The organism is Paenibacillus sp. 2KB_20 (genome assembly GCF_052115765.1).
GTDB lineage: Bacteria > Bacillota > Bacilli > Paenibacillales > Paenibacillaceae > Paenibacillus_AQ.
Genome location: NZ_JBFRHH010000001.1, coordinates 57,278 through 172,620 on the forward strand (window position 1 = coordinate 57,278; position 115,343 = coordinate 172,620).

The window sequence follows — 115,343 nt, forward strand, 5'->3', positions numbered from 1 at the left end:
ACCGGACAGCATTTTACGGCATCCCGCAAACGATTTTGTACGTGACTTTATCGGTTCCAAACGTCTGCAAAATGAAAATGAAAGCGCCTATGAAATTCCGCTTGTAGATGAAGTGATGATTACGAATCCGGTCACGGCATTCCCGAGCCGGGGATTAGCTGAAGCCATCAAGATGATGGAAATGAAGCGGGTCGATTCACTGCTGATTGTGGACCGTAACCGTCAGCTTCAAGGAGCGGTTTCAATCTATCGGGTTCTCGACCAATACGGCGAGGAAGGCAAAACCGTGGCGGACGTTATGCATCCGGTCCGTTTTTCCGTGGCTTCGGGAAGCACGCTTCCGCAGGCCATCGAGATCATGGACAGCCATCAGCTCAGCAATCTCCCTGTAATAGACAGTAATAACCGGTTCCTCGGATTAATCACAAGAGGCAGTGTGGTTAAACATTTGGCCGAAGTCTATCCAACGATGGTTCCTCCGGTGCTGAACGGAGAGGATGAGTGATATGAACGCATTCTGGAGTTTTATCACGGATCGTTATCCGGATATTCTAAAGGCATTGCAGGAGCATCTGGTCCTCTCATTCTCTGCCGTGCTTTTGGGGACTGTTGTTGCCGTACCGATCGGAATCCTGTTGGTATACAACCGGATAGGCTGGATCAACAGCATCGTATTTTTCATTACGAACCTGTTTCAGACGGTTCCAAGCCTGGCGCTTCTGGCTATTCTGATTCCGCTGCTCGGCATCGGCATGAAGCCGGCCATATTGGCGCTGTTTCTGTACTCCCTCATGCCCATCCTGCGAAATACCTATGACGGTTTTCACTCCGTGGATAAAGGGGTGCTCAATTCGGCCAGGGGGATGGGATACAGCACCGCCCAAACGATTTTGAGGATTCAGCTTCCCTTATCGCTTCCTTACATCATGTCCGGTATCCGCATTACGACCGTGTACATCATCAGTTGGGCAACACTGGCTTCCCTGATTGGTGCTGGCGGTTTAGGCCAGCTTATTGTATCTGGACTTGGTGTCAACAAGCCCGAGATGATCTTCATCGGTGGCATTGGTGCCATTCTCTTGGCACTTGTAGCTGACGGTCTGCTTGGGCTGCTTGAGGGCTGGCTAAGCAAACACTACCATCAGACTCAGACCCGGGACGCTGCGATATGAGTCACATCAACCGTAGACATCGAGGCGGACGGAACAAGGAAGGCGTGATGAAACTGAAAAAGCTTAAATGGGCTCCGATGTTAATCTGCATGATGGCTCTTGCCGCTTTAACCTCCGCATGCGGAATTCAAAGCGAGATTACGATCGGGACTCAAACCTATACCGAAACCAAGATTATGGCTGAAATGTATAAAGCTCTGATTGAAGACCAAACCGATCTGAAGGTGGATATTATCCCGGATCTGGCATCAAGTTCATTGGTCATTAATGCGATGAAAAGAAACGACGTTCAAATAGCAACATTATATACCGGTGAAATTTTCAACAACCATTTCCCGATCAGCGGTACCAAAGACCGCGCCAAAGTCTTGAAGGAAGCTCAAGATGGATTTCAGGAACACTTCGGGTTCACCTGGATGAACCCTCTGGGTTTTGAGAACACCTACGCGTTCACGGTAAGAAAGGATCTGGCCGAAGCCAATGGATATACCAAAATTTCCGATGTCAAAAAAGACATGGACCGTATGAAGCTTGGGGTAGATACCACATGGCTGGAGAGAAGCACGGATGGATATCCGGCGTTCTCCAAAGCATATGACATTAAATTCGGTCAGGTGTTCCCCATGGAAATCAGCCTGGTATACAGTGCGGTAGCCAATGAGCAGGTGGATATCGTGTTGGCCTATTCTACGGATTCCCGGCTGAAAGCCTACCAATTGCAGACGCTTCAGGATGACCAGCAATTCTTCCCTCCATATGATGCAAGTCCGGTATTGCGTTCGGACCTTTTAAAGAAGCATCCTGAAATCCAGGATACGATAGCGCCTTTAATCGGTCATTTGGATGCAGATACGATGATATCGCTTAATTATCAGGTGGACATTGAGAAGAAAAGCGAACGAGAGGTCGCGATCGCGTACTTGAAAGAGCAGGGCCTCTTGAAAAGCTAAAGGAGGGTAAGCATGGAAAATGAACATTTAACATTTGCCGACTTTTTGTCGTATATATCACGAAATCAGGGGTTGCTCTGGGAGTATTTCATCCAGCATATTACAATGGTGGTTATCGGTCTGGGACTGGCATTCATCGTCGGAGTACCGCTTGGCATCCTCTGCTCTAAGAGCAAATGGGCTGCCAAGATCATTTTGTTTATCACCAACATCCTTCAGGTGGTACCAAGCTTGGCGATGCTCGTGGTTCTCATGTTATGGATGGGACTCGGAACGACAACGGTCATGGTGGGACTCTTCCTGTATTCACTGAATCCAATCGCACGTAATACGTACGTTGGGTTAAAACAGGTCGACCCCAGCTATCTTGAATCCGGAAAAGGAATTGGGATGAGCCCCTTCCAAATGCTCGTGAAAGTGCGTTTTCCGCTTGCGTTGACTTATATCATGTCGGGTCTGCGTATTGCCGCCGTCATCGCCATCGGCGTAGTAACGATTGCTCCCCTCGTCGGTGGAGGCGGGCTGGGACGGGAAATATACGCTGGATTGAACAGCAACAACTCCCTCCGAATCTTTGCAGGTGCCATTCCTGCCGCTGTGCTGGCGATCGTTGCGGATATCGTGCTTGGCATGCTGCAGCGTAAGATGGATCTGGCTAAAAGAAAGTCAGCCGGTGCGGCTCCATCGCCTGCGAAGATGCAAAATATCAACTGACGCTTGTAAAGCGTATATTTGACTCAAAAGGGACATCCCAAAAGATCTAAGATCTTGCGGATGCCTCTTTTCTATGAGTTGTTAGCACCAGCGACTTAAGGTGCGTACGCCTATGTGTGATAAGGCGTTAGACGAAGTCACTTTGTCTAACCTACAACTGATTACTTGCTTAGAAATTCCATATATATCCTTACGAGTTTACTTAGAATCTCAATACTTTCCTCAACATTTTCGGTCTCTAAAGAATGATTGGCATTAGGAATTTCAATGACCTCTCTAACTTTGTTTATGTTAATTTGATTTGCAAGTTCATTATTAAACACTTCATCCTTTGTTCCATAAACCACAAGTCCGTTAAACTTGTTGATATAGTGAATTGTATCTTTGATTGGTGTCAAAAATAAGTGTTTGATTGGAATTTCAAGTTTCCCATGAACTTCACCAGCAACTATTGTCCCTATGCTCTTACTAATAAAAACAACTTGCTTGTACTTGCCAATGATTCGTTGAACCGATTCGTGGCTATCTTCTATGACTCTTTGCAGTTCATTAACATCCAAATTCGTTCTCGCAGCTTGATATCCATATTCCAGTACCAATAAATCAAAACCACTTTGAAGTGCGGAGGTTCCAGCAAAATGTAGAATTGGTTTATCACAAGGATAGTTTTTTCCGGGAAACAAAACAACCAACTTGCTGTTTTCCTCATAAAGTTGATAATATTTTTGTTTCATTTCAGTTTTCCAATAAGAGGGCACCGTTAAAATCTCTAATTTCATTGTCTCCCATCCTTTCCTGGTTCATATGATTTCGTCTAACGTTTGGATACTCGCGAACCCGAGAACCTTAAAGTCCAAACAAATAATAATTCCATTATTGTTTAAATGCCCCCATTTCGCTAGTAAATAATTATTTTCTTCGTTGGCCAGCTTTAGCGTCCTTATTTCAAATGATTTGCACCCCGATGCAATAAATGGGTCAGAATTTAATAAACAAATGTCATCTATTTCCCCTCCTCACACATTCTTATCTATCCCCATTCGCTTCCCCACTTCAACAGATTCTCCTCTTCCGTCCAAACATCTAACACGAGATCGCGTGGAGCATCAAACACGGCTGTTCACAATCTAGCGTCCACTCTTTTTGTTTGTTGCAGTTCATGCACGTCTCCGACTTTAACTTGTTGAAACTATGCGAAGATTTTTTCGCAGCTTGCAGCTTGCGGCTCGCTGCTTAACCCCAATGATTTGCAATCTCTCCCCACTTATAAGGGCCAATCTTTAATATGGTCGATTCAGTTTTATATTCGCCAGTGCTTGATCTTAATAATGGCAACCCTTTCCTGATTTTATATGATTCCGGAAAAAACAACCATCCTTTATGCTGAATATGTCAAAAGCACATCAAATATGGAGGAGGAACTACGGTTTATGCAGATGAGCAGGAACATCATCAAAAAGCTTATACCTGTTATAACATCTCTGGGACTGGTTGCCACAGCGATGGCCGGCTGCAGTAGTGAGAAGATGCCAAAGGGGCGTACGGAATCCACAGAGTCAACCCAACCTTTGAGCAACTTATCGTATTGGAAACAGATGCATCCCGACGCAGCCGCTATTATGAAAAGCTATGGTGAGATTACCGCTATTCAAGAAATCGAAAATAAAACCGGTGTCAAAATCGATTACCAACACCCGGCCCAAGGCCAAGCTGGCGAACAATTCAACTTGATGATGGCCTCGAAATCGCTGCCCGATGTCGTTGAATATTCGTGGAATAATTATCCGGGAGGCGCTCAAAAAGCGATTAAGGATGGAAAGATCATTCCATTAAATGACTATTTGGACCAAGCGCCTAACTTCAAAAAGCTGCTGGACGAAAACCCGGAATGGAGAAGACAGGCGTCAACGGACGATGGCGATCTTATCGGTTTTCCGTTCATCCGCCCCGTGAGAAAACTGCAAACCCATTCCGGCCCGGTTATACGTAAAGATTGGTTGGACAAGTTGGATTTGCCTATTCCCAGAACCATCGACGAATGGTATACCGTTTTGAAAGCGTTTAAGGAACAAGATCCCAACGGCAACGGAAAGGTGGATGAAATTCCGATCATGATGGGAGCAGGCGAACTTGCCTTTACTGGCGCTTTTGGCATCCCGAACGGCTTCTATCACGAAGGAAATACGGTTAAATATGGCCCCGTTCAACCCGAATATAAGCAATACCTTACAACTATGAACCGTTGGTACAATGAAGGCTTGCTGGACAAAGACTTTGCAGCCAATGACAGCAAAATGTACGATGCCAAAATAACCGGCAATCAGGTCGGTGCGGCTGTTATGGCTGTAGGCGGAGGCATGGGCAGGTTTATGGATTTAATGGAGTCCAAGGAACCGCAATTCAAGCTTATTGCCACACCCTATCCGACGTCACAATCTGGCGGTAAACCGATATTCGGTCAAATGGACAATCAGATTGTCGGCATATTCACTGCTATAACTGAAAGCAACAAGCACATCGCTGAAACCGTAAAATTCTTCGATTATTTCTATAGTGAAGAAGGACGAATGATCATGAACTTCGGTAAAGAAGGCACATCCTATACGATGGTTGACGGTTATCCGAAATATATGGATTCCGTCATGAACAATCCGGAAGGATTGCCGCTTGCCCAATCCCTGAAACAGCATGTCTTGTCCGCTGATGCGGGTCCTTTCTTGCAGGATGTACGCTATATGGAGCAATATGCGGCCAGACCGGAGCAGCAAGAGGCTTTGACGGTCTGGGCAGAACCTTCGAATGAAAAAAGAATGCCTCCGATCACCATCGCCCGGGAAAATAATAGCCGATATGCCTCGATCATGAACGATATCGATACGTATAAAAATGAAATGATCGTTAAATTCATTATGGGCGCAGAATCGCTGGATAAGTTCGATGAGTATGTCGCTACCATGAAAAGCATGGGTATCGACGAGGCAATTCAAATGCAGCAATCCGGATTGGAACGCTATAACAACCGATAACATGCCTACTACACTGGAGACGGAAAGCTTGCGGCTTGCCGTTCTCCGGTATTCAAAGAAGGAGTAAACCATGCCTAATGTACAGAGAAACATTGTGAAGACGGCAACGGGGAACCGGGCAGAGAAGAAATGGAGCATGATAAAAAAGGACATAATACGGAACCGCTACATTTATCTTATCCTGCTGCCCGTCGTTGCCTACTACATCGTTTTTCATTACGGTCCCATGTATGGTCTGCAAATTGCTTTTAAAGATTACGGACTTGCCGACGGAATTTGGGGAAGTCCATGGATGGGTTTCGATCATTTTGAAAGTTTTTTTGGAAACTACTATTTTTGGAGACTGATTCGGAACACCTTGCTGATCAATATCTATGAATTGCTGTTTGCGTTCCCCGCTTCGATCATACTTGCCTTATTGCTTAATGAGATTCGCAGGAGTTTTTTTAAACGGATCGTCCAGACGATAAGCTATCTCCCGCACTTTATCTCCATCGTCGTTGTGGTCGGGATGATGATCGATTTCTTTGCCCGCGACGGTCTGGTGAATCAACTTCTTGGCATGATCGGACTTGAACCGATTGCCTTCATGCAGGAGCCGGGGTGGTTTCGGTTCATGTACGTCTCTTCCGGCGTCTGGCAGGGAATCGGATGGGGCTCTATTATCTATCTCGCCGCCATAGCCAACATTGATCCGACTCTCTATGATGCGGCCCGGATTGACGGAGCGGGACGATGGAAACAGACCTTGCATATTACCCTGCCCGGGATCATGCCGACCATTGTGATATTGCTCATTCTCAACATGGGATCCATGCTTTCCGTCGGGAGCGAGAAAATTATTTTGATGTACAATCCGATGACCTATGAGACGGCCGATGTCATCTCTACCTATGTATTCAGGAAAGGTATCCTGGGAGCCGATTTCGGTTATACCGCTGCCGTTGGGTTATTCAATTCGGTCATCAGCTTCATTCTGATCGTACTCGCCAATTCCATTAGCAAACGAGTGAGCGAACATAAATTGTGGTAAGGGAGGACCGGTATGTTTCACAAACGCAGCCTGGGTGAATCGATATTTTCCGTCGTCAATACATGTTTCATGCTCCTGCTTTGCTTCGTCACGCTTTATCCGTTCCTATACGTATTATTCGCATCTTTAAGCGATCCTGCAGAAATCGCCCGATTTCGCGGCATGCTGTTTTTCCCGACCGGGTTTAATCTGGATGCGTATAAAGCCGTTATAGATAATCCCATGATTCTGACCGGCTACCGGAACACCCTCTTCTATGTTGCTGGCGGCACAATCATTAACCTATTCATGACAACGCTCGGTGCCTATGCCCTTTCTCGCCGCAACGTCTATTTCAACAATTCCATCATGCTCATCATCGTGATTACGATGGTGTTCAATGGGGGGCTGATTCCAACCTTTCTGCTGGTGAACAGTCTCGGCATGCTGGATACGCCTTGGGCTCTTCTCTTGCCCGGGGCTATCAGTTCATTTAACTTGATCATTATGCGAACCGCCTTTCAAGCGGTACCCGTTAGTTTGGAGGAATCCGCGCGGATCGACGGGGCCAATGATTGGATTATTATGAGCAGAATCATTGTGCCTCTTTCGATGCCCGTTATTGCCGTCATGGTGCTGTGGTATGCAGTGGGACATTGGAATTCATACTTTAGTGCATTGATTTATTTGCGTGATCGGGAGTTATTTCCTCTACAGCTAGTGCTCCGTGAAATTCTGATCTCGAATAGTACGGACAGTATGACGACCGATGCAGCAGCCACAGATCGGTTGGACATCGGGATCACGATCAAATATGCGACGATTATCATATCTACACTTCCAATATTATGCCTGTACCCGTTTCTGCAAAAGTATTTTGTGCACGGTGTCCTGATTGGTGCGTTAAAAGAATGATCATCACACGAATCGGTCATCCAACGAAGGGAGCAAGCTTGCTCTTCCCGAATTATAGGGATTGAGCAAGCTTTTCTATACTAGGAGGATCGCCATGTTTTCAATCATTCGAAGAAAGAATGCCGGAAGCAAAAGAAGGAGCCTATTCATCAGGATGCTCGTATCCAATTGTCTTCTGCTCCTGGTTCCCATCCTGATTTGGTTTGTGTTCTATACCAATATTGAACATATCATGAAATCCAATGCGGAACGGTCCAATCTCGGCATGCTGGAGCAGATGCGTCTCAATATAGACAGCAATTTTAAAGAAATTGAACAATTATCCCATCAAATTATACTCAATCCGAAGCTGCGTTATTTATTGGATACGGAACACAAAGACTTGTCAGAACGGTATCATTTGGTCCAGTTTACAAGAGATTATTTAAACATGCATTCGAGAATTACCAAGGATTTTGTGTACGATTTCTATATTTTTTTGGACCGAAGCGATTCTGTAATCAAACCGAATCTCGTAACCGATTCTCACAACTTTTATGATAAATATTATCGCTTTGAACATCTGACCCATGAAGAATGGCGTAAGCAGATGACTAGCTATCATAGTCAAACATACCTGCCGTCCTCCACCTTACAACGAAACGGCTACCTGAAGGATGACCCCATGCAAGTGATTACCTTTATGCAATCGTTGCCGGTCGAAGACACATCCAATATTAAAGGGAATCTTACGGTTCTGATCGATGAAACCAAGATTCACGAAATGACACGACAAATCGAGTCCGCAAACGGGAGTTCCGTTTATATCGTGAACCAAAATCATGAACTCATCAGCAGTACCCCTGGTGCAAGTCCGTTATCACACTCGATATTGAATGAACTGAAGTCGAACTCCGGTTTACGCAATTACAATCTGAACGGTCAAGATGTAACGGTATCATTCACAACCTCGGGACAAGTCGGATGGTACTATATTGCTGTGATGCCTTTGAATATATATCTACAGAAAGTGAAACAAATGGAGCATCTTGCGCTGTGGCTTCTCTTGCTATGTATCCTTGCGGGGAGTGCAGCTGCATATGGAATCGCGTACAGAAACTATTTTCCAATCAAGAGAATGATAGAGGCGATTCAGGCCGGAAAGTCTCATCCACGTAAACCTGCTGTGAATGAATTTGACTACATCCTGGAAATGATGAAGATTTCCTGGGATGAAGAAAGGCATATTAAAAACAAACTGACTCAACAACTGCCCATTCTTCGTTCTAACTATTTGCATCGTGTGCTTCAAGGCTACTTTGAACCTCAAGAGCAAATGAAACAGTCGCTGGAATTTATGGGCATCCATTTTCCATTTCCTCATTTTGCCGTCATTCTCGTTCAAGTGGACGACATGTCCCGGTTCGCACCGAACCAAAGTGAAAAACAATGGGCATTGGTGCGATTTATCATCTCCAATCTGGCTGAAGATTCAATCTACGAAGGCCATACGATACATACGATCGACTTGGAGAAAGACCGGCTGGCCCTGCTCGTTAATCTAATGCCGGATCAGATGGATCATCCGGCTTGCCGGGTGAAGGACATCGTATCCGAATTGCATCGCATGCTGGAGACTAGGTTCAAGCTGGAGATCAGCATAGCCGTAAGCGGCGTTCATAAGGGCCAGCATCAGATTGGGGAAGCCTATTTGGAAGCGGCTGCCGCCTTAGAGTACAGGATGGTCAATGGGCAGCTGTCGACCTTTTACTATCATGATATTCGCCAGAAAAAGCTGCAATATTATTACCCCGTCGAAACCGAGCTGCAGTTAATTAACTGTATTCGAAGCGGCGATACAGAGCAAGTTATCCAACTGCTCACACAGCTGTTCGATCGAAATTTTCGCGACGAATCCATCACTCCGGAGCTTGGGAGGTGCTTATTATTCAGTCTTGCCGGTACCCTGTTGCGTATCATGGCATCGGATTCGGATACGCTGGCCTACCGGAAGCTTACAGAAGGTGACATCCACCCTGTGCGATTCCTGGTTTCCTGTAAAACAACCGACGAAATGTTTGAAAAAGCGAAGGACCTGTATGTATCGGCCGCCGAATCGTTCAAACTGGAACGAAGCGATCACAATGAACAGCTCCTTCTGCAAATTCAAACCTGCATTCAAGCGAATTACGCCGATCCAAACATGAGCTTGAATTTAGTGTCTGAGCATTTGCAGATCACGCCGCAATATATTTCACAATTTTTTAAAAGAGTGAGTGGACAGAACTTCAACGACTATCTGACTGTCGTACGCATGGATCACGCTAAGAAACTGATGTCGGATCCTGGGCTGACCAACGCACAGATTGCCAAGATGGTCGGTTATACAAGCGATACTGTTTTCATTCGGGTTTTTAAGAAGATCGAAGGCATTACTCCCGGTAAATATAGAGAAAGTATTACGAAATGTGCCGGATTAAATCAATAGGAATATATACCGCATTATTTTATATCGGCAGCACATCTCTCATTAAAAGACAGGATGTGCTGCATGATTACGGTCGCTTTTCTTGACGCGCTATCCGCCATTTTTCAATCCATGGGAGGGTTACTGCCAGGGATAGGCTACTTGATTAGTCCCCTCGCTACAGCCCCCATTGTGTTATGTACGATCCTTTCCGTCGGTTCCGGTCTGACCGCCTATTTGCTCACGATGTTGCTTCTCTTTTTTATCCAACCAAGCGAACTGATCGTTTTTCCTTTCACGACAGGCTTATTGGGGCTTGGGGTTGGCGGTTCGCTGATATATTTGAACATACGTTTGCCGGTCGTGATTACCGGGTCGTTGTCTTTGCGGGCAGGAATCCTTTTGTTGCTATACGTTTTTTGATTTCCTGTTCTGGGCCCGGCAGTTTCATCTACATTTAGCCTGAGTACGATCGCCATCATTTATGTGTTCTCGCTTTTCTACAGCTGGCTTTGGGTAGAAATAAGCAGGTATTACATTAAGAAAATAAGTAAAGGGATTACTTGATTAAGACTAGGCAATCCACGCTATCAGCGCCCACTAACCTCTTTCTTCTACCAGCTGTTAGTATCTTCTTCGAATTCCCCATAACTCCTGCCAAATAATTCTTCTAAAACTCCATTGTCAATTTTTTTGAACCGAGCCTTTTTCAATTAAAAAAATAAAACGGCCATACGATTGAGCTTGGCCGTTTTAATCTCTATGTCTTTTATTAATTGGCTTGATTCAAACTAACAGGTCCTAAACTACCATAAGACCCTTGGAATTGTCCTTTGAGGACATAAGTTCCAGGGCTAAGATAACCTACTGAATACTCGACAGGACTTGAAGAAGTTGGCCCAATATTCACGGTAGTCGTGAAGACTGTACTAAGTTGACCAGATGGTCCTTTCGAATAAAGCGTTAGATCAACGGTTTCATTCGTAGAACTCCATAGGCCAACACTTAATTTATATTGAGCTGGTTGGCTAACTGTCAAATCATGAGATGTTGCAGTATAGGCAGCAAATGCACTAGTAGAAAAAGAGAAGCACGCTAATAATAAGATTAGTACTACTTTTTTCATTTATTCACCTCCTTTCTTTCCTTCTTGATATAGAATGTCAGTAGAGAAAATATATGTAATGGTTAGATCATAAAGTAATATTTTAACTATTATACCAAAATAAATATTATATGCATATATATCGAAATTCTGAACAAAAAACGTTTGGTGTTGGTGGTACGGCTGCAAATAATAAGAAAATAAAGGGAAGTAAAACCATGGGATAAAGTCTCGTCTCTTGCCAGAATGAGTTGCCCGTCATAAATAAAACAGCATACTGGATTCCATTGATCATCATGATTCCAACCACATTTCCGAATCCAGCGACAATCATGTTTACTTTTTCAGACTTGATATTGCTGAAACTCAATTTGTTTATAAACAACGAGTTCGTTAGATAGAAAATGAAGAAAAATGGCAGATAGTTCATCCATACCAAGAACTTATCTGAATGGAATGTAAATACGCCCAATATCCACAATTTAAAATTAGCATTTAAGATGTATTCCGCCATAAATACAACAGAAAAAAAGATTCCGAAGATACATAGAGCAAGAATAAAGGTCTTCATCAAGTGGTTCAGACCGATTTTTAATCCTAGATGATGAATAGAAAGCTCAGCGCTATTTCTTTTCTCCAGTCTGTATTTCCATATAAATAGCGCCAATCCAACAAGACTGTTAAAGATCGCCCAAATCATAATATAGTTTGTAATCGGCCGCGGAAACCATTTTACAGACATGAAATTGGACGTGCTCTTAAAAATAAACCGGTCTAGTTTTAAGGCTACGATGACTCCAACTGCAGAAAACAGCCAACTAAGCAGCCAGCTTATCCAAAAAAGTCTGGTTTTCATTGTACTCTTTTCCGTTTTCATCGTACCCGTTAACGAACTTTTTTGTTCTTTTTTTAATTTTAACTGCCGGAAGTACGGAATTTTTAATAAGTAATAGGATGCCGGGTAAATCAATAGAAAGATGCCCAATAATCCGATAAAACTAAAAAGCTCTTTCCAGATCCATAGCTGATCGGTATTTTTTATTTTTGGCGAGAGCCCGAACGAATGGTTGAAAAAATCGACCGTTTCAGCAACTGTCTTTTGGGAAAAATGTGCCCACTCATGCGTTTGCTTTGGATTATGAACAACTCTCAGCGTCTGGCTTTCCGCATCCCCATAATATTGACCTACCTCAAAGCTTGACTACTGTTCCTCTTTTGGAAAAATCGAGTTAATTGCGACTAAACCTTCAAGAGTATTGTTGGATAGATCACCATTTCCTTGGGACAAATCATAATTCCCCTCATCCAATTGACCATAAATAATTCCTAAGTTAGCGTGAATTTGGCTAAAAGCTTCTTCACTTGATAAACGGATATTTCCTATTGGCAGTCCTGCTGATACTTTATTCAAAGAATTTGCATATTCCAGTTCACGATCCGTAATGTCTTCTCCGCCTTCCGATTCCGGAGTTTTCGCTTTTTCCATTGCAGTATAATACTGTGAACCATAATGCATTAACGTCATCCATGTTGACATCCCCCCCATAGAATGTCCCATAACACCGATCCGATGGTTATCGATGTAATTCAGATTATGGTAGGCAAATTCCACTAGAGGTATCATTCCCTCCCCATTTGCAACAACTGCCTCCATTACCGGTTCACTCGCCGAGCTTGATTTTCCATGATAGTATGCATCGAATGTCATGACAGCAATTCCTCTTCCCTGCTAGATGAAATCCCGGAGCAGTATATTCAGAAAATGGAAGCTATCTTCAAAGGGAGAGACTCCGGACTCCTTATCGCCATCTTCCAAGCCCTTCACATCGAACCCGATTTTAAAAACTTGAGCATCGATTCTACATCGGTCAAAGCCCACCAATACAGTGCCGGTGCAAAAAAAACGCAGATGGACACGAAGTAAACCAACACATCGGCGTCAGTCGTGGCGGCAAAACGACCAAACTTCATGCCGTAGTCGATGGATTAGGCAACCCTCTAGCTTTTCTACTGACGGGTGGTCAAGTTTATGATTCTGTTCCGGCGATCGAATTGCTTCAGGAGTTGGATATTACGGGAAGCCACATTCTTGGCGATAGAGCCTATGGCTCAGAAGCGATTCGGAACTGGATTACGACTAAACAGGCCACTTACACCATTCCGCCTAAAACGAATAGTCAACATCCATGGAAGGTCGATTGGTATCGGTACAAAGAACGCCACTTGGTTGAATGCTTTTTCAATAAAATCAAACACTTTCGCCTTGTGGCCACTCGTTACGATAAGTTGGCTAAGTCATTCCTCGCGTTTATATACATAGCTTCCATTTTTAAATTGACTCAATGATAGTTTTCAGACACGCCCTAAATGACAATGTTAAAAAAAGTGGCGTAATGGCCTCCTCCTATGTAGGTGGACTTAATAGTAGAGCCTTATTCCGGTCAATGAAGATCACGGCATGATTCAAGCGGTTCAGCGGGGTACCCTTACACTAGAGAAGCTGGAAGCTATGACCTTTGGTCGAATTTGGCGGCCTGCTCGGATATGCACCAGTTATAGCAGTAAACGGCTTCAACTGCGCGAACTTCGTTAATCGTGGCGGACGAATCCCTGCTCCAATTCATAGCTTTAAGAATTAATTGAAACCTCAAACAGCAAGTCCCTATTTCACTTCACTTAGGAGACTTGCTGTTTTTTTGTGTTAGTTGGTCAGTCGTAGAAAAAAACTTTAGCTGAATGAAGAGGCATATCATTTGATATACCCCTTTATCCATCTTATTGCAATTAAATCAAACCGTTTCCATTCTATTTGAACTGGAACCAAGTTAAATTTGCAACTGTGGTTGAATCTGACTTAACAAAAGTAACATATACCGTATGGGTTCCTACAGCTGTCCCGGCATTAAGCGGGATATTCTTGACTGACCATGTCTGCCATCCGCCTGTGCTTTCTGCCGTCCAATAACCCAGCATAGTGCCTGTAGGACTGTCCAAGTGGAATTCTATCCTTCCGCCGGAATTAGCGGATGCAACCTTCAAATCAATACTTGTTTTAGCTGTACTACCAAAGTCTACATTTTTAAATGCTATATAGTCGCCATTACTCCCTCCACCAACATCCAGCCCACCATCAGTGCTTGCCTCATAGGATATAACACCTGAACTAAGGTTATAACCTTCCGCTTCAAATTTCAATGTGTTGAATTTGGGAGCTGCAGCATAGCTGTTAGTATCTGTTATTTTCAATTCTGCGAGTGTAGTTGCCGCAACACCACCGACGCGAACATTGTTTAATGTAACTCCGGAGACAGTAGATGTGTCACTCCAACCCTTCATTATTGAAACTTCACCTAAAGCGCGTAAATTGATATTATTATAGACCACATTTTTTATCGGACCGGTTTTTGCAGAAAGATCAAACCACCTGGAGTGAACACCGGATCTTGGCCAGAAGCCTTCTACATCTATATTGTCAAATATGATGTTTTGTGCTGCTGGAGTCCCATAAAGATGACCTACCGCTAAAGCGCGCCAGCATCTGTATACATAAGAGTTTTTAACAACTATGCCATCCTGAAGCTGTTTCACTCCATCTCCAACCTTGAATGCTCCACATCTGCTCCAAGCCAAAGCATCATCCACAACTACATTTGACTGGTTTTCAGGACTTCCCGGCCAGTTTGCAGCTATATCCGTAGTTGCTACATCCCATGTCTTAAATGAGTATGTGTCATCCTCCGATACTGCTACCGTGTGCTTTATGAGTACATTCTGGCTCTCTTGAATGTCTATTGCATCATTTTCATAATCAAGTTCATTGTTGTTGAAGTGCTTTGTATTCTGGAATGTTACGTTATTAGATCTTGTAACGATTGTAGCCCAGCCACCGCTGTCTCTTATGGTTATGCCGTCAACCGTGAAGTTGCTGCACTGCAAGGGTACAAGAATATTGTTCAAATAATTGTTTGTATTTCTCATATAATGGCCATTGCCGTCAATAGTCCCCCTGCCGTATATCTTAATATTGTTTGCATTTGTTTCGGTATAAATAAACCATGTTCCATCCTTATTCAGAGAATTCTTATGAAAATGAGTAGTGTAATCGCTTGGATTTCCTGAACCCCTTATAACAGAACCACCCTCCAGATAAACCGAAACATTGCTTTTTAGAACAAGGTTTCCGCTCTTGTAAACTCCGGCTGGAACGTATACGATACCGCCACCTGCTGCGTTAGCCGCATTTATGGCGTTTTGTATTGCAGTTGTAGCCATAGCGGCACCGGTACTGTCGGCACCGTATTGAGTTTTAACATTGTATATACCTGTACCGGATGAAGCCGGAACATTGGTTTCAAGAGCATCTGCCGCAATAACCAGATCTTTCAGGTTATTGATTTTAACTATAAGATAGGTTGGTGATGAAAGTGTAAATGTAAGTGTATTTCCGCTCTTTGTTGCAGTGATTCCCAAAGCTTTGGGAGAAATATTATAGGTATTGATTGGCTCGCTTGCTGTTATTGTGATTGTAGTAGTACCTGAAAAAGAGAAATTACAATAATTATAGTTTACAAATACCGCCGAAGTGTCGATTACCGGTATATTTGTAGAGTCTGCTGTTACCGTGTATTGACTGGTCGTGGTATAGATCGGCGGTAATGGATAGCTTACAATTGTAGCCGCCGCTCTTGCTGTCAAAGGAACGACAGCTAACAGACTGGCGAGCATACAAACAATTAAACTTAATAATTTTAACTTTTTTAACATAAACAAACACCTCTTTCATATTTTCAGAAAATACTCTGTCATCAGTGAATAATGATTTCACCAGTGATGCTCTATTACTCTTTTCATAAAGTCGACATATTCCTGTTCAGCTTCGGAAGTGGCAGAGTAATACTAACCTTTTCTGCATCAGCAAAGTTTCCTTTTAAAGTACAGCCCCGGTTTTGTTGCACCTTGTGCAGGATTTCTGCGTTGGTCGCTACTACTGAGCTGTATTGTTGCATTTTATGCACAATCTCCCCACGGTCGCTGCTATTGATCTAGCATTGTTGCACTTCATGCACAATCTCCGCGCAAGCCGCTCCAATCATGGCACATGGCCCCACTGTTACTCCGCATTTCCGCCCTCAGCCTGCTTCCAATCTTATCTATGCTCCGGCTCCAGACAGAGCCGGAGCAGATCGTCCACATGGGCCGTTGCCAGACATTCCACCGTATCCGCAGAGCCGTAATAGATCTTGACCTCGCCGTCATCCTCCAGAATCATCCCTCCCGGAAAAATCACATGATTGCGGAAGCCCCCGCCAATCTCATAGTCTGTCTCCGGTGCCAGCAGCGGCTGCCTGCTCATGCCGATCACCTTGCGGGGGTCCTCCAGATCCAGCAGCATAATTCCGGCGGTATAGCGCTTCTTCCAGGTGTCCTCCCAACCGTGCTTGCCTCTGGCCGGGTCCACATCCACCGCATGGAAGGTGGTCAGCCAGCCCTTATCCGTCCGGACCGGAGGTGCGGCCGGGCCGACCTTGTCATTGGCAAACGGCACCTGCTCAACGGCGAGCAGTAGGCTGGAGTTGCCCCAATGCTTCAGGTCCGGCGACTCGGAGATCCAGGCATCGAAGCGGTCCCGGCCGCCGCGGCTGTATACCGTGAAGGGACGCTCCAGCCGGACATACTTGCCGCCGATCAACTCGGGAAACAGTACCATATTGCGCAGGTCCGGTGTAGACAGGCTGAGCACCTCGAAGTGTTCCAGATCATCGGTAACGGCAATTCCGCCGCGGATGCCATGGTGCGTATCCACGGCAAAACACATATAACAACGGCCGCCGATCACGGTCAGGCGCGGGTCGTAGGCGCGGATAATTTCCTCGTCATGCATTTTGAACACTGGCTTCGGGCCGGCGGTCCAGCTCAGCCCGTCGTCACTGTAAGCAATGCCGAGATCCGTGGTGTGGTGCGGCTCAAGCGTCTGATCGACCAGTGAGCCGTAATCATTACGGAAGATCATCACATACTTGCCGTTAAATTTCGTTACACCGGCATTGAATACCAGTGCGGTGGGGTAAGGAACCTTCCTTGCATCCAGCACCGGATTGCCCGGATACCGCCGGATGAACGGGGCAGATTGCAGAATTGCCGGAGCGTGTTGAGTCATGGGGTGTACCTCCTTGAATGTTAAATATGGAATATGGGTTGCGCAGGGCCGGACCGCTACCCTTTGAGGGAACCGGCCGTCATCTGCATGAAGGATTTGTTGGCGAACAGATAGGCCACGAGAATCGGCAGAATGGACAAGCAGGCGCCCGCCATCATATAGTGGGTCTGAGAAGCGGCCGAAATCCCGTATTTCAGGTTCGCCAGCCCGACGGTCAGCGTCTGCAGCTCCGGCTTCGTCATCGTGAACACGAGCGGCAGCAGATATTCATTCCACGCGCCGCGGAAGGTGAACAGGGCACCTACGCCAAGTCCGGGTCCGAGCAGCGGCAGAATTATCCGCCAGAAGGTCCGGCCGGGAGAGCTGCCGTCCATCAGCGCCGCCTCGTCCAGCTCGCGGGGAATCCCCTTCATGAAGCTGGAGAGAATGAAGAAGATCGAAGCATGGGCGGAGATCAGAATCAATATAACGCCCCACAGGCTGCTGTGCAGATGAAGCTTAACCATCAGATCGAACTGCGGACGCAGCACGACCGCCCCTACAGCCACGAACATGGTGAAGGATTGCAGTCCGATATACAATTTTTTGCCGGCAAAATCCATCCGGTCCACCACATAAGCCGCCATGGATGATACCAGCAGCGTGCCGACCACCGCCGCCAGGGAGACAATCAGGCTGTTCAGGGTATACCTGGAGAAATTGGCCTGCGCCCAGGCTTCGGCATAGTTCGAGAAGTGCCAGCTCGCCGGCAGGAAGGTCGCTCCCGCAGTAAGCTCAGCATTAGTCTTGAAGGAGCCCAGGATGGTGATAACGACCGGAATCAGCGTAATAAAAGCAACAGCCAGCAAAAAAATCCACAGGATGATATTGCCCAGTATGGTTCTTAGTCTCATAATAGCCTCTCTCCTCAATCGGTCTGATTCATGCGTCTGGATGCGTAGAAATAAATGAGTGATATCATCCCTACAATGACCGCAGACACAAAGGCGACCGCACTGCCGTATCCGAACTCCTGGACCTGAACCGCCGCGCTGCTCCCGCCGACAGGGAAAAATAATTTGTACAAATACAGGAACATGACCTCTGTCTTGCCTACAGGACCTCCTTCAGTCAGAACCATGATGCTCTCGTAACCCTTCAGGGCTGTAATGATCGCCAGCATAATAACCATCTGCATCACAGGTCCGAGCATCGGCAGGGTGACATAGCGGAACTGCTGGATTCTGCCTGCCCCGTCCAGGGAAGACGCCTCATACACATCCTCCGGAATATTCTGCAGACCGGCGAGGAAGAGCAGCATATAATTGCCGACCGCCCCCCAGGCCGCAACCAGAATGACGGTGAGCATGGCATATTTCGGCCCCAGCCAGTCCACACCGGAATCGGAGAGGCCCAGGCGGATCAGAAACTGGTTGAGAATCCCGTTATATGAGTTGAAAATCGTGAAGAAGACTACGGCCATTACAGCGGTACTGATGACGGTCGGCATGAAGAAAATCCCCCGCAGCAGTTGTCTGCCCCGCAGCCCCCGGTTCAATATGACTGCCAGCAGCAGGGCCAGCGGAATGGTGATCAGCAGCTTGCCGCCAGCATAGACAAATGTATTCACCACCGAATCCCAGAACTGGGTGTCCTTCAGAATGCGGCTGAAATTGGCCAGACCGGTAAACCGCGCCGTTCCGAACCCTTTGTAATCATAGAACATATAGCGGAACGCCCAGGCAATCGGGTAAATCCCGAGAACCAACGTGAGCAAGGCACTTGGAAAGATAAAACTGTATGAAAATAAGGCATGTTTCGTTTTGTTCATCTGGTTTCTTCCGGCTCCTTTCCTTTACGACCAGAGCAGAGGGATGAGGGAGTTGCTCCCTCATCCCCCGCTATCCCGGCCTATATCTCTATCCCTAACCTTCTGTCTACTTGGCGAACTTGCCGCCCAGAGCGGCGGGATCAAAGCCGGTATCCGGCTCAGCCTTTATGCCGTCATTCGCAATCACACTGTCCAGTGCAGCGTTATAGCGTTTGTTCAGATCAGCGATAACCGCCTTCAGGTCGCCGCCGTTCAGCATATATTTGAAGAAGGCGTCATCCGATTTCATTCCTTCCGGTGCTACAGACGGATAGACCGGCCACACCCCATCGTGCTTGTTCGGCAGGAAGCCTTCAATGCCGTTCACATCCGGTGTCTTGGCTGCTGCGCTAATGGATGGAACCATGGAGATGCCGAAGCCTTTTTCCTGATAATCCGTCAGCACCTGATCGCCGTACATGAACTCCATGAACTTCCAGGCTGCTTCTTTATGCTCTGATTTCGAGCTCAGCGCCAGCCATTGGCCCCCGAGGAAGCCGGAAGCCCCCTTCACGGTGCCGTCGATGGTAGGAACCGGAGCGGCCGCCCAGTCAATCTTGGCCGGGAACTGATTCTTGTAGACGCCAGGCTCTGAGGAGTAGGACATATACATTCCGATCTTGCCTTCCGCAAACTGCGCCCGCAGCGGATCAATATCCAGCGATTCTACACCCGGCAGCATGCTGCCGTCGTCCCTGATCTGCTTAAAGGCATTGATGATCGGCTCGAAGCCGCTGAAGTCGTAGCGGGCTGTCTTGAAATCATACCCGAAGCCGCCATAGCCGCTCATTTCCGCAACCACCCGTGCCGAACGTGCGAACGCACTGCCGGGGCTCTTGAAGTTAAGGGCGAAGCCGTAAGCGCCGTCCGCTTTGCCGGCTTCTGTCAATTTCTTGGCTGTATCCACCAGCTCCTGCAGGGTAGTCGGCGGATGTTCAATGCCCGCTTTGGCGAACAGATCCTTGTTGTACACCAGACGCATGGTCGTTCCATAGTTCGGCAGACTGTAACGCTTGCCGTCGAATTCATTCAGATCCGGCATGGCCGGGAATTTCGCCTTCAGCTCATCGTTCAGGAACTCGTCAATAGGAGCGAGAAAGCCTTTTTTGTAGAAGGTCTGGATGGTATTCTCCTTCACCCGGATCACATCCGGTGCATCGGAGGTCTGGAAGGACAGATCGAGCGCGGTATCGAAGTCGTCGCCCTTGACGACCAGCTCCACCTCAATCCCGTCAGTATTGGTTGCGTTGAACTCGGCTACCTTCTCCTTCACGAAATCCGCATCGTGGCGGTCGCCTGTCCAGTAGCTGATTTTAGTTTTCCCCCCCGAGCCGGCTGTCGCCCCGTTTCCCGTGCCTTCAGCAGCATTGCCGCCGTTGCTGTTACCGTTGCCGCAGGCTGCCAAGCCAAGTGCCAGGACCAGGCTCAGAGATGTCATTAGCATACGCTTCATCATTGGTAGTGCCCCCTTATATATCCCTGCTGTATTCGCTTACAACCTGATTATAGTTCGATAGGCGCTTCCAGATAAGGCGGGTAAGCCCACATTAAGGGCAGATTTCTGCAGGAGTTCTATACAGACAAGGGAGGTAATCTCCGCCCTGCGGAAATCCCTCCCCTGCTGATTCCTATTCTTTTCCAAGATAATACAATTTGAACTCGGACGGGGTCATGCCGGTATATTTCTTGAACACCTCGCTGAAATAGCGCCTGTGCTCATACCCGAGATCCTGGGCGATCTCCTGAACCTGCCGGCCGCTGATCAGCATCGCCTTGGCCTTCTCCATCTTCTCATGCATCACATACTGCTGAAACGAAATTCCCTGCACCTTCTTGAACAGATTGGAGAAATACCCCTGGCTAAGGTTAATCTGCTTCGCCATCTGCTCCAGCGACAGCCCCGTGTCCAGATGACTATGGATATATTCGGCGGCCTGACGGATAATCCGCGTGGACTCCAGAGAACGGGCCTCCGTAACCAGCGCACAGGCCTCCCGGCAGAGCCAGGACAGCAGGTCCCGTATATCTTGAAGGGAAGGATGCACCTGGTTCTTCATGGCAGCAATTCTGAGTTCCAGCGGCTCCACCTGCCCATAAGGGAACTGCTCCAGCAGGACCCGGCAGATCCTGGAGCTCAGCTCATAGCCGACACTTTCAACATAACGCGGCTCAGGCAAAAGCCCGCTGTCCAGCAGCTCCGCGAACAGCTGGTCCAGCACCTGCAGGCTTTTGGCGGAATTGCCGGAACGCAGGGCGAACAGCAGCTCCTGCTCGGCGGCGGCGGAATAGCTGTGGAGCGAGAGAGGTTTATTCTCGATATTGCTATAATGATATACCCCGTTGCCCCCGGTATAGAAATGATACCCCAGCGCGCTAAGCGCCTGCCTGTACGCCGTGCCCAGCTCCTGAATCGCCGCTGTGCCCAGGCCCACGCCAATAGAAATGGTATGACGCGAGAAGCGGCTTACATTCATGCAGCAGGCCTCCGTAATCAGCGCGGCGGTCTCCGGGTCTGAGCCGTTCATGATACAGACGTACCGGTCTGTCGCCTCCCGGATAATAACGCCGCGGGTCAGGGCGGAAATCGTCTCTTCGAGAATATTGTGCAGGCTGAATCTTAGCAGCTCGACCTCCTGCACAGGCTGGCCGCTCAGCTTCTCCGCGAAATGATCGATCTCGGCGACAAACACGAAGAAATCATACTGGTCCAGCGGGATATCGAGATAGGCCCAGCGGGAACGGGCATCCGCTTCTGTCGTCTGGTGGTGCAGCAGGAAGGTGAGATATTCCTGGCGGAGAATAGGCAGACTTTCCCTGATTCTCGCCTCCATTACAGCAAGTCTGGCGGTCTCCTGACGCTCCTCCCGGCACAGCTCCCTGGCCTTCAGCACTGCATTCACAATTTCCTCCAGGGAAAAGGGCTTCTTCACGAAATCAAGCGCCCCCAGCCGGATGGCTTCCTGGGCATAAGAGAACTCCGAGTAAGCGCTGAGGATAATAATCTTACAGTCCGGCAGCACCTCCAGTATCGCCCGGGTCATCTGCAGGCCATCCATTCTTGGCATTCGGATATCCGTCAGCACAATGTCCGGCCGGGTCTCGCGGATGATCTGCAGGCCCGCTTCGCCGTTAAGCGCCGTACCTGTGACCTCAATACCGTGCTCCTGCCACGGCGGCTTGCGCGAGACCATCTCCACCACACTTTTGATATCGTCGATTACACATAATTTGAACCTTTCCGGCTCCAGCTTTTGGTCCATCCTTCAACTCTCCTCCTCTGCGGGAATCCACAGATCCGTCCGCGATCCCTTACATGGTTCGCCGCCAACGTCCATACGGGCTTCGTCCCCGTAATACAGGGCCAGCCGGTGCCTGATGTTGAACAGGGCATAACCTTTCCTCGACTGCGGAGCCCTGACCATCCCCTGCTTGACCCGTTCAGCATCAAGCCCCCGTCCGTTGTCGGTAATGCAAATATGCAGCAGCCCCTGCTCCCGGCTGACCGTGATGTCTATCCTGCCTCCTATTGTCCGGTCGCTGAATCCATGCTGAATGCTGTTCTCCACCACCGGCTGCAGGATAATCTTCGGCAGCAGGCAGGACAGCAGGGCCTCGTCCTCTACCGTCACCGTGTATTCAAACAGTCCTTCATAGCATTTCTGCTGAATGGCGAAATACTGCCGCATGTGGGACAGCTCATCCGCAAGGGTAATCAGATCCTTGCCGCCGCTGAGCCCGATCTGGAACATCTGCGACAAAGACAGGATCATCTCATTCACATCGTCATTCTCGCCCATTACCGATTTGCAATAAATGGTGTTCAACGTATTGTACAGAAAGTGCGGCTCCATCTGCGCCGTAAGGGCACGGATCTCTGCATGACGCTTGCCCTCCTCCTTGGTCTTCACATCCTCGATCAACGTCTTAATCTCCGACATCATCCGGTTGAACTGAAAGCCAACCTGGGCAACCTCGTCCTCATAACGGCTCTCATACACCACATTGAGCTGGTTCTCTTCGACTCTGCGCATCAGCCGCCGCAGCTTGAACAGGGGCTTCAGCAGCACAGATGTCAGCTGATTGGAGATCAGCCAGGTCGCCAGCAGGAAGACAACGATGACATAGAGGGTAATGCGCTGCACCCGCTGCAGCTTACCCAGCAACTGGTCCCGCGACTGCATCCCGGAGATAATCCAGTCGGGTGATGCCGCTGAGCTTGTATAATTTACCAGATACTCCTTGCCGCCATAGCTGTAGTTGTGATCCTGCGGATCGGCTGCTTTTCCGGCTTCAGCAAGCACCGGCTTCCAAGGGAATCTGCCCCGGAACGGCCAGCGGGACTCCACTACCGCCTCTCCTTCCCCGCTCACCAGGTAATAATTCCATCCTGCTTGTTCACCGCCTTTATTCAGCAGCTCATCTATCCGGCTCTCCCTGATATTGACCACAATAAATACATTGCTGATCGGCGTGTAAGGGTATTCATAGATTCCCCGGACTATGAAGGAGACCACCCGCTGGCTGCCCGTGAATAACCGGTCATAATGTCCTTTGGCCCAGTAGCCGCCCGGCTGCTCCTTGCTCAGATCATATAATTCCGAGCCGTAGAACGAGTTGTCCTGCGCCCGGATCTGCGTAGTGGAATAGAAATCGCCAATCGGGGTAACGATCAGCACATTCTCAATGATCGGCTGATTGAACGTTGCCTGCGAGAGTACATATTGCAGATCAGACAGATGTACATAATAATTAGAGACCTCATGGCTCAGCACATCCATCATCATCTTGCGGTACGCATCGCTCAGCATCAGGGACTGCACGGACAGCGCTACATCATTCAGGCGGGAATCCAGAAGCTGTGCCGTCTTGCTTACGGTCTCCCGGCTGCCGGCGTAAACATTATCCTCGATCTCCTGCGCGGCAATCCAATACGAGAAGGTGCCCATTGCACTGATGGACAGCGTAATCAGCACGATGAACGAGAACAGAATCCTTTGTTTGATGGATATCCGGTAATACCTGCCGGCGATCTGCCGCCGGAGCTGCCGGCCATAGGCTGTGAATGTATTCATAGTTCCCCCTTCTTGAGCATGTATCTCCCTACGATTGTCAGTTCTTGTCACTTGTACCATACGGCTGCTCCGGCCCGGCGTCAAGACAGGGCATGATTAATTAGCGGATTCCTTCCCTTATTATCAATAGGCAGGGGGCCCTCCGCATAACATGGTGCGAATTCACTAATCATGGCTCAGGTTGACGGGAAGCTGCGCGATTGAGTAATTATGCTTGTGACGGTCAGTCCATTCCGTTTGATGCCTTTCTGCGGCAAATGTTGAACGATCCAACAGTAGCAGAGCTCACTGATTTTGTTGCCTCATACGTAAAAAATAATACAATTAGCCAAACTGACGGTTTCATGGGCGATTCTATGAAGCATGAAACAGAGATGGGGGGAACGTTGAGCGAAGTCCTGCCCCAACTGAATACTGGCAGCAACGCAGTGTTCACTTATTATGGCGGCGGGGAATCTGGTCCGCTTCATGTGGTATTCCATGTATAGGTCTGGGAACAATAAACTGCTTCCATTTGCTGCTTCGACATCTGGATGAACAAGGGCTGGGACCTGTTGTTGGCATTACGATTGCGGATGTAGAGCGCTATTGAGACCAGGACCATTGACGGACTGATCGAACGACTGGCTGACGACTATGCGGCCCGTCTTCTGGATACCGGACATCGTCAATTTCAGCTAATCGGCTACTGTTTGGGAGGACTGATCGCGGTTGAAACAGCTGGTCGTTTGTTGGAGCCAGGGACTGGAGGTTGTAGACTTGGTGCTGGTAGACAGGCCATCCTGTTCTTCATTCCATTGAAGATGAATTAGCAATGGATGCGCTATTAGTACCGAACCTTAATATTTCACTGGAGCAGGCCGGTTTTGTCGGAGCTGCCTCGGGACAACTTATTCGCGACCTACAGACAGTTTTTCTGTGAAAATAAGGGTAACCAGACGAATGGACGAATTTCTGTTTTTGGGCAATACAATGCCCGGGATCTCCATTTCCATGAGTCCATGTTTAGACGATCTATGGGTTGGGAGCACTAATTAACTTGCTCGTTTTTGGGGTCGGCCTTCTAGGTAAGCTTCTTTGTTTTTCAGCATGCTATAGGCTATGACCAGTAGGGTTCGTGCCATAGTAATTGGCGTTAGCATGAAAGAAGTACAAGAATGGCTGGGTCACAGTGTCTATTCCACCACAGGCCAACATCTATGCTCACTTGGAATTCAGTTCCAAGGTCACTTCCGCAAACCGAATGAATGAAGTAATAAAAATAAAAACAGTCCACTAGATTTTTAATCTATTGAACTGCTCTTAGTAAAGTAATACCGGCGAGAGGACTCGAACCTCCACGGTTTCCCACTCGATTTTGAGTCGCGACTGCTATTGAGAAGATAGTAGAAGTTAAGTCCAAGAAGAGGAATTTAAAAACCGCTAAAAGCCTTGTAGAATCAAGTTGTTTTTTAGCGGTTTTTCTGGTCTTTTCCAAGCCCGTAAGGGTTCCCGGCATCTGGGCAAAATGAAGCCTTTTGGGGACGTTGGAGAGAACTCGGGAAGAACTCAGAAAGAACAACAACAGAACGGCCCGCTCCCTACCATTGACAAAATAATGAAGCATCTGCTTCAGGGAGGGTAATTGAAATGTCCAAAACGAACAGTTTTAGTGTCTCGTCCAGGTGGAAATAACATAACTATAAGATTTATAATTTCCACCTTGTTCTCATTAGTTCTTTATCACACTTCAATTATTATTTTGTGAAGATGTAAAACTACGTCAAAATTTCAATTTTACGTTTTTATTTCCGCTTGATCATCTTTACAGTAAATCACGCTTAATTTTTGCGATCTGTAACAGTTCTAGCTGTTCTCTAGGGTTAAGCCCCTTAACAGTCTGCAATAACTCCACTACTGTACCACTTAATTCACCAATAGTTGAATGCTCCTTCCCGGTTAAAAGCCATTCATAAGAACAACCGAACTCAGAGCAAATTGAGATAACCGTCTCTATTGCCGGCTTAAACCGCCTCCACACTACGATTTGTGCCAACAATTGATCCACGAGCTTTTGAACCTAAAATCAGTTTTAGCCATTTAGAGTATCTTTAATAACACTCCAGGAAAACCATTAAAAAGCCCTGATAAATCAAGGGTTTCTTGACCATCAGGACTGAGATACTTGTGCCAAAAATCGTTACAAACCTGTGCCAAACTACGTTACAAACGGTGACAAGATGAATTACAACTCACATTATCTAATGTTTTCTAATCAAAGAGTTCAACTTCCTCACGAACACTTACTATACCCGCAATTCCCACAAGTCTTGCATCCTTCGATGTTAATCAGAGACGCCCCGCCACAAGATGGGCATAGATCCAGCGACATGGAACTGCCGCCTGCGTGCGAACCATGTCCACCATATCCCGCGGCTATGGTCTCACTCCCGGCATCTGCATCAGCAGGTGCCATCGTGGCTGCGACCGGTGCCGGATCATGGTCATGATCTGCCCCAGCGTTGTTTGCCACGTGCGTTTCAAGCGCCTTCGCCACGGCGTCGGCGATAGATTCTACACGGTTGGCGCCGAAGCCGATCGCGCCGGTGCCGCCGATGCCCTTGAGGTGCTTGATCAGCAGCTCTACCTTATTACCGTGGTCCCCGTAACGGAGGAACAAGGAGCAGACGCGGCCCAAGGCTTCCGCCATCGCGAACACATCCGATCCGGCCTTGCCGACGTTCAGGAAGATTTCGCTTGGAATGCCGTCCAGATCGTTGATCGTAATGTACGCCATGCCAAACGGTGTGTTCATTTTATAGGTTGCGCCGCGCAGCACTTGCGGACGCTTCTTGTATTGTTTATCCAGCCCGCTCTTGCTCGGTGAGGCTGTCACTGCCACGCTTGCAGCCGCCGTCTCAACGCTCACCGCATCCTCTGCGGCTTGGCCTGTCGCGCTTTGCTCCAGCGCCGTGTCCACAGTAGAAGCTGTTGTCGCTTCGGCGGCCTTATCTTCTTTTTTCTCCGTCTGCAGCACCTGCACGTCACGGCTGCCGTCGCGGTAGATCGTTACACCTTTGCATCCAAGGTCGAATGCCAGCTCATACAAACGCTTTGTATCTTCAACCGTGAAGTCCGACGGGCAGTTTGCCGTCTTCGAGATGGAGCTGTCTACCCAGCGCTGAATCGCCGCCTGCACGCGGATGTGATCCTCGGCAGAGAGGCTCATCGCCGTGACGTAATAATCCGGAAGCTCCTCGCCCGGATGGCTGTCCAGCCAATCCTGGGCAATCGGCACGAACTGCTCGTCGAAGCCAAGTCGGCTTTGACGGAAGTATTTGAAGGCAAAGTACGGCTCGATCCCCGTCGACGTTCCGACCATGGTACCCGTGCTGCCTGTAGGCGCTTGGGTAATGACGGTTACGTTGCGTGCACCTTTTTTGCGTACCGCTTCGGCAACTTCAGGATACACTTCGGTCATATTTTTCATGAAACCGCTTTGCAGGTACAGTTCGGCATCGAATGCTTGGAACGAACCCTTCTCCTCGGCAATATCCGCAGAAGCGAGATATGCTTCGCGCGCGATGAAGCCATACAGCTTATCCAGGAACTCCAGCGATTCCGGACTGCCGTAACGGATGTTCAGCTTGATCATCAGCTCGGCCAGACCCATCGTTCCGAGACCCACCCGGCGCTCTTTTTTCTGGTTCAATTCGTTTTCTTCAAAATGGTACGGCGTCCGGTCAATGACATTATCCAGGAAACGCACAGAGTAACGCGTCGTTGTCGCCAGCTCATCCCAGGCAACGTCATGATTCGCTTCATCATAGAACTTCGACAGGTTCATCGCGGACAGATTACATACGCCCCAGCCCGGAAGTCCCTGCTCACCGCAAGGGTTCGTACAGATAATTGGATTGAAATACCAGCTGTTGGACATCTGGTTATAGTATTCCATGAATACGACACCCGGCTCTGCCGATTTCCATGCGGATTCGATAATGGTATGCCAGACCTCGCGTGCTTTTACGGTTTTATATGGAATGATACGGTGTCCGGCTTTCTTCCATTTATCCAGATCCCCGTCCCACAGCTCATCATAATCAGGATCAGTAGTATCCGGGAACACCAGCTCCCAGTCCAAATCTTCCTTCACAGCCTTCATGAAATCATTGCTGACGCATACCGACAGGTTCGCATTCGTAACTTGTCCCATCGTCTGCTTCACGGTAATGAAATCCTCCACGTCCGGATGCCAATCGTTAATCATCAGCATGAGCGCACCCCGGCGGCTTCCGCCCTGCTCGATCAATCCCGTCGTATAACTGAACAATCCGCCCCACGATACCGCACCGCTGGAGGAACCGTTCACGCCCCTCACGATCGCACGCCGAGGACGCAGGGAAGACAAGTTAATGCCGACACCGCCGCCGCGAGCCATAATCTCGGTCATCTCGCTCAGGGTTTCCATGATGCCGCCCCGGCTGTCCTTCGGCGAAGGAATCACGTAACAGTTGAACAGCGTCAATTCATCGCTCGCACCCGCTCCAGCTGCAATCCGTCCGCCCGGTACCAGCTTCCAATCATCCAGAATCTCGCGGAACTTTCCGCGCCACTCTTCCTGCAGTTCCGGCGTTGCCTCAACCGATGACATGGCAGCCGCGAGTCGATCCCACATTTCTTCCGGCGTTTTCTCGATGGTTAACGTCAGTTTCTCCACATCCGATTCCACAAGCTCGCCCTTCCGTGTCTTCACCGTGACCTTGCGGCCTTCGCGATTCACGATTTCGCCAACTTCCTTGGTCGGAAATTTAGGATCATCCTTCGTCAAAACGAGCACCACATCGCCTACCTTCGCGTTGTTGGTGTCCGCATCCTTCCAGGCATACCGGTCCAAAAAGATCTTCTCGCTTAAACCTTCCAGCCGCTGATTCTGCATCGTACTCAAGAGCAACTACCTCCTATATAAGATATAAAATTAAAAAGTTCCGCAGTTATGCGCTCACCAACAACATAACCTGTTATGTAGTCGGTCAAACATCTAAAACCACTATATACACCATATATAGTGCTACCAATTCATTATACTACACTATATATAGGTTAACTATGCCGATAATGTGAAAATTAAGCCAACAGATCCAAGCTCCCGCTCGCAAGCTTCCGCTTTCTTCCTCTCGCTCTCTTTTTCGCCCTTCCCTATGAAAAAAAAGATGAAAATATCCAATTCCAGCAGCCGTGCGCCCTATAGGGTATTCCGCGCCTCCCGAATTCGTGCAAGGTTATGAAGACTTCTTTTTTCGTCCATACTACATATACACCGCTGGCCCGGAATCTTTCACAACAGGAGGAGATCGACATGAACCATCAGCCATCTGCCGAATCAGGCATGATTACCGACCCGCGCCTTCCCGTTCCACTGCAGATCGACCGTTCCTGGTTTGACGATCTCGCCGGTCGACTGGACAAGGGTGGACCTTGGGGTGACTATCGTCTGGCCCAACTTGCCGTTGAGGGCGAGAAATCCCGCTTGGTTACAAGCTTTGAAGAATTACAATGCCTTAAGCATCTTGGCGCCTTATCCCCGCTCCCCCATCAGACTGATACCGCCAGACGCGTATTGTTCGAGATGTCGGGCAGAGCGATTCTCGCCGATGAGGTGGGACTAGGAAAGACGATTGAAGCCGGTCTTATTTTAAAAGAATACATCGTGCGCGGTCTGGTATCCAAAGTGTTGATTCTCGTTCCGGCTTCCCTTGTGCTGCAATGGGTTCGCGAGCTGAACTCCAAGTTTGGCATTCCCGCGATTGCGCAGAAAAAAGCGTACTCTTGGGGGAATGATATCGTCGTCGCCTCCATGGACACGGCCAAACGCGATCCGCATCAGGAGATTCTGCTGAACGAGGAATACGATATGCTCATCATCGATGAGGCGCACAAACTCAAGAACAAGAAAACATCCAATTATCAATTCATTCAAAAGCTGCGCAAAAAATACTGCCTCTTGCTGACGGCCACGCCGGTGCAGAACGATCTCAGCGAGCTCTTCAATCTAATCACTCTGCTGAAGCCGGGCCAGCTCGGAGGCCAAGGGCAGTTTGCCGCTAATTTTGTTGTCGATAAACGAAGACCCAAGAACCAGGATCAGCTCAAGGATGAGCTGTCCAAGGTCATGATCCGTAACCGCCGCGGCGAGGGCGAAGTGAAATTCACCAAGCGATCCGTCCGCAATGTAGGGCTTAGCCTTTCGCCCGAAGAACAGTCATTATACGACGGCGTTACGTCCTTCGTCAAAGATCAGTATCAGGCAGCAGGGGGAAATTTAAGCAGTATGCTGTCACTCGTTACGCTCCAGCGTGAAGTGTGCAGCAGTCGCGATGCCGTCTTCGTGACTCTTGTTAATCTGTCCAAGAAGCTGCCCGAGGACTCTCCGCTGCGCGATAAAATCTGGGAGCTCGTCTATCTCATCAAGGCCATCAAAGCCAACACCAAGGCGGAAAAAACCATCGAGCTCATCCAGCAAATGAACGAGAAGGTCATCGTATTTACGGAGTACCGAGCCACGCAGGAATACTTGCTCAATTATTTCCGCGATCACGGACTGATCTCCGTACCGTACCGAGGCGGAATGAACCGCGGCAAGAAGGACTGGATGATGGATCTCTTCCGTGGCAAGGCGCAGGTCATGATCGCGACGGAAGCTGGCGGCGAAGGCATCAATCTGCAATTCTGCCACCATATGATCAACTTTGATCTGCCCTGGAATCCCATGCGGGTTGAGCAGCGGATTGGACGCGTGCATCGTCTCGGCCAGACCAATGACGTGAAGATCTACAATCTGTCCACGTCGGGAACCATTGAAGAGCACATCCTGAACCTGCTGCACGAGAAGATCAACATGTTCGAGATGGTTATCGGCGGACTGGATGTCATTCTGGAGCGGTTCGAGAAGAAGGAATCCATCGAGAAGAGTCTGTACAAAATCATGCTGGAGTCCGGCAACGACGATGAGCTCCGCCAGCGCATCAGCACATTGGGCGACTCGATTCACCATATTAAACAGGATATCGAGCAGGGAAGCACCGTCGAAGAAAATCTAAGAGAGGAAGAAGCCTAATATGACCATGACGCCGCAGGAGGTGCAGCAGCACTTCATGGCCTATTTGGAAGCCACCGAATGCACCGTCATTGAAAAATCGCCTGAGCATGTCACCGTGAAACTGTCACCGCAAGCCGACAAAATGCTCACCAACCGCCCGTATTACTGGGGCTTCGTGGAACGTACCGGCGCTCCCGCCGAAACGTTGTCCTTCAATTTCGTGTTTGATCCGGAGAAATACGACGAACGGCTTGCAAAGACCCAAGCAGCCGAGGCCAAAGCGCAGCTCGCGGCACCCGCGCAGGATCCCCTCCTGGCCCGCTTTTACGGGAATGCCCCAGTTCTGCCTATCCTCGGTCCCGGCCGCATTCAGCGGGAGAACATTGGCTACGGCAGCAGCCGGCTCGCCCAAATCTGGAATGCTTCCCGGGAGGAAGGCAAATGCGTCTATCTGTTCCAGCAGCGCGATACCGAGCCGCGTCCGAGAGCCCGTTCCACTCCGTATGAGCAGTGGCTGGGCGTCTGCTTCAAGGTGGAGTTCAGCTGTGATCTGAAGCGGGAGGAATTGTTTTTTCTCGGAATCTCATTATCTAGTCGTGCGATTGCCCATGACTTCCCGGCGATCCTGATTGGACGCGAACTGACGCCCCGCTTGCCCGAGAGCGTTCACGTCCGACCGGCGGCTCTTACGCTCGAACAGGCCGTAGATGCGCTGGAGAACCATCTTATCGACAAGATAAGCAAGCTGGACTATGACTGGGCCACCAAAGCAAGAGAACGTCTTGAAGAAGAACTGCTGGTGATCGACAGTTATTACGAGGACCTGCTCAGGGAGCAGGATGAAGAGAAAAAAGCGCTCATTGAGGAGCAATATAAGAACCGTCGGTCGGAAATGCAGTGGCAGTACGAGCCGAAAGTGAGCTTGTCCGTCATAACCTGCGGTCTATTTCATCTGTGTTCGCCTGTGGGTGCGTCGTCATGACGCCCCTCTACAAAAGCAGGCAAAAAAAGAACCATTCTCCCTTCTCCTACCGCGACAGCTTGCAACAGCCTTTGCAGAGCTTGTCCGATATGATGATTTCAATACATCCACGGCGCGTAGGGCCAAGGAAAGGCGGTTAATGATTTGAAACAGTGGAACATGAAACTTCATAACCATGATGACAAGGATTGCAAGAATTCCCAGCCAAAATCACCCGATAACAAACAGACCAGCCGATATCGAATGCTGTCTGTCTCTATGATCGTAACAACTATCCTGTGGTTCAGCTCGTTCCAGCCGCAGGCAAGCTTGGCTGCCGCTAGCCAAGCCGACGTTTCCAATTCTGCAAACAGCCCTAGTCTGACCAGCACCAGCACTCAGCTTACAGCGGATCATCATAGATCAGGCGTTTCAGATGTTAATCTGAACAACGCCGTGGCTCAGGTACCCGGGAGTTTGATGGACTTTGCGGAGGAGACTGTCGCTCAATTATCGGCCCATGCGCCATTTACGACCTGGGATGAAGCCAAGCTCGAATTCACCCCGCTTGGTCCGGGTACGCACGGCTGGTTGGTCACGATTTCCGATGAAGGACTGCCGCAAGGATACATGATTATCAGTGCAGAAGAAGACGGTGGATATATCCTGAGTGAATACGGAATCGGCTCGACTCTTCCCTACAGCCAAGCGCCGTTGAAAGAACGGCTCTCCGCGGAAGGACTTGTGAAGGCCGGAGGATCATTGCCTCAAGGAAGCATCGTGCGCAAGCTGTATGACGTGTCCCCCGTCTGGCAGGTCCAGTTGCCCGGCAAGAAGCCGATTTATTTTAATGCACTAAATAGTGAAGCTCTCCCGGATGAGCCCCAGCAGACGCATTCAACGACGAAGCTGGTATCCGTATCTCTGCCTGCAACAGCCAAAGGACTCGTGGCTTCATCCACGTCCAATCATTGGTTTGCCGCCACTCCCTCCATCGCAACCGGCGACTCCATGGATCCTTACGATAATCTGCTGTGGCTGACCTCAAGCGAACTAACGACCCGAAGCAGCGCCGATCTGCGGAATTTACTACAAGAGTACTCCACCCTGATATTCAAGTCCAAAAAAGGCAATGCCGCTTACGGCGCACCTTTTAGCTTAACCGGCTGGCATCGCTGGTCCCCGGCGAATCAGGAGAACCCGGCTGCGCTTTATGTGTCGGTTCCCTTACGGAATACAGACACTCTCCGTTTCTTGCCGGCATCCCGGTTAATCGGACAAGGTCAATTTTATGCTCAGCCGAAATGACACGGGTTAAAGCAAGCAGCCCTCATCCATGCAATATGCCATGACTGACAAAAGGACGCGGCCCTTTAACGGGCAGCGTCCTTTATATTTTTTCAAAACGGTTTATAGTTGTGCACTCAGCACTCACAAGGGTCTACAACCATTCCAAAAGCATGTTTCGAACCTGACATCGTGCGTAACAGGGAGCAATACGCACGATGTACAAAATGCGACTTCATGAAGGAACGTGCAGCAGCTGCTACTTTGCCCTTTTTTTGCGCTTGGTGGTTACATCTTCTTTCCATAGCGACATGGAGAACGGAATCATGCCGAACCACCTTGTGGTCCAGGATTCCTTCACCTTCGCCTTGCGCCGAACGTCCTTGGGTGTATCTATATAATGAACTACGCGCTCGGTAATGTACTTGATTAAATCATCGCCGCTAGCCATATGAATCAACTCCTTATGGTTTATCCACATCCCAATATCAGTTTGCTCCATTTCGATCGATTCTAGACGCACGTATTTGAACGGCATGATTTTTCCGCTAAATGCACATTCTAATAAAGCCGAAATTTTACGTGAAAGAAGGAATCCATCATGGTTAAGGCAGCAGGGGTGTGGATGCTTCTCTTTACGCTGGCATTCCCGGGTTCTGTCACCGAAGCCTGTCCAGTGAAGAAGCATGCCATGACGCATCCCGCAAGAACCGTTCATCAGACATCGATACAGACAGCCCGGCTTACGTCCGAAACGCCGGAATCCACCCACTCATCGGGTCAGGAAATCGACCAGTCCAAGCTCCGGCACCTGCACCCTTTTGCACATGATGTCGTTCTGATCGATGTGGGTCATGGGGGCATTGACGGCGGTACGTCGTATGGGGACATTCTTGAAAAAGATATTAACCTGGCCATTTCACGCAGACTGTTCATGCTGCTTCGCAAGGAGGGTTATCATGCCGTGATGAATCGTGATGCCGATTACGCCCTTAGCGACGACAACCGCTGGCACCGAAGTTCCTCCAGACACCGCCGGGATCTGTCGCAGCGTAAACAGCTCAGCAGCGAGATCCCGACCAAGCTTGTAGTCAGCATTCATGTGAATTGGGGAAAGAACTCCTCCAAGCGCGGAGGCATCGTCCTGCATCAATCCGAGGGACGGAGCACCCTACTTGCGGACACCATCCAAGAGCAGTTGAATCTGGTTTACCGCAACAACAATCACATCATGATAGGCAAGCCGTATTATCTACTCAATCAAACCCAAGTACCCGCCGTCATCGTTGAAACGGGTTTCCTCAGCAACATGGAGGACCGGAACTTATTGACCAGCCGCAATGGTCAAATGCAGATTGCCGAGGCCATTGCCGACGGGATTATCGGTTATTTAACAGCCCTGTAGGTTGGGGCTGTTTTTTGTTTTCATCCTACCCGGCTCAGTAGCCAACACGATTCGGAACGGAAATCATCTGTTCGGGACCTTTTCGGGATATTCCGATTACGCACAGCGCGTCAGCAGCAACATTAGCGAGATCATTCACAGCATGCGTGGCCGCTGCCTCAACATAAGTACAGCCTTCCATACAGGGAACGGAATCACTGGGTCCTTGTCTGGAAGGCTATTTATTTTTTATGTCTATATAAGATATGGGCTGACCTTTGTCGGATAACCTTTTATCGTCCAGTTACTCACAACATGGCAAAAAATTGCTATCGGTACTGCTATTGCACTAATACGCAGGCAGCGGATTCGGCCGCCAGCTTGATCGTTCCCTTACCAGATCGCTGATACCTACAAACTCCACCTTCGCCTGCAGTTTAGGAATGCTTCTTTTTAGCGCTTCTGCCGTGCGGATTCCATACACGCCAACGTGGCCTATTGCAATGCAGGAAGTTCTCTCTTCCGCATGCTGTGCTGCGGTCTGCAGCTGCTTGCTCACGTGCTGAACGGTATGAACGTCATCCAGGAAGATATCGTTGGCGATGGATGGCATCCCCTTCTCCGCTGCCAGTTTGCCAACCACACTGTAGTAATTCGTCTTGCTGTCGATAAAAAACAGCCCTCTCTCCCTGCATACGTCGAGTACGATGGACATGACTCGTTCATCCCCGGTAACCTTGGAACCCATATGATTATTAATCCCTACAGCGTAAGGAATTGAATCAATGGCCTCTTCCATGCGTTTACGAATCTCCTCATCGGTAAGCGAGGTTAAGATGGCACCCGGTCCAAGCCAGGAAGCTGGCCCCTGCTTAGGCTCCATGGGCATATGGATAATCACGTCATGGCCTTGCCGATGCGCGGCCTCGGCGTCCTTCACGCTTGTGGGCAAAAAAGGCATCACAGCGACCGTGATTTTGACAGGCAGACTGAGCATTTCCTGAGTCCCTTTCTGATCATTGCCAAAATCATCGATGATAACGGCTAGCTTATTCGTTTTCTTTTCCTGGCCGGGTCTGTTGCGACCGGATTCTTCGTGCACTTGGTTTGGCTCCTGACGTGACAGATCAGTCCAAGCAACCATCCCTGCACCATAGCCTATCTTTGGTCCGTTCACGATCCCCCATACCATACACAGCAGGATCACCGAATTTTTATATACCTTCCGCATCTTGACGCCCCTTTCCACTCCTATTCATACATACCTAACCGTATTGTTTGAGTAAAGTTGATCAAATATGTAAGTCAGAAAGTAAATGTTGCCGGTTTGCCGTCCAAATTTCAACACAAAAAAGCTCGTAAACTGCTAAAAAGCAAGTTTACGAGCCTTTTCATAAGGATGCGGTCGAGAGGACTCGAACCTCCACGGGGGTTAGCCCACACGGACCTGAACCGTGCGCGTCTGCCAATTCCGCCACGACCGCGTATCATCTTCATCGCTTATAGGAGACAAGCTCTTATCAGCGGCGACAAGATATATAATATCACGCCAGGTAAATCGAGTCAACACTTTTTTTGAACTTGATTAAAAACCTGTTTTTCGGTTAAAATAAGAACATAAGTTCCTATCCAATAACCACTTTCTATATAAAGGCGGTGATGTTGATGGCCATACCAGCTGTTACGACAGAAGAACGAGCATTGATCAAGAGTTACCTGCTGCTGATGTTCATCCATAAGGTGTTTGAAAGGGATTGCCGAATCATTCAAGAGAGCGGTGTCTTCAAGAGCCCGCAATTGTATGTAGAGGTTGTGGGGAACGGAGCCAAGCGTGCTGCTGTGCTTCTTCGTGAGGTGAAACAGGAATTCACCAAGCGGGCGATCAAGGTGTATGATATTGGGCAAAACCAGGATGGAATCCAGGCGCGATATGCATGCCGGGGTTACATTGGTTCGATGAACATTCTATGGCCATCCTTCCGTGAGGAGATGATGGACCGCATGCGAGCCTATCTTGGGCTGGTCCCGCCCGAGACCGAGTCCTCCGAGCAAGCCCATCCTCCTGCCGCTGTTTCCGCCCGCTAAATTGCCGCCCTCTAAACAGAGAATAACCGTCTCCCCTACTGAACAAGAATGCTCCGGTTGAGACGGTTATTGGTATCACGTGAGTCAATGAAGATTATGCTGCACGCGGGTCAGTCCCTGCGAGAGAGCATGTCCCGCACTGGCGGCAGACGCCACGGCTACAGCCTCCATTATCTGTGCATCCGAGGCTCCCTTCGCACGGGCTTCCTCCATATGATAGAAGGTGCACAGCTCGTTATTGGCAAACAGTCCGATCCCGAGCGCGATCAGCTGCTTCGTTCGCTCATCCAGCTCGCCATCCTGAAAGCAAACGCCGGTGAACTGATGATACGCCTCTGCCATCTCCGGCATGCTCTGCTTCAAATTCAGAATTTCATTCTTATAAGCCGAGACCTTGTCATTGGACATTTCCATAACCCAAAGCAACTCCTCCACAAAAATTTGATGCGAGGTTAAGTTGTCCGACAAGTTCGAGATCTATGCCTACTCCTACTCTTCGATAGGGCTTACTCTTGGATCTTTTTTAAGCTGGTAGCTGTAGCGGCGATCCAGTTTAACGACCCGCCGGTTTCTACGGCGTATTATGACCTGCTCCGGGTCCCAGGCGACGACAAAGCCTATAATATCATTGGTCTCCAAACCATCTCGCACAACCCGAACCAATTCGCCGGAGAGCCGCAGCTCATCGAGTCTTTCATCGCTAATCATCACCATACCTCCTCCATAAACGTACTCTGCAAAAAAAAGACCTAAATGAGATCATTTAGGTCTTTTGAATGCGTTGCGATATCGATAAACATCCCGACTAAGAGATGTTCTATATACCCATTAACGCTGTGCCGGCTCGATGCTGTCATTCTTCTCGTACCAAAAATCCAGAACGGTTGAAGACATGACACGCTTCTCGATATATTCTACCTGCTGAGGCGTAAACTGTTCCTTCCATTCGAAGGAAACCTCCTCACACAATCCGGCAATCGTCAGCAGTTCTGACCAGGCAACATAGCGTTTGTACCAGAAAAACTGAGGATGTTCAATCATATAGGGATATAGATCATCAAACTCCGTATGTTTACAATCCAAAGCACGTTCAAAATGTACCTTTGCTTCATTCAGCTTCTCGATCAAAAACGGCTCGGTTACAGGTTGTTTCCCCATGGTGCTGCCTCCTCTCTCTTGCCTACCTCTTTATTATAAGCGAAAATCACGGAGGCGAAAAGATTTTGTTGTGATTTTAGGCAGAAATCCGATGAACATTGACTACGAATTGCCATTTTTCCACTTCCCCAAAGATAGGTGGAATCGTTCATGACTTAAGGCCTAATCCGTCGTTGCTCTATCGCTAACATGCCAAAGAAGATGCTAAGTTTTAGCTGAACGTAATCTTGCCGTCCTCAAGCGACGAGATGGTAACAAGCGATTCCACATGAACATTCTGTTCGCGCAGCGTTCGCGCTCCGGCCTGGAAGCTCTTTTCAATCACAACGCCAAGCCCGATTAATTCCGCCCCTGCTCGTTCAATAATTTTGATCAGGCCTCTTGCAGCGTCCCCGTTCGCGATAATGTCATCAATGAAGAGTAACTTATCCTCTTCACCGATAAACTGGCGCGATACCATAATGTCCGTGACAATGCCCTTGGTAAAAGACGGAACCCGCTCACACAAGGCGTCTGGATCGGCGAGCAGCGTTTTTTTGCGCCGGGCGAATACCATTGGAACTCCCAATTCCAGCGCCGCGGCAAAAGCAACAGAAATGCCGGAGGATTCCAGCGTTACGACCTTGGTCACACCGCTTTCTTTAAATCTCACCGCGAATTCCCGACCCATATCCATAATTAATGCCGGATCTACTTGATGCGTCAGCAAAGCATCCAGCTTCAGCACCTGATCCGACAACACGACACCTTCTTTGATGATCCGCTCCTTCAACCAATCCATCCAAAAGACCTCCCACGATTCCTTTGTCGTAAAAGTACCATATTCCACTCTATACGGCAAGTACAAACGGGGACTCCGTCATTTAACTGTACGATTCTCGTCACAATTCCTGACATGGATCTCCGCTACCTGGCACTAACCCTTGTCACGCCTCCGGCAAAGGACCTGGACAGGTAGGAGTCATGTCCCAGCTGAGCCAAGCATACCTTGTACTAAGCAGAACGATTAACTTTCAAGGGGGATGCGGGGCTTGCGTAAATCTATTCGTGTTTTACAGATCGCCTTTACATATATCGGAACCATCGTCGGCGCTGGCTTTGCGACCGGAAGGGAAATCCTTCAATTCTTTACCCAATATGGACACTGGGCTACACTGACCATTCTGTTTACGACAGGATTATTTATTTGGCTCGGCACGAAAATCATGACGATATCCAGGCAGATCGGGGCCAAATCCTTTGAGGACTTGAATAAATTTCTGTTTGGAGAGAAAGCCGGCGTCTGGATCAGCCTCTTTATGTTTGTCATTCTGCTCGGGGTGAACAGCATCATGCTTGCCGGCGCTGGCTCTGTTTTTGTGGAGCATCTGAACATGAACTATCAGACCGGGCTGTTTGTCACGATGATCGGAACCTATTTCATTCTCAGAAAAGGCATCCAGTCTATCATGACGATGAACAGTCTTGTCGTGCCCATGATGCTGACCTTATCGCTTGCAATTATTTCTCAGACGATTCAGACGCCGGGGGCCACCCGTTTCTTAACCTTGACTACGGACCATAGCCTGCCTGCGGTTTGGCTGGCGCCCCTGCTCTACACCGCATTTAACCTGGTTATGGCGATGCCGGTGCTGGTCCCACTCGGCAGCCAGACCGAAAGTGCGCGCACCGTAACCTGGGGAGGTATCATTGGAGGTACGGGCGTAGGGTTTATGCTGATGGCAGCACATTTTGCGATGTCCGCCCACATGCCCGGCATCGCCCAATTCGAAATCCCGATGGGCAGCATCGCCAACCAGCTGGGCTGGCTCGTACAGATCATCTATCTCATTCTGATCTTCCTTGAAATTTTCAGCACCTTCGTGGCCAATATCTACGGGATTACCCTGCAGGCTCAGCAGCGAACCTCGCTCTCACCCAGAGTGATTACCCTTGGCATTATGGTGTTCTGTTATTTCTTCAGCCAGTTCGGGTTCAGTTCCTTGCTCTCTCTCCTCTACCCGATGTTTGGGGGACTGTGTCTGCTCTGGGTGCTCCGGCTAACTTTGTTCGGAACCCCCGATATCAGGGGAAAATAAAGGGGCTTTCCCAAAGGTATGATAAACCTGCCCTTGGGAAGCCCCTTCTTATGGCTACATCGTGATAAATTGTGCATTGGGTATGCGTTTCATGGTTTGCTCTGCTACATGTCGATGACACGTCATCATCACGACTTGCCGGTCTTGCGACAATTCCGCGAGAAGCTCGAGCGCATGTCCGAGCCGTTCACCGTCAAAATTAACAAACAGATCATCAAGCAATAGCGGCAACCCCATCGCATGTGGCATCGATTGAATCAGACCGAGCCGCATCGCCAAAAATAACTGTTCCGCCGTGCCGCGGCTTAGCCTGCTGCTCTCCACCCATTCACCAGTCGGGCGCTCTGCCAGCAGACTCTGATCTCCCATCCGCATGACCAACCGGCTGTACATGCCGCCAGTCAGTATGGAGAAGTAGCGGGAAGCCAACTGCAGCACCTGCGGCTGTTTCTCTTCCTCGTACATGCGGCGTGTACGTTTGATAAATTCGGTGGCCATCGAACGTACCGCATATTGCGAAACTAATTCCCTCAGGGCGGAGCGCTGCTCCTCCAACTGCTGCAGGGCGGAATCCTGGTTCCCCGCGGATTCCAGTGACTCTCTCTCCTGAAGCAGCCGCCCCCGCCGTTCCTGAAGCTCGTCCCGCAGGTGGAGCGCGGCGGATACGGCTTCCTCCTTCTTGAAACATTGAGCATCAAGTTCCGCAGCATCCGTCAGCTCCAGCAGCTGTTCAAGCTGCCGGCGACCCACATCATCCCAGCCGCTGAACATGGTAATTTCGTGATGGCGGATCGTGCGTACAAGTTCCTCCCGGCGTTTCGCAGCAGCTCCCATACGAAGAAAGGTTTCTTCGTCTGCCGTTTGAGACGATGCAATCAGAGCCGCTTTACGCAGCTGCAGCGCTTCCCGCTCCTCTTCTATCACAGCCCCCTCTTTGCGAAGCTCTTGAACACGCTCTGCAAGGACCTTCTTCTGTCTCGAATCCTCTTGATAGCTCTTCCATCTGGAATGTACGTTGCCGAGCTCAGCGACGGCTGGGATTCGGCTGCCGTTAGCGTCTCCCTGGGGATCCGCCGCAAAGATCTCATGGCATTGGATGATATAATCCTCCGCCTCTTTTAACAGCACATCCATTTTCAGGCCAAGTGATTTTTGCTGCCGGATCAGCTCCTGCCCCTGCTCAACCTTGACGAATACGTCCAGCATCACGTCAGGCGACAGACTCTGCGGGAGTGATCGGTACATAAGCCACGCCTCCCACTGCCGCTCCAGCTCCAAATATCGCTTCTCTTCCTGATCGATGGCGCCCTGAACCGTTTGTAATTCAACCTGTTGCAGCGCAGCCTTCTCCTCAGCCGCCGCACAATCGGACGTCAGTCGATCGAGCCGCTGCCGCCATGCTTGCCAGCCCTCCATCACGGATCGAAGCTCGCGCATCTGCGCCTCCACCATGAAGGGGTCGCGAGCCAGGACAACGTTTTTGTCCCTTCGACTGCCCGGGATCGTACTCACTGCTGCTGCCGCGTAAGGGGCAGAGACCAGCCTGGAATAGAGATGATCTATATGTTCCGTTCCCTGTCCGTCTAGATTATTGATCTCATTCGAAACCGTACCATGATCTTCCCGGTCACGTAGACCGCTCCAGAATACATAACTCATGCCGAGCAGCATCACGATGCCTGAGACCACGGCAGCTTCCGTGGTTGATGTCCATAGCAATACGGCTACCAACAGGAATGTCATAACAGCCATTCCCGCCAGCAGAGCCGCGTACATCCGAGGCAATCGGCCCCTCCCCGACTGGCGTGTGGAAGCAGGTTCCGGCTGTGTCCGGGTCAATCTCCGTTCGCGCCAACGCTCGATCTCCAGCTGCAGCTGATTCCACAGGGCAGCGGTCTCCTGGGGCGCTGCCGGCTGAATCATGGCAAATGCCTCTTGTCCCCGATCCATTTCCTCGCGCAGCTGCCGCCTGGCTTCCCGCAGCGCCGATTCGGCTGCTGCCGCCGAACGCTGGGCCCCGCGCTGTTCAATGAACAGTGCCTCCATCCGGCGATCATACCCGGCAAAGGCCGCACTGATTCGCCGGACCTCCTCGCGCTCCGAAGCGGATACCGATAGAGTCAGCAGCTCTTGCCGGGTCCATGCCGGATCGATATCTCGGAGCAGCTGTTCCAGCCGGATCTCCTGAGACTTGTATTCGGCCGTAAGCTCGGCAAGCTCCCGGTTTGCGGTTTCATGCAGACTTCGTTTCGCCCATAGCTCCTCAATCCGTTCGCCATACTGTTCCATGAACGCATTAAGGGGGAGGGCTCTCAGCTTATCCTCCACGTCCTCGATCGCCCGCTCGACGCGGATTAACTGGGCGAGGAGAAGACGCTCTTCCTCCTGCATCTTTTCGTAACGGGGGATTCCATCCGGAGGAAAGTTGTCACTGTCCATCAGATCCTTGAGTTCCAACCTGGCCTCACGCCATTCCAGCCAGGCCGGACGAATGTCCTGCGCTTTTCGAAGCAGCGACAAATCCTCGGCGTCCCTGTTGCGATCCTGTTCCAGAAGATTCAACCGTTCCTGTATTTCCAGAATGGATGTAACGGTCTCGTTATAGCGGGAAACGTACGTCTTGCTCTCCGAAACCTGGGTTCTTAAATGCTCGATGGATTGCAGCAGCTTGGCGGTATGCTGAACCTTTCCGCGCGGCTTATACAGCTTGTCCATCTCCTGGGACAACTTGCGTTCGGCTTCCAGTATATTAGCCCCGCCGCCGATTCCGGCATGAAACAGGTAACCGCTCATTTCGGCAGATTGCAGGCTGCGGATTTCCTGCAGCTCGCTTAACGAGATGGCAAACAACTGACGAAACATATCCCTGGACACGCCGCCCAAGGCATATTGCTCCAGCTCCTGCTGTCCAAGCTCGATCACGATCCCGTTATCCGCTAGTTTATGAATATGTACGCGCTCGCCTCTGCCAGTGGCTGAATGTCCTTCTCTGGAACGGCTGTAGCGCCGGATCACCCAAGGCACTCCCTCCTTATCCAGAAAACGCAGCTCGCCGCCGTGTACGCCTTCCCCCGAAGGCTCGCCGCGTTCTGCCGGCGAGCCCTTCCCCGGGAATCCGTACAGCATGGCTCGGATAAAATACAGGACACTGCTCTTTCCCGCTTCATTCGGCCCATACAGCACGGTTACAGGGGCATCGATATCAAGGCTCTTGTCCCGAACAGCTCCGAAGCCTTGAATGTTCATCCGCTCTAGTCTCATGTTCCGACACCTTCCTCTTGCGAACGGTCACGCAGCAATAACCCTAAGGTCAGTTCCTCCGCTCTGCGAACCCATTCCAGCAGTTCCTCCGGATTAATCTCGTCCAGCAAGGAGCGGAGCTCCGCATGCTCCAGCAGAGGCTCCAAGCTCTTGGCAACAACCCCATCAGGATCTTGAACCCGTCCCTGCTCGCCTCGAACAAGACGAAGCAAGTCCCCTGCAAAGCTGTCTTCCGCAAGCAGCCTCTCTGTATCGATCGCGTCCCCGGATTGAAGGGAGAAACTCTCGATCCAGACGCATCCCCGATAGCCGCATGTCTGCCCCTTCGCGGCTTCTCTTCTCCGCAGATCGGTCAGCAGCTCATCGAGTACATATCCGCCTTCAAGCTGACGATGAACCGGACCTCGTCCCGTAATCCGAACGCGGATCATGCTAAGCCTCTCCGCGTTCTCTCTGGCTATTTCGGTGAGAATGGATTCCAGTGAGCGTCTCCATTCATCGACATCCTGATAAGAATCAAGTGGCGCTTCAACGATTTGCCAGCGCATGGAATCGAACTCATGGAAGCTCAGCTTCGTGTTGAAGCTCCCATCCACATCAACGATATAACATCCCTTGGGTCCCGTCTCCCGGACATGACGTCCCTGGATATTGCCCGGATACACAATAAAAGGAGATTCCTGCAAAGTTCGACGGGAGTGAATATGCCCAAGCGCCCAGTAATGATATCCGGCCTGGATTAGATCCCTTTTCGTACAGGGTGCATAGGTTTCGTGATGGGGATCCCCATCCACGTTCGCGTGCAGAAGTCCGATATGGTAGAGACCGGATGACGGAGCAGGATAACGTATCGCAATATTATCGGTTACCTTCGAGGTCGGATACGACATCCCGGTAATGACCGCCACTTCTTGATGATCCGAGCGGCGAACGGCTGTTACGCTTGCAGGCTCCGCCCCAAACACATGGACATGGGGAGGCAGCGTCATAGTAAGCTTGGTGCTGTCCAGCGGATCATGATTTCCATGGATCACATATACCGCAATCTCTTCCATTCCCAGACGGTTAAGGGACTCCAGGAAGCGAAGCTGTGCGCGCAGCGAGATGTTGGAGCTATCATATATGTCCCCGCTGATGACGATAAAATCAACATGTTGGTCGATGGCGAGCTGCACGAGCCGCTCCAGCGCACGGAAAGTCGATTCCTGAACGAAAGACCGCAGGTTGTCATCGAGCCCGCTGATCCCGATAAACGGACTGTCCAGATGTAAATCCGCAGCATGCATAAATCGAAAAGAAGCCATAACCGATCCCTAACTCTCTATCGTAGGTTGAAATTTCAAATACATTTTTTTCAGTTCATTTACGGATCTGGACAGGGAGTATTGACTCTTCGCCTTATCCGAAGCGGTCCGGGCAAGCTCATAACGATAGAGCGGATCACTGATAACCTTCTCAAGCGCAACACTGAGTGCTATCGGATCCTCCGACGGTACAAGCAAGCCGTTTACCCCATCCTCGATCTGCTCCGCGATGCCGCCGACATCGGTGCCTACCAGCGCAAGGCAACTAAGCGCCGCTTCCGCGAACACCGAGCCGAACGCCTCCGCTCTCGAAGGCAGAACAAAGATATCAAAGAACGGCATAAACTCCTCGGGATGCAGCGTATATCCGTAAAAAATCGTCTCCTGGTAGATGCCGAGTGTTTTGGCCATCTCCTCGAGCTCCTGTCGGGAAGGTCCGTCGCCGATAATATGAAGAACGTAATCATATCCTTTGCGTTTCAGTTCCGCGCAGGCTTGAAGCAGAATGTCCAATCCTTTTGCAGGTACCAGACGGCATACCGTAATCAACTGCGGCACCGCATTTTCATGAGGCACCGGTTTAAATCTTTTATCATCAAATCCGTTATGAATAACCCCGATTGATTCGGGCGTATTCACGTAGGGAGCCATATAATCCTTGAAGGAGTTCGACACCGTCAACAAACGGTCGCTGATGTACTCAAGCTCCTTATATAAAGAGACCAGGAATCTGTGTTCCAGCCCTCCTTCTTTGATTCTTCCGTTCAGGATGAGCTCGCGCTCGTAACTGGAATGCACGGTTTGGATGAGCGGAACCTCAGGGAATACGGCTTTCATCGACATGCCTGCAATCGGATGATGACTATGGATAAGATCATAAGGCTTTTGAAGACGCAGACGTGTCCACCACAGGTAATCCCGGTAGGTTTGAAGGTATTTCGCTACAATCGCACTCCCTTCGAACTCTTTCCAATCAAAGGTATGGAATACCGGATCCTCCTGGCCTTTGTTGCGGATCCGCTTGGGCAGCCAGAACATCTCCATCTCCCAACGAGAGGAATGAAAACGCTCCTGCAAATAAGGAATCATGGACGAGACGCCGCCTGGCTGTTCAGGAGGGAAGAATAATGCTTGAAGAAGTTTCATGGGGATCCCCCTTTCTCTAAATCTCTTTTCAGATTCATTGTTTTTCGATATGATATATTAGAACATATGTTTCATACAAAGGAAACCTATCCCTACTCAGGAGTGAATCGATTTGTCCTATGAATTGAGTTACTGGTCCACTTCTCCACTACCTACCATATTTGCTGTATGCGGAGCTTATATCGCGCTTATGATGCTGATCATGTGTCTCTTTATGTACAGCAAGCAACGCAAGAATGCTTACATATATATGGCGGCAGCCTTCTTCTTCATTATGACATACGAGGGTCTGAACATCCATTCGGCTTGGAGTGGAAAATCTGTTTTTTCACCGGAATCGGACGTCCTTCGTTTCATTCAGCTTTTTTCGTTTGTCCTGCTGAACGTCTCGATTGTCATGCTGTACCGTAGAGTCAAGACCATGCATTATTGGCTTCCCTTGTTGTCAGCCCTACTTCTTATGCTTCCGCTCATTCTTCCCTCATTTCTTCCTAACACCTTGGACCCGATATGGCAAAGCATATATTTTGATGGTTTTCAGCTCGTTGCGCTCTATCTGGCTTATACCAAAGTCACCCGGCGGATCGGACAACCGATCAAATATGCGATTGGACTTGCCGTCTACGCTCTCTCGGCTATCCTGCAATCCATACATACCTATTCTGGCAGTCTGTCTCCTGCGCTTCAGGGACTCGCACTCGCCCTGCCGGTGCTTTTCTATAGCATCGTGTTCTTCATCCTGTTCAGACGCATTGTCGAGCTGATGCAGTCCATCTACCGGTCCGCCATTACGGACGGATTAACAGGACTCTACAACCGCAGGCATTTTATGAAGTATCTGGACCATTACGCGTCTCAGGAATTGAAGATATCCGCTATCTTCTGCGACATCGACAATTTCAAGAAGCTGAATGATACCCAGGGCCATGCCAGAGCCGATGAAGTACTGAAGCAGGTTGCCGCCATTATGGAGGAAGAGCTTGATGGTATCGGGATTACCGGCCGGTATGGCGGCGAGGAGTTGGTCGCCGTGGTGGTTGACCGCAAAGTCAAACCCGCGCAGGTCGCCGAGAACATCCGAGCTAGAGTGGCAAGCGAGAGCATCGTCACCATCAGTATCGGCTACAGCGTACTGCGCAAAGGCGTTCGCGGCGATGAACTCATGAAACAAGCCGATAAAGCGATGTATCATTCCAAAACTACCGGGAAAAACAAGGTATCCGATTACCGGTCCTTAAAAACCTCTTCAACCGAATCAACGGAATCCGCCGGATAACACTGGCGCAGACTGCCCACTATATGAAGTGGGCGGTCTTTTTTTTGCTTGACATTTCTTTACTACGCCCTCGGCAACATGATAAACTAATGACCGATTCCTTAAAGCCAGAGAAGAAATAAACTCTGAACTGGGATTTCTTTTCCATACACTGCAGCATGTACCTTATTCTAAAGAAGGAGCAATATAACGAATGAGAAAGGAACTATTGCCTGTTGGCTTTGTCGCCAGCATGAATGATATTCTTGGGGATGCCTCGTGCGATTTTTGGGACAGCTATGATTTCCCCCGCACCCACGGGCTGCGTCTTAATCGGCTGAAAGCGGTTCATGCCGCAGACAGCGTAAAAAAACTCATCCGGCAATTCGAGCTGACGCCAGTGCCCTGGTGTGATACCGGATACTATTATGATGAAAGCTTGCGTCCAGGCAAACACCCCTATCATGCCGCTGGACTATATTATATTCAGGAGCCCTCGGCAATGTCCGCAGTCGAGCTGTTGAATCCTCAGCCCGGAGAGACCATCCTGGATCTTGCGGCAGCTCCCGGCGGCAAGACAAGCCATATTGCCTCCAAGATGATGGGCCAGGGACTGCTTGTCTCCAATGAGATCCACCCCGAACGGGCGCGGATTCTTGCCGAGAACGTGGAACGTATGGGAATCATGAATACAGTCGTTACGAGTGCGGCACCGGATAAGCTATCCCGCCGTTTCGTTGCCTGCTTTGACCGGATCATGCTCGATGCGCCATGCTCCGGTGAAGGCATGTTTCGAAAGGATGCCACAGCGATTGAGGAATGGTCGCCTGAACATGTGGATCTGTGCGTCGCCCGGCAGTGGGACATTGTCCAGGAGGCGTACCGGATGCTCAAACCGGGAGGAACTCTGGCTTATTCCACCTGTACATTCAACACGGCCGAGAATGAAGAGATGATTGAGCACATTCTTTCGCAGTATCCCGATATGGAGCTGCATGAAATGAAGCGCTTGTGGCCCCATTTGGAACGGGGGGAGGGGCATTTTGTTGCTATCTTGGTCAAATCGGCGGCTGCCGGAGCTTTACATGAAGACCTCGGTTACTCTGAGGGCAGCAGTAAATCTCCCGCAAAATCAAATCGAGGCAGCAAACAAACGCCTGCGCCTTCCGCTCTGGCTGAATATCAGGCTTGGGCGAAGCAGGACATCCCTGGATTTGAGCTTAACGGCGGTACTCCGATATTGTTCGGTGAGGAGCTGTACTGGCTTCCGGTCAGCGAGAGCTTGGCATGGAATGACAAGCAGCTAAAGGGATTGAAGATGCCGCGCGCAGGTCTGCATCTGGCTCATCTGAAGAAGAACCGCATCGAACCGGCGCATGCCCTTGCTATGTCCTTGCATCCTGGCCTGGCTGCCCGCAGCTGGGATCTGCCTTCAGATTCTGCCGAGGCAGCTGCTTATTTGCGGGGAGAAGTGATCTCCATTCCTTCCGAATACCGGGGATGGACGTTGGTAACCACGGATGGATTACCTCTGGGTTGGGGCAAAGCCAGCGGCGGACAGCTCAAGAATCACCTGCCCAAAGGCTTGCGTAATCCCAAGTAACACCATTTCTGAAACCCATAAAGAACCGTACAGATGGAATTCGTCGCTAAAACGGATAAGCTTCCGAATTCAAAAGTCTGATTAAACACGTAAAAAGGGGCTATCTCTGTGCAACAACATGCAGGGAGTATAGCCCCTTTCATTTATCATAAAACTGTGTATTGCCATATAACTAATCTGATCAAAAATCATAGGCTGCGTCTTTGGCCTCCTGAATAGCGGACACCACATTCAGATGCATCACCGTGTCCTCGACCAGACGCTCAATGCGAAAGAGAATATCGTCGTTCACGATTTCATTGCGGTGAAAGTCCTTTTCTTCGATGAACACGTACGTTGGAACGATATGCGCCTTCATATAGGACAGAATCGGCTTTAACTGCTGCTCGATCATTAGAAAATGTTTCGCAGACCCTGCCGTTGCCAGCATACTGACGACCTTGCCCCGAAAAGCGTTCACCGGCAATAAATCGAAAACGTTCTTGAGCGTCGCCGGGATGGAAGCCTGGAAGGTAGGCGTACCGATGATGAGTGCATCTGCCGCCATAATCGTTTCGGCTACATAGCGGGTATCCCCCTCATATTCCCGATAATCCCGGCCATCGCCGAAAACAAGGTTGTATTCAGCTAAATCCAGCAAGATCATCTCGGCATCCGGATACTTATCGCGGGCAGCCTTGAGCGTATAATTCATCGCCGTTTTGGTCTTGGTGCCGACGTTCGAGCCGGCGATTCCTACGACGTTCATCCGATTTCCTCCTTGCTTTTTGCAGTATGTTTTCTGATCTCCGGCGCGATTACCGTAGCGATCAGTTCAATGTTTTTGGCGATTTTGTCAAACGGCAATCCACCAAAGTCGATCTGTGCCAGGAAGCGCTGTTGTCCGTACATCTCATATTGATACAGCATCTTCTCGATAATCTGCTGCGGACTGCCGACCATCAGAGCATCCCGGTGATCCGTCGACTGCGCGAATTGCTGCTTCGGATAACCACTGCCTTTCAATGCCATCATGCCGGAATTGATGTGCGGGTAGTACTCGCGAAGCGCATCCTGCGAGTTCTCCGCCGTATATAACAAACTGGTCGTCGCGATCGGAAACTGAGAAGGATCATAGCCGCTCCGCTGCAACGATTCCCGGTAGGCCTCCACGGCTAGCTTGAAATTAATGGCCGGGCCGCCAAGCGTGGTCAGCATCATCGGAACGCCGGCGTAACCGGCCTTGATTGCACTCGCCGGCGGCCCTCCGACCGCGCGCCAGATCGGCATTTTTCCGGATTGAGGCTGCGGAAGAATGGTCGCATGGTTCAGTGGTGCACGGAACTGTCCCTCCCAGGTTACGGTTTCTTCCGCGTTGATTTTGAGCAGCAGCTCCATCTTTTCTTCGAATAATTCCTCGTAATCGCGCACATCGTAACCAAGCAAGCTGTACGCACCGACGCGAGAGCCGCGTCCGGCTACAATTTCGGCACGCCCCTTCGAAATCAAATCGAGTGTTGCAAAATCCTCATACACCCGCACTGGATCCGACGTGCTTAACACCGTGGCCGAGCTTGCTATTTTTATGTTTCGGGTTGCCTGGGCAATCGCGCCAAGGATGACCGTATGCGCTTGGGTGGTAAAATAAGTCTGGTGGCTCTCCCCTACCGCGATCACATCCAAACCGGCCTCATCCGCCAGCTTGGCTGCCTCAATGAGTTCATGTATGCGTTGTTCCGCGCTTATGCGCTTCCCGGTCATCGGATTGATCATGTGCTCACCGATGGAGTAAATCCCGATCTCCATTCCTTTGTCTGGATGAATTCGATATTCTTTCATGGGTTGATGTCTCCTTTATTCGTCTATTGGTGTCAATCCTGCTTCAATTTCAGCACGCTTGGCCTCCAGGAACGGCGGCAGATCCAACTGCCTGCCCAGCTCTTCCACGGTGGAATCTGCTGTAAAGCCGGGTCCATCCGTCGCCATTTCGAATAAGATGCCGTTCGTTTCACGGAAATACAAACTTTTGAAATAAAATCGGTCAATGATTCCGGTTGATTGAAAGCCATGTTGGGATACCGCCTCGTTCCAATAAGCCAATTCCTCCTCGTCATTGACGCGGATCGCCAGATGGTGCACACTGCCGCGTCCCGGTCTTTCGTTGGGTCCATCCTGCTCTTTTACCACGATTTCGCCGAGTGCTTGCCCTTCGACGGACTGATATATCGCTTCGTGCTCCGAACGGAAAACCTCGACATACCCGAGTACTTTCGTGAGCGTGGCTGCCATTTTATCTAGATGGCGTACGGTAATCTCTACCGTTCCCATCCCCAGGATGCGGTGCGCCTGATCCACGGGCGACCCCTCCCACGCTGCCCAGTCTGCCGGCACTTCTGCACCGTTATGGTTAATCAGAATGAGGCGCAGCCCTTCCGGATCTTCAAACGGCAATGCCTCTCTGCCTGCATACATGGTGATATCACTGTGCGTAACTCTAAGTTGTTCAAAGCGCTTTTTCCAATACTTCAGACTTTCGAATGACGGAACAAGCAGCCCGATTTGTGTAATGGCGTTGGTTCCGCGCACGGTTCTCCCTGTAGCCGGCATTTCGAAAAAGGATAATTCCGTACCGGCGCTTCCCGTTAAATCCCCATAAAACAAATGGTACATGGAAGGATTGTCCTGATTGACCGTCTTCTTCACTCTGCGCAAGCCCAATTTCTTTTGATAAAACTCATGATTTAATGGAGCATTCTTCGTAAGCATGGATATATGATGATGCCCTGGTATATGATGCATAGCATCTCCACCTCTTTCAGTTTACTAGTTAAGTGATGATTAAAAAATAAGCCGTTTTATGACATCTGTGCTTGTGATTGATATATAAAGGCTCTTCGCTAGCTTGTTGCAATAATCAATGATTTACGATTACGGCTATGCTATTGTTTGTTTCATCTATCATCTGAGGTTATATTTGAAAGCCTCCTACGTTGGGTAACGGTTACCGCTTCTGTTAGCTACTTCCCGGAGCTGGAGCGGTACAGATACAAACAATCGAATGCGGAACCAAGAAGATACCGTGTTCATCATCATATCGTCCCATCCCTCCTTGAAGTTTATAATGCATTACCTTGATATCAATTTATCAGTTAATTGATTAACTGTCAAGATAGAGACTCTTGATTTAAAGATTTTATATTGCCATTTGATTTCCTCCTTACCCACAGGTAAAAAACCGACAATGGCTGCCTCGCCAAACTTGCCAAGACAGCCCCATCGTATAGAACACTTGCATGATTTAAAACCGATCCGGGTTTTCTCCCCAAACTCCTCGTTCTTTTCTTCCTTGCAGCTTGATTTAACTCTCGGCCGGAGCGGCCTGTTCCTTCGCCGGAATCTTGGCGGCAGGTTTGCGAATCGTAGACGCCGCATCGGCGTCCCGAATCCATATCGCCGCTCCTGTACCGATGAGCAGGAAGCCTGCAGTCCCCAGCAATGCCGCGCGGTATGCCAGCAGATTCGGCTCCATCTCCCCTGCCGCGTTCACGGTCCCCGTACCAACGGCAGCCAATATGCCCGATAGAATGGCCAGTCCTATGGCAGGAGCAAGCCTGTTCTGCACCGTAAACCAAGTCGAAGCGCGCCCCATTGAAGCAGGCGGGATGGTGGCGAAGGCCGCGATCTGAACGGATCCAACGGTCTGCCCGAGGAAAATGCCCACGCCAAACAGCAGGGACCGTATGAACCACGGATTGGTACTTGCGTCCACCATGCTGAGCATAATAAAGATCAGCGCGGTTGCCCCAAATCCCATCATGATCACCCGTCTTGGACCGAGCCTTGGATACGTCCAGGGTACGAGCTGCGAGGCAACCATAAGTCCGATGGCTTCGGGAAACGTAGTCAGCCCCGTATCCAGCGCGGAGACATGCAGGGCGTTCTGATACATCAAAGGGAATACGTACAGCATTCCCAGCAACCCCGCAGAAGCACACATCGCGATGAAACCCGTCGTTCGAAACAAGCGATTGCCTAACAGCCGCAGATCCAGCAGCGGTTTCTGTGCGCTCAGCTCTACCTTGACCAGTGCAGCGAGTAGGAGCATGCCTGCCAAGCCGGCGCTCCATATCTGCGGGGCGTTCCACCCAAGCAGCGGTCCCTGGCTCAGGGCGTACATCACCAGTGCAAGACCCGGCGCGGACAGAAGCAGACCTGGCACGTCCAGTTTGCCGGCATCCGGCTCACGATGTTCCTTCAGCCAGAACAGACCGAACACTAGCGCAGGAATACCAATCGGCAAACTCACATAGAAGATCCACCGCCATGTCAAATACTCAACCAGCAGACCGCTCACAATCGGACCGACTGCAGGCGCAATCGCAATGGGCAGGATGAGAGCCCGGGAGATTTTCGCGCGCTCCTGCGGCGGGAACATGCGGAACAACATCGCCATGCCGACCGGGGTCAGCAAGCCGCCGCCAATGCCTTGGATCACGCGAAACAGCGTCAGCGCAGCTAAACTGTCGGCAAAGCTGCATAGTGCCGACGCTCCCGTGAAAATGGCCAGTGCCAGCAGACACGTTCGCTTGGTCCCCCATTTGTCGCCTAACCAGCCCGCCATCGGCAGAACGATGGCGAGGCTGACCAGGTAACCGACATTCAGAATACCAGAGGCCGCAGGCGGCACTTCAAGCTCCCGGCTGATCGTCTGAAGTGCCACGTTCAGCACGGTTGCGTCCATGGCAACCACAAACATCGCGGCCACATAGACGATGCATATTACCCTTTTCGGATTCAGCCAATCGCTCATGGCCTGTGTTCCGGTAATGACCCGGCAATGTCATACAAGCTTCGTTGCCGCAGATCAACCCAGTTCTCGTTGATAAAGGCCACGCATTCCTCCCGCGTGCTAAGTCCAAAAGCCGGTGTCCAGCCGTTCGGAACAGCCGCGAAATCCGGCCAGAGCGAATATTGCCCCTCCTGGTTCACCAGTACAAGAAACTTGCCGTCGACTTGCTCAAAAGGATTGGTCATGGATAAGTTCCCTCCTCTCCAATGTGGTCTGCCCTCGGGGTACAGCTGCCTCCAGCTTGCTTAGAATACACTTGCCGATATAGTCCAGGGGACCCGGCTGGCATAGATCCTTATGTCGGCATGCGATATCATGCCGTTCAATTCGCCCTCCAACATAAGGGCTCCACATCTCCGGTTCGATGGGCTCGAACCAATCGGGGATGATGGTCGAGTGGAAGAATATTATATCCCCCTCAAACTTCTTCGGAACGAACGCCTTCAACAGCTGAACCGAGTTCTCATAAGTCGCCTTCAGATTCATCATCGTCTCTTCCTCCAGGGACGCCAGCGCACTGCTCTCATTACGCAGCAATTCCAGCGCTGTCGCTATAGTTAGCGGTGTGTCTCCAAGCCCCTCTTCAATGCTCTCCCTGTCAAAGCCGCCAAGCGCCAGCAGCGCGGTCAAAGCCTCGTCTTCGTCGGGGTTTTCCTTGATCGGCAAATAATGACTTGGGTAAGCATCCAGTATGGCTAGCAATTCAATGTCTTCACCCGCCTCCTGCAGCTGTACCGCAATCGACTGAGCGACATTGCCGCCCAGAGACCATCCGAGCAGCCGGTATGGCCCTCTTGGTTGAAGGGAACGTATGTGGTCGATATAGTCTGTCGTCATCTCTTCCAGTGATTTCGGCAGCTCCTCTACTTGCGCTATCCCCCTCGCCTGTAAACCGTAAATCGGATAATCCATGCCGAGATGCTTCATCAAGCCGGCATAGCACCAGCTTAGTCCTCCAGCCGGATGCACGCAGAACAGCGGGATTTGACTTCCGTGCGCCCGAAGCGGAAGCACAACCTGCAGCGCACTGGTACCGCCACCCATCTCAAGCTTGTCGACAAGGCCCGCTACCGTAGGGGACTCGAATAAAGCCGCTATGCTTAACTCTTTTCCAAGCGCTTCGCGAACCCGGCTGATAAGCCGGACAGCCAATAACGAATGGCCGCCGAGCTCGAAGAAGCCGTCATCGATACCCACCCGTTTGACTCCCAATATCTCGGCAAACAACTCGCATAACACTTCTTCCTGCGGGGTTCGTGGATGGCGTCCATCTGCATCGAATGCCATATCGGGAGCCGGCAGCGCTTTGCGATCGAGCTTTCCGTTAGGCGTAAGCGGCAGCTTGTCCATAAATACGAACGCCCCGGGAACCATGTAATCAGGAAGCATCGAGGCGGCATAACGGCGCAACTCTGCACATGAAGACAGCTCACAACTGGGCTTACTCACAACATAAGCCGCAATCCGCCGATCTCCTGGCTGGTCCTCACGCACAATGACAGCCGCCTGCGCGAGTGCCTCATGGCGAATGAGGACCGATTCAATTTCACCAAGCTCGATCCGGAAACCCCGTATTTTCACCTGATGATCGGACCGTCCCAAATAATCCAGCGTACCGTCAGCCTGCCGCTTCGCCAAATCGCCGGTTCGGTACATTCTTGTCCCAGGCGGACCATACGGATCTGCCACAAACCGGTCGGCCGTCAGGTCGGGTCGTCCCCAATACCCCCGCGCAAGTCCTGCGCCGGCGACATACATCTCTCCGGTTACGCCATACGGAACGGGCCGAAGCTTGGCATCCAAGACATATACTCTGAGATCCGGTATGGCTTCTCCGATCATGCTGCCGGCTCCCGGCAGCGCAAGGTTCCGGTTCAATTCCATATAGCTGACATGCACTGTTGTTTCCGTAATGCCGTACATGTTGATCAGGCGTGGGGCATCGTCGGCATGACGCTCATACCAATCCGCAAGCCGTCCGAGCTCCAAGGCTTCACCGCCAAATACAACGTACCTGAGCGACAGTTTCTGCCCCATCTCCGCCTGCTCTCGATCCGCCTGAATCAACGGATAGAACGCCGAAGGCGTCTGATTCAGCACCGTCACACCTTCTCGGACCAGCAAGCTCAACATGTCATCCGGCGATCTGCTGATCGTATGCGGAACAACGACGAGTCGGCCACCGTACAAGAGCGGTCCCCATAATTCCCATACCGAGAAATCAAAGGCATACGAGTGGAATAATGTCCATACATCGGTCTCATCAAATTGAAACCAATTCGCGGTAGAATCAAACAACCGGATGACATTCTGGTGCGGTACAAGCACGCCCTTCGGTTTGCCGGTAGACCCGGAGGTATAAATGATATACGCAGCATTCTGCGGCGTAAGCGGCCTGTGACGCTCATGGTCGCTTGGATTTTCTTTAGAATAACGCTGCAACCGTATAGCTTGCTCGGACTCATCGATCACAATGCATCTGATGTTTGCCGATCCCGGCAGCCGATCCAGCACATGAACACTCGTAATGAGACATACCGGACAAGCGTTCTCCATCATGTAAGCCAGTCGTTCCTCCGGGTACTCCGGATCCAGCGGCAGGTAAGCGGCCCCCGTCTTAAGTACAGCCAATATGCCGATAACCATGTCCATCGAACGCGGTAAGGCAAGCGCTACAATCTGATCCGTGCCCACGCCTGCTGCAATCAACCAGTGAGCAAGCCGATTAGCACGCTCATTCAGCTCCTCATAACTCAGAGACAATCCATCATGAACAATCGCGACCGATTGAGGCGAGCGGCTGACCTGCTCCTCAAACTGCTGGGGCAAGGTTGCCTGCTTAGTAACAGGCAGCGGAGCGCTCCACTGTCGACGGATTTCCTCACGCTCATGAACGGTTAATATATCAAGTTGACTGATGGTTTTACTTGGTTCAATGGCAGCACTCTCCAACACGCGCACATATCGCTCCGCCATCGCTTCTGCCGTTCTGCGCTCGAACAAATCTGTACTGAATTCGATTAAACCCTCCACTCCGTCAGGTTCGCCGTTCATATCCCGCCGCTCTGTCAGCTCGAAGGTTAGGTCAAACTTCGCCGTACCTACGCTTTGCAACTGCAGCTTTGAGCTGACTCCCGGCAGCTCAAGCGAAGTTTCCGGCGTATTTTGCAGCACGAGCATCACTTGGAAAAGCGGATGTCTCGCCCGGGAACGCGGCGGGTTCAATGTCTCGACAAGCCGCTCGAACGGCACATCTTGGTGCTCGAAGGCGGCCAGGCTCCTCTCCCGTACCCGTTGCAGCAGCTGGTCGAATGGTGGGTCATCCGACGTGTCTACACGAAACACAAGCGTATTGATGAAAAAACCAATCAATTGATCCAGACTGTCGTCGTTCCGGCCCGAGACCGGACTGCCGATCGGAATGTCCGTACCTGCACCCAGATTCGTAAACAGCGCCGCCATCGCAGACTGAAACACCATAAATAATGTCGCTCGATTGCTCTGCGCGAGCGTATTCAGCTGCTGATGCAGTTCACGCGAAATCGGAAACGACACGCTTCCTCCCTGATAGCTGGCGACAGCTGGCCTCGAATAATCGGTGGGCAGCTCCAATTGCTCCGGTAAATCGCTAAGTGCCTCGGTCCAATAGTCCAGCTGACGGGCGATCAAACTGCTCTTATCGCCCGAGCTGCCAAGAAGCTTCTCCTGCCAAACGGCATAATCTGCATATTGGACCGGTAACGGAGACCATTCCGGTTCACTCCCTAGGCGTCGTGCGGTATAGGCATCTGATAGATCTCGTGTCAGGGGAGTAAGCGACCAGCCGTCTCCCGCTATATGATGCAGCAGCAACAGCAGAACATACTCTTCGTTATCCAGCTTGAACAACCCTACCCGCAGCGAGGTTTCGGTGGCAAGCTCGAATGGGTGCCTGACGGCTTCGGCCAATCGATCAGGCAGCTCCGACTCGCTGATTTCGGTCACCATCAGTTCCGGTCGTGCCTCCTCGGCGTCCAGGATGTGTTGATAGGAAGTCCCCTCTTGATCCGGGTAAACCGTGCGCAGCGATTCATGACGAGCCGTCACATCCCCCAGCGCCATTCGCAATGCGTCCACATCAAGCTCACCTGACAAGCGAGCCACAAGCGGAATATTATAGGTCGGACTCGGACCCTCCAGACGATATAAAAACCATAACCGCTGCTGGGCAAAAGATAACGGCAGATGCTCGGTCCTCATCACAGGACGCACAGCCTGTCTGGCCGCTTGCGCATAATCAAGCCGCTTGACGAGACTCGCGACCGTCGCTGCTTCAAACAGACTTCCCATGCTAAGCTCCACGCCAAAGGCCTCCCTGACACGAACCATCACCCTGCCGGCAAGCAGGGAATGGCCGCCGAGGGCGAAGAAATCATCATCAATGGTAACCCGCGGTAACCCGAGCACCTCGGCAAAAATCGTGCAGAGCATTTCTTCCTGGGGTGTCCGCGCCATGCGGCCGACTGTCAACGGATGATCCGGCGCAGGCAGCGCCTTGCGATCCACCTTTTTGTTCGGCGTTAACGGCAGCGCGTCGAGTGCCACGATAACAGACGGCACCATGTACTCGGCCAGTTTCTCTGCGGCATAATCCCGTAACTCTGCCATATTGATGAGGCTTGAAGCAGATGGGGACGGTACAATATAAGCAACGAGGCGTCGATCACCGGCCCGATCCTCACGGATGATGACACAGGCTTGCTCCACCTCGGGATGAGCCACAAGCACGGACTCAATCTCTCCCGTCTCAATACGGAAGCCGCGCAGCTTGATCTGATGATCGGCACGCCCCAAATAATCAATACAACCATTCTCCAGCCAGCGGGCAAGGTCGCCTGTTCGGTACATCCGGGATCCGGACGGACCAAAGGGATCCGCTATAAATCGTTCCGCCGTCAAGTCGGGTCTTCCCAGATACCCCCGGCCAAGCCCCGAACCTGCAATATACAGCTCACCTGTTACGCCTGGCGGAACCGGCGAGAGTGAAGAATCGAGCACATACAGTCTCGTATTCCACACCGGTCCCCCAATGGATGGCTTGTCCCGTTCATGATCGAGCTTCGCCGCCGTCGAATAAATCGTTGTCTCCGTCGGTCCATATTGATTATTCACTTCACAGTTTAGATCTTGCAGCGCAAGCTTAAGACCGACAGGCAGCGCCTCGCCCCCGGTGATGACTTTCAGACGCTCAAACTTTTCTGGACGGCAAGCGACAATGGACTGCCATAACGTCGGGGTCGCCTGCATGACGGTCGTCCCGGTTTCCCGAATTCTGCCTATGAGCGCCGCTGCATCGAGAATGGTATCCCGCATCACGATGTCGAGCGTCGAACCGCAGACCAACGGCAGCAGCACCTCCATGACCGAGATGTCGAATGACATCGTGGTAACCGACAGCCAGCGATCCCGCTCCCCAATCTCCAATCGCTCGCGCATATCCGATAGCAGATTGGCAAGTCCTTCGAACGTGAGCAGGACGCCCTTGGGCAGTCCTGTGGATCCGGACGTATAGATAACATAGGACGGGTGAAGCGGCAGCAGCGGACGTATGCGATCAGCATCGACAGGATTATGAAACGCCTGCTGCTCCAATTGCTTGTGGGTAGCCGGCGCATCCAGCACAATCACGTCCTTGTCTTTCATGACAGCTGCGAAATTTCCAGCCAGTTCCTGTGTTGTGATCAAACACGCCGGATTCGCATCTTCAAGCATATAGGCGATCCGTTCGTCCGGATAATCCGGATCTAACGGCAAGTAAGCCGCTCCAGCCTTATGCACGGCCAGGATCGCAACAATCATGTCCGCCGAACGGGGCAGGGAAAGGGCAACGATTCGTTCAGGACCTACTTCACGGGCAATAAGTAAGCGAGCCAGGCGGTTCGCTCGCCTGTTTAGCTCCTCGTAACGAAGGGTTAACCCTTCGCATACCACCGCCTCCGCCTGTGGGGTACGTGTCACCTGCTCCTCGAATAATTCCGGTATGCTTAACTGTGGTAAGGGACGAGCCGTATCATTCCATTGAAAAAGCACCTTGTCGCGTTCTTCCGGCAAGATAAAGGCCACGCTTCCTACAGAATGGGCCGGCTCCGCTTCGGCCAAGTTGTCCAGCAAATACAAATAGCGTTGTAAATGGGACTCTAACTCCTCCAGGTTATAAATCAAGGGATTGGCACCCATATCGACTCTCAGCCCGTTCCCATCCGAACTATCCAAACTTCCATATACGTTCAAGGTCAAGTCATCCACCGGTCCGGAAGCCAGGTTACGGACGCTGCCGCCGAAACCACCAAAGTTCAATTCCGAAGCAAAGGGCATCACATTCACGAGTGGTCCAAATAACCTGCGGTTATCGGCGAGCAGCTTGAGATCGCGCCGGATGTCCTGATGCCTGTAGCGCTGATGCCGCTTGATCTCGCGAACCTCCCGTGCGACCTGCTGCAGCAGGTTGATCAGACTCATATCGGGCCTTATGTGCGCCCGGAGCGGCAGCACATTCATGACCATCCCTGGTATACGGATGGAGGCCGAACCTAGGCGACCCATCACCGGCAATCCAAGCACAACCTCCTCAGCGCCTGTTATACGGTGTATATATAAGGCCATTGCAGCCGCAATTACATCCGGCCAGCTTGTCCCTGATGCTTGTGCGACCTCCTGTAAGCGATGAATCGAAGATTCGGGAAGCTGCACCGATCGGCGCAGGAAGCTGCGTGCCGAACGCTGTGCCTGACCGCCTAAGCTGACGACCTCCGGCTCATCGATAAAGCGCCGCAGCCAGAATTCACGATCCGAGTTGAGCTGCTGCGACATGCGGTATGACGTATCTTCTTCCAGGATCGTACGAAACCTGCCGAACGCTCCTATGCCGGAAGATACTCCGCCCGCCAATTCCGTGTAGACTTGGGAAACTTTTTGCAGCAGAAGCGATACGCCGAACCCATCGATTACGATATGATGAATGCGTTGGTACCAATAGTAGCGATCGGCAGCGATCTTGAACAGCGCCTCCGTAAACAGCGGCCCTCGGCTCAGATCGACCGCTTGGGCAAGATCATGTTCCATCCAGCTTTGGGCAGCATGATGGGGATCCTTCTCCCCGCTGACATCCAGCACATGGAGGACCCAGTCCGGAGACGGATCGATCGACTGCCAAGGCCCGTCCACATCTTCGCCGAAGCGAACATGCAATGCATCCGCCTCCACGACCACTTGACGTAAGGCCCTCTCGAACAGAACCGGGTCTATAGGTCCTCGTATTTCAATGCATTCCGCCGTGTTGAATATTGGATTGACCGGGTCAAGCTGCTGGGCGTACCAAATCCCCAGCTGCGCTCCGGACAGAGACCAGCGCTCCTTCTCCCGCTCAAGCATATCCATCCCTCCTTACACCGTATAGTAATCATAATTAGGCCGCGACAAGCACAGCTTATCCGACAACAATTCCCACCAACCCGCCAGTGTAGGCCGCTCGGCCAATTCCACAAAGCTGATATCGATGCCTCCACGCCGCAAACGCTCGGCCAAACTCATGATCCGAATGGAATCCAGCCCCCAGTACTCAATCAGATGGTCATCTTCGCCAATATTAGACGACTGCTCCTGCAGCAAATCTGCTACGTTCTCTCGCAACGTTTGCAACGTCAACAGCGGTAGTGCGTCCGCAGAACTCTCCCCCTCTCCGCTTGGAGCTACAGAATGCTCCGAGACCGTATGCTGCCCTTGGGTTAACGAAGCAACCAAACGTTCCGTGGTCAGCGTAACAGCGCAGCGTTCGGCTGCATAAGTCAGTGCCAGACGATGCTTCTCTTCCGAGAAATCGGCAAGGGCATCCGCAATGAAGAATGGCTGTATGTCTTTCATAAAAGCTTCGGTTGCGGTCAGCAAACAACCGATATGGGCGTAAATCCCGCAGATCATCAGCTGGTCGCGGCCTTTTTCGCGCATCATTTCATGCAAATTGGTTTTCTGAAAGGCGCTGTATCTCCATTTGGTTAACAGCAGATCCCGCTCTGTTGGCGCCACCTCATCCACGAATCTCTTCTGGTAAGGACCGTCATTGATGCCGGACCCCCAGAAATCCTGCAGCAGACCACGCTGCTCCGGTGCTTGTCCGCCAGGTTGTGCCGAATAGATCACGGGAATGCCAAGCTCAGCACAACAAGAGCGAAGGTTCTGAATATGGGCGATCAGCTCAACGACAGGCGATTGATCCGGAGTGAACGCGTCGATGAAATATTGCTGCATATCGTGGATGAGCAGCACGGCACGGCTGTGATCTGCCGTCCATGCCACCTTATTCTTGGGCAGATCCGCCTCCCCAGGCATGGGATAAGGTAAAATCTTAGGAAGTGCCATCATATCTCCTCATTTCTAAATGAATTGGATATATTCACCCGAGCGTCATGATGTTTGTATCGCTAGTTCGCGCAGACTCTTTTTGCTTACTTTACCGACACCCGTGTGCGGGAAGGAATCCATAAACTCCACCCGATCCGGGATTTTGTATGCAGCGAGCCCCCTATCTCTGAGAAAAGCCTTCAGTTCATTGCCGCTAACCGCAGCATCATGGACGATAACGAATGCACAGGTCCGCTCGCCCAGATACTCGTCCGGCATGGCGACCACGGCTGCATCGTGCACGCTCGGATGGGCAAGCAGATGATTCTCGACCTCCTCGGCCGCGATTTTGTCACCCCCGCGGTTAATCTGATCCTTGGAACGGCCTTCGATCACCAGGTATCCTGAGGGCGTCATGCTCGCCAGATCCCCCGTTCGATAGAAGCCGTCTGTGGTAAAAGCCTTTTCGTTAAACTTGTCCGCTTTATAGTAGCCGCGAATCGTATAGGGTCCCCGTGTCAGCAGTTCCCCCACTTCACCGGGAGCCACCTCCACGTCATCCTCATCGACCAGCCGCACTTCATCATACGGGGACATCGGACGCCCCTGCGTATGCACCGTTATCTCTTCCGGGTCATCCAGCCTGGTATAGTTCACCAAGCCTTCCGCCATCCCGTATACTTGCTGCAGCGTACATCCCAGCACCGTTTTTACCCGCTTGGCTGCCTCTGCACTGAACTTGGCCCCGCCCACCTGCAGCACCTGAAGGTGGGATAGATCATCCGAGCGGGATTGTGCGGCCTCAAGCCAGATTAAGGCCAAAGGCGGAACGACCGCCGTTATTGTTACGGCCTCGGAGGCGATCAGTGGAAACGCCACCTCCGGACTCGCGGACCGGGCAAGGACAATTCTCCCTCCCGCATACAGCGTCCCCAGTACGCCCGGCGAGCTAAGCGGAAAGTTATGGGCAGCGGGCAGTACCGCCAAATAAACGCTATCCTTATCCAGCGAGCAGATTTCGGCGCTCATGCGCAAGCTGTAAATATAGTCGTCATGCGTGCGCGGAATGAGCTTCGGCAGTCCGGTCGTCCCGCCAGACAGCTGCAGGAACGCAACATCGCCGGGATCGGGGCCTTCCTCGTCTAATTCGCTTGAAGGACTGCCCAAATCATTGAGATACAGATCATCCAGGGATAGAAATGTCCCCGAGCCCGGGTCGCCTGCAACGATGACATTTCGCAGCGAAGGAACCGATATCTGAACTTGAGCTGCCAAGTCCCGGTAATCATATCCCGAATCCTGATCCGGTATAATATAAGCGGCAGCTTCGCTGAATCCGCATAGATATACGATTTCGCTCCGGCGGTGGACGGGCAGGGCGAAGACAGGAATTGCCCCGATGCGGAACAGCGCAAATATCGTATCGAAAAATGGCGCGATATTCGGCAGCTGAACGATAACCCGTTCCTGCGCTTTAATCCCGAGCTTAAGAAATCCCGCTGCTAGGCGGTCCACCCGGTTGTCCAGCTCAGCATAACTTGTACGCTGATCGCCACTCACGATCGCAGTCCGCTCCCCATGCGCTGCCGCACGCTTCCGCAGCAGCGCTCCAAACGTTTCGCCCTGCCAGCATCCTTCCTCCCGATAACGGGCAGCAAACTCCTCCGGCCAAGCCTTACAACCTGCCAATTCCAACATCCTCATTCCTCCTCCAAAAGCGTTGTCTGTTGCTCATTCAAGCCCATGGCTGCAAGAATCGTGCGGAATTTGGCTGACGTCTCGGCCAGCTCGGCTTCCGCATTGGAGCCTGATACGATTCCGGCTCCCGCAAACACCCGCAGTAAGGTTCCTTCCGTTTCCGCGCAGCGAATCGTTACGGCCCACTCGCCGTCTCCGTTAGCATCCGACCAACCAACGGCCCCCGAATAGAATCCGCGATCAAACGGTTCGATCGCTCGTATGACATCCCTGGCCGCATCGGTCGGCGTGCCGCAGATCGCCGGTGTCGGGTGCATCGCCAGAGCAAGATCCAACGACGTTACGGAATCATCCTTCAGGACGCCGTTGATTTCGGTAGACAGATGCCACATGGCATTCGTGTGGATGAGGGTAGGTTCGGCGGGAACTTCCAACTTGCTGCAAAAAGGCTGCAAAGCCGACGCCACAGCATCAATTACGAGGGCATGCTCATATCGGTCCTTAGCGGATGACAGCAGGGCTGTCGCCCGCCGCTTATCTTCAACGGGATCGGTACTCCGCGCGGCGGAACCGGCCAAAGGATTCCCCTTGATTCGAAGCCCCTTCTTCGTTACGAGCAGCTCTGGGCTTGCCCCAAACAGAGTCCTTGTAGATGCAACGGCATCCGGACTGGAAGCGTGGGGTAACTCGGGTGCCAACGGAACGGCAAACGTATAGCCATGGGAGTGATGATAAGCTAAGTGATTCAATATATGAGGAATGGACAAGGTATGAGGAAGCGTGATCTCCAGTGTTCGGGATAGCACCGCTTTATGGAGTGTTTCTTGACTAATCAGATCCAGCAACCGGTTCACGCCTTCCTTGAACGCCGCCGGTTCAGGAACGGACAGCACGTTATAACTGGAAATCCGGGGCCTATCCGGGGCTTGGCCTGTAGAGAATAGAAGGGAATCATACCACTGAGCCGTAAGCGGAATAAACAGGTTCGCCGGCTTTAATATGTCAAAAGGGATGGCGCCTACAACAACGGCATCCGACCGTCCCGCTTGCTTGGCGAGGTCCAGCAGTTCCCAGGCGCGTTCCGGCAGTGAACTATGATCGTTCCCTGAGGGAATCGAAAGTCTTGAATACTCTCCATGCGTTAACAACGTCTTGAGCGGGGATGAGAAGAAGAAGGACGAACCGACCCGGTATTGTTCCATAAGTTGCACAGCCTCGGCTGCGGTTGGAGCATCATACTGTAACATTTCAGTCTCCTCTCTGCTTATGAGCCTACCATTTATCGAATTTGCAAAAAGAATAAAACACGAGAATCCTCAGCAGCCCAACGTCGCGCCGCCATCCACGCATACATCCTGCATGGTCATGTGCCGTGCCCGATCGGATACGAGAAAAATGACGGCATCCGCAATATCGGAAGGGAGCGCGATTCGACCAAGCGGTATGCCGACACGGTAAGAGTCCAGCGCCCCCTCGATGATGGGCCCTGCGCCTTGATCATCCTTCCAGAGCAAACGCTGCATCCCGGTATCCGTAGAACCCGGGGAAACCACATTACAGCGGATGTGATGACGGGCATATTCCAGCCCCAAACACTTCGTGAACATCGTGGACGCTGCCTTGGAAGCAGCATAAGCCGACATTTGGGCCCGTGGAACTCTGGATGCATTCGAACTCACTGTCACGATAGCTCCGGAATTACGGCTCGCCATCCGTCTTACGACGGAGCGTGACGTAAAGAATACGCCGTTGGTGTTGACGTTGAAATGCGCCTGCCAATCCTCGTCGCCAAGCGACTCAACCCCTCCGATTCGCAGCACTCCGGCAACGTTAACGAGAATCTCGATCGGACCGAGTTCCTCCTCAATCCGCTCGATCATCGCTTCAACTTCGGCACTGCAGCTGACATCCGTCTTGTAAGCTGCAGCCTGCACACCTAAGCCGCATAGATCGGCCGTAAGGCTGATCAGCCCGGCCTCCTTCTGATCGCAAGCCGCGACGACAGCTCCTTCCCGGGCGAGGGCTCGTGCCACCGCTTCGCCTATCCCTTGGGCGGCACCGGTCACGAGGGCTACTTTCCCGTTAATACCTGTAATCTCCAAGGCGATCACCTCCTTAGTCGTGAGGATAAAGTGCATGCCGTAATGCTCTGCTGATGAGGACAGGCAGTACGGAAAGATGCCCCTCGTCCTCAAACTCTTTGAATTCGGCTGAGATGCCATACATAGACACAGCAGCCAGACGGTCGGCGAGTTCGGATGCGCTGATGCAATTGCCGGTGACATGGGACCTCTCGTGCTCTCCTGCACCAAGCAGCAGCCGAACATGGCAAGGCTCTTCCTTGATGCGTTCGACAAAGCGCTGCTCCAGCTCATGTAAATATTCCTGATTCCAGTGAATAGATGGGCTGCCCGCGATATAACACGAGAATGCCTGCGGTTTGCTGAACATGGCATAGAGCGTGAACAGCCCGCCAAGGGAATGACCGAAGATCGTCTGACGACGGCGGTCGATGTTAAATTCGCTCTCGATCTGCGGTTTCAGTTCCTCCTCGATGAATTGCAGGAACTCAGCCGCTCCTCCCTGTTCCGGTACGGACCCCCCATCCAGCTTGTTTTTGAACTTCATGTTGGGGTAGGGCGTGTAATCATAGAACCGATTCGGGGCATACTGCCCCTCCGTCTCGTAACCGATACCGACTACGACCGCCGGCAATATCCCAGTTTTGTCTGGCCTATGGCACTGTAGGCGCAGTGTTTCGACCATCGTGTGAAACACGCTGTTGCCGTCCAGTAAATAGATGACCGGATATCCAGACGGCGGGGCCGGTCCCATCGGCTGTGCCGCAATGATTCGGTAGCGGCGCTGCCCTACCCTCGAGCGCATCACCCAATGCTCCGCATGGGGCAGCTCCACGCTGCGCCGCATCATATCAACGTAAGGCATATGATTGCTCATGCAGTGCCTCCCTATTGACCCGTGATGGAGCGAACGACATCATCCACGATTTTCTCGTAGGCAATAAGGCCGCTTCCCAGCCAGTATTCATTATTCGCTTCATAGACATGCCCGTTCTTAACGGCCGGCATGCCCTTCCAAATCGGGCTTTCCGTGATTTCCTTTAAGCGTTCCGTTCCCTGATCGTAGGCGTTAATGACAAAAATATAATCTGCATCCAGCTGCGGCAGTATCTCCAGCGAGATGTTAGCTGCATTCTCGTTCTCGACCAGCTTGGACTTGCCGAGTCCCAGGTCTTGATGGAGCACAAAGCCGCAGAGATAATTTCCGCCCATCAAACTGACGCCTCTAGGTGCAAAACGAATGATGGCAACGTTCTTGTCCCCCACCACGGAACTCAGCTTAGCCTTCGCTTCGCTTGCTTTTTGCTCGTAATCCTTCAAAGCGGTCTCGGCCTCCGTTGCTTTCCCAAGCAGATCCCCCAAGGTGGTCAGCGATTTCTCAACATTACCGGAAGCATTTTTGAACACGTATGTTGGCGCGATTTTGGCGTATTTTTCATATGTACCGTCCGCGGCATAGGTTTCGGTATGGAGCACGATGAGATCTGGTTCATAGGACATCAGGGCTTCTGGTGAAGGTAAGCCTCCTGAAAAATCAATCAAGGGGACGCCGTCCAGCTCCTGCTGCAAATAGGTGTGTCCCATCTTGCCGTTGGCCCATTGTGCAACAGGCTTCACGCCGAGCTTCAGCAAAGAATCCTCCATGTTCGGTGCGAACACGTTTTTCACGTCAGCCGGAATCTTCACTTCATGTCCAAGCTCATCCGTTACCGTTCGCTCCTCCTTCGTCGATGTCCCTTCACTGTTCGTTCCTATTTCCTCCGTCGATTCTTGACCGTCCTCAACGGTGCCGGTCGTCTCGACTGCTACGTTCTTCGCTGCCTGCTGATCGCCGCCCGCTGCTTCGGAATCCACCTTGTCCCCACAGCCTGACAACAAGCCTATGACGATAACACAGCACGCCAGTGCTGATATTTTGATCCTCCAACTTCTCTTTCCACGGTTAAAACGTTCTGCCACAATATATCTCCTCCTGTGATAATGATTCTCAATTAAGTCGAGTATATATTACGTAACAATCGATTCACCATGGCTTTTATCCAGAACTCCGTTTGGACTATCTCCTGTAAACAGCAGCAATGCCTCGTCCAGCATTCTCGTCACGGCAAGAGCGGAATATTCGAACCACGGATCGGACGAGATCATGTAGACGCTGCTACGAACGACAGCTCGGAGTGTCTGCCAATTCGCAGAATGCAAAAGCGCAAGCCAATAGCGGCGTGATGTGGCTTCAGGGCATACCGCAATCAGGATCCGGTCCGGATTGATCCGTTGCAAATCATCCAGCGTGATCTGTTGATTACGCATGGTATCCAGACCGCAAGCTTCCTTGAGCTGTAAATCCTGGTATAGCACTTCCTTAAGTCCGCGGTTACCGTATGCATAGAGGCTCTGTCCATATATTCGCAGCGCAACGATACTCTCGCTTCCCATTACTTGCCGTATTCGTGAGCGTGCGTACTGCACTCGACGTTCATACTGTTCTATCCATAATTGTGCCTGCTCTTCTTTATTCAAAAACGTTGCGATACTCTCCAGCTGCTTCCTCCACCCTGCATGGGACGGAACAATCAAGGTAGGGGCAATATGCTCCAGCTTGGTGACTTCCTCTGGACCGAGATGGTCCATGCCGATAATAACGTCAGGTTTTGCGCGGAACAGCTGCTCGATATTCTCCTCGAAACGGCTGTCCGGATAAGGGGACGTCAGCTTTAAGCGCGACTTGATCTCCGAGTGATAGGCATTGTAGTAATACGGGGTCCACTTCGCGTCAAGAGGCGCAGCGGCAGGGATAACGTTCAGTGCTACCAATTGCCCGATAATAGAGGAGGAACAGGCCGCGATTAGCTGCCTCGAATTTCGGGCATATTCGGACGGCGACATGCCCACCTTCTTTTTAAAAATACGGCTGAAATAGAACTCATCCTTGTAACCGACTCGCTGTGCAATGTCTCGAAGACGATCGTCCGATTCGGCCAAATAACGCTTGGCATGATTCATACGAACATGGGTCAGGTAATCGATTGTGGTTTGGCCGAATGTCTTTTTAAATAAATCCACAAAATACTTAGGACAAATATTAGCCATTCTGGCTAATTGGCCAATGGTTATCGCCTCTTTATAATGGCAATCTATATACTCCTTAATCTCAACCAGGCTGGTTCTTCCGTTACGATCCGAATCCAATAGGCTATCTATTTTCAGTTCTTCTTCCACACTCATGAATTGCCTCCTTTTTACGATAAAACGAGATGCAGGCTATGCAGGCATGTTGACCAGCCTCAATAATTGATAATGATTATCATTTTCATTGATAAAAATAGCATGCCATTAGCAACGTGTCAATCCAAATTTGGAAGGAAATGCTTGTCCTCATGCTCTGAATGAAACCGTTAACAGGTTTCAAACTACGCAAAAAACCCGCCATTAGGCACTTTCCCAAGTGTCCTGTGGCGGGTTCTCTTTTATAAAATAGTCGATTTACGACAAACAGTATTTCACCAATGCCTCGTGTACGCCGTCCTCATTATTCGAAGTTGTCACCGCATTGGCTGCAGCCTTGACCTCGACCGGAGAGTTATCCATCGCAATCCCCATACCTGCATAGGTCAGCATCGTAATATCGTTGAAGTAATTACCGATGGCCAGCACCTCGTCCGGCTCATAACCTCTTCTTGCTGCCAGCTGCTGAAGCGCGCTTCCCTTGGATGCTTCACTATGCATAAGATCGATGAAGTACTCTCCGCTTCGCAGCATGTTAAAAGGAAGGGTCCACTGGCTCCAATCTGCGTAGACGCGGTCGATATCGGCGGATTCGCCAAAGGTTGTGAATTTGACGACCGGGTCTGACAGCTCCTCCCATGACGGCAGGTTGCTTGGCAGCATTAAATAGTTCTCGTACATCGAACGAACCGGACCGGCAAGCTCCTCCACCTGGTCCACATACATCTCAAAGGCGGTATTCACGTCAAAATGCACCCCGTGCTCACGGCAGTATTTCATGAAAGGCTCAAGCTGAAGCGGGTCCATGCCGAACTGATGCACAATTTTTTGGGTCTCCACTTCTACCGTTGCCGCACCATTATGACTGATGACATAACCGCCAAGACCCATGCTTTTCATAAAAGGAATCGAATTCAGCGGTCCTCTGCCTGTGCACAGTACAATTTCCACCCCTTGTTTTGCGGCTTCCATTACGGTGTTCCTCGTTTTCTCCGTAATTTCATGATCATCATTCAACAGCGTTCCATCAACATCAAGTGCTACCAATTTGTATGCCATTCTCCATCCATCCTTTAGTCTCTATTTCTCTATCGTGATTATGCCCTTCCGATCAAAGACAATTCTTGCTCGGTCAGCTCCCGGTACGCCCCGATCTCGAGCTTTTCATCCAATCGAAGTTCGCCCATGCTGACTCTTTTGAGATAAACGACTTTTTTGCCTACCGCCTCAAACATCCGCTTGACCTGATGAAATTTACCTTCATGGATCGTCAGCGAGATGCGGGACATCTGGACCCCGTCGCCTCGTTCCTCATGGGAATGGATTACCAGCTCTCCGGGCAACGTTACGTATCCGTCATCTAAGGTAATTCCCGCAGCAAACAACCGCACATCCTCATCGTCCACCCTGCCCTCTACTATCGCTTCATAGGTTTTCGGAATATGCTTCCGGGGCGACAGCAGCTCATGGGCCAATTTACCGTCATTTGTAAGCAGCAGCAGTCCTTCCGTGTCCTTATCTAATCGGCCCACCGGAAACGGCTCGAAGATCAGGTATTCCTCATCCAGGAGATCCAGCACCGTACGGTCACGAAGATCCTCGGTCGCCGAAATGACGCCCGGAGGTTTGTGCAGCATGAGATACACAAATTCCCGGTATTGAACGGTCTCTCCCTCAAACTCAATGATATCCGTATAAGGATCAACATGTTTGCCAGAGTCCTTCATCACCGTTCCGTTGACCACGATGCTCCCTTGTTTGGCTTTTTTCTTCAATTCGGCCCGCGAGCCGAATCCCAGATTGGATAACACCTTGTCCAATCTTTGCGTTGTTCTGCCTTTAGCACTCATATCGATGTCCACCTCCACCCTGCCGGATACTCATTCTTCAATATTCCTGCCTGCCATTTGCCCCAACCGGCTGAGTATCCGTCTATACACACTAACACATAACCCTTCGCTTCAGCACCCGATCGACAGATCACGCGCTCTTCCGGAATCGATAAGGTTTCCCCTTTCAAATACCGGACCGCTTCCCCGTCCTCGGAGGACAGGCTGACATAGCGAACAGCCTCATCCGCTCGAAGTGCTGTAGCCAAGGGATGTCCAGGTACAAACCGTTCATTCTTCAACTGTCCCATATACCATCCGGGACGAATCACTTTGAGCTGCTTCAGCCGCTCTTCTGGCAGGGGCGATACATACACATGGTTCCCGTAGATTACGGGATATCCCGTCAGCTCCATATCCAACTGCTCGCGAATAAAGGCTTGTAATAGATGAATCGAACCCGATTGAGAATCCGTAACGCTCCGGCGGAATGCCTGCTGGCGCGTTGCACCTTTACCGTATTTCCCTGGTTTACCTGATCTCTCCTCCCGAAGAGCAGTTTTACCTTTACGTTCACGGGATTGCTCTGTCCGGGAGGATATAGCAAGCGACTCGTTGACCAAGCCACCAGGCTTGAATAATGGAGCTTGTTCCCGTTCAGCCTCACGCATGTTCAGCTCGCCCTCCCGCTGAAGCACGGCCATGAAATGTCCTTCGCCTCTGACCTTATGCGGCCACAGTCTGGCGGTCCCGGAAAGCTGCTTCAGTACATCGTCCTTCACCTTTTCCTGTCCCGACATCCAGGCCGTTTCACCCGGAGAATAAAATTCCGAATGATCCACCGGGACCACGCAAAAATCCGGATGCTCATTCAGAAACTCCGCAATCATCCCTTCGTTCTCCTCTGGAGAGAAGGTACAGGTAGAATACACCAGCCGACCTCCCGGACGGAGCATGGCTGCTGCCGATTTCAAAATATCCCGCTGCATCTCCGCAAACTTCAGCGGAGACGACGCTTCCCAGTACTTCAGCATGGATTCGTCTTTGCGGAACATCCCTTCGCCGGAGCAGGGGGCATAAATCAATATTTTGGAGAAAAATCTGGGGAAAGCACCCGCGATCCGCTCCGGATCCTCATTCAGCACCACGGCGTTCCGCACGCCGTACATCTCCAAGTTTTTGGCAAGCGCTTTGGTGCGGTCCGGATGAAGATCATTGCTAACCAACACCCCCTGCCCACTCAGCTTTGCTGCAATCTGCGTAGATTTGCCGCCGGGAGCCGCGCACAGGTCCAGCACCAGATCCCCCGGTGTTACGCCGAGCAGTTCAACCGGAGCCATCGCGCTTGGTTCCTGAATATAATATAACCCCGCATGATAGTAAGGATGCCGTCCCGGACGCTCTCCTGCCTGAGTATAATAACCGGTGGAACACCAGGGGATGGGCACAAGGTCAAAGGGAGACAACTTCATGAATTCCTCTCTGCTGATCTTCAGCGTATTCACCCGAATGCCGGCATTCGGGGCTTGTTCATAAGACTTCATAAAATTGTCATAGTTTTCGCCAAGCAGCGATTTCATCTTCGCCAGAAACGGCGAGGGCAGTTGTAATGCCATACATGGTACCTACCTGTTCTGTATCGTATCGTTTGAAAGTATATTTTCACCGTGCTGAAGCAAACATTCGCATGTTCCGCTCCGACTTTTAATATTGTATAATAAACTACATTAAAAAGGACAAGTCCTTATTTATTATTAATCATTAGGGGGTGGATCCATGAACCGCAAAAAAAAGAATAAATACACCGCATTATACGCCTTCGGCGGAGTCTTCGTCTTATTGATTGCTGCACTCATTTTCTTGAACGGTCAAGGAGAAGCAAGCGAATTGTACGGGGGCAAGAAGGTCTCCAGCCTGAACCCGGCTACGCAAGAACTCCTTAATGATCCGAACTACCAGCAAATCATTTTGCCGGATCAGCTGAAGAGCAAGGTTGACAACAAAGAGAACTTCTTCGTTTACTTCTTTGCATCCGACTGTCCGCACTGCCGTGCGACGACCCCGGAACTGATGCCTTTGGCGGATGATGCTGGAATTACCATGCACCAGTACAACCTTCGCGAGTATCAGGAAGGCTGGAGAGAGTACAACATTGAGTTCACCCCGACGCTGGTCTACTTCGAGAACGGTGTAGAGAAAGAACGCATGGTCGGCGGATTGAAACCGGAAGGTTCCAGTGAAGGCTATTCCATCGATGACTTCAAGCAAATCCTGGATAAATATAAAGGGAGCGTGACGAAATGAACCGCACTCGCGCCATCCTCTTTACCTTCGTTATTTCGGGCATGCTGCTGACCGCATGCGGCGGTAAAGAATCCGCTGCCGGGCATCAGCACGGCGCCGATTCTGAACGATATGAGACAACAGCCAGCATGACGGTTATGCCGAAGTTCTTGTCGAGCTATACCGACAATACGCAAGCAACCTATGCCACGGTCGGAGAATTAGAAGACATCATGAAGGAAATCAAATGTTATTGCGGCTGCATGGACGAGGAGAACGGCTATCACGATTCCCTTCATCGCTGCTTCATTGCCGAGAACCAGGACGGCGAAGTCAAATGGACGGACCATGGCGCTCAATGCGGCATCTGCCTGACCGAGCTGCAGGATGCCAAACGGCTTCATGACGAAGGAAAATCCGTCGAGGAAATCAAACAGTTCATCGATGATAAATACAAAGGTACCGAATCTTAATCCTAAATGGTCATATAAAAAAGAGCTGCCCAAAAGTAGATCCCTCTACAGACGGGCAGCTCTTTTTTCACTTGTTCCTAAAGTTACTTGGAATGTGCCCGCTCCGGCTTTCGCCGCTGCGGAATGTTCGGCATGATGCGCTCCGATGCCAACCGAACTGCCTGCTTAAGCTCAGTATCCCCAATTTCGATCGTCAAATCCCTATAGGGAAATGGACGAACGTCATACGACGCCAACTGCTTGGCATAGTCACGTACTTCGCTTACCAGCTTCCCCATCGAGATCCCCAGCTCATCCCCGGGATAACTCCCGAGTCGGGATACAGCGCTTGTGAACATTTTAAATGCTCCTCTTACGTTGTTGTTCCGGAAATGAAAAAGCCCGACAGCCACTTGCAGAAGTCCCTTATACCTTGGATCACGATCCTGCGCGAGCCACAGTTCCTCTAACACTTCATGACATTCGAAGTAGTCCCGATCACGGTTAAAGTAAACGAGGTAAGCGACATACAGCGGTTCATAGCTCATGCTCGTTTACTTTCTTCTTGGCTTCGGCCAGCAGTTCCTTCACCTCATCCAGAAGTACCTTCATCGCATCCATGTCATGATCCTGAAATATCGCGTTAAACCGGCTCTGAAAAGCAATTGCCTCATTGACCAGATGGAAGAAATACAGCTTGTGAATCGCGTTCAGCACCTGTGTCGTAATATTGGAATCGTCCTCGAACTGCCGCTGCGCCTCCAATATATCCTCCCGGATGCTCGACATTTCCGTATCCAGCGTATTCGCCGCTTCTCCGGCCTTCTTCAGCCGTGCCCGAATGTCATCCGGAAGGCTTTCCCGGTACTTGTAGCTAAGGGAATGCTCAATCGTAGCCCAGAAATTCATGGCCAGCGTACGGATCTGAATTTCGGCAAGCACCTTCTTTTGCCCCAAAGCCGTTTGCACCGGATATTCGATAATCATATGAAAGCTCCGATAGCCGCTCTCTTTGAAATTGGTAATGTAGTCCTTCTCGTATAATACGGTCAGGTCTTTCCGTGCCCGGATATATTCGGCTACCCGCCGGATATCCTCCACGAACTGACACATAATCCGAATGCCTGCGATATCCTCAATCCCGGTTTCCAACTCGTCCATCGGCACATCGAGGCGTTTTGCCTTGTCCAGTATGCTCGAGATCCGTTTGACCCGACCCGTTACGAATTCGATCGGTGCGTATTCCTCCCGTTTTTTCAGTTCGGAACGCATCGTCTTGAATTTAACCTTCAATTCCTCAACGGTCTGCTCATACGGAAGCAAAAATGTCCCCCAGTCTCTAACGTCCATCGCCTTGCCTCCTGTCTTTACCCTTTACCGATGATTAGCCCCGACGGCTTCGGAAATATGGCTGAAGCCATCCCGTGCAAGCAGCTCCCGGAGACCGGAATGAAGCTTGCGGTTCACCTCAGGCCCTTCATAGATAAGTGCTGTATAAATTTCCACCAGGCTTGCGCCCGCGCGTATTTTGTCATAAGCATCACTTGCCGTAAAAATTCCGCCAGACCCGATAATCGGAAGCGCACCGCCGGTCTGCTTGTAAATCCGGGATACGATCTCCGTCGATCGGTTACGCAGCGGTTTCCCGCTAAGGCCGCCGGTTTCTTTGGCGTTACCGTGGGTCAGCCCATCCCGGGAAAGCGTCGTGTTCGTGGCGATAATGCCGGAAACGCCGCTTGCACTAATCGTATCCACCATGAATTCCAGTTCCTCATCACTCACATCCGGCGCAATCTTCACCAGGACGGCCTTCTCGCCTCCATGGATCTTGGCTTGGCGGGACATTTCGTTCTTCACGGCTTCCAGCAAGGATGACAATTCGCTCCCATGCTGAAGGCTGCGCAAGTCCGGCGTGTTCGGGGAACTGATGTTGACAACAAAAAAGTCGCCATACGGAAATAAAGCTTGAATGCAAGCTTCGTAATCACCGTTGGCTTTCTCGTTCGGAGTCGCCTTGTTCTTTCCGATGTTGACGGCAACCGGAATACGGCGTTCCTTGAGTGCGGACAGCCTTTTTGCCATCGCCTCGGCTCCTTCGTTGTTGAAACCCATCCGGTTGATGAGTGCCTCATCCGGAGGAAGCCGGAACAATCGCGGCTGTTCATTGCCCGGTTGTCCCTTCGGGGTCACCGTTCCTACTTCCATAAATCCGAAGCCTATGGAGGAGAAACCTTTGACGGCCTGGGCATTTTTATCTAACCCGGCGGCAAGTCCGACCGGTGTCGGGAAATGAAGCCCGAACAGGTCCACCGCCAAATCCGGTGTTTCGCTAACACCGTACATCCCTCGCATGACAGCGTCTGCGCCGACCACGCCGGAGGCACGTCCAAGGCCGCCAACCACAAGGTGGTGAGCTTTCTCGGGATCGAGTTTAAAAAATATAGGTTTGCCTATGTTGCGGTACAGCACATCCACTCTTCCTCTCATCCAGTTATTTCTCTATCCTTCAGTTTATCCGTTTCTGCCTCAAAAAGAAAGTTCTTCAGCATAAACCGGGCGATCGTCCTGACGAGAAAGCGATGTGGCAATTTCGGGACAAACCCCTTACAATAAAGGAGGATTGTACAAATCATTTTCATGATCATGAGAGAAAGAGGGGAAAGACATGTCAGCCAAACGTAAGCCTCCGACCTTGCAGCAGAAAAAAGAAGAGGTTAATAAGAAGGCCATACTATGGATCAGCTCCGGCATCGCTCTTCTTATTATCCTGATTATCGTTCTGATTGTGATCGCCCAGCCTTAATCCAGCCAGTGATACACCTTGCCCGGGTTGGTCTGCCCCTGGGCAAGCTTGAGCTTAAAACGCTCTTTCGGCGTCCACAGGTCCTCGGGCAGAACCCCTTCCCGAATTGTCACGACGGTTCCCATCGGAACCAGATCAAACAGTTCCTCCACATCCTCTTTAAGCATACGGATGCAGCCCTCAGATTCATTCGCTCCGATACTGTCCACGTCTAGCGTCCCGTGTATCGCGTATTGCGTATCGGACAGCTGCATTCCTCGCGTCCCATAGGGGCCCTTCGTGGTCCCGTTCGGATTAACAACCTTGTCATTAATATGAAAATCACCCAGCGGCGTTTTCGCTCCTCCAAGCCCCACCGCATAATTGCGCAGCATGACGGTGCCGCTGACAACGGCAAGCCGATGATGTTTCCGGTCAATGATGACCTGAAGCGGCTGCTCAAAAAAAGGTTCCCCGTTCGGCGAAGTCCCCCAATATCCAATCTCCTCCGGGTCGTTCCCAGGCTGCTGCCCCGGCTGGTCCTTAGGGCCGCCAGTTCCTTGGGACTTATGCTTCATTAAAGTTCCGAACATCTCCTCCATTGCTTTCGAACGGCCGGACAGCCAATTGTTGGGATACGGCTGCGTCAGTTCATTCAAGCCTTTAGGCAGACGTCCATGCCGAGCCTTATACTGGTTGGCCGCTTCCTGCAGCACGGCCGTCTCAACTTGCAGATCTGCCCATTGCCCCGCGCTCCGCTTAAGCTGCGAACTATCCGCAGGCTCGCAATCACACTCCAATGCCGCTCCTTCATATGGCTGGATCGCAATAGCGCCTTTAGCATCCCGATGCAATCCGTATAAACGTTCCATGTCCTTACTCCATAATTGCCACTTGCCCGATTGCTTCATCCCCAGCGCGACCGACCAATTCGGCAATGCCTGCGGATGCCGAAGCAATGAGGACAGGGCTCCGGCGGAATCCTTCCCCTGACCGGAAGAAACGGCGGTATACAGCGGTTCTTTACGCGAATCCCGCTTCTCTTTGTTAACGGCCGAGGCGGATACCGGCTCATTCGGCAGAAACACATCTGATGCAAAATCCCCCGGAACGGAGCCCGGTGCCTGGGCTGGAGGAAGGAATACCAGCAGCAATAACACCAGCGCAGCAAGCAAACGCCGAGTTCTTTTTCGCCTGCGGTCCTTGTCCCTCTCCATCTCCAATAAACGCTGTTCGTAATTTTTCCATATATCGGACGGGACCTGACTAAGCTCGAAGGCTTCATAGACCCCTTCTGCCTTGTTGTAGCAGTAATTTGCCTTGCCCTGTTCGCCGGCCTGCTCATATTCCTTCCCCAGCAGGTACCAGGCCATTTTATTATCAGGATGCGTCTCCACATACCTTTTGAGGTACAGCGAATTGTTCATTCGGGAGCCTCCTTTTATGACATTTTTACCTCTATTATCCTGTATATCGGAATAAATGCTCCAATTATGTATGAATCGTCGGATACGAAAAAACGCCCCCTGCCTTTGTCGGGCAGAGGGCGTCGGTATAAGTTCAAGATGGAATATCAGGGCTTAAAGCGGTATTGGTTATTCTGCGTTAAACGGCTCGTCAGCAATCCGAATTGAATCTGTTGGGCAGCCATCGCAGGCATCCAGCATATCATCATGCATATCTTCCGGAATTTCAGTTACCCCGCGGTTGTTGTCTCCGTCAAAAATAACTTCTGCCAGGCCTTCGTCGTCGTAATCGTAAATATCGGGTGCCGTTGCTCCGCAAGCGCCGCAAGCAATGCAGGTATCTTTATCTACCCAAGTAAACTTCGCCATAGTCTCTCTTCCTCCTGTATATCTATAAACATCTCTATAAACATAGTATAAGCTGACGGTCTCCCGCCACCATCTACATATATTAATACAATTTTTTTAGGAATACAAATATATTTCCTAACATTTTCCGACAATAATTTGTTATTTTCAAAGGAAATGAAGGAGCTTCAGCTATCAAAAAAAAGGCTAATCGCGGTCAGGGTCCTTCGCGGGCGGCTGAACGGCATTTTTATTATCGTTCCCCAGATCCCTTACAAAATCCATCTGTAAAGATGTACCTCTCCGCTTATGATTGCGGATTAAGGACGACGGGTCATCTCCCAGCATGCCGGCGGTCAGCACCGCACTCTCGCCGAATTTATTGCGCAGCTCGTCCATGACCCGGGTCAGCGATTCTTTCTTTGGCTGTTTCTCGTAATCGAACAAATCCAGCTGAATGGCGGATTCCTCCTTCGCGATAAGCTGCTGCAGCGTAACGCCAAGCAGACGAAGCGGCTTGTCCCGCTTCCAGTGCCGGTGATACAGCTCGCACGCTTCCCGGTAGATATCCTCGGTATTTTCCGTCGGAATGGCCAGATGCCTTGACCGGGTGATGGTCTTCATATCCGGTGTACGCAGAGTGATCTGTATGCCGCTGGTCATTAGACCCTGCCTGCGGAGCCGGCGCGCTACCTGATCGCTCAGATTCAGCAGCACCCTTCGCGCCTCCTCCGCCGAAGTAACATCCTGCGGGAGCGTGGTCGTGTGTCCGATCGATTTGCTCTGTTCCCGCTCCGCAACGACAGGAGCATGGTCGATGCCGCTGGCTGCCCTTTTCATCCATGACCCCATTACGCCAAAAGTCGAGGTCAGCAGGCCTTCATCGGCAGCGGCCAGCTGTCCGATCGTCTGGATGTTCAACTTACGCAGCTTGTCGGCTGTCTTGCTCCCGATGCCAAACAGCTCTGCGCAGGGTCTATTCCAGAGTACCTGCGGGACATCCCGTATCCGCAGCACGGATAGCCCGTTGGGCTTTTTCATGTCCGAGGCCATCTTGGCCAGCAATTTATTCGGAGCAATGCCGACGGAGCAAGGCAGCGACAACTCCTCACGGATACGCTCCTGAATCTCCCGGGCGATATCCAGGGGGGTGCCGAACTGCTTCGATCCCGTTATATCCAGGTAACATTCGTCAATCGAAGTCGCTTCCAGCAGCGGCGTATAAGCATAAGCTATATTCATAAATGCATTGGAATACTTGCGGTACAGATGAAAATCCGGCTGGATGATCATCAGGTCGGGGTAGATCCGCAGCGCCTGTCTTACGTTCATCCCTGTGCGTATCCCGAGGGACCGTGCCGCATAGGAGCAGGTAACAATGACACCTTTGCGCAGCTCGATGCTGCCTGCGACAGCCGTGGGCTTCCCCCGATAGAGCTCCGGCACCTCCGCTTCGTGTACAGAACAGTAAAAAGCATTCATATCCACATGAAGTATAACGCGGCCGCTGGCCGGATAATAATGGTCGATATGTCCCACGCAGATTTCCTTCTTTCTTCCTTTCTTCGGAACGGTTCTACTTAAGTCTTGTTGCCGCCCTCATCTTGAAGTTCATTTTGAATGATTCTCACGTTTTCCTTATGGCACTTTCCCGTGAATTCAGAGACAAACCCATGCTCCTGTCGCAGCTGGTCAAGGGCCGTATCATCGCCCTCTATAACAGCCTGACGCAGTCGCTCCAGATAACTCCGGGCTGCCTCCACTCTTCGATTCATCTCGGTTCGGCTTGTCGTATGCCGGCCATGCCCAGGGATAAGCAATGCAACCGAATGCTCCCTAAGAATCCTTGCAGCTTGGCGAATCGTTCCTTCATAGTCCCTCGCACTTTGGAAGATAAATGGGAGCTCAAAATCGGATAAGTAGTCACCGGCTGCAAATACTCCCACAGAATCAATCACGGTAAACAAGCCGTCGGCCGTATGTCCCGGTGCTCTATAGAATGTAAGCGTTGTGGAGCCCATTGCGAGCTGTTGTCCATCTTTCTCGATAACGATATCAAGTACCGGGAATTCTATGGGATAATCGCGAGTAATATAGTGGGAAGCGTCAAAATCACGAATTGATTTCAGTTTATCCCCTTTTTCCGGGTCATCTCTGAGTCCGGCACTCCCAATCGTCTTGGCGTCCGGGAAAGCCTTATATCCGATAATGTGGTCGTAGTCCCCATGCGTGAAGATGAGATAACATTCCCTGTTTCCCCGAACCGCGTTAACATGTTCTCGAATCTCATCGATTTCGTGCGGCAACCAGGTCGGATCGATGATAATGATACTCTCATCCAGCTGGATTACCGTTGATGTGGTCTGAAATAACGCACTTTGAAAAATCGTCACCTGATCATTAGAATATTGAATCATGTCATAAACTCCGTTCCATTATATCTTCTTTAGTCAATGAAGTGTCTTCATGTCATTATCCGTGAGGAATCATGAAGGCTTCACCAACGCCTCCAGCATATCGTTACCCTTAACACGGGTCAAGAATAAGCCTCTGTGGGTAAGGTTTGTTTTTTACTCTGTTACTTTCCCGCAAAGAAATGTTATAATACAAAATTATAAACAATACGGTCCAATCCCGGACACCCAAAGGAGGACATCATGTCTAAGTCCATTTCCATCTTTGATACGACACTTCGCGACGGAACCCAAGGCGAAGGAATCAGCTTGTCGGCGGACGACAAGGTCAAAATCGCCAAGAAACTCGATGCTCTTGGTGTTCATTATATTGAAGGCGGTATCCCGGGAAGCAACAGCAAGGACATCGAATTTTTCAAAAGAGTCCAGGATCTCGGCTTAACCTCAAAAGTAACCGCGTTTGGCAGCACTCGCCGCAAAGGCTCCATCGCCGACCAGGATGCCAATCTGCTTCGGATTTTGGAATCCGGCGTTTCTGCGGCCACTTTGGTCGGGAAGTCATGGGATTTCCACGTCCATACCGCGCTTCAGACGACACTCGAAGAGAATCTGGCGATGATCTATGATTCCATCGCTTTCCTGAAGCAAAAAGGCCTCGAAGTGATTTTTGATGCCGAGCACTTTTTTGACGGCTATAAGAACAATCCCGAATATGCTGTTGCCGTATTGTCCAAAGCACGAGAGGCAGGCGCTGATTGGCTTGTCATGTGCGATACGAACGGCGGCAGTCTCCCGCACGAGATCTCGAACATTGTGACATCTTTAGCGGGTCCATTGCCCGGCGCTCCACTCGGCATTCACACCCACAACGATTGCGAGCTTGCCGTTGCCAACACCCTGAGTGCCGTACAGGCTGGTGTCCAGCATGTGCAGGGAACGATGAACGGTTATGGGGAACGTTGCGGGAATGCCAACCTGTGCTCCATCATCCCGAATCTGCAGTTGAAGCTGGGCTATGAGTGCATCGGAGACGATAACCTACGCACGCTGACAAATACCGCACGGTATATCAGTGAAATCGCCAACGTCAATATGCCGGTTAACCAGCCGTATGTGGGTAACGCTGCCTTTGCCCATAAGGGAGGCATCCATGTTTCGGCGATCCTGCGCGATTCCAGAACGTACGAGCATATCGAACCGGAGAAAGTCGGAAACAAGCAGCGCGTACTTGTGTCCGAGCTTGCAGGACAGAGCAACATCGTATCGAAGGCGCAAGACATGGGTCTTGACTTTGATCCGGCTAGTGAACAATCCAAGCATATTATCGGAAAAATCAAGGATCTTGAGCATGAAGGATATCAATTCGAAGGCGCGGACGCCTCCCTGGAGCTGCTTCTTCGAGAAGCGAACGGAGAGCTTAAGGAGCTGTTTACCTTCGAATCCTTCAAAATGCTGGTAGAGAAATCAGCCGGGCAACCGGTTGTCTCTGAAGCCTTCGTTAAAGTCAACGTTGCCGGTGAGAGCATCTACACTGCGGCAGAAGGCAACGGTCCGGTCAATGCGCTTGACAACGCGCTGCGTAAAGCGCTGGTCCAATACTTCCCGACACTCAAGGAAATGCATCTCGCTGACTATAAGGTACGGGTGCTCGATGACAAGGATGCGACGGCAGCCAAAGTACGGGTGCTGATCGAGTCCAAGAACTTTGAGAATTCCTGGAACACCGTCGGGGTCTCCAGCAACGTCATTGAGGCGAGCTGGGAAGCCCTGGTGGACAGTATGCGCTATGCGCTGCTCGGCCAAATCTCACCGGAACAGGTGCATGAGTCCGCGACGAGACAAGGGTTGGTTAATCACTAAGACTGTATCCAAATATAAAAAGCGCGTATCCGCCATGTCATGAACATGGTGGCCGCGCTTTTTTGGTGTTTCCGCCGCCTTTCGCTTCACAGCTAATTCAACAGCTTGGTTACCTTCTTGCGAAGATCCTTGGGATCCGGAGCGCCCAGAATGATTTCCTGGATCACGCCGTTTCGATCAATCAGCACATTCGTTGGGAAGACCTGGCCTTTATACAACTCCTCGAACACTTCTCCTTTGGGATCGAGAAGGATCGGATACCGAAGTTCAAAATCCTTAACGAATTGACGCGCTTTCTTCTCATTGTCATACTTGGACACGTTCACGCCGTAGATTTCCAGCTCATCTGCATATTCCGCCGCCAACTTGTCGAGTTCCGGGGCTTCTTGCTTGCACGGTTCACACCATGATGCCCAAAAATTGACGACCATTGCTTTATCGCGCGCTCCGCCGCCGGCATAGATCTTGTCGTCCATCCCCTTCAAGGTGAAGGTGGGGGCAAGCAGTCCAGCCTTGGCGCCTGTCTCCGTCGGGAGCGGCTTCTCCTGCGTGAAGACAGCTTGAATGTTGTCGCCGGCTTGGTTATAGATTACAGCGCCTGCCGCAACAACAAGCAGGACGAGAATGATGATATTTCGCTTCATAGGTATAGGTTCCTTTGCTAAACTTAGTTATAGAGGTTGTTCAAAAAGTCCGCTTTTGATCACGAAGCGAATCAGGAAGCAGCTCGGCATCGAATCTTGAATTCAGCCGGGCCTTCCGGTGCTCACGTACCCAAAACGTACGCTCCGCTCCTCACTCCCTAGCTTCATCCAACCTTCTCGGTACTGAAAATCGACCTTTTTGAACACGCACTTATAGTCCCTATTGTACCCTGAAACCCTGATCTTTCAAACACGCGATCAACTTCAATTATAGCCCGGGAGGGAAAAAGATGAACCCGTCTGACATGGCCCTGGAGCAGCTTCTGCTGCACGCGGCAGTACAACAGCATATATCGGACTATACGTACGATTGTCTGCCAGAGGAAGCCTGTGGCGTCCTTATCGGGCACTCTAGCGCAATAAGCCGATCGGTAACTGTTACGCAATTTACCCCCGTAAAAAATACAGCGGAGTTTCCGCTGCATTCTTTTCATCTGGACCCTGTTCAATGGACCCGCTTGGTGTTAACTGAAAAAGGAATCATCGGTTTGTTTCACAGTCACCCGCACACATCCCCTGAGCCGTCCGGCGAGGATCTGCTGCAGCTCCCATCCTTCGGCGGATTGCTTCAGGTGTATGCCATCGGATCTCCTGCAGCTCCAAACGCTCCCGGCTTGAAACCATTACAGCTTCATGCCTACAAAATTATGCGGGAAAAAGAAACCGCCGAATTAGACAGCGATCTACCGTCAAATTCCTGGGTTCGTCCGGCAGCGGAGTTCTATTCGCTCACCCCGATTCCTTGCCAGATCAAATAGGGTAATAGGCTATTGCTGCATCCATCATGTTTGAGGTTATGCCTCGCTTAGATAGACATACAAATCTCCCAGGGTGATTGCATGGCCGCGCGCTTGAATTTCTTTCATATAATCCGCCCACAACCGGGCTGTCATGCGCGCGTCGGACAGAGCATGATGCCGGCCCTCCACCGGGATGCCGCTGCTCCGCAGCAGTTCATCCAGACTGTAGTCCTTCTGCTCAGGATATAATCTCTGTGCGAGCATCATCGTATCGAGGAGCCGATGGGTTAATCGGACCTTCGATGTCTTCCACAAGGCTGCGTTCAGGAATCCACGGTCATGCGCAGCGGCATGGGCAACAAGCACCCTGCCTCCGATAAATGCCATGAAATCATGCAGCCCCTCCATTAAAGGCGGGGCTGCATCAACCATATGCTGCGTAATTCCCGTCAGCTCAGCAATGAATGGAGGAACAGGAGCACCGCTGTTAACGATCATATGAAAGGTTTCGTTCTCGATCACTTGCTCGCCGATGACCTTGATTGCACCGAATGACAAAATTTCATCACCGTGCTGGTGATTGAACCCCGTCGACTCCAGATCAAATACGACAACCTCCAGCTCGTCCAGCGGGGTACCCAGAACCTCCGGCCTCCGGTTATCCTTCATCTGGGATCGGATGAAGGCCAGCTGCTGCGCTGTCTGCGCGCCGCGCATGGAGGCGATGGCGGAATTAAAGTCACCCAAACGGAGTGATCTCCAGAACCCACCGTTCGATTGTCCCGGTTCAGTCATGGGTTCCCCCTCTCCGCAAAACGGTGCTCTCGCTGCAATGACCGGTGTATCCGTCTGACCACACCAAGCGTATCGCGAAGCTCGTACTGCATGGTTTTGTTCTTGAGCTGCTCCTGCGGGATATACCCGCTGCTGATGATCAGCCCGTTCTCCAGCCTATGGGGCGTGTTATTTCTCAGCCGAAGCGCCGTCAAGAAAGCACGCTGCACGCTTTCCAGCAGGAGGTTGCCGCCCTCAAGCAGCATCACCTTCTCCATGCGCTTTTGCGTTGAGGTTTCGATGATGCCTCTTTGCAGCGCCATCGTGCGAATGCTGTTCACAAGCGGAATATAGACGCCATACTTCACGTCAAATTCACCGGCATGCTCACCAAACCGCTCCGTCACAATTCGTCCCATGACATTTAGCGTTGCCTTATGCTTGACCGTGTTTCGCAGCACGGCATTGCCGATGCTCGGGTGCAGTTCGACAGAGCTTCGGAAATGGTCAACCCATTCCTCCGATAGTTTGCCATCTCCTGCTACATGACGGAGATCCGAGGCGATGATGAAATTGCGAATCGGCTCCCACTGCTGGTCTTCACACCACTCGCTAATCTGATTTTTCCAATCGCCAAGCTTTTTGCTCCATAATGGTTCCGAACACATTACCTTTCCCGAACATTTGGGATAGCCTGCATCCTCCAGCAGATTCGCCAGCCGAAGGCCAAATTCCCGAAAAAAAGGGAGCTGATCCTCCTCCAGCTCATCACCAATGATCAGTCCATTGTCCTGATCACTCCACAACGTAGCTTCCTGCCTTCCGCTGCTGCCAAAAGCAACAAACGCATAACGCGCAGGAGGCCGGCCCAAGCCAGCCTCCCACATGTCCTGCTCACAGATTGCCGCGGCACGCTGTCCAATCAGATCGTGCATCGTATTGACGGATGCGATCCACTCTCTCAGCTTCATGTCATGACGCATCTCGATCAGATGGTTCTGACAAGCGATCCGTTCATCTCGTAATTGCTGGGCTGTTGCTGCTGTCTGAATTTCCGAGAATACCGGAAACAGATTGACGGATTTCAGAGGTTTCATGCCGCGGCCTCCTTATTGCATATTCATTAACCATTTCGAGTTTATTATTTATAATGCGGTGTCGCTTCCAGGTAACGCTTTGCCTCCGGAACGAAACTCAGGGGAGTTCCCTTCCGATTCCGCCAGAAGTTTCATTTGCTCCGGATATCCGTAAGTTCCGTGTTCACTGATATCAAGGCCCATCAATTCTTCTTCCTCCGTTACGCGAATACCCATCGTGACTTTCATGATATACAGAATGATGAAAGAGATCACGAGAACGAATGCAAACGTTCCGATCAGACCCAGAAGCTGAACGCCAAGCTGACCGAAGCCCCCGCCGTAGAACAAACCTTCTTTGCCTACGCCTGTAATTTCAACAAGTCTCGGTGCTGCGAACAAACCGGTGGATACGGCACCCCACATACCGGCAATACCATGTACGGAGAATGCATATACAGGATCATCAATGCCTTTGCGGTCAAACCACTGAGCCGTAAAGAAGGTAATCGTACCGGCTACTGCACCGATAACAACAGCCGCCCAAGGTTCCACGAATGCGCAAGCCCCTGTGATGGCAACAAATGCAGCGAGGATACCGTTCAGCATGCTGGGTATATCCGCTTTGCCCAGAACCGCCCAAGAGATCAGCAACGCTGCAAGCGCACCTGCCGCTGCTGCGATATTCGTATTTAAAGCCACGAACCCGAAGAAGCCGTCCGTGAGTGCGGAGATGGTGCTCCCCGGATTAAATCCGAACCAACCAATCCAGATGATGAACACGCCGAGTACCGATAATACCTGGTTGTGACCTGGGATGCTGTTAGGCTTCCCGTCCTTATTATATTTGCCAAGTCGGGGTTTCAGAAGAACGGTAGCCACCAGCGCCGCTGTAGCACCTGTCAAGTGAACGACCGTCGATCCGGCAAAGTCCTGCATACCCAGAGCCCCAAGCCAGCCGCCGCCCCACACCCAGTGAGCAACAATCGGGTAAATCACGATGGTGAACAGCAATCCGAACACGATATAAACGCTAAGCTTCGCACGTTCGGCCATACCGCCGCAAGCGATAGCCAAGGAGACGGCTGCAAAGGATAAATGGAACAGAAACATAATGGTCGTTGGCACATCGTAAGTGGACAAGGAATCAAATGAGCCTGATGCATTGTCACCGCTTAAGAAAAAACCTTCAAATCCGAAAAAGCTGTTCCCGTTACCAAATGCCAGGCCAAATCCTAGCGCCCAGAAGGCCACGATTGAAATGCCGAAGGTCAGGAATGTTTTACCGGCAACGTGGCCTGCATTCTTCATACGAACCGATCCGGCTTCCAGCAGTGCGAACCCTGCTTGCATGAAGAATACGAGCAATGCTGCCAAGAATACGAACACGGAGTTCAAACCAGCCGTTAATTCAACATTTGTGGCTCCTCCATCAGCGGCGAACGCGCTCGCCGGGAATGCAAGCAATGCGATTGCTCCCGCCATTAAACCTAGCCATCTTTTGTTCATGTTTTACACTCCCCTTAATGTTAACTAATATAACATAAACTTGAATTCATATTGTCATTATAGGGGGGTAAATGAATATCTGCAACGGTTTTTTTTATGATAAACACCATATGTGTAATATAATCTAACATTAAATGCATTCAGTGCAAATCGTCTAACATTTATGTAGAGTTAAAAAAGACGACTAAACATCCATGTTTTTTTGTCACAACTATGACGTTTGACTGTATGGTTCATGATCATGTATCATATTTCTATTAAAATGAAAATATAAATGCATTCATTAATGTCCAATTCAATGAAAGCTTGTGAGGTGATGAATGATGGGGATCACGAGAGGAAACCTTTTCCGGATCGGTGAGCTGGCCAAGGTTGCTGGAATCAGCGAAAGAACCATTGACTATTATACGAAGCTGGGTTTAATCTCCCCTGAGAAACGGACGTTAAAAAATTACCGGTTGTACAGTTCTGAAACCTTAAGCACTCTCGAACGTATTAATCAGTTAAAGCAAGAGAAATATACTCTCGATGAGATTAAGGAGAGACTGGATCGCTGGAAGTCGGTACCTGATGATTCCGAAATGACGGAGAAGCTAACCAAGCTCGAAATACAGATGAGACAGCTGGAACGGGATGTGAAGGAACTCAACCCGCTTCTGCGTGAATTAAAACCAAGTCAAGCCCGGGAAGTACTTGCTAACATCCTTCCTAAAGGAGCTGCCTGTATCGAGTCGATTCAAATTTTGTTAAACCAGTTCACTTCGATGTAATGGTGAAGAACCAAACGACAACTTTGTATGGGGGTATGATATATGTATTCTGACTGGATGTTCATTCTCATTATTATCGCTTTTATATTCTCGCTCTGGGCTCAGTTCCGGGTCAAAGGCACATTTAATAAATGGGCCAAGGTTGAGAACAGCACAGGCATGACCGGATACGATGCAGCCCGGCACATGCTGGATGCGAGCGGTCTCCACGATGTTCCGATTGAACCGGTGCCAGGCACACTCTCCGACCACTATGATCCGACTAAGCGCGTTGTGCGTTTGTCCGAGCCCGTTTATTATGAACGTTCCATCTCGGCTGTCTCTGTTGCTTGTCACGAGGTCGGCCATGCGATCCAGCATGCGGAACACTATCCGATGCTTGTCGCCCGGCACAAGATGTTCCCTGTCGTAAATTTCGCATCGGGTATCGCTCCGTTTCTCTTGATTGCGGGATTCCTGTTCCAAGCCATGAATCTGGTCGGTCTCGGCATTCTCTTCTTCTCTTGCGCCGTTGCCTTCCAGCTTGTCACCCTGCCGGTCGAGTTTAACGCAAGTAATCGTGCCCGTCAGCTGATGGTTCAAGAAGGCTATATCGCCAATGACGAAGAGCGCGGAGTGGCTAAAGTATTGAACGCCGCAGCTCTGACCTATGTCGCTGCCGCCTTGATCTCTCTGCTCGAGCTGATCCGTTATATCATGATCTTTACAAGCAACCGGGAATAATTTAATAAAGCGTAACAACAAAGGGCTTTCCTCTCTACCATGGTTTGGCGGAGAAGGAAAGCCCTCTTTTTGTATTAGGTTATTCTTGATGAATGAAGCCAGGTTAGGGAGTTGTTGTGGAATCCGCTTTCCCTTCCTTTTTCGGTGACGGATCAATACCAAAATATTGAAGCAGAAACGCACGGAAGGCTTGCGCAACCGGTGGCAGCTTCTCGTCCGCGCGGTGAATCAGACCGATGGAACGCGTTACCTTCGGCTCCGAGATCCGGACGCGTGCCGGCTGCAGCGGATTCGTCTGGAATAGCGCCATTTCAGGAAGCAAGCTGACCCCCATACCGGCCGCAACCAGCCCGCGGATCGTATCCGTTTCCTCGCCTTCAAAAGCAATTTTCGGCGTGAACCCGGCTTCCAGGCAGGCATGCCACACAATCGGACGCAAGGAGTAGCCTTTGCTGAACAGCACAAAACGCTCCTCTTTCAACTGCTCCAGCTTGATGGACTGCTCCCCCGCAAGCGGGTGATTCGGCGGCAGGATCGCAAACAACTCCTCTGTCAAGACGATATCTCCGTCCACTTGATCATGACGATCCGGAAACGGCGACACAAATGCCAAATCCACTTCAGCCCCAACCACGTCCCGGATCAAAGTCGGGAACATCCCCTGCTTGAACCGGAACTTCACGTTCGGGTATTTCTTCCGGAATTCAGCCACAATGGACGGAATCAAATGGATGCCCAGGCTGTGTGGGAATCCGATGCGGATCTCCCCCTGCTCCGGGTCCAGAAATTCATGTATCTCGACGACCGCACGGTCCAAGTCCTTCATGATGCTCTCCACCCGTTTGCAAAAAAGCTGACCTACCGGGGTTAACTGCAGATTCCGGCCTTTTTGCATGAACAAATTAACACCAAGCTCTTCTTCCAACTGATGTATTTGACGGCTGACGGCTGACTGAGCCACATGAAGTTCTTCTGCCGCTTGGGTAACGTGTTCCTTTTGCGCAACCTTTACAAAGTATTGCAACTGTCGTAATTCCACGCCTTTTATCGCTCCATTCTTATTCCCTAGAAGACTTGAAGACTTTATCAAATCATCCAATTCTATTATAACAGACCCCTCTAAGGTCCGATTATGTTCGACGTTTAAATAATCGAATCATGAGACCGTAGAGGAAAAATCCGCCTACCAATCCGCCGACATGCGCTACAAGGCTGACCCCTGGGGTAAACGAGAACAGAATCCCCAAAATAAGCAGGGTGAACAGCGTCTTGCGGGACGACTCATCAATGACATGCCGTTGGAACAGGGCGATGTACAGATAAGCGCCATAAGCTCCGTAAATGGCTCCTGATGCGCCTACAAGGAAGGTATAACTCTCCATGCGCTCATAATAAGCCAAACCGATTACATTACCGAGAACACCGCTGAGCAGATACAGAATGGCAAACTTCCAGCTCCCCATGATTCTCTCCAGCGGGGGAACAAAAACCAGCAGTGCGAAGCTGTTGAATAATAAATGATCAAATCCATTATGCAGGAACATCGCCGTAAAGTATCTCCATGTTTGGTCAACGAATTGCGGCAAATCCGATAAAGCTCCATATTTCAGCAGCGTAACCGGATTTCTGGAACCGCCGTCAAAGGAAGTGATCGCAAACATCACCAGGTTGATCACGAGCAGCAGCGATGTAACGGGATAATAACGCAAATAACTTTTCCAATTTTCATAACGTACGAATATCATAGCATCCTCCTCATCCTAAATCAGGCCAGGGATGCCCCTTAGTGGACATTCCCTTTTTAAAAAGATTATAATGTACCATGAACCTGATCACCAAACTTTGATATCCAAGGAGGAGATTTCTCATGGCTCAAGAACGTTCAGGAGCTGCCACTTTCAAAGGCAATCCTATTACACTCATCGGACCACAGCTCAAGGCTGGTGATGCCGCGCCGGATTTTACAGTGAGCAAAAACCTGCTCGAAGACGCATCTCTTAAGGATTATGCCGGTAAAATCAAGCTAATCAGTGTCGTTCCTTCCCTCGACACCGGGGTATGCGACGCACAGACTCGCCGTTTCAATGAAGAAGCCGCCGGTCTAGGCGATGATGTGGTGATCCTTACGGTCAGTGCCGACCTTCCGTTCGCCCAAGCTCGCTGGTGCGGAGCTGCAGGCGTTGACCGGGTCATTACGCTGTCCGACTATAAATCGCGTTCTTTCGGTGAAGCGTATGGCGTGCTCATCAAGGAATTCCAGCTCGACATGCGTTCGATCTTCGTCGTGGATACTAACGATACCATCACCTATGTAGAATACCTTGGTGAGATGACGGAGCACCCGAATTACGAAGCCGCGATCGATGCAGTAAAATCTTTGCGGTAACACGCCAAAGGCTACATACACTGCACACTTTTAAAAAGCGGGAGAGCAGCTCTCCCGCTTTTTCTTATTCTACTAAGCATCCACTTTATACTTGCTCAGTTTCTTATCCAGAACTGCGTACAGGTTCAAGATAACCCGATAGTTCGCTCCCAGATCCCCTAGAGAACCGCGGGACGCCGAATACATATCAACTGCGCTGCGAACCGGACTGATGCCAAGCACGGATACGGTAATGTCCAGTGTACGTCCAAACGAGGTTCTTTTCTCGAGCGTAATTTCTCCCACGGATTTAACCTCATGCAGAACTTTGTAACCCGGAATTTTTTTTAGTGTCGAGGAAACCTCTTCAAAACACTTTTCTTTTGAAAGATTGTAATAACGCGTCTTCAGCTTGGGATCTTTAGCACGGTCGCTTGTGCCGTCATAGCTGCGCACGATACCAATTAGAACTCGTTTTAATGACAAAGACCGTTCCTCCTTTATAAATGACCGTTCCATCCATATTCTAGTTTAACATTGTTTATGCTTTCAGCAAACCTTTATATATAGCAAAAAGGCACCTCTTTCACTTCAAATTCGAAATGAAAGAGGTGCCCATTCATTGGTTTAACGAAACCCGCCTATGCCGTCCGGTAAACATTGTCTTCGAACCTGCATTAGCAGGTGGGTGACCGCAGAACCGCTTATGAATTCCCCTTGTCATATAGACAGGGCATTTCAGCCACGATTACGTATAGATCTCCCTAGACATCGTCATTGGTTCAAAACAACGGAAAACCGAAACGAACATCGCAGGATGTAGTCTTATTATAGGGGGTTTTGCCGGAAAAGTAAACCTAGCATATTAAGGTTTCGATCCATTATCTCCCTTTTGGGCAGCATCCATGCTTTCCAGAAGAGCTTGTTCGGTTTCAGACTCCTCTTCCTCGGCTTTCTTCATCTTCTCCTGCTGTTCCTGCATTTTGGTAAAGGTAGCATAGAAGTTAAAGAACGCGAACAATGCCATGAGGCAGAACAGGAAGAACACGAACAGCACCGGCATCTGCGTGCCGATATATGCCAAGACAGCGCTTCCGATCAACGTCGAAAATACCCGGAACGGGCGAATCAATGTCAGCAGCACCGCATTTTTCAACAGCTGCATCGTTTTCATCTCATAATGGACAGTCATGGAGAAGAAATTAAACAGGGAAACAAACAGCACGATAAGCAGCACGAGCATCACAATGCCGACAAGTTGGAAACCATCAAGCTGCGTCATATAAACCGTGTAATCCACATACATAATCACGAACAGCAGCGTATAAAAAATGCCGCCGATCATGCTCTGCTTGTAATTTTCCTTATAACCCTTAAAGAACGTTTTGAATACGGACACATCCGGATTGCCCATGACCCACTTACGTACAACGGTAAATAAAGCCGCCGTAGCCGGAAACAGAACAAACGGTGATAATATTCCGAGAACCCAGTTGGACAGCAGCTGCTCATTGTGCGCATCCGGTGTCTGAACGGCCATCAGGAATTTAGTTAGAACAATAAACAGGAAAGGCGATGTACAAATAACCCACAAGATGTTCGAAAAAGCAATACGGGTAATCCACTCGGTGAGCTTGTATAAGCCACCCATGGCTCCTTTCATTTCCAAATCCGTTTCCTCCTCACTCAAATCATGCATGTATCTATTAATATACCTTATTTTGTACATGCATTGCCAGAGCCTAATTTATGCGCACCTGGGTGAATGTCCAATCCAGCGCCATCGTTTTTCCATACGATATCTCGTAATCCGTTCAACAAGCTTGAATTTCCAAATTAAAAGAGGAGGGATTATGTATGTCTTGTGAAGGTGGCGGTTACGGCTACGGATCAAATGTCGGTATTGTCTTGGTTCTGTTCATTCTCCTTGTAATTATTCTCAGCACATTCTATATCTAATGACTCCTTGAATCATTCAGTGAAACAGATCAGCTGTTATTGATCTAAAACTGCAAGTTTAAAGGGGATGCACCCTGGGTGCATCCCCTTTAAACATAAACAAAAGACGAAGCGCGGCTCCACTTAGCGTGGGCAGCTCCTTCGTCTTTTAAGTTTGGTTTCATCAGTCAGAAGAAATTACGCGTAAATACTATTCGTCTCCGCTCCGGTTAGGACGACGTTCGCCGCCGCTGTAGGAACGCGGTTTACGGTCACCGCTATTGTTGCGGTCACGGTTGTAGCCACCGCCATCGCGGTTGCCATAACTGCTGCCGCCGCCATCACGGTTGTATCCGCCTTTGGAGTAGCCGCCACGGTTACCACCGCTACCGCTGCCGCTTCCGCCATCACGGCGATATCCACCGCCGCTGCTGCGGCCACCATAGCCACCGCTTGGCTTACGACCATTGCGAATGTCCGGCTTCCGGCGTTTTGCACGGATCGGATCTTCAGGCGTAAGATGAATATCGGATGCTTCCTTCTTGTCGCCTGTCAGGATTTTCATTGCAGCTGCCAGCAACTGTACGGAATCGTACTGCTCCAGCAATTGAATCGCGAGACCTTTGTATTCGGTCAATTCACCTTGGTCAATGATTTCAAGCACACGCTCAGCGATGATACGTTGTTTGCCTTCAATCGCTTCGGCAATCGTTGGCAACGGCTTGCGTGGAATTCGGTGACGAGTCACACGCTCGATGAAATACAGATGATCCATTTCACGCGGCGTCACGAAGGACCAAGCCGTACCTTCCTTACCAGCGCGGCCTGTACGTCCGATACGGTGTACATAGCTTTCCGGATCTTGCGGCAAGTCAAAGTTTACAACATGGGTAACGCCCGATACGTCGAGACCGCGTGCTGCCACATCGGTTGCCACGAGGACATCGATGCTTCCGTCACGGAATTTACGCATAACGGTATCCCGTTGGTGCTGGGACAGGTCACCATGAAGGCCATCTGCCGAGTATCCACGTTTTTGCAATGCTTCTGCCAATTCGTCAACACGACGCTTGGTACGTCCGAAGACAATCGCAAGCTCAGGTGACTCCATATCCAGAAGGCGGCTCAAGGCTTCGAATTTTTGACGCTCAGGAACTTCGATATATGCTTGATCGATCAGAGGTGCACTAACGTGCTTAGGAATAACGGATACATGCTCAGGTTCTTTAAGGAACTGGGATGCCAGCTTCTGAATGTTAGCCGGCATAGTTGCGGAGAACAGCAAGGTTTGACGCTCTTCAGGAACAAGCTTAAGGATCGACTGGATGTCTTCCATGAAGCCCATGTCCAGCATTTCATCCGCTTCATCCAATACAACGGTTTGGACATCATCAAGTCGGATGGTTTTTCTGTTGATGTGGTCAAGTAGTCGACCTGGTGTGCCGATAATAATTTGAGGCTTCTTTTTCAAAGCGCGAATCTGACGCCCGATATCTTGTCCACCATAAATAGCCAAGGAACGGATTCCTTTAAAACGGGACAGTTTACCGATTTCTTCAGCAACCTGGATGGCAAGTTCACGGGTTGGTGTCATAATGAGAGCGACGATACGCTCCTCTTCCTTGGCGATCTTGTGAATAAGAGGAAGGCCGAATGCTGCTGTCTTACCCGTACCCGTCTGTGCTTGTCCAATCATATCCTTGCCGGTAAGAGCAATCGGAATCGATTGGGATTGGATCGGTGTGGCTTCCTCAAAGCCAAGTTCAGTAATTGCTTGCAGCACGCGCGGCTCCAAGCCAAAATCTGCGAAATTTTTCAATAGGTTCATACTCCTTCTATCTGTGGACTTCCACTTTCTTCTCTGTATTCTTAAGTAGCGGTAACGTTTATAGGCTTTCCCGGCCAGCAGGATTTTCTGCACGAGGTGAACCGGTATATTTCTCTTATCACCAGTATGTTGACTGGATAATGTATAATCATCCTGATAAGCTTGCAAAGTTATCAATGTAACGGACTACTCAAGAATATCCAATACATTATATCACAAAACATTTCTGGAATACCAGCAAGCTTAAAGAAGTCATAATAACCGGGAGGTGATTCCTATGTTGAAGCGTCTATGGACCTATTTCGCGATCGTATTCGGCGGCATCATTATCGCCGGCGGATTTAATTTATTTCTGATTCCCCATCATCTGCTTAGCGGTGGCGTTTCCGGCGTGGCTCTGATTATCGGCTATTTCACGCCGCTAAATATCAGCATCATGTATTTTGTGCTTAATATCCCGATTCTTATAACCGGTTGGTTCAAGCTTGGCAAAAGATTCGTTGGTCTCAGCGTGATCTCGGTTATTGTTACTACCCTGTTCCTTGAGCTCATTCCAGTTACTCCGGTTGCAACCGATATGCTGCTCTCCTCCGTTTTCGGCGGCGTGCTTGTCGGATTCGGCACCGGCCTCTCCTTTCGGGTTGGCGGTTCTACCGGGGGCTTTGATATCATCGGCTCCCTCGTTACGAAATATCGGGACTTCCCCGTTGGAAGTGTACTCGTGACGCTGAACGCCATCGTCATTATGGCGGTTGCTTATTTGGAAGACGACTGGAATCTGGCCCTCGCCTCGATGGCTTCCATCTATGTTGCCGGAAAAATGGTGGATATGCTCCACGTCAGCCATATCAAGGTTACCGTCTTTATTGTCACGAACCAGACGGAAGCCCTGCTGGAGAAACTGCTCAAGCGCCCCCGCGGCATAACCAAGATCAAAACCGAGGGAGCCTTCAGTCATAAAGAAAAGGATATGCTTATGACCGTCACGACGCGATATGAGCTGGCTGAGCTAAAACAAATTATTACAGAAACAGACCCTCTGGCCTTTGTTAATATCGTGGAAACCACGGCTGTCATGGGTCAATTCCGCAAGAACTAAATATTTACCACCTGTGAGGGGGTGGTAAATATGTGGTATAATATTTGTGCGCGGTTCCTACAATATTCATGAGATCTGTTTCCCGGGCATCGCTTTGGCCCAATTTTAATTGTTTTTCCGTTTTACAAAAGAACGTCCTGCCTAACCAATTTGGAAGGAAAGGGTGATTTTTATGGAAATGGAAACGGTAAAATTGTCACAAATCGTCATGAAGTGGTTCCCGGAAATGATACCGTTCTTTAGACAGAAGGAACTAAATTCCATGATCGTTCTAAGGGACGGGCTGAGTATTCTGGAGCAGGAGGATGCTCTTGAAATCATTCAGTTCAGCATTTGCGAGCATCAGAATCAAACGCCGCTTCATTAATTTTAATGCAACACGTGAATATCGCACGACAAGTGCCGTTATTCACCGGTAAAATTCACCGGTGAATAACGGCATTTTTTTATGGAGAAATGTAAATTCTATAAGCACGTCTTTCCCCACCATGCAGATAAAGCTGTAAGTAAACGCTATCACCTTCTTATGCTCATTATTTCCGATGCTTGTCACTCCCCATGTTCACAAGTTGTTCACGGCCAGCGCCGAGAAATGTCGATATTTAGCGTTTAAAACGCCCTTTACCCGTTTAATGAACTAGGTACGCTCACCCCCGTTTCCAATTTATTGTCGATTGTAACAATCCTGTTCTTTTTGAAGGCATCCGTTCCTTTATAATCATGATGTGAATGTACACAAGGGAGAGAGTAATTATGAATATCATCTTGGCTTTATTCATCTTAGCGTCCGCGGGCTTCGGCGGTTCCAGTCCGCAAGATAACAGCCTTACCGCCAAACTTCAGGCTTCATTAAATACCGCTATGATTCAGGGCATGCACCAAAACAACAACCAAGGTCAGGGCCACAGCGGCATCAAATCAAACACAACAGAGATCGATCCGCAGATTGAAGCGCCTAAAGTCAAGGGCATTTATGTAACGGCTTATAGCGCAGGCGGCTCCAGAATGAATCAACTCGTAGATCTTATGGACAAGACCGATCTCAATGCCATGGTCATTGACATCAAGGACGATGAAGGATACATAACGTACAAAACCGAGAATCCGAAGCTGAAGGAACTCGGTAAATCTCAGCCTTTTATCAAAGACATCAAGCAATTGATGAAGCGGCTGGAGAAACACGATATTTATCCGATCGCCAGAATTGTCGTGTTCAAGGACACGATTCTTGCCAAGAAAAACCCGGAGCTTTCCTTCCGTAAAGGAGACGGCAGCGTCTGGACCAATGGCGGGGGCGACAGCTTCGTGAACCCGTACAGTAAAGAGGTTTGGGATTACAACATCGAAATCGCCAAGGAAGCTGCAAAACTTGGATTCAAGGAAATCCAGTTTGATTATGTCCGTTTTCCGGAGGGCTTCGAGAAACGCGCCGATTCCCTGAAATATACCAAGACGGATCAATCGCGCGTGGACGTGGTATCCGACTTTGTACAATATGCCCGGGAAGAACTAGCACCGCTCGGCATACGCGTATCCGTTGACATCTTCGGGTATGCTGCTTCGGTACCCGCGGCAGAAGGGATCGGCCAAGACTTCGTCAAAATTTCCAAGAACGTCGACATCATCAGTCCGATGGTTTACCCTAGCCATTACACGGCAGGCTGGTTCGGCTCTCCTGTACCGGATAAGGCTCCTTACCAGACCATCAAAGGCTCCATGGAAGCTACCCACAAAAAGCTGGATGAGCTGGGGGATCAAAAACCGATCATTCGGCCTTGGATTCAGGACTTTACTGCGAGTTGGCTCGGAAGCGGAAATTATGCCAAGTACGGCAAAAAGGAAATCGAGGAGCAGATTCGCGCCCTCAAAGATACAAACGTCGATGAGTATTTACTCTGGAATGCTTCCAACCGTTATACGGAAGGCGTCACTCATAAATAATTCAATTATCAGTCGCAAAGGGTCGGCCAACAACAGGGCCGGCCCTTTCTGCGTTCAAACCGTTCGGTGAACTCTCTTGACAGCAGATGCTATGATGATGGATAGGACTGGTTTCACCCCTCCAATCTTTGAAATTGACGTACTCCAATTCAACCGCTGGTTGAGTTCTGGCTCGCCGCTCAATAAGCCAGTTATTGTTCCCAGCCATAGCAGGACCCTACAATATGGGGACAGCGTCATAAAAACTACAATAAGAAAGGCACAAACGCACATGCAACCGACCACAACAACACGGGGAAAACTGAAGCAATTCGCGATCATTCTGATCCCCATTCTGATTACGCAGCTAGCCTTATCGGCCATTACTTTTTTTGACACCAACATGTCCGGAAAATTCAGCTCGGCCGACTTGGCAGGCGTAGCTATCGCTACAAGCATTTGGATCCCGGTCCAAACCGGCCTTAGCGGAATTCTAATGGGGATAACCCCCATCGTTTCGCAGCTCGTTGGCGGGCGACAGGAAAATAAAGTCGCTTACCAAGTGAACCAGGCGCTCTGGCTGTCCATCTTACTCGCCATCGTCGTACTTGCGATCGGGTATGCCGTTGTACCGGGCATTCTCGGAGCCATGAGCCTGGAGCCGGAAGTTCGGCGGATTGCATCCCAGTTTCTCGCCGCCATATCGATTGGCATCATCCCGCTGTTCGCATATACCGTGCTCCGCAGCTTTATCGATGCCCTTGGGCAAACTAAAATTTCCATGGTGATCACGCTGATTACCCTGCCGGTGAACGTAGGCTTGAACGCTCTCTTCATTTATGGATTCTGGGGCTTTCCAAGAATGGGAGGCGTAGGTGCCGGCATCGCTTCCGCGATTACATACTGGACCGTTCTCATCATCACGATCGTAATCATCCATAAAAATCAGCCCTTCTCTTCATTCAGCATCTTCAGGCAGCTTCAAGGTGTTTCCTTGAGCGCATGGAAAAGCCTGTTAAACATCGGCGTGCCGATCGGGTTCTCCATCTTCCTCGAGACCGCCGTCTTCGCAGCGGTGACGCTGCTTATGAGCAGCTTTGATACGGCGACCATTGCCGCACACCAAGCGGCCCTGAATTTCGCTACGACACTGTATATGCTTCCATTAAGCATATGCATGAGTCTGACGATCCTGGTTGGCTTCGAGGCCGGCTCTGGACGCATGAAGGATGCCTGGAAGTACGCTAAACTTGGCATTAGCACAGCCGTTATCCTATCGCTGATCACGGCTGTCATCCTATTTATGGCCGGCAGACAGGTCGCCGGATTATATTCTAACGAGCCTGCAGTCGTGGCGCTGATCCAGCAGTTCCTGCTGTTCGCGATTTTCTTCCAGATCTCGGACGCGATCGCCACGCCGACTCAAGGGGCGCTGCGAGGCTATAAAGACGTGAATGTCGCTTTCATGCTCGCTTTTCTGTCTTTCTGGGTCATTGGCCTGCCTGTAGGATATGTGCTCGCCAACTACACCGATTGGGAAGCCTTCGGCTACTGGATCGGATTAATCACAGGCCTTGCCGTCGGCGCTGCCCTGATGCTTATGCGTCTGGTCAAAGTTCAACACAAGTACACACGACAGGTAGATGCTTCATCTCGATCCGTATCCTAAACGTCTATCGACGTACCTTCTTAAAAAAAGACCGCCTCCATGCAGAATGCGTTCTGCAATGAGAGACGGTCTTTTTGCTTATCATCAAAAATTAGGCAGCAGCCTAATTTATTGGGACAATCGCAATGCCAAATCGTAAAGCTCACGGTTAAATTCTTTCTTCGTGTTAACGACCTTGTCAATATTCGTGAGGACCAGCTCGCCCTTGATGATGCCGCATCCTTTATCGGATTGGCCGTCAATCAGACTGCGAACCGCAAAATCGCCAAGACGGCTGGCCAGGTTGCGGTCAAACGGAGTCGGAGCTCCACCGCGCTGAATATGTCCAAGCACCGTTACTCGTGCATCGATTGAGGCATGGCACTCTTTAAGATCACATACGATGTCCTCGCCGCGTCCAACGCCTTCCGCTACGATGATGATACTGTGGCGTTTGCCTTTTGCAAAATTCTCGCGCAAGCGGGTTGCCACTTCATCAAGGTTATACTCTACTTCCGGCACCAGAATGGTCTCTGCGCCTGATGCAAGACCTGCATGGAGCGCAATGTCGCCGCAGTGGCGTCCCATAACCTCTACAACGGACGAGCGAGCATGGGAAGACATTGTGTCGCGCAGTTTATTAACGGCGTCTACAACGACGCTAACGGCTGTATCAAAGCCGATCGTATAATCGGTAAATGAAATATCGTTATCAATCGTTCCTGGAAGGCCCATCGTTTTGATTCCGAGTTTACTGAGCTTGTTCGCCCCATGGTAAGAGCCGTCTCCTCCGATAACGACCAGTCCGTCGATGCCATGCTGATTTAGAATGTCGGCACCCTTCTGCTGCCCTTCCGCCGTCTTGAATTCTTCACAGCGGGCGGAACGAAGGATTGTGCCTCCACGCTGGATGATATCCCCTACGCTGCGAAGATCCATTTTAATAATATCGTTCTCGAGAAGTCCTTGGTAACCGCGCTGAATCCCATATACTTCAAGACCATAATACATACCGCTGCGTACAACGGCGCGAAGCGCTGCGTTCATCCCTTGGGAATCGCCACCACTTGTAAGAACTGCAATTTTTTTAACCTCTGCCATGTTTCGTTTCCTCCTTCAATGTCACTCATGCTTTATGCTTACGAATCCATCGGCTGTTGACGTAGAAAAAGATCCGGGTCATCGGACTCTTCTTCATCAAGCGTTTGGATACGGAGCGAACCAGCTGCTGCTCGCTGACTTTTGGATCGGATAAATATAACGCCAGTAACCCCTCAATGATCATACGATGAAAAGGGGTCGAGGGAATTGTTCTGACATCCTTCCGGGCCCACTCAACTATGGAAGCTATACGGTTCAGCATCGTATCGGCATCTTCGTAATAATTACAAAAGTTCAGATCGCCACCCAGCCTGTCTTCGTCTTGATCAATAAGATAATCCAGCATAATGTGGAGACTGCATACATTCGGAAAATAAGACGCATGAATGGACGATGCATCCTCGTCATCCAGAAACGGATCAGTTGCAGCCAAGAATAGCATGAACACACCCAAGGTTGATCCCGTTGCAGCCGCAAACTCGTTCCACCGCAGATGCGGTGTCCGATGAGCATGCTGGGACCACCATTCAAGCAACGCCGCTTCTCTCTTATCCGGATGGATGTGCTTGTGTACCTGCAAATCGGTATACAGCCCAGCCAAATCCCTTATGTAGGGCTTTGCCGCTTCATATCCTGATAATTGACCGATGCAATCCCGGCATTTCTGCACAAGACGGAGAAGGTAACCTCCATCCTCCCTTTCGGTCCGGAGAGCGTAATAATCGGCCGGCTCAGTCTCAGGCGTAACGGCATCCAACATCGACTGATGGAGCTGTCTGAAATCCGCTGGATCCAGCGAAGTACTACGGTCACATAAATTATCGAGATAATCGCTAATTGTCTGGTAAGCTACAATCAATGGAATGAGAATATGCTTCTCCGGCAGATTGGCTGCGGCATACACCGCTCCGCCCTGGCAGTGAAATCTTTTGTTATCTATACTGGCCAGTGCCTGCTTTCGTAGCTCCTCATCCGGAATTTGCTCAGCCTCCCGGCGCCACTTCTCCAATTCGATCCGCACTTCCGGAAGTATGAATTTATACACCCGGCTCATCAGCCCAACCGGACTGCGCGGAACTTTGCGGCTTAGCTCTTGATTATTCAATGAACTCTGCCTCCACATGGTTGTCTTTTTATACCTATCCAAATCAAACCTATTATAATATGATCGTTCATTTTGCACAAATAACACAAATCATTGACGGCGTACGGTAGTTGGACGCGTCATATAATCCATCTATCTCCATTATGCGATATGTTATATACTAGTCGGAGCTGAATAACAGACCATGAACCTCATAAATAGCGTTATCTATACGGGCTCATGAAAAGAACGGAGATCCCCAGCATGAAACTTCCCGCTACGCCCAGACCGGATCAGAATTGGCTGCGCGCCTTTATGTTTACGATTTTTGGCACGACAGCCCTCGTCATTTCCTATTTCCCGCTATATTTCAAAGAAATCGGCTTCAGCAGCGCGCAGATCGGTTATCTGTATGCCATCGGCCCGCTTATATCCATGTTCTCCAATATGATTTGGAGTTACACCAGCGACAAATACCGGACTATCAAACGTATTATGAACATTCTGATTATCGGACAGCTCGTCACGATGCTTGTGTTGTGGCAGGTTGCAAGCTTCGGCGTTGTATTGTTCACGATCAGTCTGTTTTATTTTTTCTACTATCCGGTCTATCCCCTGGCGGATACGATGGCCATCCAAACGGCACAGAGGTACGGACGCAGCTTTACCGTCATTCGCGTATTCGGCTCACTCGGCTATGCGTTCTTCGCGCTTGCCATTGGATATGCCATCGGTGCTGCAGGCGCATCGGTCACACTGGTGATCGGCATTGGAATCGGCGTGTTCACACTGCTCTGCTCGTTTCTTCTCCGCGACGGAGTTGCTGTCAAGTCAGAGCCTGTTGAGCTGGGAGCCCTCCTCAAAATATTGCGTTCCAAAGAAATATTGTGGTTCTTCGGCTGCACGTTCTGCCTTGCCATCGCCCACCGTATGAATGAAGCCTTTCTTACGCTTACCTTATCCGAGCTCGGTGCGGGCGAAGGACTCATCGGCTGGTCCTTAATGGTCTCGGCTGGCAGCGAGATCCCGATTTTCTTCCTGCTGAGCAAGTATGGCGACAAGATAAAGGAGCTGCCGCTGCTGACCTTTGCAAGCCTAATGTTTGCGCTCCGTTTCCTGCTCATGGCCCTGGCAGCTGATCCGTTGTCCGTGCTCGCGGTTCAGTCGCTTCACAGCATTACTTTCGGCGTGTTCTATGTAACCGCCGTGCGTTATATTACAAGGATCATTCCTTGGCAGTACCGCGCGACCGGCATGGCTCTATTCATTATCTTCTGGTCAAGCGTTTCAGGACTTCTCAGCGGAGCCTTCGGCGGTTTGCTGTTCGAAGCGGCAGGAAGACCGGCCTTCTACCAGCTTGCAGCCCTCCTGGCCTTAATCGCTGGTCTCGGGTTTCTTTACCGGCACCTCTTTGCCAAGCCGGAGGATATGAATGTCGGCGGAATCAGCGCTTAGAGGATCCGCTTGGATATCCCTCTCTTGCTCCAAAACAATAAAGGCAAGTACGGACCAAAAATCATCCGTACTTGCCTTTGCTTTCTAATGACACTGGCTTGACCCATCAGAATACAAAAAAGCACAGTTCTCAAAACCGAGAACTGTGCTTCATGCCTTGGTAATTCTATAAGATCTCCGTATTAGGAGCTAACTTACAGTTTTGTTACGTTGGCTGCTTGAGGACCACGGTTACCTTCAGTGATGTCGAACTCAACCGCTTGACCTTCTTCCAAACTCTTGAAGCCTTCTTCTTGAATTGCGGAGAAGTGTACGAATACATCCTCGCCACCTTCAACGGAAATGAAGCCGTAACCTTTTTCTGCGTTAAACCATTTAACTGTACCTTTCAAATGAACAACCTCCTAAAAATACCGCCATCTATGGCGAATATCCATATTATATCCCATGTTTTCTGACAATGCAATCCGTCAATTCGCCCTAAGGGGCTTTTTTTGAACCACTATTTAACAGAAGATTATTTGCTTTTACGCCCACGAGTGCGTTATCATTTACCCAAAAGCCTAAGTAGCAAACGGAGAATGCATATGATCAAAAAACATGAAATATACAAAAAAGACAAGTGGAACATGATGACGGTTGAAGTTCAGGGCCGGTACATTGTTCTACGCGAAATTTCTGACCAGTGGGGCGAAGAGACCCATACCTTTATGAGTCGGCCAGCCTTGATGCACTGGGCTCAAAACCGTTTCCCCAAAGCAGATTTTGAAGGCCGGGAAGATGAGTGGAGAGAAATGATGGCTGCTTTTAAGCAGGTGTAGAGCATGGATTATACAAATATTGTCATCTTCATTATTCTCGCGTTCAGTCTCGGTGCCGTCATGATCATGTACCGGGATAAGATACCGCCAAGACTGAGGAAGGGGATGGCCCTGATTGCCGTCGCCTTCATCTTGTTTGCCTTTTACCTTATTGTATACAGTTTCTTGAATCTAGGTTCCTCGTAAATTTATAGGATGAAATTGGCGGGTACGCGGCATACTATCGCTCGGATGCTTCAATTCGAGGAGGTATTATGCCATGAGAGGCGCCAAGGTGCTCAGCATGACAATTGCAATCTGCCTGATCGCTCTAACTACCCGCAACGAAGTCTTATCTGAAGGAACCCGGACTCCAACTAATACATATCATTCAAGGAGGATTTCCATGGAACAATTGTTAAAACGCGCTGATGTCCCTAAAGAGCATCAATGGAAGCTTGAAGATTTATTCGCTGACCAGAAGGCATGGGATACGAGCTTTGCGGAGCTGAAGAATCTTCTGAAACGCACAGCCGATTATCAAGGCAAGTTAACCAACGCGGCTTCCATCAAGGAATGCTTCGAGCTTGAAGACGAAATCTCATATCATGCCGAACGTTTATATGTTTATGCTCATATGCATCATGATGAGGATACAGCAAACCCTACATATCAGGCGCTATCTGCCAAAGCCAAAAAATTGAATGTCGAAGCCGGAGAAGCCCTCTCTTTCATCACGCCGGAAATTCTGTCCTTGTCCGAAGCGGAGCTTGACAAACTCATTGAAGACCCTTCCCTCAAGGAATTCAAATTTACGCTGTCCGAGATGAAACGGGAGAAAGCGCATGTTCTGTCCAAGACCGAAGAAGCGCTGCTGGCTCAAGTCGGCAACCTCTCCTCTGCGCCGCAGACCATTTTCGGCATGCTTAACAATGCGGATATGAAATTCCCGAAAATCAAAAACGAGGACGGCAAGGAAGTCGAGCTCACGCACGGCAACTATATTCAATTCTTGGAGAGCCCGAACCGCGAAGTTCGCGAGCGTGCTTTCAAAGCCGTATACGAAACCTATGGCAAGCAGAAAAACACGATTGCGGCTACGCTGAATGCCAATGTAAACAAAAATATGTTCTATTCCCGCGTACGCAAGTACCCTTCCGTTCTGGAAATGGCGCTCTATGGCGATAACATTCCGAAAGAAGTCTACACCAACCTGATCGACACCATTCACGAGAGCCTGCCGCTCCTCCACCGGTACATGGAGCTCCGCAAGAAGCTGCTGGGCGTGGATGAGCTTCACATGTACGATTTGTTCGCACCGCTCGTAGAAGAGTACAAGTGGGACATCACTTACGAAGAAGCAAAACAAATGACCAAGGAAGGCCTCACGCCGCTTGGTGAAGATTATCTCAGCAGCCTGCAAGCCGGATATGACAACGGCTGGATCGATGTATATGAGAATGAGAACAAACGGACTGGCGCATACAGCTGGGGCGCTTACGGCACCCATCCTTATGTGCTGCTGAATCATAAAGATAACCTGAACAGCATGTTTACCCTTGCTCATGAGATGGGTCATGCGCTTCACTCTTACTATTCCGACAACGCCCTGAAATACCGTGATGCCCAGTACACCATCTTCCTGGCTGAAGTGGCATCCACTACGAACGAAGCGTTGTTGATGGATTACTTGCTGAAAAACGCCAAAGATCCGAAGCAAAAAATGTACCTGCTCACCTACTATGCCGATCAATTCCGGACCACGGTATTCCGTCAAACGATGTTTGCCGAGTTCGAGAAGATTGTGCACGAACGCGCGGAGAGCGGCGAATCCCTGACACCTCAAGACCTATCCGACATCTACTATGAGCTGAACGTGAAATATCACGGCAAGGGCATGCAGGTGGATAAGGAGATCGGCATGGAATGGGCACGGATTCCTCATTTCTACAACAGCTTCTATGTGTACAAATACGCCACTGGCTTCTCGGCTGCGACCAGCTTCTCCAAGCAAATCCTTGAAGAAGGCCAGCCTGCCGTTGACCGCTACCTCGGCTTCCTGAAGAGTGGCGGCAGCGATTACTCCATTAACATTCTCAAGAAGGCCGGCGTGGATATGTCCTCACCAGAGCCGATTCGTGAGGCGATGAGCGTGTTTGAAGACATCATCAGCCAAATGGAGCAATTGACGAAATAAACAGCCTCTATAGCAGGATGAGCGATTCTTAAATTGACCAGTGGAATAAAATCCCTTGCCCTTTACAGGCAAGGGATTTTATACTGTTTGGAGGAAGGAGGTGTTCCCCATGAAAATTCAATGGTCGCTAATCGCAGCCTTATTGTTTGCCCTGATTACGGCTGTATTCGCCGTCATCAACGTCAATCCGGTTGAAGTGAATCTGTTATTCGGCACAGTCAATGTACCGCTGATTCTGCTGATTATCGGGTGCTCACTGATCGGGGGACTGATTGTCGGCACGTTCGGCATTTACCGTCAATATCAAATGCAGAAGGAAATCCGTTCGTTAGCGGAGCAACTTATACATATCCGTGAAGTAACGGGATACACCCCTGAAGTACAAGCTGCCGAAGAGGAAAGCAAGAAAGAAGAGAAGGACGCCCCCGCTGCTGAATAGGGAGGGCGGTTCGTTTGAAACAAGGAGGCTTAACAATTCGTGTCGATACAACCGAATGAAACTTATGTGCTGGACCTGCTAAAAGAACTGCTCGATACACCGAGCCCTACCGGATATACCCAAGACATTATGAAGCGGATCGAACAGGAAGCCGCTTCGCTGAATGTCTCGCTGGAATGGAATGAAAAAGGCGGTGCCATCCTGTCCGTTCCTGGACAAGACGGCAGCCGTACAGTTGGACTGAGCGCCCATGTGGACACGCTTGGCGCGATGGTTCGTGCCGTGAAATCAGAGGGCACGCTCCGGCTTACCTCCGTTGGCGGATACATGATGAACAGCATTGAGAATGAATACTGCATCATCCACACGCGCAGCGGCAAGAAATATACAGGCACCATCCTGTCCACGCATCCTTCCGTTCACGTGTACAGCGATGCTCGTGATTTCAAGCGCCAGGAAGCCCATATGGAGGTCCGGATCGACGAGCTGGTGGAGTCAGCCGATGATGTGAAGAAACTCGGCATTGGGGTTGGCGATTTTGTTTCCTTTGATGCTCGTCCGGTCATTACACCAAGCGGGTACATCAAATCGCGCCATCTGGATGACAAAGCCAGCGTTGCCGCCCTCTTCGGCTTGCTCGAAAACATGAAGCGGGATAACTGGAAACCTAAACACAATGTGAAGCTTCTCATCTCGAACTATGAAGAAGTGGGACATGGCGCAGCCTACATTCCTGCCGACATCAATGAAATGATTGCGGTTGATATGGGCTGCATCGGCGATGACCTGAGCTGCAAGGAAACCGATGTATCCATCTGCGCGAAGGATTCATCCGGTCCCTATGACTATGACATGACCAGCCGTTTGATCCAGCTGGCCGAGAGCGAAGGCATTGCTTATGCGGTGGATGTCTACCCTCATTACGGCTCTGACGCCTCTGCGGCGCTTTCCGCAGGCAGCAACATCAAGGCCGCTCTGATCGGTCCCGGCGTTCATGCATCCCATGCCATGGAAAGAACGCATAAACAAGCCGTTCTTAACACCGTTAAGCTGCTGGCAGCCTACGTCAGGTAAATCATTCATAAACAACGTCTATTTACGGACTTTCATACAGGACCGTCCACGTTTAGAGGATGTTGTTCTTACGAATATCACAAGGTTTCAGCGAAGCTGAAACCTTAATCTAACAAAGGGGGTCCCGCCAAGGCATTATGCCTGGGGACGCCCCTTTGTTATTGATATGGATCGCTTAAAATCATTACGATTTCTTGCTCTGTTCAATCTTCTCCGCGAGCTCGTTCAAATAGGTCCAGCGTTCCATCAGATGCTCCAGCTCACGTTCCGTTTCCTCTTGAGCCTTCATCAGCTCCTGAAGCCTGGCTGCATCGCTGCCGGCGGTCTCCATCTCCGATTGAATGGATGCTAGCTTGCTCTCTGCTGCTTCAATTAGGCCGTCAATCTGCTCATACTCCCGCTGTTCTTTGTAACTGAATTTCAAGCGTTCTCGCGGTGCTTCTTTAGCTGAATCGCTATCCGTGCCATCATTGCTCCCCGAAGCAGACTTGGAACTGGATGCTTCCGTTTTACTCGCGGCAGCTTCACCGCCATGGCGCTGCATCCATTCCGCATATTCGCTGTAAGAGCCGACATGGACACGAATCTGACCATCGCCCTCAAACGCCATAATCTTGTCCACCGTTCGATCCAGGAAAAAGCGATCATGGGATACCACGATACAGACGCCCGGGAACTCATCCAAATATTGCTCCAAGACGGACAATGTCTGGATGTCCAAATCATTCGTCGGTTCATCCAGCAGCAGCACATTCGGTGCGCTCATCAGCACCCGAAGCAGATACAACCGTCGCTTCTCGCCTCCGGACAGCTTCGCAATCGGCGTCCACTGTAGCGCGGGCGGGAACAGGAACCGCTCCAGCATCTGGGCCGCGGTAATCGCCGAGCCGTCCGCCGTGCGGATAACCTCTGCTTCATCCTTGATATACTCAATCACGCGCTGACTACCATCCATCTCCTGATGCTCCTGCGTGAAATAACCGAGCTTGACCGTCGGTCCCAGCACGACTTCCCCGCCATCTGGCTGAATCAGCCCGGCAATCAGATTGAGCAGCGTGGATTTGCCGCTGCCGTTGGGGCCTACGATGCCAATTCGATCTTCGGGAACTGCGATGTAGGAAAGGTCCTGAATTAACGTTTTGTCGTCTATCTTCTTCCGGAGACCTTCGATCTCCAGAATTTTGCGTCCCAAGCGGGTGGAAGCGACTGAGACGTCAAGCTCACCAGAGCTGTGCACCATTTCCTGATCCTTGAGTTTCTCAAAGCGCTCAATTCTCGCCTTCTGCTTGGTCGTACGGGCCTTGGCACCTCTGCGAATCCAGGCAAGCTCGCTCCGCAGCAAATTCTGACGCTTTTGCTCGGAAGCAGCCTCGCGCTCCTCGCGTTCTGCCTTCAGCTCCAGAAAACGGCTGTAATTCGCCTCATATCGGAACAACCGTCCATGATCCAGCTCCAGCATGACATTCGCCACCCGGTCCAGAAAATACCGGTCATGCGTAATCATGAGCAGCGCACCGCGGCGCTTCTGCAAATACTGCTCCAGCCAGGCGACGGATTCATTATCAATATGGTTTGTCGGCTCGTCCAAAATGAGCAAATCGGAAGGCTGAATCAAAGCGGCGGCTAATGCCACTCGCTTACGCTGGCCGCCCGACAGCGTACCCATCTTCGCTTCATAATTCCGAATCCCCAGCTTGGACAGGATGGTTTTCGCATCGCTTTCAAGCTGCCACGCCTGCAGTGTATCCAGCGTCTGATTGAGCTTCAGCAGTTTCTGCTGCAGCTCCTCATGACTCGGATGCAGCTCCAGCAGCTCCATCGTTTCGGTGTACTCCCGCACCGCCTTCATCTCCGGAAGATCGCCCTCAAACACCTGCTGGAGGACGGTTTTGTCCGGATCAAACTCCGGGTTCTGTGCCAGGTAGCGCACCCGGATGCGATTGCCCATCGATATTTTACCGGAGTCGGGCGGCTCGAGCCCTGCGATGACGCGCATAAACGTGGATTTCCCCGTGCCGTTAACACCGATAATGCCGACTTTATCCTGATCCTCCATTCCGAAGGACGCATCTTGAAACAGAATTTTATCTCCATAGCTTTTTGTTACCTGTTCGACGGTCAAAATATTCATTGTTATGATCCCTACTTACATCTATAGATTTCGTTGAGCGTTGTTTCATCGGTAAGATGGATACATTATAACGCAATCAGCACTGCAATCCCATAAGCTGCCGCGCCGCCGAGAAGTGAACTGACCAGATTAACTGCATCATTGGACATCCAAGCATATCCGCGCATGCGCACCGTATCTTGGCCGCAGTGTTGAGATACTTCCACTGATTTGCCGCACGCACGACACCGATACATCACCTGTAAAGTCGCTCCGAGGTACGAATCGGCAAAAGCTCCAACCAATCCGCCCGCAAGGGCTGCCAGGACATACGGCCATATCTCTGCATCCATGCCGCTCCATCCAGCAAGTAACCATCCGCCTGCCCCAATCAGTATGCTCCCTACCGCTGCAGCCGTGGAGCCGACCCAGGAGACGCCGCCGGATTCGCCGGCGGTCAGTACCTTGCCGTTCAGCACGGAACGCGGAGGCTTCCGGCTAAGGCTGCCTAACTCCGTGGCCCAGGTATCCGCCGTTACGGTAGCCATAACACCTATAAACAGGAATACCCACAGATCGGACGGGAACCATGCGTTTATCAGACACAGCACCATACCGATGCCGCCATTGGCGAATACCTGACCTGCATCCCGTCGGCCTGTCTTGGCATAGGATTTCTCCAAGTCGGCCTTCCGCTGTTTCCCGTACCGGGAGAGAAGTGTAGACGTTATGAAAAAAAGAAGCAGGGTTCCGAACCAAAACACGTTCCCTGCTCCGTAATATATTGTACCCATCAGAATAGCGGCCGCGGCTCCGGATTCCGATAGCGATCGTTTCCTGTATGCGGCTCCTGCCACGATAAGGGCACCTGCCGCTCCGATCAGCCAATCCATCTGTGACCCCTCCCATGATAAAGCATATCAGATTACCCGATTTCGCAGCGGCCCAGACGGACATCTCCCCAGAACAATTCGAATACGTCACCGGATTCCGTCGGACCTACGCCAGCCGGTGTACCCGTAAAGATTAAATCACCTTGACCAAGGCCATAATGTTCGCCGATGTAATCGATGATGCGCTGAAGGGAGAAGATCATATCCTTCACATTCCCGCGCTGTACCTCTTCGCCGTTCTTCCTTACGATAAAATCAATATCCGCCAGCTTCGCGGTTCCGGGAAACGCTATGGATGGCGTAAGCGGTGCGGAAGATTTAAACGCTTTTGCCGCGGTCCAAGGATGTCCCTTCTCCTTAATGACTGACTGTACATCACGCAGCGTGAAGTCGATGCCAAGAGCCATCGTTTTTACAAGCTCGTCAACACTTTTGCCTGGCGCGTAATCCTCTGCGAGCTGTATAACAAACTCACCTTCAAAATGAAGACTCCCGCGGTCCATCGGCAGCTTCAACACACTGCCATCCAGCGGAACGACGGCATGCGAGGGTTTAAGAAAAATCATCGGCTCTTCCGGTACGGCATTGCCGAGCTCCGCCGCATGCAATTGATAATTACGACCTACACAGTAAACGTTATTCACTAGGGCACACATCCATTAAAACCTCCATTTTCTTCGCCAGAATGGAACTTTAGGTGCAATTTTATGGATAAAAATCTGCCCCCATGTATCGGGGCGGTTTGTACAGATCATGATGGCAGGATTCATTCTGGCCAGCGATCTCATGCTCTTCGCATCATCCACCGTCCAGGCCATCGGCGTAATGCCATTCTTCACCAAATCCGACGCGAAGGCCGCATCCAGATGGGAGTAGCCGATGGATAAAAAGGAGCATTTCATTTGCTTCAGGCGTGCTACCAAATTGCGAGGATGCGCATCAATAATAAGTCCGGTTCTCACATTAGGTTCCAATTCCTTCGCTTTCATCAAGGCTTTCGGCTCAAAGGAAGTGAGCACCACATCCGGAAGCATCCGGTGGGCATGAATCCGTTCCAGAACGGCCTTCTCAAGGCCGGGATACATATCTCCGCTTGTTTTAAGTTCGATATTAAGTTTCAATCGGCCTTTGACAAGCTGCAGGACTTCATCGAGCGATGGAACCTGCTCTCCCCTGAATTGGCGTCCCTTCCATTCTCCGGCGTCCATCCTCCGGATTTGCTGCCAGGTCAGATCCTTCACCTTGCCCTTCCCGGTCGTCGTACGATCCACGCTGAAGTCATGTATCACTACAGGGACCCCGTCCTGAGTCAATTGCACATCAATTTCCATCCAATGCACGAAGGGTTCATCCATCGCCATCTGAATGGCTGCGCGCGTATTTTCAGGTGCTTTACCGGAAAACCCCCGGTGAGCCACACATAAATTGTTCATGGTGGGACCTCCTTGATGTAACGTTTAACGAATTATTCCACAGCCTTGCCTGCTATAACTTCACCATCAAGCGCTATTTTGACGCCGCCGACGGATCGCTTCTCCACCTCTTTCAGCAAGGATTCAGCTTCTTTGCCTTCAAGCGGGATGACCTGTCCGATCTCCGTTCGGTAAGGCGTCAGCTTCAAGTCACAGTCTCCTTGCTTGCTGCATGACGCCTGAAATACGGCTGTTTTCCACGTATCTTCATTCGACGATTTAGTAAATATAAAATTGCCGGTACTATACGCAATCCACTTGCCTTTGTACTGCTCCAATCCCTGCAACACATGGGAGTGCCCGCCGATAATCAGGTCAGCCCCGCCGTCAATGAACGCGCGTGAGAGATTGATCTGATGGACATTCGGCGTCTTATGAAGCTCCTCGCCCCAATGGGCAATCACGACCACCAGATCAGCCTTGGAACGCGCTGCCTGGATCGCTTCAACCGCCTTGGGCAGCACATGGTCATACGCCCCGGCCACCCCCGGCCTGTTCTCCAGCGCGTACCAGGTCGTTTCCGGGAGCACACGGCTGAATCCAAGCAATGCAACCTTCATGCCCTGAAGCTCGAAATACTGGGCCGCGAAAGCTTCTTCCTCATTCCGTCCCGCTCCCACATAACGGATATCCTGGTCCTTCAAGTGCTTCAAGGTATCCAAAAGTCCTTCTTGGCCTTGATCCAGGATGTGATTGTTAGCCAGATTAACGGCCTCTACTCCCGCATCTCGGAGAGCCGGCAATACGTCCGGTGAGGACTTGAATACGAATTTCTTATTGGCCGCGCCAACGCCTCCGGTCGTAACCGGCGTTTCCAGATTAAGCACGGTTAGATCGTCCTCCAGGAATGCGGTGCCCAGATGCTTGTAGGGATAATCATATCCGTGCTTCTTCAGCTCAGCCTCCACCTTGCCCGAGAACAAGGTATCCCCTGCAAAATGCATAACCACCCGCTTTGCCATCGCGGAATCGGTAGGATCATCTGTTGCGCTGCCTTCTGGCTCGGTCCTATCGGAACCTGGGGGTTCGCCAGTCTCCGTCGTCTTCGGAGGCTTTGAATCCGCCCCCTCCCCGTCAGCTTGTTGTCCGGAGCCGGGGCTATCCGCCTGAGCCCCTTCCATGCCAAAGTCCGGCATACCAGGCGGATAAGCCGTTTGCTGAACAGGATCTTCCTTAAATTTAAAATGATAGACAAGCAAAGCAGCGATCATAAAAATCAAACATAAGTTAAGCATGATCCAAACCCGTCCGGTTCGCTGCTTACGGGCCTTCTTCTCGGCCTTGCTTTTCTCTGATCGTGACAGATGCATAGGTCACTCCTTTATTCACTTATGAGCTCGCGTTATAAGTCGCTTCCCCCATTATACCAGCTTCCATATAAAGAATAGAACCCCCCGTCACCGGGGAGTTCCATATCTAAGCTTCTATTCGAATTTCCGGTAATAACGGATTTACAGACCTATCAAGGTGATCACGGAATCGCTGAGCGCTTCCATGTAAAGCGGGTCACTGTTCAAGGAGTCGATGCGCTCAAGCCGCATATCCATTTCCTTGGCAATGCTTTTGGCTTCAATATCCAGATCGTACAGGACCTCAAGATGATCCGAGACGAAACCGACCGGCGCAACCAGCACATCCTCGACCTGCTCTTCTTTATTCAACGTTTGCAGCGTATCCAGAATGTCAGGACCGAGCCAAGGCTCCGCCGTCCGACCAGCACTTTGCCATGTGAACTGCCACTTCTTGACGCCGGCCTGTTCGGCTACGGCTTTGGATGTCTCAAGCAGTTGCTCCTGATAGGGATCTCCGATGGACAAAATGCGTTCCGGGAGGCTGTGAGCACTGAACAGCACTCTCACGCTGTCGCGGTCAGCCCCTGCTTCCTCGAACTGGTTCAGCTTGGCGGACACCCGATCGGCAAAGGCCTCGATCAGTTTCGGATGCATGTGATAGCTCTCCACAAACGAGATCTCAAGTCCCAACTCATCCGCTTTGGCTTGAGCGCGCTTCACGTAGGATCCGATGCTCATCGTGGAGTAATGAGGAGCCAGCACGATGCCGACGGCTTCCTTAATGCCGTCCCGCACCATTTGCTCAACACCATCTTCGATGTACGGTGCTGCGTGCTTTAGTCCCTGATAGCATACAAACTCAAGATCGATCGCGCGAGGATCCGCATTTAATGTATCCTCCAGCGTGCGTACCTGTCGGTCCGTATTCTCCCGGAGTGGAAAGACCCCCCCAACAATCGCCTCATAGCGGTCAGTAAGCTCCTTGAGCTGCTCCTCCGACGGCTTGTTCCCGCGACGGATGTGGGTATAATAACTCTCGATTCCTTCCATGTTCTCCGGAGTACCGTAGGACATAACCAACACGCCAATCTTGTTCTTCATACCAACTCACCTCTGACTAATAAAATATTCAACATTTAAGAGCGTTGTGCACCTGCGTGCAGTGCCTGAGCGGAGTATTCGTGAATATACGATGTCAACTCACGCAGTTTCTCTAGCGAAGCCTCCGGGAATAAACCGTGTCCTAGATTAAACACAAAGCCGGGCTCCTGAATCCCTTGATCGATAATCTCCTTCGCATACTGCTGGATGACCGGCATCGGTCCGGTCAGAACGGTCGGGTCCAGATTGCCCTGAACAGCATACTTATGCTCTAAACGGCTGCGTCCTTCTGCAATGGACACTCGCCAGTCGAGACCGATGACATCCGTGCTGAGATGCGTAAGCGTAGGGAGCAGCTCACCCGAGCTCACGCCTGGAAAATAAATTTTCGGAACACTCAGGTCCTGAAGCTCCGCAAAAATACGCGTAATCGTTGGTAGGACAAACGTTTGGAAATCCTGTGGAGACAATGCCCCCACCCAGCTGTCGAACAATTGAAACGCTTTCCCGCCGTTAGCGACGTGGGCACGCAAATAAGCGATCACCATATCCCCAAGTTTGTCCATCAGCGAGA

Annotated in this window: 102 protein-coding genes, 1 tRNA gene, 1 other RNA gene and 1 pseudogene (2 of these 105 running past the window's edge); 40 read left to right on the forward strand and 65 right to left on the reverse strand. The window is 50.6% G+C overall.

Features of this window, described 5'->3' with window-relative positions:
• The 4 genes in view from AB4124_RS00330 to AB4124_RS00345 are tightly spaced (at most 12 nt apart) and all read left to right on the forward strand, a layout consistent with a single transcriptional unit that may run on beyond the window.
• Positions 1-505, forward strand: the 3' end of a protein-coding gene (locus AB4124_RS00330) for an ABC transporter ATP-binding protein (RefSeq protein WP_441970507.1). 659 nt of this gene lie to the left of the window's left edge; the window shows 505 of its 1,164 coding nt (coding positions 660-1,164); the start codon falls outside the window, past its left edge; it ends in the stop codon at positions 503-505.
• Between the two features lies 1 nt (position 506).
• Positions 507-1,172 carry an ABC transporter permease gene (locus AB4124_RS00335; protein WP_441970509.1) on the forward strand — a complete coding sequence of 222 codons (666 nt, stop codon included), beginning with the start codon at positions 507-509 and terminating at the stop codon, positions 1,170-1,172.
• The gene (locus tag AB4124_RS00340) at positions 1,169-2,122 is read left to right on the forward strand and encodes a glycine betaine ABC transporter substrate-binding protein (RefSeq protein WP_441970511.1); all 954 of its coding nucleotides are present in this window, start codon (positions 1,169-1,171) and stop codon (positions 2,120-2,122) included. Before AB4124_RS00335 ends, AB4124_RS00340 begins: the two co-directional genes overlap by 4 nt.
• A gap of 12 nt (positions 2,123-2,134) precedes the next feature.
• The gene (locus AB4124_RS00345; protein ID WP_441970512.1) at positions 2,135-2,836 is read left to right on the forward strand and encodes an ABC transporter permease; all 702 of its coding nucleotides are present in this window, start codon (positions 2,135-2,137) and stop codon (positions 2,834-2,836) included.
• A gap of 161 nt (positions 2,837-2,997) precedes the next feature.
• Here AB4124_RS00345 and AB4124_RS00350 read toward each other — a convergent pair whose 3' ends face one another.
• Positions 2,998-3,615: an alpha/beta hydrolase gene (locus AB4124_RS00350; protein WP_441970514.1), complete on the reverse strand. Its 618-nt coding sequence runs from the start codon at positions 3,613-3,615 to the stop codon at positions 2,998-3,000.
• A gap of 651 nt (positions 3,616-4,266) precedes the next feature.
• Here AB4124_RS00350 and AB4124_RS00355 point away from each other — a divergent pair.
• The 5 genes from AB4124_RS00355 (at position 4,267) to AB4124_RS00375 (ending at position 10,658) form a co-directional block, all read left to right on the forward strand.
• On the forward strand, positions 4,267-5,862 hold the full coding sequence (locus AB4124_RS00355; protein ID WP_441970516.1) for an extracellular solute-binding protein: 1,596 nt from the start codon (positions 4,267-4,269) through the stop codon (positions 5,860-5,862).
• Between the two features lie 70 nt (positions 5,863-5,932).
• On the forward strand, positions 5,933-6,895 hold the full coding sequence (locus tag AB4124_RS00360; RefSeq protein WP_076325791.1) for an ABC transporter permease: 963 nt from the start codon (positions 5,933-5,935) through the stop codon (positions 6,893-6,895).
• Between the two features lie 12 nt (positions 6,896-6,907).
• Entirely contained in the window at positions 6,908-7,789 is an 882-nt protein-coding gene (locus AB4124_RS00365) for a carbohydrate ABC transporter permease (protein WP_076325790.1), read from the forward strand.
• Positions 7,790-7,883: 94 nt separating this feature from the next.
• A complete protein-coding gene (locus tag AB4124_RS00370; protein WP_441970519.1) occupies positions 7,884-10,256 on the forward strand; it encodes an AraC family transcriptional regulator in 2,373 nt (790 codons plus the stop codon).
• 63 nt (positions 10,257-10,319) lie between these two features.
• Positions 10,320-10,658: a hypothetical protein gene (locus AB4124_RS00375; protein ID WP_441970521.1), complete on the forward strand. Its 339-nt coding sequence runs from the start codon at positions 10,320-10,322 to the stop codon at positions 10,656-10,658.
• Between the two features lie 349 nt (positions 10,659-11,007).
• Here AB4124_RS00375 and AB4124_RS00380 read toward each other — a convergent pair whose 3' ends face one another.
• The 3 genes from AB4124_RS00380 to AB4124_RS00390 all read right to left on the reverse strand — a co-directional run bounded on the left by AB4124_RS00380 (position 11,008) and on the right by AB4124_RS00390 (position 13,048).
• Positions 11,008-11,361, reverse strand: a complete 354-nt coding sequence (locus AB4124_RS00380) for a hypothetical protein (RefSeq protein ID WP_339266741.1) — start codon at positions 11,359-11,361, stop codon at positions 11,008-11,010.
• A 106-nt stretch (positions 11,362-11,467) separates the two neighbouring features.
• Complete coding sequence (locus tag AB4124_RS00385; protein WP_441970523.1) at positions 11,468-12,082, reverse strand: hypothetical protein; 615 nt, start codon at positions 12,080-12,082, stop codon at positions 11,468-11,470.
• Between the two features lie 459 nt (positions 12,083-12,541).
• Positions 12,542-13,048, reverse strand: coding sequence for an alpha/beta hydrolase family protein (locus tag AB4124_RS00390; protein WP_441970525.1), 507 nt, complete (start codon positions 13,046-13,048; stop codon positions 12,542-12,544).
• A 224-nt stretch (positions 13,049-13,272) separates the two neighbouring features.
• Here AB4124_RS00390 and AB4124_RS00395 point away from each other — a divergent pair, with 224 nt between their 5' ends.
• Positions 13,273-13,686 carry an IS5 family transposase gene (locus AB4124_RS00395; RefSeq protein ID WP_441971599.1) on the forward strand — a complete coding sequence of 138 codons (414 nt, stop codon included), beginning with the start codon at positions 13,273-13,275 and terminating at the stop codon, positions 13,684-13,686.
• A 17-nt stretch (positions 13,687-13,703) separates the two neighbouring features.
• Positions 13,704-13,979, forward strand: a pseudogene (locus AB4124_RS00400) (DUF711 family protein); the annotation flags it as partial.
• 166 nt (positions 13,980-14,145) lie between these two features.
• On the opposite strand, the gene AB4124_RS00405 reads toward AB4124_RS00400, so the two are convergent.
• From AB4124_RS00405 to AB4124_RS00435, 7 genes are all read right to left on the reverse strand, one after another.
• Positions 14,146-16,104, reverse strand: a complete 1,959-nt coding sequence (locus tag AB4124_RS00405) for a carbohydrate-binding protein (protein ID WP_098748102.1) — start codon at positions 16,102-16,104, stop codon at positions 14,146-14,148.
• Between the two features lie 382 nt (positions 16,105-16,486).
• Complete coding sequence (locus tag AB4124_RS00410) at positions 16,487-17,497, reverse strand: glycoside hydrolase family 130 protein (protein WP_441970527.1); 1,011 nt, start codon at positions 17,495-17,497, stop codon at positions 16,487-16,489.
• Between the two features lie 56 nt (positions 17,498-17,553).
• A complete protein-coding gene (locus AB4124_RS00415; protein ID WP_018751893.1) occupies positions 17,554-18,390 on the reverse strand; it encodes a carbohydrate ABC transporter permease in 837 nt (278 codons plus the stop codon).
• A 14-nt stretch (positions 18,391-18,404) separates the two neighbouring features.
• A complete protein-coding gene (locus AB4124_RS00420; protein ID WP_018751892.1) occupies positions 18,405-19,307 on the reverse strand; it encodes a carbohydrate ABC transporter permease in 903 nt (300 codons plus the stop codon).
• Between the two features lie 106 nt (positions 19,308-19,413).
• The gene (locus AB4124_RS00425; RefSeq protein ID WP_076325679.1) at positions 19,414-20,802 is read right to left on the reverse strand and encodes an ABC transporter substrate-binding protein; all 1,389 of its coding nucleotides are present in this window, start codon (positions 20,800-20,802) and stop codon (positions 19,414-19,416) included.
• 172 nt (positions 20,803-20,974) lie between these two features.
• Positions 20,975-22,606 carry a response regulator gene (locus AB4124_RS00430; RefSeq protein WP_441970530.1) on the reverse strand — a complete coding sequence of 544 codons (1,632 nt, stop codon included), beginning with the start codon at positions 22,604-22,606 and terminating at the stop codon, positions 20,975-20,977.
• 3 nt (positions 22,607-22,609) lie between these two features.
• Positions 22,610-24,418, reverse strand: coding sequence for a cache domain-containing sensor histidine kinase (locus AB4124_RS00435; RefSeq protein ID WP_430105525.1), 1,809 nt, complete (start codon positions 24,416-24,418; stop codon positions 22,610-22,612).
• A gap of 200 nt (positions 24,419-24,618) precedes the next feature.
• On the opposite strand from AB4124_RS00435, the gene AB4124_RS00440 reads away from it, so the two are divergent.
• Together AB4124_RS00440 and AB4124_RS00445 are read left to right on the forward strand one after the other, a co-directional pair.
• Complete coding sequence (locus tag AB4124_RS00440; protein ID WP_430105527.1) at positions 24,619-24,906, forward strand: hypothetical protein; 288 nt, start codon at positions 24,619-24,621, stop codon at positions 24,904-24,906.
• A gap of 135 nt (positions 24,907-25,041) precedes the next feature.
• On the forward strand, positions 25,042-25,230 hold the full coding sequence (locus AB4124_RS00445; RefSeq protein WP_430106773.1) for a thioesterase domain-containing protein: 189 nt from the start codon (positions 25,042-25,044) through the stop codon (positions 25,228-25,230).
• 1,460 nt (positions 25,231-26,690) lie between these two features.
• On the opposite strand, the gene AB4124_RS00450 is transcribed toward AB4124_RS00445, so the two are convergent.
• Positions 26,691-29,336 (reverse strand): adenosylcobalamin-dependent ribonucleoside-diphosphate reductase, encoded by a 2,646-nt coding sequence (locus AB4124_RS00450; RefSeq protein WP_441971601.1) that lies wholly within the window; start codon positions 29,334-29,336, stop codon positions 26,691-26,693.
• 420 nt (positions 29,337-29,756) lie between these two features.
• Between AB4124_RS00450 and AB4124_RS00455 the strand changes: the two genes are divergently transcribed.
• The 3 genes from AB4124_RS00455 (at position 29,757) to AB4124_RS00465 (ending at position 33,765) form a co-directional block, all read left to right on the forward strand.
• Complete coding sequence (locus AB4124_RS00455; RefSeq protein ID WP_339266747.1) at positions 29,757-31,514, forward strand: DEAD/DEAH box helicase; 1,758 nt, start codon at positions 29,757-29,759, stop codon at positions 31,512-31,514.
• A 1-nt stretch (position 31,515) separates the two neighbouring features.
• The gene (locus AB4124_RS00460; protein ID WP_441970533.1) at positions 31,516-32,478 is read left to right on the forward strand and encodes a YqhG family protein; all 963 of its coding nucleotides are present in this window, start codon (positions 31,516-31,518) and stop codon (positions 32,476-32,478) included.
• A 144-nt stretch (positions 32,479-32,622) separates the two neighbouring features.
• The gene (locus tag AB4124_RS00465; RefSeq protein ID WP_441970535.1) at positions 32,623-33,765 is read left to right on the forward strand and encodes a hypothetical protein; all 1,143 of its coding nucleotides are present in this window, start codon (positions 32,623-32,625) and stop codon (positions 33,763-33,765) included.
• Between the two features lie 238 nt (positions 33,766-34,003).
• Here the strand turns inward: AB4124_RS00465 and AB4124_RS00470 are convergent, their stop codons facing one another.
• Positions 34,004-34,195 carry a YqzE family protein gene (locus AB4124_RS00470; RefSeq protein WP_076325781.1) on the reverse strand — a complete coding sequence of 64 codons (192 nt, stop codon included), beginning with the start codon at positions 34,193-34,195 and terminating at the stop codon, positions 34,004-34,006.
• A 150-nt stretch (positions 34,196-34,345) separates the two neighbouring features.
• On the opposite strand from AB4124_RS00470, the gene AB4124_RS00475 reads away from it, so the two are divergent.
• On the forward strand, positions 34,346-35,149 hold the full coding sequence (locus AB4124_RS00475; protein WP_441970537.1) for an N-acetylmuramoyl-L-alanine amidase: 804 nt from the start codon (positions 34,346-34,348) through the stop codon (positions 35,147-35,149).
• Positions 35,150-35,477: 328 nt separating this feature from the next.
• Here AB4124_RS00475 and AB4124_RS00480 read toward each other — a convergent pair whose 3' ends face one another.
• Positions 35,478-36,359 (reverse strand): divergent polysaccharide deacetylase family protein, encoded by an 882-nt coding sequence (locus AB4124_RS00480; protein WP_441970538.1) that lies wholly within the window; start codon positions 36,357-36,359, stop codon positions 35,478-35,480.
• A gap of 169 nt (positions 36,360-36,528) precedes the next feature.
• Positions 36,529-36,612 (reverse strand) — tRNA-Leu (locus tag AB4124_RS00485).
• Positions 36,613-36,793: 181 nt separating this feature from the next.
• Here AB4124_RS00485 and AB4124_RS00490 point away from each other — a divergent pair.
• Positions 36,794-37,213: a hypothetical protein gene (locus AB4124_RS00490; RefSeq protein WP_076325778.1), complete on the forward strand. Its 420-nt coding sequence runs from the start codon at positions 36,794-36,796 to the stop codon at positions 37,211-37,213.
• An 84-nt stretch (positions 37,214-37,297) separates the two neighbouring features.
• Here the strand turns inward: AB4124_RS00490 and AB4124_RS00495 are convergent, their stop codons facing one another.
• From AB4124_RS00495 to AB4124_RS00510, 4 genes are all read right to left on the reverse strand, one after another.
• Positions 37,298-37,627 (reverse strand): carboxymuconolactone decarboxylase family protein, encoded by a 330-nt coding sequence (locus tag AB4124_RS00495; protein WP_071221734.1) that lies wholly within the window; start codon positions 37,625-37,627, stop codon positions 37,298-37,300.
• Between the two features lie 75 nt (positions 37,628-37,702).
• Positions 37,703-37,921, reverse strand: coding sequence for a hypothetical protein (locus AB4124_RS00500; protein WP_076325776.1), 219 nt, complete (start codon positions 37,919-37,921; stop codon positions 37,703-37,705).
• Positions 37,922-38,041: 120 nt separating this feature from the next.
• Positions 38,042-38,371, reverse strand: a complete 330-nt coding sequence (locus tag AB4124_RS00505) for a hypothetical protein (protein ID WP_071221736.1) — start codon at positions 38,369-38,371, stop codon at positions 38,042-38,044.
• Between the two features lie 211 nt (positions 38,372-38,582).
• Positions 38,583-39,152 carry a xanthine phosphoribosyltransferase gene (locus AB4124_RS00510; RefSeq protein ID WP_076325774.1) on the reverse strand — a complete coding sequence of 190 codons (570 nt, stop codon included), beginning with the start codon at positions 39,150-39,152 and terminating at the stop codon, positions 38,583-38,585.
• A 250-nt stretch (positions 39,153-39,402) separates the two neighbouring features.
• Here AB4124_RS00510 and AB4124_RS00515 point away from each other — a divergent pair, with 250 nt between their 5' ends.
• Positions 39,403-40,449 carry a YkvI family membrane protein gene (locus AB4124_RS00515; RefSeq protein WP_441970542.1) on the forward strand — a complete coding sequence of 349 codons (1,047 nt, stop codon included), beginning with the start codon at positions 39,403-39,405 and terminating at the stop codon, positions 40,447-40,449.
• Between the two features lie 54 nt (positions 40,450-40,503).
• Here the strand turns inward: AB4124_RS00515 and AB4124_RS00520 are convergent, their stop codons facing one another.
• The 3 genes from AB4124_RS00520 to AB4124_RS00530 are packed head-to-tail and all read right to left on the reverse strand — an operon-like array spanning position 40,504 to position 46,160.
• A complete protein-coding gene (locus AB4124_RS00520) occupies positions 40,504-43,710 on the reverse strand; it encodes an AAA family ATPase (protein ID WP_441970544.1) in 3,207 nt (1,068 codons plus the stop codon).
• Complete coding sequence (locus tag AB4124_RS00525) at positions 43,707-45,014, reverse strand: metallophosphoesterase family protein (RefSeq protein WP_441970546.1); 1,308 nt, start codon at positions 45,012-45,014, stop codon at positions 43,707-43,709. The genes AB4124_RS00520 and AB4124_RS00525 overlap by 4 nt, the downstream gene beginning before the upstream one ends.
• Positions 45,015-45,023: 9 nt before the next feature.
• Positions 45,024-46,160, reverse strand: a complete 1,137-nt coding sequence (locus AB4124_RS00530) for a glycosyltransferase family 4 protein (RefSeq protein WP_441970548.1) — start codon at positions 46,158-46,160, stop codon at positions 45,024-45,026.
• 112 nt (positions 46,161-46,272) lie between these two features.
• Between AB4124_RS00530 and AB4124_RS00535 the strand changes: the two genes are divergently transcribed.
• Together AB4124_RS00535 and AB4124_RS00540 are read left to right on the forward strand one after the other, a co-directional pair.
• Complete coding sequence (locus AB4124_RS00535) at positions 46,273-47,436, forward strand: GGDEF domain-containing protein (protein WP_441970550.1); 1,164 nt, start codon at positions 46,273-46,275, stop codon at positions 47,434-47,436.
• 193 nt (positions 47,437-47,629) lie between these two features.
• Positions 47,630-49,018 carry an RsmF rRNA methyltransferase first C-terminal domain-containing protein gene (locus AB4124_RS00540; protein WP_441970552.1) on the forward strand — a complete coding sequence of 463 codons (1,389 nt, stop codon included), beginning with the start codon at positions 47,630-47,632 and terminating at the stop codon, positions 49,016-49,018.
• Between the two features lie 181 nt (positions 49,019-49,199).
• Here AB4124_RS00540 and AB4124_RS00545 read toward each other — a convergent pair whose 3' ends face one another.
• The 16 genes from AB4124_RS00545 to AB4124_RS00620 all read right to left on the reverse strand — a co-directional run bounded on the left by AB4124_RS00545 (position 49,200) and on the right by AB4124_RS00620 (position 72,668).
• Positions 49,200-49,766: an NADPH-dependent FMN reductase gene (locus AB4124_RS00545; RefSeq protein ID WP_441970553.1), complete on the reverse strand. Its 567-nt coding sequence runs from the start codon at positions 49,764-49,766 to the stop codon at positions 49,200-49,202.
• Positions 49,763-50,836: an LLM class flavin-dependent oxidoreductase gene (locus tag AB4124_RS00550; RefSeq protein ID WP_076325766.1), complete on the reverse strand. Its 1,074-nt coding sequence runs from the start codon at positions 50,834-50,836 to the stop codon at positions 49,763-49,765. Before AB4124_RS00550 ends, AB4124_RS00545 begins: the two co-directional genes overlap by 4 nt.
• 15 nt (positions 50,837-50,851) lie before the next feature.
• Positions 50,852-51,796: a ring-cleaving dioxygenase gene (locus AB4124_RS00555; protein ID WP_441970556.1), complete on the reverse strand. Its 945-nt coding sequence runs from the start codon at positions 51,794-51,796 to the stop codon at positions 50,852-50,854.
• A gap of 559 nt (positions 51,797-52,355) precedes the next feature.
• Positions 52,356-53,807 (reverse strand): MDR family MFS transporter, encoded by a 1,452-nt coding sequence (locus AB4124_RS00560; protein ID WP_441970558.1) that lies wholly within the window; start codon positions 53,805-53,807, stop codon positions 52,356-52,358.
• The gene (locus AB4124_RS00565; protein WP_430199734.1) at positions 53,804-54,031 is read right to left on the reverse strand and encodes an MbtH family protein; all 228 of its coding nucleotides are present in this window, start codon (positions 54,029-54,031) and stop codon (positions 53,804-53,806) included. The genes AB4124_RS00560 and AB4124_RS00565 overlap by 4 nt, the downstream gene beginning before the upstream one ends.
• On the reverse strand, positions 54,015-61,256 hold the full coding sequence (locus tag AB4124_RS00570; protein ID WP_441970560.1) for an amino acid adenylation domain-containing protein: 7,242 nt from the start codon (positions 61,254-61,256) through the stop codon (positions 54,015-54,017). Before AB4124_RS00570 ends, AB4124_RS00565 begins: the two co-directional genes overlap by 17 nt.
• A 12-nt stretch (positions 61,257-61,268) precedes the next feature.
• The gene (locus tag AB4124_RS00575) at positions 61,269-62,240 is read right to left on the reverse strand and encodes an isochorismatase family protein (protein WP_441971603.1); all 972 of its coding nucleotides are present in this window, start codon (positions 62,238-62,240) and stop codon (positions 61,269-61,271) included.
• Between the two features lie 45 nt (positions 62,241-62,285).
• Positions 62,286-63,926: a (2,3-dihydroxybenzoyl)adenylate synthase gene (locus AB4124_RS00580; protein ID WP_441970562.1), complete on the reverse strand. Its 1,641-nt coding sequence runs from the start codon at positions 63,924-63,926 to the stop codon at positions 62,286-62,288.
• Positions 63,923-65,167, reverse strand: a complete 1,245-nt coding sequence (gene dhbC / locus AB4124_RS00585; RefSeq protein ID WP_441970564.1) for an isochorismate synthase DhbC — start codon at positions 65,165-65,167, stop codon at positions 63,923-63,925. Before dhbC ends, AB4124_RS00580 begins: the two co-directional genes overlap by 4 nt.
• Before the next feature lie 69 nt (positions 65,168-65,236).
• The gene (locus AB4124_RS00590) at positions 65,237-66,022 is read right to left on the reverse strand and encodes a 2,3-dihydro-2,3-dihydroxybenzoate dehydrogenase (protein WP_441970566.1); all 786 of its coding nucleotides are present in this window, start codon (positions 66,020-66,022) and stop codon (positions 65,237-65,239) included.
• Positions 66,023-66,035: 13 nt separating this feature from the next.
• On the reverse strand, positions 66,036-66,878 hold the full coding sequence (locus AB4124_RS00595) for an alpha/beta hydrolase (protein ID WP_441970568.1): 843 nt from the start codon (positions 66,876-66,878) through the stop codon (positions 66,036-66,038).
• An 11-nt stretch (positions 66,879-66,889) separates the two neighbouring features.
• On the reverse strand, positions 66,890-67,960 hold the full coding sequence (locus AB4124_RS00600) for an ABC transporter substrate-binding protein (RefSeq protein WP_441970570.1): 1,071 nt from the start codon (positions 67,958-67,960) through the stop codon (positions 66,890-66,892).
• A gap of 48 nt (positions 67,961-68,008) precedes the next feature.
• Positions 68,009-69,223, reverse strand: a complete 1,215-nt coding sequence (locus AB4124_RS00605) for a helix-turn-helix domain-containing protein (protein ID WP_441970572.1) — start codon at positions 69,221-69,223, stop codon at positions 68,009-68,011.
• A gap of 258 nt (positions 69,224-69,481) precedes the next feature.
• The gene (locus tag AB4124_RS00610) at positions 69,482-70,282 is read right to left on the reverse strand and encodes a Cof-type HAD-IIB family hydrolase (protein ID WP_098747957.1); all 801 of its coding nucleotides are present in this window, start codon (positions 70,280-70,282) and stop codon (positions 69,482-69,484) included.
• A 38-nt stretch (positions 70,283-70,320) separates the two neighbouring features.
• Complete coding sequence (locus tag AB4124_RS00615; protein WP_430199717.1) at positions 70,321-71,073, reverse strand: pseudouridine synthase; 753 nt, start codon at positions 71,071-71,073, stop codon at positions 70,321-70,323.
• The gene (locus AB4124_RS00620; protein ID WP_441970574.1) at positions 71,070-72,668 is read right to left on the reverse strand and encodes an RsmB/NOP family class I SAM-dependent RNA methyltransferase; all 1,599 of its coding nucleotides are present in this window, start codon (positions 72,666-72,668) and stop codon (positions 71,070-71,072) included. The genes AB4124_RS00615 and AB4124_RS00620 overlap by 4 nt, the downstream gene beginning before the upstream one ends.
• A gap of 160 nt (positions 72,669-72,828) precedes the next feature.
• On the opposite strand from AB4124_RS00620, the gene AB4124_RS00625 reads away from it, so the two are divergent.
• A complete protein-coding gene (locus AB4124_RS00625) occupies positions 72,829-73,356 on the forward strand; it encodes a thioredoxin family protein (RefSeq protein ID WP_076325752.1) in 528 nt (175 codons plus the stop codon).
• The gene (locus AB4124_RS00630; protein WP_441970576.1) at positions 73,353-73,808 is read left to right on the forward strand and encodes a PCYCGC motif-containing (lipo)protein; all 456 of its coding nucleotides are present in this window, start codon (positions 73,353-73,355) and stop codon (positions 73,806-73,808) included. The genes AB4124_RS00625 and AB4124_RS00630 overlap by 4 nt, the downstream gene beginning before the upstream one ends.
• An 83-nt stretch (positions 73,809-73,891) precedes the next feature.
• On the opposite strand, the gene AB4124_RS00635 is transcribed toward AB4124_RS00630, so the two are convergent.
• The 3 genes from AB4124_RS00635 to AB4124_RS00645 are packed head-to-tail and all read right to left on the reverse strand — an operon-like array spanning position 73,892 to position 76,256.
• Positions 73,892-74,335, reverse strand: a complete 444-nt coding sequence (locus AB4124_RS00635; RefSeq protein ID WP_441970578.1) for a DUF309 domain-containing protein — start codon at positions 74,333-74,335, stop codon at positions 73,892-73,894.
• Positions 74,325-75,137, reverse strand: a complete 813-nt coding sequence (locus AB4124_RS00640; protein WP_076325749.1) for a GTP pyrophosphokinase — start codon at positions 75,135-75,137, stop codon at positions 74,325-74,327. Before AB4124_RS00640 ends, AB4124_RS00635 begins: the two co-directional genes overlap by 11 nt.
• Before the next feature lie 24 nt (positions 75,138-75,161).
• Positions 75,162-76,256, reverse strand: coding sequence for a quinone-dependent dihydroorotate dehydrogenase (locus tag AB4124_RS00645; protein ID WP_339293550.1), 1,095 nt, complete (start codon positions 76,254-76,256; stop codon positions 75,162-75,164).
• A 196-nt stretch (positions 76,257-76,452) separates the two neighbouring features.
• Here AB4124_RS00645 and AB4124_RS00650 point away from each other — a divergent pair, with 196 nt between their 5' ends.
• Positions 76,453-76,590, forward strand: a complete 138-nt coding sequence (locus AB4124_RS00650; RefSeq protein WP_015736685.1) for a hypothetical protein — start codon at positions 76,453-76,455, stop codon at positions 76,588-76,590.
• Here the strand turns inward: AB4124_RS00650 and AB4124_RS00655 are convergent.
• The 4 genes from AB4124_RS00655 to AB4124_RS00670 form a co-directional block, all read right to left on the reverse strand.
• Positions 76,587-77,996 (reverse strand): L,D-transpeptidase, encoded by a 1,410-nt coding sequence (locus tag AB4124_RS00655; RefSeq protein ID WP_441970581.1) that lies wholly within the window; start codon positions 77,994-77,996, stop codon positions 76,587-76,589. The two genes, AB4124_RS00650 and AB4124_RS00655, sit on opposite strands and share 4 nt — an antisense overlap.
• Positions 77,997-78,164: 168 nt before the next feature.
• On the reverse strand, positions 78,165-78,404 hold the full coding sequence (locus AB4124_RS00660; RefSeq protein ID WP_009594795.1) for a ferredoxin: 240 nt from the start codon (positions 78,402-78,404) through the stop codon (positions 78,165-78,167).
• A gap of 186 nt (positions 78,405-78,590) precedes the next feature.
• Positions 78,591-79,922: a DNA polymerase IV gene (locus tag AB4124_RS00665; protein WP_441970583.1), complete on the reverse strand. Its 1,332-nt coding sequence runs from the start codon at positions 79,920-79,922 to the stop codon at positions 78,591-78,593.
• A 41-nt stretch (positions 79,923-79,963) separates the two neighbouring features.
• Positions 79,964-80,800 (reverse strand): MBL fold metallo-hydrolase, encoded by an 837-nt coding sequence (locus tag AB4124_RS00670; protein WP_441970585.1) that lies wholly within the window; start codon positions 80,798-80,800, stop codon positions 79,964-79,966.
• Between the two features lie 240 nt (positions 80,801-81,040).
• Here AB4124_RS00670 and cimA point away from each other — a divergent pair, with 240 nt between their 5' ends.
• On the forward strand, positions 81,041-82,657 hold the full coding sequence (gene cimA / locus AB4124_RS00675) for a citramalate synthase (protein WP_098747981.1): 1,617 nt from the start codon (positions 81,041-81,043) through the stop codon (positions 82,655-82,657).
• 92 nt (positions 82,658-82,749) lie between these two features.
• Here cimA and AB4124_RS00680 read toward each other — a convergent pair whose 3' ends face one another.
• Positions 82,750-83,301 (reverse strand): TlpA family protein disulfide reductase, encoded by a 552-nt coding sequence (locus AB4124_RS00680; protein ID WP_441970588.1) that lies wholly within the window; start codon positions 83,299-83,301, stop codon positions 82,750-82,752.
• Positions 83,302-83,591: 290 nt separating this feature from the next.
• Here AB4124_RS00680 and AB4124_RS00685 point away from each other — a divergent pair, with 290 nt between their 5' ends.
• Positions 83,592-84,119 (forward strand): M67 family metallopeptidase, encoded by a 528-nt coding sequence (locus AB4124_RS00685; RefSeq protein ID WP_441970590.1) that lies wholly within the window; start codon positions 83,592-83,594, stop codon positions 84,117-84,119.
• A gap of 36 nt (positions 84,120-84,155) precedes the next feature.
• On the opposite strand, the gene AB4124_RS00690 is transcribed toward AB4124_RS00685, so the two are convergent.
• From AB4124_RS00690 to AB4124_RS00700, 3 genes are read right to left on the reverse strand one after another with little or no spacing between them, the layout of a single operon-like run.
• Positions 84,156-84,896 (reverse strand): 3'-5' exonuclease, encoded by a 741-nt coding sequence (locus AB4124_RS00690; protein WP_430132783.1) that lies wholly within the window; start codon positions 84,894-84,896, stop codon positions 84,156-84,158.
• The gene (locus AB4124_RS00695) at positions 84,893-85,972 is read right to left on the reverse strand and encodes a DUF294 nucleotidyltransferase-like domain-containing protein (protein WP_441970592.1); all 1,080 of its coding nucleotides are present in this window, start codon (positions 85,970-85,972) and stop codon (positions 84,893-84,895) included. The genes AB4124_RS00690 and AB4124_RS00695 overlap by 4 nt, the downstream gene beginning before the upstream one ends.
• Before the next feature lie 48 nt (positions 85,973-86,020).
• Entirely contained in the window at positions 86,021-87,460 is a 1,440-nt protein-coding gene (locus AB4124_RS00700; protein ID WP_441970594.1) for an ammonium transporter, read from the reverse strand.
• A 320-nt stretch (positions 87,461-87,780) separates the two neighbouring features.
• On the opposite strand from AB4124_RS00700, the gene AB4124_RS00705 reads away from it, so the two are divergent.
• Positions 87,781-88,230 carry a MerR family transcriptional regulator gene (locus AB4124_RS00705; RefSeq protein WP_076325738.1) on the forward strand — a complete coding sequence of 150 codons (450 nt, stop codon included), beginning with the start codon at positions 87,781-87,783 and terminating at the stop codon, positions 88,228-88,230.
• Positions 88,231-88,272: 42 nt separating this feature from the next.
• Positions 88,273-88,953, forward strand: coding sequence for a zinc metallopeptidase (locus tag AB4124_RS00710; RefSeq protein ID WP_076325737.1), 681 nt, complete (start codon positions 88,273-88,275; stop codon positions 88,951-88,953).
• Positions 88,954-89,056: 103 nt separating this feature from the next.
• Here AB4124_RS00710 and AB4124_RS00715 read toward each other — a convergent pair whose 3' ends face one another.
• Entirely contained in the window at positions 89,057-89,992 is a 936-nt protein-coding gene (locus tag AB4124_RS00715; protein ID WP_076325736.1) for a LysR family transcriptional regulator, read from the reverse strand.
• Between the two features lie 91 nt (positions 89,993-90,083).
• Positions 90,084-90,698, reverse strand: coding sequence for a rhomboid family intramembrane serine protease (locus AB4124_RS00720; RefSeq protein ID WP_076325735.1), 615 nt, complete (start codon positions 90,696-90,698; stop codon positions 90,084-90,086).
• Between the two features lie 122 nt (positions 90,699-90,820).
• Here AB4124_RS00720 and tpx point away from each other — a divergent pair, with 122 nt between their 5' ends.
• Positions 90,821-91,339, forward strand: a complete 519-nt coding sequence (gene tpx / locus AB4124_RS00725) for a thiol peroxidase (RefSeq protein ID WP_379414301.1) — start codon at positions 90,821-90,823, stop codon at positions 91,337-91,339.
• A gap of 72 nt (positions 91,340-91,411) precedes the next feature.
• Here tpx and AB4124_RS00730 read toward each other — a convergent pair whose 3' ends face one another.
• The 3 genes from AB4124_RS00730 to AB4124_RS00740 all read right to left on the reverse strand — a co-directional run bounded on the left by AB4124_RS00730 (position 91,412) and on the right by AB4124_RS00740 (position 92,987).
• Entirely contained in the window at positions 91,412-91,804 is a 393-nt protein-coding gene (locus tag AB4124_RS00730; protein WP_006211699.1) for a DUF1499 domain-containing protein, read from the reverse strand.
• Between the two features lie 144 nt (positions 91,805-91,948).
• Positions 91,949-92,140: non-coding RNA, 6S RNA (ssrS, locus tag AB4124_RS00735), on the reverse strand.
• Positions 92,141-92,183: 43 nt separating this feature from the next.
• A complete protein-coding gene (locus tag AB4124_RS00740; RefSeq protein ID WP_076325733.1) occupies positions 92,184-92,987 on the reverse strand; it encodes a YesL family protein in 804 nt (267 codons plus the stop codon).
• Positions 92,988-93,175: 188 nt separating this feature from the next.
• Here AB4124_RS00740 and AB4124_RS00745 point away from each other — a divergent pair, with 188 nt between their 5' ends.
• Positions 93,176-93,277, forward strand: a complete 102-nt coding sequence (locus AB4124_RS00745; protein ID WP_194543886.1) for a sporulation protein YjcZ — start codon at positions 93,176-93,178, stop codon at positions 93,275-93,277.
• Positions 93,278-93,467: 190 nt separating this feature from the next.
• Here AB4124_RS00745 and AB4124_RS00750 read toward each other — a convergent pair whose 3' ends face one another.
• Positions 93,468-95,075 carry a DEAD/DEAH box helicase gene (locus tag AB4124_RS00750; RefSeq protein ID WP_076325732.1) on the reverse strand — a complete coding sequence of 536 codons (1,608 nt, stop codon included), beginning with the start codon at positions 95,073-95,075 and terminating at the stop codon, positions 93,468-93,470.
• Between the two features lie 286 nt (positions 95,076-95,361).
• Between AB4124_RS00750 and AB4124_RS00755 the strand changes: the two genes are divergently transcribed.
• From AB4124_RS00755 to AB4124_RS00770, 4 genes are all read left to right on the forward strand, one after another.
• Positions 95,362-96,183, forward strand: a complete 822-nt coding sequence (locus AB4124_RS00755; protein WP_213643867.1) for a YitT family protein — start codon at positions 95,362-95,364, stop codon at positions 96,181-96,183.
• Between the two features lie 172 nt (positions 96,184-96,355).
• Complete coding sequence (locus AB4124_RS00760; protein WP_076325730.1) at positions 96,356-96,550, forward strand: hypothetical protein; 195 nt, start codon at positions 96,356-96,358, stop codon at positions 96,548-96,550.
• Positions 96,551-96,936: 386 nt separating this feature from the next.
• Positions 96,937-98,124, forward strand: coding sequence for a putative glycoside hydrolase (locus tag AB4124_RS00765; protein WP_076325729.1), 1,188 nt, complete (start codon positions 96,937-96,939; stop codon positions 98,122-98,124).
• Positions 98,125-98,395: 271 nt separating this feature from the next.
• Entirely contained in the window at positions 98,396-99,772 is a 1,377-nt protein-coding gene (locus tag AB4124_RS00770; protein WP_441970600.1) for an MATE family efflux transporter, read from the forward strand.
• Positions 99,773-99,880: 108 nt separating this feature from the next.
• Here the strand turns inward: AB4124_RS00770 and pfkA are convergent, their stop codons facing one another.
• Positions 99,881-100,852: a 6-phosphofructokinase gene (pfkA, locus tag AB4124_RS00775; protein ID WP_441970602.1), complete on the reverse strand. Its 972-nt coding sequence runs from the start codon at positions 100,850-100,852 to the stop codon at positions 99,881-99,883.
• A 25-nt stretch (positions 100,853-100,877) separates the two neighbouring features.
• Positions 100,878-101,957: a tetraprenyl-beta-curcumene synthase family protein gene (locus AB4124_RS00780; protein ID WP_076325726.1), complete on the reverse strand. Its 1,080-nt coding sequence runs from the start codon at positions 101,955-101,957 to the stop codon at positions 100,878-100,880.
• A gap of 243 nt (positions 101,958-102,200) precedes the next feature.
• On the opposite strand from AB4124_RS00780, the gene AB4124_RS00785 reads away from it, so the two are divergent.
• Entirely contained in the window at positions 102,201-103,391 is a 1,191-nt protein-coding gene (locus tag AB4124_RS00785) for an MFS transporter (RefSeq protein WP_441970604.1), read from the forward strand.
• A 194-nt stretch (positions 103,392-103,585) separates the two neighbouring features.
• Here the strand turns inward: AB4124_RS00785 and AB4124_RS00790 are convergent, their stop codons facing one another.
• Complete coding sequence (locus AB4124_RS00790; protein WP_006211711.1) at positions 103,586-103,783, reverse strand: cold shock domain-containing protein; 198 nt, start codon at positions 103,781-103,783, stop codon at positions 103,586-103,588.
• A 195-nt stretch (positions 103,784-103,978) separates the two neighbouring features.
• Here AB4124_RS00790 and AB4124_RS00795 point away from each other — a divergent pair, with 195 nt between their 5' ends.
• The 5 genes from AB4124_RS00795 (at position 103,979) to AB4124_RS00815 (ending at position 107,901) form a co-directional block, all read left to right on the forward strand.
• Positions 103,979-104,212: a hypothetical protein gene (locus AB4124_RS00795; RefSeq protein WP_076325724.1), complete on the forward strand. Its 234-nt coding sequence runs from the start codon at positions 103,979-103,981 to the stop codon at positions 104,210-104,212.
• Between the two features lie 3 nt (positions 104,213-104,215).
• On the forward strand, positions 104,216-104,398 hold the full coding sequence (locus AB4124_RS00800; protein WP_326092671.1) for a hypothetical protein: 183 nt from the start codon (positions 104,216-104,218) through the stop codon (positions 104,396-104,398).
• A gap of 199 nt (positions 104,399-104,597) precedes the next feature.
• Positions 104,598-106,388: an oligoendopeptidase F gene (gene pepF, locus AB4124_RS00805; protein WP_441970607.1), complete on the forward strand. Its 1,791-nt coding sequence runs from the start codon at positions 104,598-104,600 to the stop codon at positions 106,386-106,388.
• Between the two features lie 109 nt (positions 106,389-106,497).
• Positions 106,498-106,827 (forward strand): LapA family protein, encoded by a 330-nt coding sequence (locus AB4124_RS00810; protein ID WP_076325721.1) that lies wholly within the window; start codon positions 106,498-106,500, stop codon positions 106,825-106,827.
• Positions 106,828-106,866: 39 nt separating this feature from the next.
• Positions 106,867-107,901 carry a M42 family metallopeptidase gene (locus AB4124_RS00815; RefSeq protein WP_441970609.1) on the forward strand — a complete coding sequence of 345 codons (1,035 nt, stop codon included), beginning with the start codon at positions 106,867-106,869 and terminating at the stop codon, positions 107,899-107,901.
• 184 nt (positions 107,902-108,085) lie between these two features.
• Here AB4124_RS00815 and taeA read toward each other — a convergent pair whose 3' ends face one another.
• The 7 genes from taeA to hemE all read right to left on the reverse strand — a co-directional run.
• Positions 108,086-110,032 carry an ABC-F type ribosomal protection protein TaeA gene (gene taeA, locus AB4124_RS00820; protein ID WP_441970611.1) on the reverse strand — a complete coding sequence of 649 codons (1,947 nt, stop codon included), beginning with the start codon at positions 110,030-110,032 and terminating at the stop codon, positions 108,086-108,088.
• Between the two features lie 65 nt (positions 110,033-110,097).
• Positions 110,098-110,904, reverse strand: a complete 807-nt coding sequence (locus AB4124_RS00825; RefSeq protein WP_339266840.1) for a DUF92 domain-containing protein — start codon at positions 110,902-110,904, stop codon at positions 110,098-110,100.
• Between the two features lie 32 nt (positions 110,905-110,936).
• Positions 110,937-111,560: a fumarylacetoacetate hydrolase family protein gene (locus AB4124_RS00830; RefSeq protein WP_339266842.1), complete on the reverse strand. Its 624-nt coding sequence runs from the start codon at positions 111,558-111,560 to the stop codon at positions 110,937-110,939.
• Between the two features lie 3 nt (positions 111,561-111,563).
• Positions 111,564-112,337: a glycerophosphodiester phosphodiesterase gene (locus AB4124_RS00835; RefSeq protein WP_076325716.1), complete on the reverse strand. Its 774-nt coding sequence runs from the start codon at positions 112,335-112,337 to the stop codon at positions 111,564-111,566.
• Positions 112,338-112,369: 32 nt separating this feature from the next.
• Complete coding sequence (locus AB4124_RS00840) at positions 112,370-113,686, reverse strand: CapA family protein (protein WP_441970614.1); 1,317 nt, start codon at positions 113,684-113,686, stop codon at positions 112,370-112,372.
• Positions 113,687-113,827: 141 nt separating this feature from the next.
• Positions 113,828-114,769 carry a ferrochelatase gene (gene hemH / locus AB4124_RS00845; protein WP_215158667.1) on the reverse strand — a complete coding sequence of 314 codons (942 nt, stop codon included), beginning with the start codon at positions 114,767-114,769 and terminating at the stop codon, positions 113,828-113,830.
• Positions 114,770-114,804: 35 nt separating this feature from the next.
• Positions 114,805-115,343 carry the 3' portion of a uroporphyrinogen decarboxylase gene (hemE, locus tag AB4124_RS00850; RefSeq protein ID WP_339266847.1) on the reverse strand. The gene runs 520 nt beyond the window's last position, so the window shows 539 of its 1,059 coding nt (coding positions 521-1,059); the start codon falls outside the window, past its right edge — the gene reads right to left on this strand; it ends in the stop codon at positions 114,805-114,807.

Bases quoted from the DNA above. Each gene is read 5' to 3' on its own strand.
- AB4124_RS00335 (WP_441970509.1), top strand. From the start codon at position 507: ATGAACGCATTCTGGAGTTTTATCACGGATCGTTATCCGGATATTCTA.
- AB4124_RS00340 (WP_441970511.1), top strand. From the start codon at position 1,169: ATGAGTCACATCAACCGTAGACATCGAGGCGGACGGAACAAGGAAGGC.
- AB4124_RS00345 (WP_441970512.1), top strand. From the start codon at position 2,135: ATGGAAAATGAACATTTAACATTTGCCGACTTTTTGTCGTATATATCA.
- AB4124_RS00350 (WP_441970514.1), bottom strand. From the start codon at position 3,615: ATGAAATTAGAGATTTTAACGGTGCCCTCTTATTGGAAAACTGAAATG.
- AB4124_RS00355 (WP_441970516.1), top strand. From the start codon at position 4,267: ATGCAGATGAGCAGGAACATCATCAAAAAGCTTATACCTGTTATAACA.
- AB4124_RS00360 (WP_076325791.1), top strand. From the start codon at position 5,933: ATGCCTAATGTACAGAGAAACATTGTGAAGACGGCAACGGGGAACCGG.
- AB4124_RS00365 (WP_076325790.1), top strand. From the start codon at position 6,908: ATGTTTCACAAACGCAGCCTGGGTGAATCGATATTTTCCGTCGTCAAT.
- AB4124_RS00370 (WP_441970519.1), top strand. From the start codon at position 7,884: ATGTTTTCAATCATTCGAAGAAAGAATGCCGGAAGCAAAAGAAGGAGC.
- AB4124_RS00375 (WP_441970521.1), top strand. From the start codon at position 10,320: ATGATTACGGTCGCTTTTCTTGACGCGCTATCCGCCATTTTTCAATCC.
- AB4124_RS00380 (WP_339266741.1), bottom strand. From the start codon at position 11,361: ATGAAAAAAGTAGTACTAATCTTATTATTAGCGTGCTTCTCTTTTTCT.
- AB4124_RS00385 (WP_441970523.1), bottom strand. From the start codon at position 12,082: ATGTCTGTAAAATGGTTTCCGCGGCCGATTACAAACTATATTATGATT.
- AB4124_RS00390 (WP_441970525.1), bottom strand. From the start codon at position 13,048: ATGACATTCGATGCATACTATCATGGAAAATCAAGCTCGGCGAGTGAA.
- AB4124_RS00405 (WP_098748102.1), bottom strand. From the start codon at position 16,104: ATGTTAAAAAAGTTAAAATTATTAAGTTTAATTGTTTGTATGCTCGCC.
- AB4124_RS00410 (WP_441970527.1), bottom strand. From the start codon at position 17,497: ATGACTCAACACGCTCCGGCAATTCTGCAATCTGCCCCGTTCATCCGG.
- AB4124_RS00415 (WP_018751893.1), bottom strand. From the start codon at position 18,390: ATGAGACTAAGAACCATACTGGGCAATATCATCCTGTGGATTTTTTTG.
- AB4124_RS00420 (WP_018751892.1), bottom strand. From the start codon at position 19,307: ATGAACAAAACGAAACATGCCTTATTTTCATACAGTTTTATCTTTCCA.
- AB4124_RS00425 (WP_076325679.1), bottom strand. From the start codon at position 20,802: ATGATGAAGCGTATGCTAATGACATCTCTGAGCCTGGTCCTGGCACTT.
- AB4124_RS00430 (WP_441970530.1), bottom strand. From the start codon at position 22,606: ATGGACCAAAAGCTGGAGCCGGAAAGGTTCAAATTATGTGTAATCGAC.
- AB4124_RS00435 (WP_430105525.1), bottom strand. From the start codon at position 24,418: ATGAATACATTCACAGCCTATGGCCGGCAGCTCCGGCGGCAGATCGCC.
- AB4124_RS00450 (WP_441971601.1), bottom strand. From the start codon at position 29,336: ATGCAGAATCAGCGGCTGGAAGGTTTAAGCGAGAAGATCTTTTTGGAC.
- AB4124_RS00455 (WP_339266747.1), top strand. From the start codon at position 29,757: ATGAACCATCAGCCATCTGCCGAATCAGGCATGATTACCGACCCGCGC.
- AB4124_RS00460 (WP_441970533.1), top strand. From the start codon at position 31,516: ATGACCATGACGCCGCAGGAGGTGCAGCAGCACTTCATGGCCTATTTG.
- AB4124_RS00470 (WP_076325781.1), bottom strand. From the start codon at position 34,195: ATGGCTAGCGGCGATGATTTAATCAAGTACATTACCGAGCGCGTAGTT.
- AB4124_RS00475 (WP_441970537.1), top strand. From the start codon at position 34,346: ATGGTTAAGGCAGCAGGGGTGTGGATGCTTCTCTTTACGCTGGCATTC.
- AB4124_RS00480 (WP_441970538.1), bottom strand. From the start codon at position 36,359: ATGCGGAAGGTATATAAAAATTCGGTGATCCTGCTGTGTATGGTATGG.
- AB4124_RS00490 (WP_076325778.1), top strand. From the start codon at position 36,794: ATGGCCATACCAGCTGTTACGACAGAAGAACGAGCATTGATCAAGAGT.
- AB4124_RS00495 (WP_071221734.1), bottom strand. From the start codon at position 37,627: ATGGAAATGTCCAATGACAAGGTCTCGGCTTATAAGAATGAAATTCTG.
- AB4124_RS00500 (WP_076325776.1), bottom strand. From the start codon at position 37,921: ATGATTAGCGATGAAAGACTCGATGAGCTGCGGCTCTCCGGCGAATTG.
- AB4124_RS00505 (WP_071221736.1), bottom strand. From the start codon at position 38,371: ATGGGGAAACAACCTGTAACCGAGCCGTTTTTGATCGAGAAGCTGAAT.
- AB4124_RS00510 (WP_076325774.1), bottom strand. From the start codon at position 39,152: ATGGATTGGTTGAAGGAGCGGATCATCAAAGAAGGTGTCGTGTTGTCG.
- AB4124_RS00520 (WP_441970544.1), bottom strand. From the start codon at position 43,710: ATGAGACTAGAGCGGATGAACATTCAAGGCTTCGGAGCTGTTCGGGAC.
- AB4124_RS00525 (WP_441970546.1), bottom strand. From the start codon at position 45,014: ATGGCTTCTTTTCGATTTATGCATGCTGCGGATTTACATCTGGACAGT.
- AB4124_RS00530 (WP_441970548.1), bottom strand. From the start codon at position 46,160: ATGAAACTTCTTCAAGCATTATTCTTCCCTCCTGAACAGCCAGGCGGC.
- AB4124_RS00540 (WP_441970552.1), top strand. From the start codon at position 47,630: ATGAGAAAGGAACTATTGCCTGTTGGCTTTGTCGCCAGCATGAATGAT.
- AB4124_RS00545 (WP_441970553.1), bottom strand. From the start codon at position 49,766: ATGAACGTCGTAGGAATCGCCGGCTCGAACGTCGGCACCAAGACCAAA.
- AB4124_RS00550 (WP_076325766.1), bottom strand. From the start codon at position 50,836: ATGAAAGAATATCGAATTCATCCAGACAAAGGAATGGAGATCGGGATT.
- AB4124_RS00555 (WP_441970556.1), bottom strand. From the start codon at position 51,796: ATGCATCATATACCAGGGCATCATCATATATCCATGCTTACGAAGAAT.
- AB4124_RS00560 (WP_441970558.1), bottom strand. From the start codon at position 53,807: ATGAGCGATTGGCTGAATCCGAAAAGGGTAATATGCATCGTCTATGTG.
- AB4124_RS00565 (WP_430199734.1), bottom strand. From the start codon at position 54,031: ATGACCAATCCTTTTGAGCAAGTCGACGGCAAGTTTCTTGTACTGGTG.
- AB4124_RS00570 (WP_441970560.1), bottom strand. From the start codon at position 61,256: ATGCTTGAGCGGGAGAAGGAGCGCTGGTCTCTGTCCGGAGCGCAGCTG.
- AB4124_RS00575 (WP_441971603.1), bottom strand. From the start codon at position 62,240: ATGGCACTTCCTAAGATTTTACCTTATCCCATGCCTGGGGAGGCGGAT.
- AB4124_RS00580 (WP_441970562.1), bottom strand. From the start codon at position 63,926: ATGAGGATGTTGGAATTGGCAGGTTGTAAGGCTTGGCCGGAGGAGTTT.
- dhbC (WP_441970564.1), bottom strand. From the start codon at position 65,167: ATGTTACAGTATGATGCTCCAACCGCAGCCGAGGCTGTGCAACTTATG.
- AB4124_RS00595 (WP_441970568.1), bottom strand. From the start codon at position 66,878: ATGAGCAATCATATGCCTTACGTTGATATGATGCGGCGCAGCGTGGAG.
- AB4124_RS00605 (WP_441970572.1), bottom strand. From the start codon at position 69,223: ATGAGTGTGGAAGAAGAACTGAAAATAGATAGCCTATTGGATTCGGAT.
- AB4124_RS00610 (WP_098747957.1), bottom strand. From the start codon at position 70,282: ATGGCATACAAATTGGTAGCACTTGATGTTGATGGAACGCTGTTGAAT.
- AB4124_RS00615 (WP_430199717.1), bottom strand. From the start codon at position 71,073: ATGAGTGCTAAAGGCAGAACAACGCAAAGATTGGACAAGGTGTTATCC.
- AB4124_RS00620 (WP_441970574.1), bottom strand. From the start codon at position 72,668: ATGGCATTACAACTGCCCTCGCCGTTTCTGGCGAAGATGAAATCGCTG.
- AB4124_RS00625 (WP_076325752.1), top strand. From the start codon at position 72,829: ATGAACCGCAAAAAAAAGAATAAATACACCGCATTATACGCCTTCGGC.
- AB4124_RS00630 (WP_441970576.1), top strand. From the start codon at position 73,353: ATGAACCGCACTCGCGCCATCCTCTTTACCTTCGTTATTTCGGGCATG.
- AB4124_RS00635 (WP_441970578.1), bottom strand. From the start codon at position 74,335: ATGAGCTATGAACCGCTGTATGTCGCTTACCTCGTTTACTTTAACCGT.
- AB4124_RS00640 (WP_076325749.1), bottom strand. From the start codon at position 75,137: ATGGACGTTAGAGACTGGGGGACATTTTTGCTTCCGTATGAGCAGACC.
- AB4124_RS00650 (WP_015736685.1), top strand. From the start codon at position 76,453: ATGTCAGCCAAACGTAAGCCTCCGACCTTGCAGCAGAAAAAAGAAGAG.
- AB4124_RS00655 (WP_441970581.1), bottom strand. From the start codon at position 77,996: ATGAACAATTCGCTGTACCTCAAAAGGTATGTGGAGACGCATCCTGAT.
- AB4124_RS00660 (WP_009594795.1), bottom strand. From the start codon at position 78,404: ATGGCGAAGTTTACTTGGGTAGATAAAGATACCTGCATTGCTTGCGGC.
- AB4124_RS00670 (WP_441970585.1), bottom strand. From the start codon at position 80,800: ATGATTCAATATTCTAATGATCAGGTGACGATTTTTCAAAGTGCGTTA.
- cimA (WP_098747981.1), top strand. From the start codon at position 81,041: ATGTCTAAGTCCATTTCCATCTTTGATACGACACTTCGCGACGGAACC.
- AB4124_RS00680 (WP_441970588.1), bottom strand. From the start codon at position 83,301: ATGAAGCGAAATATCATCATTCTCGTCCTGCTTGTTGTTGCGGCAGGC.
- AB4124_RS00685 (WP_441970590.1), top strand. From the start codon at position 83,592: ATGAACCCGTCTGACATGGCCCTGGAGCAGCTTCTGCTGCACGCGGCA.
- AB4124_RS00690 (WP_430132783.1), bottom strand. From the start codon at position 84,896: ATGACTGAACCGGGACAATCGAACGGTGGGTTCTGGAGATCACTCCGT.
- AB4124_RS00695 (WP_441970592.1), bottom strand. From the start codon at position 85,972: ATGAAACCTCTGAAATCCGTCAATCTGTTTCCGGTATTCTCGGAAATT.
- AB4124_RS00700 (WP_441970594.1), bottom strand. From the start codon at position 87,460: ATGAACAAAAGATGGCTAGGTTTAATGGCGGGAGCAATCGCATTGCTT.
- AB4124_RS00705 (WP_076325738.1), top strand. From the start codon at position 87,781: ATGATGGGGATCACGAGAGGAAACCTTTTCCGGATCGGTGAGCTGGCC.
- AB4124_RS00710 (WP_076325737.1), top strand. From the start codon at position 88,273: ATGTATTCTGACTGGATGTTCATTCTCATTATTATCGCTTTTATATTC.
- AB4124_RS00720 (WP_076325735.1), bottom strand. From the start codon at position 90,698: ATGATATTCGTACGTTATGAAAATTGGAAAAGTTATTTGCGTTATTAT.
- tpx (WP_379414301.1), top strand. From the start codon at position 90,821: ATGGCTCAAGAACGTTCAGGAGCTGCCACTTTCAAAGGCAATCCTATT.
- AB4124_RS00745 (WP_194543886.1), top strand. From the start codon at position 93,176: ATGTCTTGTGAAGGTGGCGGTTACGGCTACGGATCAAATGTCGGTATT.
- AB4124_RS00755 (WP_213643867.1), top strand. From the start codon at position 95,362: ATGTTGAAGCGTCTATGGACCTATTTCGCGATCGTATTCGGCGGCATC.
- AB4124_RS00760 (WP_076325730.1), top strand. From the start codon at position 96,356: ATGGAAATGGAAACGGTAAAATTGTCACAAATCGTCATGAAGTGGTTC.
- AB4124_RS00765 (WP_076325729.1), top strand. From the start codon at position 96,937: ATGAATATCATCTTGGCTTTATTCATCTTAGCGTCCGCGGGCTTCGGC.
- AB4124_RS00770 (WP_441970600.1), top strand. From the start codon at position 98,396: ATGCAACCGACCACAACAACACGGGGAAAACTGAAGCAATTCGCGATC.
- pfkA (WP_441970602.1), bottom strand. From the start codon at position 100,852: ATGGCAGAGGTTAAAAAAATTGCAGTTCTTACAAGTGGTGGCGATTCC.
- AB4124_RS00785 (WP_441970604.1), top strand. From the start codon at position 102,201: ATGAAACTTCCCGCTACGCCCAGACCGGATCAGAATTGGCTGCGCGCC.
- AB4124_RS00795 (WP_076325724.1), top strand. From the start codon at position 103,979: ATGATCAAAAAACATGAAATATACAAAAAAGACAAGTGGAACATGATG.
- AB4124_RS00800 (WP_326092671.1), top strand. From the start codon at position 104,216: ATGGATTATACAAATATTGTCATCTTCATTATTCTCGCGTTCAGTCTC.
- pepF (WP_441970607.1), top strand. From the start codon at position 104,598: ATGGAACAATTGTTAAAACGCGCTGATGTCCCTAAAGAGCATCAATGG.
- AB4124_RS00810 (WP_076325721.1), top strand. From the start codon at position 106,498: ATGAAAATTCAATGGTCGCTAATCGCAGCCTTATTGTTTGCCCTGATT.
- taeA (WP_441970611.1), bottom strand. From the start codon at position 110,032: ATGAATATTTTGACCGTCGAACAGGTAACAAAAAGCTATGGAGATAAA.
- AB4124_RS00825 (WP_339266840.1), bottom strand. From the start codon at position 110,904: ATGGATTGGCTGATCGGAGCGGCAGGTGCCCTTATCGTGGCAGGAGCC.
- AB4124_RS00830 (WP_339266842.1), bottom strand. From the start codon at position 111,560: ATGTGTGCCCTAGTGAATAACGTTTACTGTGTAGGTCGTAATTATCAA.
- AB4124_RS00835 (WP_076325716.1), bottom strand. From the start codon at position 112,337: ATGAACAATTTATGTGTGGCTCACCGGGGGTTTTCCGGTAAAGCACCT.
- AB4124_RS00840 (WP_441970614.1), bottom strand. From the start codon at position 113,686: ATGCATCTGTCACGATCAGAGAAAAGCAAGGCCGAGAAGAAGGCCCGT.
- hemH (WP_215158667.1), bottom strand. From the start codon at position 114,769: ATGAAGAACAAGATTGGCGTGTTGGTTATGTCCTACGGTACTCCGGAG.